Source organism: Mesorhizobium sophorae, from assembly GCF_002270415.1.
GTDB lineage: Bacteria > Pseudomonadota > Alphaproteobacteria > Rhizobiales > Rhizobiaceae > Mesorhizobium > Mesorhizobium sophorae.
The window spans coordinates 278672-390197 of record NZ_NNRI01000012.1; the positions used below are offsets into that span (position 1 = coordinate 278672).

Genomic DNA, 111526 nt, shown 5'->3' on the forward strand with positions numbered 1-111526 from the left:
TTGGTGCGTCGACGCATCTCGCTGAGAACTGGCGCGTCTTCGGGACCGGAACCTATGATTTGCAGGAAAGCCTGCTGGTCAGCGACGGCGTCGGCTTCGCCTACAACGATTCCTGCTTCACCTATCTGATGACGTACTCGCAGTCGCGCGACCTGAACACTCGGGAGGTGTCGCAGACCATCGGCTTCAACCTGTCGTTCCGTACCCTCGGCGATTTCGGCTCGTCGAGCAGTGCCATCGACACGATCCAGTAACAGTCGGCGACATCGTTTCGCCGCATAGGGCTGGCACGGATTTCGTGCACCCGGAACGCATGAATTGGGCGGAACCGGGATAGAATTGGGATGCCAACGATGAGGAAATATCTGTTTTCAGCAGGGTTCGCGCTGCTTTTGGCGGCGACGTCCGTGTCGGTCACCGTGATGACGCCGCCGGCTTTCGCCAGCGAGATCAAATATGTCGTCAATGACGTTCCGGTCACCTCCGGTGACATCGCGCATCGCGCCGCCTTCTTGAAGCTGCAGCGCAAGAAGGGCGATGCCGCCCAGGAAATGATCGACCAGACACTGCGGCTGGCCGAGGCCAAGCGGCTTGGTATCCGCATCAGCGATGCGCAGGTCGAGGCTGCCTACCAGCGCTTTGCCTCGAACAACAAGATGCAGCTCAGCCAGCTCGACGGCGTCATGGAGAAATCAGGCGTCACCAAGGGCCACTTCAAGGAATTCATCCGCGCCCAGATGGCCTGGAACCAGGCCTTGAGCGCGCGTTACCGTTCTGGCGATGGCACCGGCGCCGTCAGCGAGCAAGACCTTGTCAGGAAGATGCTCGAAAAAGGCGGCTCCAAGCCGAGCGCTACCGAGTACATGCTGCAGCAGGTCATCTTCGTGGTACCAGCCGCCGAGCGTAGCGCGACGCTGGCCAAACGCAAGCGTGAGGCTGACGCCATGCGCGCCCGCTTCAACGGCTGCAGCACGACGCATGAGTTCGCCAAGGGCCTGATCGACGTCACCGTTCGTGACCTGGGCCGGGTGCTGGCGCCGCAACTGCCGTCGGACTGGGCCGAGCAGATCAAGGCAACCAAGGTCGGTGGCGCAACCGTCACGCGCGAGACCGAACGCGGCGTCGAATTCATCGGCATCTGCTCGTCGCGCGAAGTCTCGGACGATAAGGTTGCCCAGATGGTGTTCCAGAGCGAAGGCTCAGGTGGTGACAAGAACGCCGATGAGCTCAGCAAGAAATATGTCGACGAGTTGAAGGCGAAAGCCCGCATCGTCAAGCGCTGACGTGGGCAGCACAGTGAGTGCGCTCGCCTTGAGCGCCGGCGATCCGTCCGGCATCGGGCCGGAGATCGCGATTGCCGCTTTCATGGCGCGCGAGGCCGCAGCCTTGCCTCCCTTCTATCTGCTCGCCGATCCGGCGCTGATCGCCTCCCGGGCCCGCCTCCTCGGCATTTCGTTGCCGGTCGTTGAAACGACACCCGCGAAAGCGGCGCAAGTGTTTGGCCGCGCCCTGCCGATCGTGCCGCTGGCTGCTCGCTGCATCGACAGCCCCGGCCGGCCGGACCCGGCCAATGCGGCCGCCACCATCGAAGCCATCGACCGCGCCGTCGCCGACTGCCTTGCCGGCGACGCCGCCGCTGTCGTCACCTGCCCGATCGCCAAGAAGCCCCTCTACGATGCCGGCTTTGGCTTTCCCGGCCACACTGAATATCTGGCGCATCTGTCGGCCCGACACACTGGCGTCGAGGCGATGCCGGTGATGATGCTGGCCGGCCCCGAGTTGCGCACCGTCCCCGTCACCATACACATCGCGCTGGCGGCGGTGCCCAAGGCGCTGACCACCGAATTGATCGTCGCGACCGCCCGCATCACCGCTGCCGACCTCATCGGCCGCTTCGGCATCGCCAGGCCGCGGCTGGCCATTGCCGGGCTCAATCCGCATGCGGGTGAAGGCGGTGCCATGGGCCTCGAGGACGAGCGCATCGTGCGCCCGGCGGTCGACATCCTGCGAGCCGAAGGCATCGACGCTTTCGGCCCCCTGCCCGCCGATACATTGTTCCACGCCCGGGCCCGGGCCGGCTACGATGCGGCCCTGTGCATGTATCACGACCAGGCGCTGATTCCGGCCAAGGCACTGGCCTTCGACGAGGCGGTCAATGTCACGCTCGGCCTGCCCTTCATTCGCACCTCGCCCGACCACGGTACGGCCTTCGACATTGCCGGCAAGGGCGTGGCGAGGCCCGACAGCCTGATGGCGGCGCTGAAGCTCGCCAGGCGATTGGCCGACAGCGGCACGAGGGCCGCCGCAGTATGAGCGCTTCCTGCCTGAGCCTGCGCGCATGAGCATCGATGGGCTGCCGCCGCTGCGCGAGGTGATCGAGCGTCATGGGCTGCAGGCAAAGAAGGCGCTCGGCCAGAATTTCCTGTTCGACCTCAACCTCACCGGCAAGATCGCCCGCACCGCCGGCGACTTGTCCAATGCAACCGTGATCGAGGTCGGTCCCGGCCCTGGCGGGCTGACCCGCGCATTGCTCGCCAACGGGGCGCGCCAGGTCATTGCGATCGAGCGCGACGAACGCTGCCTGGCGGCGCTCGCGGAAATATCGGATCATTATCCCGGCCGGCTGGAGGTTGTATCCGGCGATGCGCTGAAGACGGACTTCGCAGCCCTTGCCGATGGGGGAGCCGGCGGCCCGGTCAAGATCATCGCCAACCTGCCCTACAATATCGGCACGGAGCTGCTGGTGCGCTGGTTGACGGTCGGCGAATGGCCGCCCTTCTATGCATCGATGACCCTGATGTTCCAGCGCGAGGTGGCCCAACGCATCGTCGCCACTCCCGGCAGCGATGCCTATGGCAGGCTTGGCGTGCTGGCCGGCTGGCGCACACAGGCCAGGATCGCCTTCGACGTGCCGCCCCAGGCGTTCACACCGCCGCCCAAGGTCACCTCTTCTGTGGTGCATCTGGAGCCGCGCGCGACACCCCTGCCCGCCGATGTGAAAAAACTCGGCCGCGTCACCGAAGCCGCCTTCGGCCAACGCCGCAAGATGCTGCGGCAGAGTGTGAAAAGCCTCGGCGGCGAAGCTTTGCTCGAACACGCCGGCATCGATCCGACACGCCGCGCGGAAACACTCAGCGTCGAGGAATTCGTGCGCCTGACCAACACGATGTAGCTTTCTTCTCCCTGTTCACAGGGGAAGGAAGAAGCATCAGCCGGTCTTCTCATCCAACAGTCCCGAGACGAAATCGAACAGGCCGGGCCGGCGATCGCGTCTCAGCCGCTCGGCGACGACGATGCCGCGCACTTCGGCGAAGGCGCGATCGAGGTCGTCATTGACGATGACGAAATCATATTCCTTCCAGTGCTCGATCTCGTTGCGGGCGTTTTTCAGCCGCGTCTCGATCACCGCCTCCTGGTCTTCGGCGCGACGCTTCAGCCGCGCCTTCAATTCCTTCATCGACGGCGGCAGGATGAAAATCGAGACGATATCGGCACGCATCTTCTCCTTGAGCTGCTGTGCGCCTTGCCAGTCGATGTCGAACAGCATGTCGCGCCCTTCAGCCAGCGCCAGTTCGGCCGGCTCGCGCGGTGTCGCGTAGCAATTGCCGTGCACTTCGGCCCATTCCAGCAGGGCGTCGGAATCGCGCAGCCGCTCGAAATCGCGCATTGTCCGGAAATGGTAGTGAACACCTTCGATCTCACTGCCGCGGCGCGGTCTGGTGGTGACCGAGACCGACAGTTCGAGGCTGGAATCGCTTTCCAGAAGGTTGCGCGCGATCGTCGACTTGCCGGCGCCGGACGGCGACGACAGGACGAGCATCAGGCCCCGGCGGCGAATGCGGGACCCTAAATCCTTGGCAACCATCGGCTACTCCAGATTCTGGATCTGTTCACGAAACTGGTCGACCACGGCCTTCAGTTCCAGCCCGATCGCGGTGACCGTAGCGGCGTTCGACTTCGAGCACAGCGTATTCGATTCGCGGTTAAATTCCTGTGCCAGAAAATCGAGCTTGCGGCCGACCGCGCCGCCACCCTCGAGCAGTGCCCGACCAGATGCGACATGCGTTTTCAGGCGGTCGATCTCTTCGCGAATATCGGCTTTGGTGGCCAGGAAAGCCGCCTCCATGTGCAACCGGCTGGCGTCCAGATTGGCGGACGCGTCCATCAGCAGCCTGACCTGCTCGGCGAGGCGTTCGCGGATCGCCGCCGTCTCGCGCGACGGATCGGCCTCGGCCCGCAACGTCAGCGCCTCGATTGCGTCGATATGGCCCGCCAACAGCAGGGCCAGCGCGGCACCTTCGCCCTGTCGCGCCTGTTCCAGCCCTTTGAGGGCCACCTCGAGCGCAGCCGTGATCGCGATGTCGAGCGCGGCGCGCACATCTTCGGTTTCGACAGTCTCGGGAATATCGAGCACGCCGCGCAGCGAAAGCAATCCGTCTGATGTCGCGGGGGCGACACCGAACTGCTCCTGCAACCGCTTGGCGAGCCCCGCAAGGTCCTTCAGAAAGACTTCGTTGACGACGGGCTGCGCCTGCGCGCCGGCGGCACGGCCAATGGTCAGTGTCGCCTGGAAATTACCCCGCGCAAAGCGCTTCTGAAGCGTCTGCCTGACAGCCGGTTCCAGCCGTTCGAAACCTTGCGGCAATCGCAGCCTCACCTCGACGCTCTTGCCGTTGACGGACTTGACCTCCCAGGCGATCGCGGTGCCTTCATGCTCGGCGACGGCACGTGCAAAACCGGTCATGCTCTGCAAATTCATGTCGCCCACAAGTCCCTGGCACATCGCTCCGAAACCGGTTTTCCGGAGGGGAGCACGTGCAGCTTAAAAATGACTGCGCCGCAGGCCCGCCGAAATCGGACGCGCGGCGCTGCTCCAAATGTCAAGGGCGCCGCCTTGTGGCAACGCCCTTCTTCGTCCTACTGGGCAGCGCCCGCATCGCCGCCGCCGCTGTCGTCGCCTCCGTCAGCCGGCTTGTCAACATTGCCGTCAACCGGCTTGTCGGCATTGCCGTCGGCCGGCTTGTCGGCATTGCTGTCGCCGGCGCCGGTGGTGTTGGCGCCTTTGGCGGCGTCGTCGGCCTGCTTTTTCTGCAACGCGCGATAGCGGGCGACGTTCTCATTGTGCTCTTCGAGCGTCGCGGCAAAGACATGGCCGCCGGTACCATCGGCGACGAAGTAAAGATCGTCGGTCTTCGACGGATTGGCCACCGCCTCCAGCGCCGCCCGACCCGGATTGGCGATCGGCGTCGGTGGCAGCCCGTTGATCACATAGGTGTTGTAGGGTGTCTGCTTCTGGATGTCCGACTGGTAGATCGGCCGGTCCGCCGGCTTGCCCTTGCCGCCGAACAGACCGTAGATGATGGTTGGGTCGGATTGCAGGCGCATGCCCTTGGCCAGCCGGTTCAGGAAGACCGCGGCAACCCGTGAGCGCTCGTCACCCTTGCCCGTTTCCTTCTCGACGATCGAGGCCAGCGTAACGAACTCTTCGACATTGGCCAGCGGCAGGTCCGGCGCGCGCCGCTGCCAGACTTCGTCGACCAGCTTCTTCTGATCTCCCAGCAACTTGTCGATCATCTGCTGGCGTGTCGCGCCGCGCGTGAAGCGCAGCGTGTCGGTGGCGAGGCTGCCCTCGGGAGGAGTGGTCGCCGGCATATCGCCGCTCAACGCCGGCTCATCGGCGATGCGCTGCAGCGCCTGCTCGACCGTCAACCCTTCTGGAACGGTCAGCGAATACATCACCGACTTGCCGCTCTTCAAAAGCTCCATGATCTCGCGCATGGAAGCCTTGGGCTTGATCTCGTACTCGCCGGCCTTCAACGCCGAATCATTGCCGTAGGCGCGCACGCCAAGGCGGAAGATCCGGGCGTCGCTGATCAGTCCGCGGCGTTCGAGCTGGTCGGCAATATCCTGGACGCCGGTATTCGGCTTGACCAGGAACGTGTCGCCATTGGCCGAGGGGCCAGCTTCGGTGAATTCCTGCTTGCCGAAATAGACCGCGGCGCCGGCCGCCAGAACCATCAGCATCACCACGGAGATGACGAAGTTCATGAACACGACGACCTGGCTGCGCGAAGCACGCGAGCGCTTCGGCGGCGGTGTGCCGGCCTCCGGCCGCAAGGCCTCGCTCGCCGTCTTCGGCATGATCGGCCCCGATGCCGGACGCTGTCCGAATTCTCCGTTGCCCGCCGGATTTGTGTTCATTTCGCCCTACCGTTTGATCGCTCAACGAATCCCCTGCGGCAGAGTAGGGGCGAATATGGCAAAATTGACGGCATGCCGAAGCATCGCCGGGCAGTTGGACGATCAGCCATTATAGCGCTGGAAGACGAGCGAAGCGTTGGTGCCGCCAAAGCCGAAGGAATTGGACAGCGCAACGTCGATCTGGCGAGCGCGCGGCTTGTTGGGCACCAGGTCGATCGCGGTCTCGCGCTCCGGGTTGTCGAGGTTGATGGTCGCCGGCGCGACATTGTCGCGAATGGCGAGGATCGAAAAGATCGCTTCGGCAGCACCGGCCGCCCCCAGCAGATGGCCGATCGACGACTTGGTCGACGACATCGAAATCTTCGACGCGGCATTGCCGACAAGCCGCTCGACGGCGCCGAGTTCGATCGTATCGGCCATGGTCGAGGTGCCGTGCGCGTTGATGTAGTCGACATCGGCGGGCGTCAGCTTGGCCCGGTTCAACGCCGCCGTCATGCAGCGGAAGGCGCCGTCACCGTCTTCGGCAGGCGCTGTGATGTGATGGGCATCACCGGTGAGGCCGTAGCCGGTCACCTCGGCGTAAATCTTGGCGCCGCGCGCCTTGGCGTGTTCGAGCTCTTCAAGCACGACGACGCCGGCGCCCTCGCCCATGACGAAGCCGTCGCGGTCGCGGTCGTAGGGGCGCGACGCCGTTTGCGGCGCATCGTTGCGATCGGTCGACAGTGCCCGGCACGCGGCGAAGCCGGCGATCGACAGCCGCGTCACCGGCGCTTCGGCGCCACCGGCGACCATCACGTCGGCATCGCCCCACATGATCAGCCGGGCAGCGTCGCCAATGGCGTGCGCACCGGTTGAACAGGCCGTGACGACGGCGTGGTTCGGGCCTTTAAGCCCGTGCCTGATCGAGACCTGCCCGGAGACGAGATTGATGATCTGGCCGGGGATGAAGAACGGGCTGATGCGGCGCGGGCCGCGTTCCTTGAGGATCATCGCGTTCTCGGCGATGCCTTCGATGCCGCCGATGCCGGAGCCGATCAGCACACCCGTGGCGCACTGCTCGGCATGGGTTTTTGGCTCCCAGCCGGAATCCTTCAGCGCCTCGTCGGCGGCGGCAATCCCGTACAGGATGAAGTCGCCGATCTTGCGCAATTCCTTCGGCTCGAGCACGGCCTCGGGATTGAAGGTGGCATTGCTGCCATCGCCACGCGGAATGACGTGGGCGATCTTGCAGGCAAGATCCTCCACCTCAAACTCGGTGATGCGCTTGGCTGCGCTGCGGCCGGTCAGTAGTTCCTTCCAGCTGTGCTCGAAGCCCATGCCGAATGGCGACAACAACCCAAGGCCCGTGACGACGACACGCCTCATCGCAGGTCCTCCCCGGTGATGACTGCGGAAAGCGTCAGGCGGATGCCTTATCGATATACTTCACCGCGTCGCCGACGGTCAGGATGGTCTCGGCCGCATCGTCGGGGATCTCGACGCCGAATTCTTCTTCGAACGCCATGACGAGTTCGACCGTGTCGAGGCTGTCGGCGCCCAGATCATCGATGAAGCTCGCCTGCTCCGTCACTTTGTCGGCATCGACACCAAGGTGCTCGATGACGATCTTTTTGACGCGCTCTGCGGTGTCACTCATTTGGGGCATCCTCGTCTTTTGTTTGTCTGTCTTCGTTAGCGGGCAGAATGCCGCTAATCAAGCTGAAAGATGGTCCTGCCGGAAACGCAACGGCCACGGACCGGTTTTTGCCCGAACCGCCGGGTTGCGGGCCGCATTACACGAAAAATAGCCGAGGTCCAAGCCGAAATGGTCTCTTTTCACAAGCCGGCAACAACTCCGCCGGACCTCGTTCAGATCATCGCCATGCCGCCATTCACATGGATGGTCTGGCCGGTGACGTAGGCGGCTTCGTTGGAGGCGAGATAGGCAACGGCGGATGCGACTTCGGCGCCGGTGCCCATGCGGCGCGTCGGGATCGCCGCCATGATCGCCTCCTTCTGCTTGTCGTTGAGCTTGTCGGTCATCGCCGATTCGATGAAGCCCGGGGCGACGCAGTTGACGGTGATGTTGCGGGTGGCGATCTCCTGCGCCAGCGATTTCGAAAAGCCGATCATGCCGGCCTTGGAGGCGCAGTAGTTGGCCTGGCCGGGATTGCCGGTGACACCGACAACCGAGGTGATGTTGATGATACGGCCGTGACGGCGGCGCATCATGGGATGGGTGAGTTCGCGGGTCAGCCTGAAGACAGCGGTCAGGTTGACCTCGAGCACGGTATCCCAGTCGGCGTCCGACATGCGCACGAACAGCCCGTCCTTGGTGATGCCGGCATTGTTGACCAGGATGTCGACACCTTCGAGATCGGCCTCCGCCTTCTGGCCGAGCGCCTTGACCTCGTCACGGTTCGACAGGTTGGCCGGGAACAGCTTGACCCGATCGCCAAGCTCGGCGGCCAGCGTCTCCAATTTCTCGACCCGTGTGCCATGCAGGCCGACGATGGCGCCTTGCGCATGCAGGACCCTGGCGATCGCCTCGCCAATGCCTCCCGATGCGCCGGTGACGAGTGCCTTGCGGCCAGTCAATTCGAACATTTTTGTCTCCTGATTGAGAAGAGAACACCCTTTGCACGGGCAGGGTCAAATGGCACTAGATTAAACAAGCGTCGCCAGCGCCGCCTCGACATCAGCCGCGGAGCCGACCGACGCGGTGGCGATGTCGCGGTTGATGCGCCGCGCCAGGCCTGAAAGCACCTTTCCGGCACCGATCTCGTAAAGCGTGGCGATGCCGTTTGCGCCGAACCATTCCACTGTCTCGCGCCAGCGCACGCGGGCAATCACCTGCTCGACCAGACGCCGCGCGATCTCGTCCGGATCATTGGTCGGGGTGACGGTGACGTTGGAGACGATGGGAACCACCGGGGCGGCCTTCGCCACGCTGCCCAGAGCCTCGCGCATGATCTCGGCCGCCGGCGTCATCAGCGCGGAGTGGAATGGCGCCGAAACCTGCAGCATCAGCGCCCGCTTGGCGCCCTTTTCCGTGCAAAGTTTCGCCGCCAGCTCCACTGCGCCCTTTGTGCCTGAAATGACCAGTTGGCCGCCGCCATTGTCGTTCGCCACCTGGCAGACAGAGCCAGCCCCTTGGGCAGCCTCGGCGCAGGCGGCTTCTACATCCGCCTGTTCCAACCCGATGATAGCCGCCATGGCGCCCTCGCCGGCCGGCACCGCCGCCTGCATGGCATTGCCCCGGATGCGCAGCAGCCTGGCGGCATCGGCAACCGAAACGAAGCCGGCGGCCGCGAGCGCCGAATATTCGCCCAGCGAATGGCCGGCGACATAGGCGACCTTGTCCTTCAGCGAGAAGCCGCGCGATTCCAGCGCCCTGATCGCGGCCAGCGACACCGCCATCAGCGCCGGCTGGGCATTGGCGGTCAGCGTCAACGTCTCCTCCGGCCCTTCCCAGATCAGCTTCGACAGGTTTTCGCCAAGCGCGTCGTCCACCTCCTGGAAGACCCTGCGCGCCTCGGGAAAGGCAACGGCGAGATCCTTGCCCATGCCGACAGCCTGGCTGCCTTGTCCAGGAAAGGTGAATGCAACGGCCATATGAGGGCTCCCAAGGGCTGGTTTTGCTTGCCCGATAGTCGGGTTTTTCTTGCCTGTGACGCAAGGCAGGCCGCCAAGTCAAGCCCAGTTCGACCCTGGCCGGCGGCACCATCGCCGGCCGAGTGCCTGTTCCGAAAGGCTTTTTGGCGATCACTCCTGATGAAAACCGCTCACGAATCGTTTGCTGGCTCTTCTTATTTCCGCCACAGGCGCTAGCTTTGCGTGACAATTATATGACAATCGAGTGACGAGTTTGTCGCTGGGTGGGGAAGTTAAAGTGGCAAAGAGTTCTAAACGCGTCGGCAAAGCCGCGCCACAGTTCCTGGAAGACGACCCGTCCACCGGCTATCTGCCGGGCAGGACATGGCCGGTCGTGCGCTATGGGCTGGTCAGCCTGGCGATCGCGGCCGTCATGGTGTTTGCGATCGAATTGATCGTGCGCGGCGACTTTGCCGGCACGGTCGCCTTCTTCCTGCAGCCGCTCAAGCCGGGCTGGACCACCATCGTCGTGTTCGCGCTGATCCTGATCGGCCTCGATGCCGTGCTTGGCCGCAGCCACCAGAGCCTGATGATCGTCGCGCCGCTGACCCTTTCCCTTGCCTTCGTCGGCCACCAGAAGTCGCATTATCTCGGCGATCCGCTCTATCCCACCGATTTCCTCTATGCCCGCCAGATCTTCGCGCTGCTGCCGCTCCTGGTGCGCGACCGGCCGATGACCGCGCTCGCCATGGTGGTCGGCATCGTCGCCGGCCTGTCGCTGCTCGTCTATGGCTGGCGGCTATGGCGGCGCAAGGTTCCGGCGCTCAGCCGCAAGGGCCGTCTTGCCCGGCTGACGCTGGCGGTGCCGCTGCTCGCCTTCTTCGTTTCGATCATGGACTACGCCACCTTCTCCTGGACCAGGGACCGGCTGCAGATCATCCCGATCATGTGGGACCAGAAGGAAAACTATGCTTCCAACGGCTTTGCCCTGGCCTTTGCACTCAACGTGCCGATGGCGCATGTCTCGGCGCCGCCAGGCTATTCCGACAAGGCAATCGCGGCGATCGACAGGACCGATGTGACCGCCTCGATGCCGGCCGAGAAGCCCGACATCATCATCGTCATGAGCGAATCCTTCTGGGATCCGACCAAGCTGCCCGGCGTCACCATCACGCCCGACCCGATCCCCAACGTGCGCGCGTTGCGTTCGGGCTCGATGTTCTCGCCCGAATTCGGCGGCATGACCGCCAACATCGAGTTCGAGGCGCTGACCGGCTTTTCCAATGCCTTCCTGCCGGCCGGCAGCATCCCCTATCAGCAATATGTGCGCACGCCGACGCCTTCGCTCGCAACCTTCCTCAAGAGCCAGGGCTACCGGGCGCGCGCCATCCATCCCGGCACCAACTGGTTCTGGAACCGTGGCGCGGTCTACGCTGATTTCGGCTTCAACGATTTCAAATCAGAAGAGACGCTGCCGCCCTTGCAAAAGCGCGGGCCGCTGGCGTCCGATGCGGCGATGACCGACGAGATCATCAGCGAGGCCGACGCCAGCGATGAGCCGGTGTTTTTCTTTGCGGTCAGCCTGCAAAACCACGGCCCCTACGAGCCGAACCGCTATTACAATCCAACCCACACGGTGCAGGCACCGATCAGCCAATGGGCACGCGAATCGCTGCTCAGCTACGCCGAAGGGTCAGCCGACGCCGATCGTGGCCTTGAACGCCTTGTCGAATGGGCGAAGAAACGCTCCCGTCCCACCGTGATCGCCTTCTTCGGCGACCATCTGCCGCCGCTGGGGCCGGTCTATGTCGAAACCGGGTTCCTGAAAGACAATGTCGCGCCGCGCAAGGAACCGACGCCGCAAGCCGCGCTCGAACATCACCAGACGCCGCTGATCATCTGGTCGAACCACTCCGGTCCGGTCGAGAACCTGGGCGCGGTGAGCCCGGCGTTCCTGCCCTATCATATCCTCACCACCGCCGGCATCACCCACCCCTACTACACCGGGTTCCTGGGTGAGATGCGTGAACGCTACCGCGTCGTCGACCGCAATTTGTTGCTGACGCCGACGGGCGAAGCCACGCCAGATTGGTCACGGCAGAAGGAAATCGATCCGACGATCCGCGATTTCCGCCTGCTGCAGTACGACATGATGTTCGGCAAACGCCTCGCGGCGCCGGACTTCTTCCCCGAAACGGTCGACAAAATTGTCGCCCATACGAGTTGAGCCAAACGATCCCGCGAGGCTCGGGCCTGGCGACCCTTCACACGTTCAATCCGTCAATTGCAGCTTCGAGAACTTGTTGGCGATCTGCTGGAATACGTCCGGCAGTTTGGTCGGATCGTTGACGGCATAGTAGCCGCTCGGATCCGAGGCGCACGCGCTGTAAAGCGAGCGGTTGGCGGCGGTGTCGGATTGCAGCATGGTGTAGATTTGCACGCCCTCGTTCTTCAACTGCGTGCAAACGCTTTTGGTCCAGCCGTCGACATTGCGCGCCGCGGTCGCCTGACTGTCCGACCCGAAACGGCCACCTGCGAGATAGCCATAGGATGTGTAGTCGGACTTCGTCGGCTGTTCGCTGGCGCCATAGACGACGTTCTCGCCGTCGGTGAGCAACAGCACGATCTTGCTGACGCCGGGCGTCTTCCACGCCGCTCCGTCCGTGTAGGGCGCGGCGGGCGACAGCACCCGCATGCCCCACGACAGGCCCTCGGAGACATTGGTGCCTGAACCGTTCCACTCGGTCATCTGGCTTGCTGCCTTGCGCAGCTTGTCGAAATCGTCGGTCAGCGGGACGACGGGTGTGGGGCAAGCGCGGTTCGGGCCAACGGTGACGGGGGTGCCTGTCTCGGTGATGAACTCCTTGGCGGGCGCAACATATTTGGCGACCTTTTCCTTGGCGCTCGTACCGGGCGACAACAAATCGCCGAGCAGATCGTTGAGATCGATGCCGAGAAGGTTGCCCTTCTGCTTGGCGAGCTTGGTCTTGTCGCTGACGTCGTCGAGATAGGAATTGTTGTAGTATTTATCCGAATTGCCATAGGAGGCAGACGGCTTCTGCGCAACTTCGGGATCGTCCGGCGCAAAATACGGAACAAACAGCGTGTCGGGCTCGTCCGGGTCGGGTGGGGTGTCGGAAATGTTGTAGGCGCCCGGCCGCGCCTCGACGCAGCCCTTCCATCCGGTGTTGTTCCATCCGGGCTCGGTCCATCCGGTCTGCTTGAGCTGCTTGAAAAGCGCCATATGGTTGGGACGCTTGCCGTCGATGACCGGAAAATTGACGCCGTTGGTGGAGGACTTGCCGTCCATGTCGATCCAGGACGGGTCGAATTCATCGCCATCGACGTTGACGGCCGTGACGAACGGAACCAGCGAGGCGCGGATCTGGCGCGTCGGCGATTTTGTCGCCTCGAGCGTGTCGAGCAATGATTTGGTCGCCGTCCTCAACGCCGTCATGCGCGCCCCGGCCATGGAGCCGGTGTTGTCCAGCACCAGCACGACTTCGAGCTGGTTGTTCGATTCGACGGCGGAGGCATCGACCTCGATGTGCTTTTCCTTGCCGAACAGGAAGGCAAAGTTGAGAGTGACGTCGGCTGAGGCAACCGCCTTCGTCTTGACGAAATTGACGCCTTTGTCGACCGTCAACGTCGCCTTCGCATTGCCGAGTTCGCCATGGCCGGCGATGTTAGCCTGGAAATAGCGATCAAAGGCGTCATTGCGGGTGATATCGAGATCGCCCAGATGCGAAGAGGCAAGGTTTGCCGCATCGAGGGCATTCTGCAGGTTGCCCTTGGCCCGCATCAGGGTGGAGACATCGGTTGCGAAGGCGACAGCCGTGAGGATGGCCGGCAACCCCAGCCCCAGCACAAGCGAAAAATTGCCGCTCGTCGAGCGCCAGAACTTGTTAAGAAGCATCCTTACCCCCCGGAAATGCTTGCCGCTTTTGTGCGCGGATTGGCCTGGCTTCTGCGCCTTCTTTGATGAATCGAGCGTTGACTGCAGGATCTCAACTCCACACAACCTGACATTGTGGTTAAGGCCCGGTTGCCGGAAACCACGAAGCCTTGCCATTGTTGCTGCTTGATTTTTCCGCCCTGCGACACAAGGGAATGCCGCTTGCGCTTGCGTTGTGGGCGGATTGCTGTATAGACGCCCCCAATCTGCCGGTCCCAGCTGGGGGCTGAACGGAGGGCCGGAGGTTTTTTCGAAAACCTTCGTGTGAAGACAGAAGTGCTTCCGCCTCCCGTGTCTCCGCTCTCGACCGTCTCGTCATGCTCCTTTCTTCCCCGCCCCCTTTTACCGGGAACAGCGGGTCAGAGAAGTTGCAGAGGCTTTTGCCGCCGGGAACCGGGAGAGAAACGAAGAAAGGCACTGATACACTATGGCTCTTTACGAACATGTGTTTCTTGCCCGGCAAGACCTCTCGCAGCAGCAGGTCGATGCGCTTGTCGAACAGTACAAGGGCGTCATCTCCGCAAATGGCGGGTCCGTCGGCCGGGTCGAGAACTGGGGACTGAAGTCCCTCACCTACCGGGTCAACAAGAACCGGAAGGCTTACTACACTCTGATGGACCTGAACTGCCCGCCGGCCGCGCTCAACGAGATGGAGCGCCAGATGGGCCTGTCCGAAGACGTGCTGCGTTTCCTGACCATCAAGGTCGAGGCGCATGAGGAAGGCCCGTCGGCCATGATGCAGAAGCGCGAAGAGCGCTCGGAACGCGGTGGCTTCGGCGACCGTGACCGTGGCGATCGTGGTCCGCGCTCGTTCGGCGACCGTGATCGCGGCGACCGTGGCGATCGTCCGCCGCGCTCGTTCGGCGACGCCGGTGCCGATCGTGGTCCGCGCCGTCCGCGCGAAGGCTTTGAAGGGGGTGCAGAATAATGGTCGACATCAACCAGATCCCGACCCGGCGCCCGTTCCATCGCCGCCGCAAGACCTGCCCGTTCTCCGGCGCCAACGCCCCCAAGATCGACTACAAGGACGTGCGTCTGCTGCAGCGCTACATTTCCGAGCGCGGCAAGATCGTGCCGTCGCGCATCACAGCCGTCAGCCAGAAGAAGCAGCGCGAACTCGCCAAGGCGATCAAGCGCGCCCGCTTCCTCGGCCTGCTGCCCTACGTGGTTCGCTAAGACTTTCGAGCGGGCGGCTTGCCGCCCGCTTTTTTCACCTCGGCGACGGGCGCCGCGGATCGCATTCAAATCCCGAGTTGAGGTCAAACCTCTAACTGCCTGAACGGGCAGGACAGCGACACCGGCGCCAAGGCGCGCCCCAAGCTTCCTGACCTGTTCCCAAGACATTCGGCGTCGATCCCTACGATTGGCGCCCAACCAAAGGAACACAACCATGGAAGTCATTCTTCTCGAACGCGTTTCCCGCCTCGGCCAGATGGGCGATACCGTCAAGGTCAAGGACGGCTTTGCCCGTAACTTCCTGCTGCCGCAGGGCAAGGCGCTGCGCGCCAACGAAGCCAACAAGAAGAAGTTCGAAGGCCAGCGCGCCCAACTCGAAGCCCGCAACCTCGAGCGCAAGTCGGAAGCCAGCCAGGTCGCCGAAAAGCTCGACGGCAAGAGCTTCATCGCCGTGCGTTCGGCTGGCGAAACCGGCCAGCTCTACGGCTCGGTGTCGACCCGCGACATCGCGGATCTGCTGACGGCGGAAGGCTTCACGGTCAACCGCAACCAGATCCTGCTCAACCAGCCGATCAAGACCATCGGCCTCACCAATGTGGCGATCGCGCTGCATCCGGAAGTCGAAGTCACGATCACGCTCAACATCGCCCGCACGGCCGACGAAGCCGAACGCCAGGCCAAGGGCGAGACGCTGACCACTGCCGAAGCCATCTATGGCGACGACATCAACGACAATGCGCGGCCGGAAAACTTCTTCGACCCGAACACCGAGTTCGAAGGCGGCGAAGACAACGCCTGACGATTTGAGTTGCCGGTACGCCCTTCCGGGCGTGCCGCACTCAGCTTTGATCCCAGTTGGCCTCAGCCATACTGGACCAATGCCCGGGTCTCTCGCCCGGGCATTTTTGTGCCAAATGGAACTTTTCGAACCCCTATATATTGATGCAGACTACAAGCGTCGCGCGTCCTTTGGCCGCGCTAAGGACGCTGTGAAACTTTGGTTTGGCGCACGATCCCTTTCCCGAAAGTCGATTTCGATTTTCGGGGTCGTGGGCCGAGACAGCCTGTCTGAGGGGACATTTGGTCATGAATATTCTGCTGAAGCGCGTTCTCGACCGCCTGGTGCGCACCGGCAATCTCAAGGTAACCGGCCCCAAGGGCGCTGCGGTGGTGTTCGGCGACGGCAGCGGCGAGCCGGTGCACATGCACATCAAGACCGCGCATGCCGAGCGGGCCATCACCTTCGATCCGATGCTGGCGGTGCCGGAAGCCTACATGGACGGCGAGCTCGACATTCTCGAAGGCGGCGTGCTGGGTGTGATGCGCATCGCCTTCCAGAACATGGGCAGCGGCGGCATCGACGCCACATGGTCGAAAGCCATCGAAGGCCTGCGTCATGCCTTCCGCCGCCTGCAGCAGATCAACACCGCCTCGCGCTCGCGCCGCAACGTGCAGCGCCACTACGACCTGTCAGGCGACCTCTACCGGCTCTTCCTCGACGACGACATGCAGTATTCCTGCGCCTATTTCGAGCAGCCGGACATGACGCTCGACGAAGCGCAGGCTGCCAAGAAACGCCACATCGCCGCCAAGCTCAGGCTGAAAGCCGGCCAGACGGTGCTCGACATCGGGTCCGGCTGGGGCGGGCTCAGCCTCTATCTCGCCAAGGCGTTCGACGTCGACGTGCAAGGCGTGACGCTGTCGACCGAACAGCATGGCGTCGCCACCGACCGCGCGCACGCGCAAGGGTTGGAAAGCCGCGTGCATTTCGAGCTCAAGGACTACCGCGAGCTCAACGAGCGTTTCGACCGCATCGTCTCGGTCGGCATGTTCGAACATGTCGGCGTCAACCATTACCGGACCTTCTTCGACAAGTCGGCGACACTGCTCAAGCCGGATGGCGTTATGCTGTTGCACACGATCGGCCGCTCCGGCGTGCCGTGGGCGACCACCGCCTTCGTCCGCAAATACATCTTCCCGGGCGGCTATGTCCCTGCGCTCTCCGAAGTCATGCCGGCGATCGAGAAGTCGGGGCTGGTCGTCACCGACATCGAAATCCTGCGGCTGCATTATGCCGACACGCTGAAGCACTGGGGCGAGCGCTTCGCCGCCAACCGCGACAAGGCCAAGGCGATCTACGACGAGCGCTTCTGCCGCATGTGGGAGTTCTACCTGGCCGCCTCGGAAGCCGCTTTCCGCTGGCAAGATCTGGTGATCTTCCAGATCCAGATCGCCAAGAAGAACGACACCTTGCCGACGACGCGCGAGTACATGGCCAAATGCGAGAAGGCGCTTGAGATGCGCGATATGGGTCACCTTGAAACGGATCCCATCGAGAAAAGCCCGGTAGCCAAGGCAACTCGCCGCCGCAAGGTCGCGGACCAGAAATAGCATTGCGGCTTGCCATTGCCGGCGCCTGCACTGAAAAAGGTCCAGTGATCGCCACCGGACCTTTTTCATGACCTATGTTCTCTATGTCGCTGCTGCCCTGGCCGAGATCGCAGGCTGCTTTTCGTTCTGGGCGTGGTGGCGGCTGGAGAAGTCGCCGCTGTGGCTGCTCCCCGGTCTCGCCTCGCTCGCTCTGCTCGGCTTCCTGCTGGCGCTGGTCGATGCCAATGCCGCCGGCCGAGCCTACGCCGCCTATGGCGGCATCTACATCGCGGCGTCGCTTGGCTGGCTGTGGCTGGCGGAGGGCGTGCGCCCCGACCGCTGGGACCTCGCAGGAGCTGCGCTCTGCATTGTCGGCGCCTCGGTGATCCTCGTCGCGCCACGCGGAGCCTGAGCATGGAGTTACCGGCCCCACTTCGCCAGGGTGTCGAGCGTCTGCTCGAGAACGTTCCGCTGGCGACACTCAAGCAGGCGGCAAAAACGCTGTCCGACCGGTACCGCGCCGAACTGCGCGATGGTCGGCTGCATATGGCTGAGAACCTGGCCGTACAAGCCTACCTGGCGACGCGGCTGCCGGCGACCTACGCCGCCGTCCGCGCCAGCCTCGATGCGCTGGGCTACGCCAGGCCCGGCTTTCGACCCAAGAGCCTGCTCGATGTCGGTGCCGGCCCTGGTACGGTGCTTTGGGCCACGACCGACCTGTGGCCCGATCTCGAACAGGCGGTGCTGTTCGAAGCCAGCGCCGCGGCGCGCAGGGTCGGCGAGACGCTTGCCGCCGGCGCGATTGCCGCCCGAACCAGATGGCTGGCCGGCGACGCCACCATCGACCTTGCCGACATCGAGCCGGCCGATCTGGTCACTTGCGCCTATGTGCTCGACGAAATTGTCCCTGCTTCCCTGCCAAAGCTTATCGGTCGGCTGTGGCAACTCACCGACGATACGCTGCTGGTCGTCGAGCCGGGCACGCCGGCCGGATGGCAGCGCATCCTTGCCGTGCGCCGGCAGCTGATCGAGGCGGGCGCGTATGTACTTGCGCCCTGCCCGCATCAGGCGCCCTGCCCGCTCGCCCCGCCCGACTGGTGCCATTTTTCCCGCCGCGTCGCCCGCTCGCGCCTGCACCGGCTGGCCAAGGATGCCGACGTGCCATGGGAAGACGAGAAGTTCATCTATGTCGCCGCTTCGCGACAGCCTGCTCCTTCCCTTCGGGCACGGGTCATCGCGCCACCAAAATCAGGATCCGGCAAGGTGTTGCTGAAACTTTGCGAGAGCAATGGCAGTGCCGGCGAAAGGCTCTTCACCAAGCGCGACGGCGAGACGTTCAAGGCAGCGCGGCGGTCGGACTGGGGCGACGTTCTGGAGATTTGACCGGCACAATTGTTCTTGCTTCGTTCTTGTTTTTCGTGTAGATTGTTCTTCTGCCGAGTCAACAGAAATCGGGGGACGGGAATTCTGTCCTGTGGACGATTTGTTGTTCCTGTGAACAAGCGAACATTGATGTTGGTTGGCATCGGCACTGTTGCAGATAAGTCAGCACTGACTTTTGTCATTCTGGTATCGAAGAGCCGGGATCGAAATCGGGGATATCATGGCAGAGGCAGCGCGAAAATTCGGCGTCGCGGAAACACCGCTTTATCGTGAAGCGCCAAACAACATTGAGGCCGAGCAGGCGCTGCTCGGCGCCATCCTGGTCAACAACGATGCCTTCTACCGCGTCTCGGACTTCCTGAAGGCCGGCCATTTCTACGAGCCGTTGCACCGCAAGATCTATGAGGTGGCGTCCGAGTTCATCCGCATGGGCAAGGTGGCGACGCCGATCACGCTGAAAACCTTCCTGCCGGCCGACGAGAAGGTCGGCGACATGACGATGGCGCAATATGTCGTGCGGCTGGCGGTGGAAGCCGTCACCGTCGTCAACGCCACCGACTATGGCCGCGCCATCTATGACCTTGCGACGCGTCGCGCGCTGATCACCGTCGGCGAGGACATGGTCAACATTGCCTATGACGCGCCGGTCGACATGGCGCCCACCGAACAGATCGAGGATGCTGAGCGGCGGCTGTTCGAGCTGGCCGAAAACGGCCGCTACGATGGTGGGTTCGAAAGTTTTTCCGATGCGTTGAAGAACGCCGTAGACATGGCCAGTGCCGCCTATATGCGCGATGGGCACCTGTCCGGCATTGCCACCGGCCTGCGCGATCTCGACCACCGCATGGGCGGCCTGCAGCCGTCGGATTTGATCATCATCGCCGGCCGTCCGGGCATGGGCAAGACGTCGCTGGCCACCAACATCGCCTACAACATCGCTGCCGCCTATGAGCCTGCCCAGCAGGCGGACGGCTCCGTCAAGGCGGCCAATGGCGGCGTCGTCGGCTTCTTCTCGCTCGAAATGTCGTCGGAGCAATTGGCCACCCGCATCATTTCCGAGCAGACCGAAATCCCATCATCGAAAATCAGGCGCGGCGACCTGACAGAAGCCGATTTCGGCAAGCTTGTTGCCTACACGCAGGAGAACCACAAGCGCCCGCTCTACATCGACCAGACGGGCGGTATCTCGATTGCCCAGCTTGCGGCTCGCGCCCGCCGCCTCAAGCGCCAGCGCGGGCTGGATCTAATGGTCATCGACTATATCCAGCTCATGCAGGGTTCGTCCGCCAAGGCGTCGCAGAACCGCGTCCAGGAAATCACCGAGATCACCACCGGACTGAAGGCGCTCGGCAAGGAGCTTGGCGTGCCGATCATCGCGCTCTCACAGCTCTCGCGTCAGGTCGAAAGCCGCGACGACAAGCACCCTCAGCTGTCGGACTTGCGCGAATCGGGTTCGATCGAGCAGGACGCCGACGTGGTGCTGTTTGTGTACCGCGAGGAATATTACATCAAAAACAAGGAGCCCGAGAAAGGCACGCCCGAGCACCTCGCCTGGGAAACAAAGATGGTCGAGGTCCAGGGCAAGGCCGAAGTGATCATCGCCAAGCAGCGCCATGGACCGACCGGCACTGTCAGCCTTGCCTTCCAGGGCGAGTTCACCCGCTTCTCCGACCTCGCCGAAGAGCATCATTTGCCGGAAAGATTCGAGTGAGTTTTTGATCTACCCTCGCATTCCGTCACACCCCCCTCTGCCCTGCCGGGCATCTCCCCCGCAAGGGGGGAGATCGGCAGTTTCATTTGCGGCGCCCTCTCTTCAACCTGGGCGATTGGCGAAGACTGTGATGACATCCAATCTCCCCCCTTGCGGGGGAGATGTCCGGCAGGACAGAGGGGTGTGGGCAGGATCGCCAACTCCCGATTACTTCCAGGCAGCGTCCAACTGATGGCCAAATCGCGGGTTCAGTTCATCTGCCAGAATTGCGGATCGGTGCACCAGCGCTGGGCCGGCAAATGCGATGCCTGCGGCGAGTGGAACACGCTGGTCGAGGAAGGCACGTCCGGCGGCATCGGCTCAGGGCCGGCCAACACGCGCAACGCCCGCAAGGGTCGCGCGGTGGTGCTGACAACGCTGTCGGGCGACATCGAGGACGCGCCGCGCATCATCTCGGGCATCGGCGAACTCGATCGCGCCACCGGCGGCGGCTTCGTGCGCGGCTCGGCGCTGCTGGTCGGCGGCGATCCCGGCATCGGCAAGTCGACGCTTTTGACCCAGGCCGCGGCTGCACTCGCGTCAAAAGGCCACCGCGTCGTCTACGTCTCGGGCGAAGAGGCCGTCGCGCAGATCAGGCTGCGGGCGCAGCGGCTCGGTGTTGCCGCCACGCCGGTGGAACTTGCCGCCGAGACCAATGTCGAGGACATCCTCGCCACCATCGCCGACGGCAAGCGGCCGGACCTGGTGATCCTCGATTCGATCCAGACGCTGTGGACCGACCTTGCCGATTCGGCGCCAGGCACCGTCACCCAGGTGCGCGCCGCCGCCCAGGCGATGATCCGCTATGCGAAATCCACGGGTGCGGCGATCGTCCTGGTCGGCCATGTCACCAAGGAAGGCCAGATCGCCGGGCCGCGCGTCGTCGAGCATATGGTCGACGCCGTGCTCTACTTCGAGGGCGAAGGCGGCCACCATTTCCGCATCCTGCGCACGGTGAAGAACCGTTTTGGGCCGACCGACGAGATCGGCGTCTTCGAAATGTCGGACAAGGGCCTGCGCGAGGTCGCCAACCCGTCCGAGCTTTTTCTCGGCGAGCGCCACGCGAAATCACCGGGTGCAGCGGTTTTCGCCGGCATGGAGGGCACAAGGCCTGTGCTGGTGGAGATCCAGGCGCTGGTCGCCCCCTCCTCGCTCGGCACGCCGCGCCGCGCGGTCGTCGGCTGGGACGGCGCCCGGCTGTCGATGATCCTGGCGGTTCTGGAAGCCCATTGCGGCGTGCGCTTCGGGAGCCACGATGTCTATCTCAACGTCGCCGGCGGCTATCGCATTTCGGAGCCCGCAGCCGACCTGGCGGTGGCGGCGGCCCTGGTTTCCTCGCTCACCGGTCTTGCCCTTCCCGCCGATTGCGTCTATTTCGGCGAAATCAGCCTTTCGGGCGCCGTGAGGCCGGTTGCGCATGCGCAACAGCGCCTCAAGGAAGCCGAAAAGCTGGGTTTTGGAAGCGCGGTTCTGCCCTTGGGCAGCGAGGAACTTGCCGGGGGGATCGGGGCCGGCGCTTTCCAGCCGACCGAGCTTGCCGACCTCGTGGCACGCATAGCCGGCACACGCCGAAGCCGCGTGGACGAGCAGGACTAGAGCATCGGACCCAAAACTGGAAACCGGTTTGGGAAAACCCGATGCTCCGCGCTATAATGCGGCTCATGGAGTGGGGCGAAAGACATGCCGATTACGCTGCTTGACGGAATTCTCGTCGGCTTCACCCTGGTCTCGGCGATGCTCGCCATGGTTCGCGGCTTCTCGCGCGAAATCCTGTCCGTCGTCTCCTGGGCAGCGGCAGCAGCGGCGGCGTTCTTCTTCTACAAGCCGGTGCTGCCTTACCTCAAGCCTTACATCGACAACGAAAAGATCGCCATGGCGGCCGCCGCCAGCATCGTCTTCGTCATCGCGCTGATCGTCGTCTCGGTCATCACAATGAAGCTCGCCGACTGGATCATCGATTCCAGGATCGGCGCTCTCGACCGCACGCTCGGCTTTCTCTACGGCGCGGCGCGCGGCATTCTGGTCGTTGCCGTCGCGCTGCTGTTCTTCAACTGGCTGGCTGGCGCCAAGGCACCGGCCTGGGTCACGGATGCCAAGTCGCGGCCGTTGCTGGAGCAGATCGGCGCCAAGCTCGAAAGCCTGCTGCCCGAGGATCCGGAAAACGCCATCCTCAAGAAACTCAATCCGAATCAGCCGGCGGCTGAGACGCCCGCTGCTCCGGACGCACCGGCTGCGGATGCCCCGGCGGGTGGCGAGGATGCCAACACGCCCGCTCCCGACGATGACGCCGCAGCACCGCCCGCGGAGAACGCTCCGGCCAATCCAGCGCCGGCTGCACCGGCAAACTGACGCCCGGAACGGGCGCCGGAAACTGACGATGGTGTGAACGGCTGCACGGGCGCGTTGCTTTCGACGCGAACCCGCACTATATGGCGATTTTAGCGGAGCTTAAGATGGCAGACGCAGACGACGTGCTTTCCGCCGAGGCCGACGACCATTTCCACGACGAATGCGGCGTGTTCGGCATTTTCGGCCGGCAGGATGCGGCGGCCATCGTCACACTTGGCCTGCATGCGCTGCAGCATCGCGGCCAGGAAGCGGCCGGCATCGTTTCCTATGACGGCACCCAGTTCCATGTCGAACGCCATGTCGGCCTGATCGGCGACACCTTCACCAAGCAGCGCGTCATCGACAGCTTGCAAGGCAACCGCGCCATCGGCCATACGCGCTACGCCACGACAGGCGGCGCCGGCATGCGCAACATCCAACCGTTCTTCGCCGAACTGGCCGATGGCGGCTTTGCCGTCGCCCACAACGGCAATTTGACCAATGCCATGACCGTGCAGCGGGCGCTGCAGAAGCAAGGCGCGATCTTCTCCTCCACCTCCGACACCGAGACGCTGCTGCACCTCGTCGCCACCAGCAAGGAGCGCGATTTGAACTCGCGTTTCATCGACGCGGTGCGCCAGGTCGAGGGCGCCTTCTCGCTGGTTGCGATGACATCCAAGAAAATGATCGGCTGCCGCGATCCGCTCGGTATTCGGCCGCTGGTGCTCGGCGATCTCGACGGCGCCTGGATCCTGGCGTCGGAAACTTGCGCGCTCGACATCATCGGCGCGCGATTCGTGCGCGATCTCAAGCCCGGCGAGATGGTTGTCGTCACATCCAAGGGCATTGAAAGCCTGTTCCCGTTCGAGCCACAGAAGACCCGCTTCTGCATCTTCGAATATGTCTACTTCGCCCGGCCGGATTCCTCGGTCGAGGGCCGCAACGTCTATGAGGTGCGCAAGCGCATTGGCGCCGAACTGGCGCAGGAAAGCCCGGTCGAGGCCGACATCGTCGTGCCGGTGCCGGATTCCGGCACGCCGGCGGCGATCGGCTTTTCGCAAGCCGCCGGTATTCCCTTCGAGCTCGGCATCATCCGCAACCACTATGTCGGCCGGACCTTCATCCAGCCGGGCGATTCGATCCGCCACATGGGCGTCAAGCTGAAGCACAACGCCAACCGCCGCATGATCGAGGGCAAGCGCGTGGTGCTGGTCGACGACAGCATCGTGCGCGGCACCACCAGCCAGAAGATCGTGCAGATGGTGCGCGATGCCGGCGCCAGGGAAGTGCATATGCGCATCGCCTCGCCGCCGACGCGCGCCTCCTGCTTCTACGGCGTCGACACGCCGGAAAAATCGAAGCTTCTGGCATCGCGGATGTCGGTGGAAGAAATGGCCGAGTTCATCCGGGTCGATTCGCTCGGCTTCCTCACCATTGATGGCCTCTATCGCGCCGTCGGCGAGGCCAGCCGCGACAACGACCAGCCGCAGTTCTGCGATGCCTGCTTCACCGGCCAGTATCCGACCCGCCTGCTCGACTTCGAAGGCCACGACAATGTGCGCACGCTGTCGCTGCTGGCGACGAGCGGGTCGTAGGATTGCCGCACCGTCATCCGCGTTCGTGAAATTCCCGGAATCCATAGCATGACCCTCGACCTTACCGGCCGCGTTGCGGTCGTCACCGGCGCCTCGCGCGGCATCGGCTATTTCATCGCCAAGGAACTGGCTGCAGCCGGCGCGCATGTGATCGCGGTAGCGCGTACTGTCGGCGGGCTGGAAGAGCTCGACGACCAGATCAAGGCGGCCGGCGGCCAGGCGACGCTGGTGCCGCTCGACCTCGCCGACATGGCCGGCATCGACCGGCTGGGCGGGGCCATCCATGAGCGCTGGGGCAAGCTCGACATTCTCGTTGCCAATGCCGGCGTGCTCGGCGTCATCTCGCCGATCGGCCATGTCGAGGCGAAAACGTTCGAGAAGGTGATGACCATCAACGTCACCTCGACTTGGCGGCTGATCCGCTCGGTCGACCCGCTGCTGCGGCTCTCCGACGCCGGCCGCGCGATTTTGCTGTCCGCGAATTCGGCCCACTCGGCGCGCGCCTTCTGGGCGCCCTACGCGGCGTCCAAAGCGGCGGTCGAGACGATGATGCGCTCCTGGGCGCATGAGACGCAAAGCCTGCCGCTCAGGGTCAACGCCGCCGACCCAGGCCCCACCCGCACCGCGATGCGCGCCCAGGCTGTACCCGGCGAGGATCCGGCAACACTGCCCCACCCCTCGGAGGTCGCCAAACTTATCGTGCCGCTGGCCAGTCCTGACCTGAAAGAGACCGGACTGATCTTCCAGGCCAAGCACAACCGCTTTGTCGCCTATCGCCAGCCGGAATAGCTGCTTTTTGCCGGAAGATTCTCGGCACCGCCGACGTTCTTCGAATGTCAGACATTCGAAACCTGAACGGAGGACCACCATGCGCAGACTGCTTCTCGCCACCGCCGCCGCCCTGATCGCGGCCACGGGCGCCGCCTATTCGCAAGACGCAAAGATGAGCTTCTTCGTCACCAGCGTTGGCTCCGGCAAGGGTGCCGACCTCGGCGGCCTCAAGGGTGCGGACGCGCATTGCGCCTCGCTGGCGGAAGCCGCCGGCGTGACCGGCAAGAGCTGGGCCGCCTATCTGTCGACCAGCGACACCGATGCGCGCGACCGCATCGGCAAGGGGCCGTGGGTGAACGCCAAGGGTGTGAAGATCGCCGACGATGTCGCCTCATTGCACGGCGACGCCAATGGCATCACCAAGCAGACGGCGCTGAACGAGAAGGGCGAAGTGGTCAACGGCCGTGGCGACAAGCCAAACCGCCACGACATGCTGACCGGCTCCAAACCCGATGGCACGAAGATCGCCGACCAGACCTGCGGCGACTGGACGATGAGCGGAGCGGAAGGTGCGGCGATGATGGGCCATCACGACCGCACCGGCCTCGACGATTCGGCGGCCGCCAAATCCTGGAACTCCTCGCATGCCTCGCGTGGCGGCTGCAGCCAGGAGGCGCTGAAGGGCACCGGCGGTGACGGCCTGTTCTATTGTTTTGCCACCAACTAAGCCCGCCTGGGTTTATATCTGAGCCCAGATCCGCCATCGCATCACGCGGCTGTGATGTCCATGGCGGAAGGCTGCGCGGCGGTCATGCTTTCGTCATTTCGGCGGAGTTGATAGGATCGCAGCGACTCCCGCAACAAGCGCCCCAATTGGGCAGAACAAGGACATCCCCATGGCAACGACCGCAGCGTTGGTCTGGTATCTGGTAATCGCCGGCCCGCAGGGCGGCATGGTCGTGCTGCCCAGCACATTCGACAAGCGCGAACAGTGCACCGCCGCCATCACCGAATATCAGAAGCAGCCGACACCGACCGGCTGGTCGGTGCAATGCGTGCCGAGCGCCTCGCCCTTCACCGACGAGGGCGACGCCGAAGAGCCGGCAGCGCAGTAAGCATCCGGCGCACGGCGTTTCAGCGCCGTGCGCTCACCGTCAGCTGCGGCTTCTGGTTGATGGTCTGAAACACCACGCAATAGCGCTCGGTCAGCTTCAGCAGGGAGTCTACCCGCTCCTGCGGCTCGTCGGTATCGAGATCGAAATTGAGCCGGATGGCGCGAAAGCCGACCGGCGCATCCCTGGCGACACCGAGCGTGCCGCGAAAATCGAGGTCGCCTTCGGCTTCCACCGTGGCAGCGCCCAGCTTGAACTCCAGCGCCGTCGCCACCGCCTTCAGCGTCACCCCGGCGCAGGCCACCAGCGCCTCCAGCAGCATGTCGCCCGAGCAGAGCTCGAGCCCCGAGCCACCGGTTGCCGGATGCAATCCGGCGATCGCGATCGCCCTGCCCGTCTCCACCTTGCAGGCAACCGACTGGTCGTCGATCGACCCTTTGGCGCGAAGCGTGATCAGCGCCTGCGCAGCGTCGTCGCGATAGGCCTGCTTCAGTGGCGCCTGCATCGCCTTCAGTTCGGTCGCATCCATGTTCGTTCCTTCGCTCTCCGTGGCCGGCCAGCGGTGTGGCTTTGTCAGATATAAGTGCCGATTGCTTTCTGGAAGCAAGGTCGCCGTCCCCTGCCCCAACGCAAGCTTAGGGCTGGCGTAGCGCTGTGCCGACTTTCGCCCGTATAGCTTTTGGTGCAGGAGACTTCCTCTCGCGTCGCTCCACACAGCATTTTGTCGCCTCCCGCAACACTGGTCCCGCGCCTTATGGCCGATGTCGCCATTCTCGAAACACGCGAAAGGGTTCTCGCAGGAATCCTGCTGACCGGTGCGGCCTATTTCCTGTTTTCGACGCAGGATGCCTCGATCAAGCTGCTGGTCACCGGCATGACGGTCTGGCAGATCATGTTCTTCCGCAGCATCACCATTCTGGGCGCCTGCGCGGCGATCGGCGGGCAACGGCTATTTGCGGACACGGTGCGCTCGCCGATCGTGCGGCCGATGCTGGTGCGCAGCGCCTTCACGCTCGCCGCCTGGCTTTGTTACTACAATGCCGCGCGCAGCCTTCAGCTTGCAGAACTGACCACCGTCTACTACGCGGCACCGATCATCGTCACCGTGCTTTCGGTGGTGATGCTCGGCGAAAAGGTGCCGATGCTGCGCTGGCTTGCGGTGCTGATCGGCTTTGCCGGCGTCTTCGTCGCTTGCGACCCGACCCATCTCGGCCTGTCCGTGCCGGTGTTGCTCGTGCTGGCGGCGGCCTTTTTGTGGGGTATAGCCATCGTGCTCCTGCGCAAGACCGCGCTTGCCGAGCGTTCGATGATCCAGCTTCTCCTCAACAATTTCTACTTCCTGCTCTTTTCGGCGGGACCGGCGCTGCTCTGGTGGCAAACGCCGGACTGGGCCCAGTTGCTGCTCCTTGCCAGCGTCGGCGCGCTCGGTGGGTTTGCGCAATATCTTCTGTTCGAAGGCATGAAGCGAACGCCGGCTTCGATCCTCGCACCCCTCGAATACACCTCGCTGTTATGGGCGTTCGCGCTCGGCTTTGCGATCTGGGGCGACGTGCCGCGCCGTGAAGTGTTCTTCGGCGCCGCCCTTATCATCGCAGCCGGACTGCTGATTGTCGGCACCGAGCATTTCCGCAAGCGGCTATGATGTGGATCGCCGTCACTGCTGACGCTACGATGTCAGGACGCAACGGCGTAGGCTGGCGGCATGAGTGACATTGCAGCCCCGACGGACAGCACCACTGAGCGCACGCTGGGTATCCTGCTGGTGTCGTCGTCGGCGGCGGTGTTCGGCCTGACCGGGGTGCTGACCAAGTCGATCCACGCCGATCCGCTGACCATCACCTGCTGGCGCGGCTTTGTCGGCTCGATCCTGATCAGCCTCTATGTGCTGTGGCGCCGGCATCGCTCCGGCAACCGCGAAACGTTGCGCCTTGGCTGGCGCGGCTGGCTGCTGGCGGTGGAAGGGGCGCTGGCCAGCATCGCCTTCATCTCGGCCTTCAAGTTCACCTTCGTCGCCAATGTCGCGATCATCTATGCCACCGCGCCTTTCGTCACAGCGCTGCTGGCCTGGGTTCTGACGCGCGAGCCGTTCCGATTGCAGACGATGGTCGCCGCCGCCGTCTCGCTGTGCGGCGTGGCGATCATGGTCTGGTCCGGCTTCGGCACCGGTCATCTGTTCGGGGACGGGTTGGCTTTGCTGATGACCATCGGCAGCGCGCTCTACATGATCATGGTGCGTGCCTTCCGGGGGACGCCGGTGGTGTGGGCCGGCGCGGTTTCGGCCTTCCTCTTGTTCGTGCTCGGCTGGTTCGTCAGCGATCCGCTGGCGGTCACGCCACGCGACGCGGTGCTGCTTGCCACCTTCGGCTCATGCTTTGCACTGTCCTCGATCCTGTGGACGGAAGGGGCGCGGCTCATTCCGGCGGCCGAATCCGGGCTGCTCGGCTCGGCCGAAGTGCCGTTCGCGATCCTGTTTGCCTTCCTGTTCCTGGGCGAGATCGCACCAGCCGCCAGCATGATCGGCGGCGCCATCGTGTTGTGCGCGGTGTTTGCCCATGCGGGGCGGGATTGGCTGATGGCCCGCTCGCAACGGCTGGCGTCAAATATTTCGTAAAAAAGTTACACATTCACGGAACCATCGTCCGGCTCATGCATTGTTGGTGTGACGGGCCACCCCCAAGTCCCCCCAAACCCCTCGGCCCGTCCTACTCCCAAGCCGACCGCAAGGTCGGCTTTTTCTTGGGCGTTTGATCCGCAGCGAGATCGGATCTTGTCGATCAGCCAAGGAGGCCGGGCAGAGCCAAATTGCCACTGAGCAGTGCCGCCAGATCAGCTGCCGGACCATCGGCACGGGCGCGCAGCCGAACGGCAAATTCAGCTATCGGAACCTGCGGCAGACCAAGTTCGCGCGGCGCTTCGACAATGCCGGAATGGGCAAAGCGCGCGGTGCGCAGCGTCAGCGCAACACCCGCATTCACCGCCGTGCGCAGGCCGGCCAGGCTGGCGCTGCCGGCGGCGATACGATAGCGGCGGCCGGCCGTATCGAGTGCGGCAAGTGCTGCTTCGCGAAAGCCGCAATAGGGATCGAGCAACGCCAGCGGCAATTCTTCCTGGCGCGAGGCCAGCCCCTTTTGCGAACACAGCCATATCATCGGTTCGCGCAGCACGCCGACTTCGTCCGGCGTTGCCACCTGGCGCATGACGATTGCCAGGTCGAGCCCGCCGGACTGCATCGCTTGCGCCAGTTCGGCGGAGCGGCCGACACGCAATTCGATCCTGACGCGCGGATGGCTGACGGCGAAGGCGCGCAGCAGATCGGGCAGACCGCTGTCGGCAAAATCCTGCGTCGTCCCGATGGCAACGCGCCCGGCAGCACGCGCGCCCTTCAACGCCAGCCACGCCTCGCGGTGAGCGGCAAGGATGCGCCTTGCATGGCCGATGAGATCCTCGCCGGCCGGCGTCAGGCCTCGGCCCCGGCCCTGCGGCGCCAGAAGCGCCTCGCCGACGATTTCCTCGAGCCGCTGCATCTGCGCGGTGACCGCCGAGGGTGAACGGCCGACGCTCAACGCCGCCTGCGCCAGCGAGCCGCTGTCGACGAAAGCGATAAAAGTCCTGAGCAGGTCGGGATCGAGCGTTTCCATAATTCGATAATATCGAACCTTCAGTTGAAAACAATTCGATTTTTTTGACTCGATGACAGTGGCATGGTCCTTCCAACGGCGATCCGACGCCGCTCAAACCAGGAGAAGAAGAATGCCCATCATCAACGTCAGCGTCACCGGCAAGCCTGATGCCGCGCTGTCCGCCAGGATCGCCGGAGAAATCACCGAGATCACCGCCACGCAGCTGCGCAAGGATCCGACGATCACCGCGGTTGCCGTTTCCTGTATCGATCCGCAGCACTGGTTCGCCGGCGGCAAGTCACTGGCCGAGCATGGCACCAACACGTTCTGGCTCGATATCAAGGTGGTCGACGGCACCAACACCAAGGTCGAGCTGGAGGCCTATCTGAAGGCGATCTTCGACGCCTTCGGCCGCCTTTTGGGCGGTGTGCATGAGGAAAGCTATGCCTTCGTGCATGAAGTGCCGGCCGCCGCCTATGGCTATGGCGGCAAGACGCAGGAGTTCCGTTTCATCAGCGGGCGGCTGAAGGCCGCGTGAGCTGCGGCCTTCCCTTCTCTCCCAAAAGGGGGGAAGGAAGCGAGCGCTGCGTCTCCACATTGACGTTGCCCTCCATTCCGCTACGCTCTGCCGCGAAGCGGTCGCAAAGAGCCGCGATGCTAGAATCGTTGGGAGAGAAGCGGCATGATCCTGACACTGGCGCTGCTTGCGGGTCTTGTCCTGGCCTGGCTGCTGATCGGCGTGGTGGAGAAATTCCGCCTCGGCCTGCGTTTCACCCAGGCACTGCTCTATGTGCCGTTCAAGCTTGCCTACCGGATCAGCGACAACCGCGTCAGGATCGCCCGCAATGCGCAGGCCCCTGTCATCTACGTCATCTCGCATCAATCGCGTTTCGAGCCGGCGCTCATGCTGTCGCTGCTGCCGGACGACACGCTGCATATACTCGACGAGGTCTCGGCGCGGTCGCCATGGCTCGAACCGTGGCGCGAGCTTGGCCGCACCATCGCCTTCAACGCCGAACATCTCTTCGTCAGCCGCAGGCTGGTGCGCGTGCTGAAGGGCAAGGGGCGGCTCGCCGTCTATCTGCCGGACGCGGTCGAGCCCAACGTCAAGACGTTTCGCCTGTTTCGCGCCGTCACCCGCATCGCCATGCAGGCCGACGCCAAGATCGTGCCGATCTTCGTCGCCGGCGCGCGCAGCCTGCCGGTGTCGCTGACGCCGGCGGACAAGGCGCCGCGGCACTGGTTTCCGCAACTGTCGATCAGCGTGCTGGAACCGATGACCATCGCCGAACTGGCAGCGCGCAACCCGGACCAGGCCTCGAACACCAACGCGCTGTTCGACCGTGTCGCCGAGGCCCGGCTTTTCGGCGCCGAGCTCGATCGTGGCCTGTTCCTGGCCATGCGCGACGCCGCTGCCCGTGTCGGCGCCTCGCACCCGATCATCGAGGACGTCATCTCCGGAGCCATGAGCTACCGCAAGATGTTCATCGGCGCCCGCGTCCTGGGCCGCCGGTTCGAGGCGGTAACGGCGCCGGGCGAAGCGGTCGGCCTGCTGCTGCCCAACGCCAATGGCGTGGTGTTGTCGTTTGTCGGCCTGCTGTCTGGCGGCCGGGTGGCGGCAATGATCAACTACACCGCCGGCCCGGCCAGCGTGACCGCGGCGGTGCGCACGGCGGTGATCCGCACGGTTGTCTCCTCCCGCGCCTTCGTCGAGAAGGCCGACCTCGCCGATATCGTCGCGGCGGTCGAGAACGGCGGCGCCAAGCTGCTTTGGCTGGAGGATGTGCGGGAAGACGTCACCGCGCTCGACAAGCTTGCCGCGGCCTTACTTTGGCGCTGGTCGCTGCAGCGGCAGGATGCGGCCAAGCCTGCGGTGATCCTGTTCACCTCGGGTTCGGAAGGCACACCCAAGGCAGTGGTGCTGTCGCACAAGAACCTGCTTGCCAACGCCATGCAGGCCGAGGCGCGCATCACCATCTCGCCCGCCGACATCCTGCTCAACGTGCTGCCGGTGTTCCATTCCTTCGGCCTGACGGGCGGCACCATCCTGCCGCTGGTCACCGGGGTAAAGCTGTTCCTCTACCCCTCACCGCTGCACTACAAGATCATCCCCGAGATCGCGCGCAAGGTGAAACCGACCATCATGTTCGGCACCGACACGTTCCTCGCCAACTATGCGCGCACCGCCAAGGACGGCGATTTTTCCAGCCTGCGCTTCGTCGTCGCTGGCGCCGAGGCTGTGAAGCCGGAAACCCGCCGCGTCTATCGCGAACGCTTCCAGGCCGAGATCATCGAAGGTTTTGGGCTGACGGAAGCCGCACCCGTGGTTGCCGTCAACACCGCGATCCATGGCCGCGACGGCACGGTCGGCCGACTGCTGCCGGCGATGCGCATGAAGCTGGAGCCGGTCGAAGGCATATCCGACGCCGGCCAGTTGTGGCTCGACGGACCGAACCTGATGATGGGCTACATGACTGCCGATCGCCCCGGTGAGCTGCAGCCGCTGACCGGCTGGCACGACACCGGCGACATCGTCGCCGTCGACCGCGAAGGCTTCATCACCATTCGCGGCCGCGCCAAGCGCTTCGCCAAGATCGCCGGCGAGATGGTGTCGCTGGGTGCTGTCGAGATGCTGGTGCAGTCCCTGTGGCCGGAAGAACGTCACGCCGCGGTGGCGGTGCCGGACAAGAGGCGTGGCGAACGCATCGTGCTGGTCACCACCGCCGACGATGCCAATCCCGACGAGTTGCGCAAATTCGGCAAGCAGGCGGGCGCCGCCGAATTGATGGTGCCGAACGACATCATCAAGGTCGAGGAAATCCCGGTGCTGGGTTCCGGCAAGACCGACTATGTGTCGACCAGAAAGCTGGCGATCGACAGGCTGGGGCTGGGCGTAGCAGCCTGAAGCCGACGCGAAGCGGAGCGCAGGGACCGGGCTTCGAGAAACCCTACCCGATGTCCGAAGGCGGCACTTTCTCGCCCTCCTGCTTGGCGCGCTTCGAATAGGCGCGCACGCTGAACGGCAGGAAGAGCAGATAGCCGGCGACCGAGGCGGTCAGCGTGTACCAGGGATAGGTCATCAGCAGCAGCACGTAGAGCACGACACCAAGGATGATCGGCAGCACCTTGTCGCCTGGCACTCTCAAGCTCTTGCCGGAATAGACCGGCAGCCGGCTGACCAGCAGGAAGGCAACCAGGATGGTGAAACCGGTGGCGACGAAGGCAGCCGGGCGACTGGGCTCCAGACCCGTGCGCAGGAAATACAGATAGAGCGGCAACATCACCAGCACGGCGCCCGCCGGTGCCGGCACGCCGACGAAATATTCGGACTGCCACACGGGGCGCTCGGCCTTCTCGTCGTCGAGCACGTTGAAGCGGGCAAGCCTGAGCCCGCAGGCGATGGCGAACAGAAGTGCTGCAATCCAGCCCGGCGATCCGGCGCGGTCGAGCAGGAAGGCATAGAGCACCAGGGCGGGCGCAACACCGAAGTTGACGATGTCGGCCAGCGAATCCATCTGCGCGCCGAACTTGGAGGTCGCCTTCAGCATCCGCGCCAGCCGCCCGTCAATGCCGTCGAGGAAAGCCGCGAGCAGCACCATCACCACTGCCGGCTCAAAACGGCCCTCAAAGCCGAAACGGATGCCGGACAGGCCGGCACAGATGGCCAGCACGGTGACGAGGTTGGGCAGCACCATGCGCATCGGGATTTCGCGGATGCGCGGGCCGCCGCTGGCATGGGCTTCGAACTTTTTGTATTGCGTGCCCACCGGTCAGGAAATCCGCACGAGGGGAGTGCCGGCGACACCGCCGAATTCGGCCAACACGGTTTCGCCACCGACAGCGGTCTGGCCGACGGCAACGCGCGGCGTGGCGTTGAGCGGCAGGAACACGTCGACACGGGAGCCGAAGCGGATCAGGCCGAAACGCTCGCCGATGGCGATCGAGCCGCCAGCCTCGGCCCAGCAGACGATACGGCGCGCCACCAAGCCGGCGATCTGGACAGCCGCGACCGTGCCGTTGGGGCTGTCGATGACCAGGCCATTGCGCTCGTTCTCGGTGCTCGCCTTGTCGAGTTCGGCATTGAGGAATTTGCCAGGCCGGTGCTCGATCTTGGCAATACGGCCGCGCACCGGGGCGCGGTTCACATGGCAGGAAAACACGTTCATGAACACCGAGATGCGGGTCATCTCGACATTGCCGAGGCCAAGTTCGCGCGGCGGCACGGCCGGTCCAACCGCCGAGATGATGCCGTCGGCGGGGCTCACCACAAGACGATCGTCGACCGGGGTGACACGCTCGGGATCGCGGAAGAAATAAACGCACCAGGCGGTCAGGATAAGGCCGACCCAGAACAGGATCGACGAGAAGTAGCCGAGGAAAAGCGTCGCCGCACCGAAGGCCGCGATAAAGGGATAGCCTTCGCGATGGATCGGTACGAACGCGTTCTTGACCGTATCGACAAGGCTCATCGGGCTGGGGCAGGCTCCGTTTCAAGTCCGGCCTCAATAGCCGAAAGCCCAATTCACCGCAACGCAACAATCGGCAAGGCCGCATTGACCGCAACTGGCAGGAGCCGTCATGCGCTTGCCTGTCGGCATCGTTGCCACCAGAATTCAGGCCACCGCCGCTTCGCAGCCCAGAGAAAGACCGACTGCCCATGATCCAACACCTGAACAGGGCCAGCCTTGATTCCAGGCGATGGGCTGAAATCGGTGTGGTTCTGGTCGCCCTGCTGGCGTCGAGCGGGAGCGCCATGGCGCGAGCCAGGCCATCCTTCGACTGCGCCAAGGCCGCTAGCGCGGTGGAAAAGGCCATCTGCGCCGACCCTGCCCTGGCGCAGGCCGATGCAGACGTGGCGCAAACCTACGCGGCGGCGCTGAAGACGCTCGATCCTCACGCCGGCAAGGCCTTGCGGGATGACCAAAGCGATTTCATTGCGTATCGCGACCAGATCGCCAGCTTCAACGAGAACACACCCAAGGACCAGCAGAATTTCGATCTCGGCGAATTCCTGCGCGACCGCATGGCCTTCCTCGCCGGTATCCGCAAGCCCAAGGATACCGGTTTCATCGGCACATGGAGCAGCGTTCGCGGCACGGTCGAGATCAAGGCGGCTGGCGCGGGCAAGCTCGACCTGTCGGAAGAGGTCGCCAATCCTGTCTCCGGTAGTGGTTCGTGCGAAATTGGCGGCACGGTCAAGGCACATAAGGAATTGCGCTTGGTCGATACCGACGACAACGAAAAGCCGACCGGCTTTGTTTTCACTTTCTATCGCGATGGCGATGCGCTCGTCGTCGAACAGAGCGGCACCGGCAAGGACGGCGTTTCGGAACCGCCATCATGCGGCGCCAACGGTCATGCCGATGGCAATTTCTTCCTGAGCGAAAAACAGTAGGGCTGCTGTCGGGGATCCGTCCCCTCGCCCGTCCTTGGTGAGACAGCGCTTCATTCCGCCCGCAAGGGCCGACGACACGTGCAACGGAGGCTCCCGATCATGCAGGCATCATCTGGCAACAAAGCTCGCGTCGTGACGGAAGGCCTCGCCTTCGGGGAATCGCCGCGCTGGCATGACGGATGCCTGTGGCTCTGCAACTGGGGGACCGGCGAGATCATCGCCGTCGATGCCGACGGCAGCCGCGAGATCGTACTCACCGTGCCGGCTGTGCTGCCCTACTCCATAGACTGGCTGTCGGACGGCCGCCTGCTCGTCGTCTCCGGTCGCGAGGGGTTGCTGTTGCGCAGGGAACCGGACGGTTCACTGGTTACCCACGCCGATTTGCGCGCCCTGTCGAAAAGCCCGTGGAACGAGATCGTCGTCGACGGGCGCGGCAACATCTATGTCAATGGCGGCGGCCCGGCGCCGGCTCCCGGCCAGTATTTCGGCCCAGGTACCGTCGTGCTGGTCACGCCAGACGGCGCGGTCCGTCAAGTGGCGGAAAATATCGCGTTCGCCAACGGCATGGCGGTGACGCCGGACAACAAGACGCTGATCGTCGCCGAATCACACGCCAACCGGCTGACCGCCTTCGACATCGCCGCGGACGGCAGCCTCGCCAACCGCCGCGTCTGGGCCGACCTCGATGGTTTTCCTGACGGCATCTGCCTCGATGCCGAAGGGGCGGCCTGGTACGCGGACGTTCCCAACAAGCACTGCGTGCGAGTGCTCGAAGGCGGTGAGGTGCTGCAGACCGTCAATGTCGATCGCGGCTGCTTTGCCTGCATGCTGGGCGGTGCGGACCTGAAAACGCTGTTCATCGCCGCCGCCGAATGGCGCGGCTTCGAGCACATGATCAGCGATGCCCGCACCGGCCAGGTGCTCAGCGTTGAAGCGCCGGCACCTGGCGTCGGCTGGCCGTAGAAGCCTTACACCCCGGGAATGCGCTGATAGTTGGCGATGTCGGCTCGCACGCCGAGCCGGGCGATCGTCTCCTGCGGATTGAAACCGGCACGCGCATGCTCGGCCGTGACGATCGGCACGACCCGGTCGACGACCGCCTGGCTTTCCCATTCGACGATCGTGACCAGGTTGAATTCGCCCGGGCCAGAGAATTGCTCGAGCAGGAAATCCTGCACGAAGCCATCCTGCCGGCGCAGCACCTCATGCGTTGCCCTGACCTTGGCGAGTATCTCTTCGCGGGCGGCGGCCGGGACGACGAACTTGTCCACCCTGAACACGCTGCCGCCATCAGCACTCTGATTTATCTTGCTCATTTTCGATTGTTCCGTTCCTGGATCTTGGTGTTTGCGGGCTCCAAGAACGGCCTACAATCTCAACTAAAGTTGAGGTCAAGCGGATTCTTTCCCTTCTCCCACAAAGGGGAGAAGGAGAGCCGCCGCTATGACACCTCCGACGTGCGGCGGCGGACGATGACGCCAAGCTCGTCGCCCTCGCGGGCGATGCGCAGCCGCTCCTCGGCTTCGGTCGCTTCGCGCTGGCGGTCCCACATCGAGGCGTAGAGGCCGTGCTTACGCATCAGCTCGGCATGGGTACCGCGCTCGGCGATCTGGCCATCCTGCAGCACGATGATTTCGTCGGCGGAAATCACCGTCGACAGCCGGTGGGCGATGACGATGGTGGTGCGGCCACGACTGACCAGATCAAGCGCGGCCTGGATCTCTTGCTCGGTGTGGCTGTCGAGCGCCGATGTCGCTTCATCCAGCATCAGGATCGGCGGCGCTTTCAAAATGGTGCGGGCGATCGCCACGCGCTGCTTCTCGCCGCCGGAGAGTTTCAGCCCGCGCTCGCCAACCATCGACTTGTAGCCATCGGGCAGCCGCTCGATGAACGGGCCGATCTGGGCGAGTTCGGCCGCCTTGCGCATGTCCTCCTCGCTGGCGCCGATGCGGCCATAGCGGATGTTGTAGGCGATAGTGTCGTTGAACAGCACCGTGTCCTGCGGCACCATGCCGATCGCCCCGCGCAGGCTCTCCTGCGTCACGTCCCTGATGTCGTGGCCATCGATCAGCACCTGGCCGCCCTGGACGTCGTAGAAGCGGAACAGCAGCCTGGAGATGGTCGACTTGCCGGCGCCCGATGGCCCGACGATGGCGACCGTCTTGCCGGCCGGCACCGCGAAGCTGATGCCCTTCAGGATCTTGCGGTTCGGATCATAGGAGAAATGCACGTCGCGAAACTCGACCTTCCCTGCGCTGACGGCGAGTGGCCTGGCATCCGGCTTGTCGACGATCTCCTGCGGAACATCCAGAAGGTCGAACATCTGCTCGATATCGGTCAGCCCCTGGCGGATTTCGCGATAGATGAAGCCGATGAAATTGAGCGGCACCGACAGCTGCATCAGCATGGCGTTGATGAAGACGAAGTCGCCGACCGTCTGCGTGCCCGCCTGCACTTCGAGCGCCGACATGCACATGACGATGACGGTGCCGAGGCCGAAGATGATGCCCTGGCCAAAGTTCAGCCAGCCGAGCGAAGTCCAGATGCGGGTCGCCGCGATCTCGTAGCGCGCCATCGAGCGGTCGAAGCGCTCGGCCTCCATGCCTTCATTGTTGAAATATTTGACCGTCTCGTAGTTAAGCAGCGAGTCGATCGCCTTGGTGTTGGCGTCGGTGTCGCTGTCGTTCATGTCGCGGCGGATGCCGATGCGCCAGTCGCTCGCCCGCACCGTGAACCAGACATAGACCCAGACGGTGACCGCGACGACGACGACGTATTTCCAGCCATAGGTGTAGGCGAAGATGCCGGTGGTCAGCGCGAATTCGAGGATGGTCGGCGCGGTGTTGAGCATGATGAAACGCACGATCGTCTCGATGCCCTTGGTGCCGCGCTCGATGATGCGCGACAGGCCGCCGGTGCGCCGCTCGAGATGAAAGCGCAGCGACAGTTCATGCATATGGACGAAGGTGCGGAAGGCGAGCTGGCGCACCGCGTACTGGCCGACGCGGGCAAACAGTGCGTCGCGCAGTTGGTTGAAACCAAGCTGCACCAGTCGCACGACGTTGTAGGCGACGACCAGCATGACGGGTGCCAGCAGAAAGGTTGGCAGCGGCGGCACAGACCTGGCGTCGCCGGCCAGCGCGTCGGTCGCCCATTTGAAGAAATAGGGACCGGCGACCAGTGTCAGCTTGGCGACGACCAGGAGAAGCGTTGCCCAGGTGACCCGTGCCCGGAGATCGGCGCGATCCGCCGGCCACATGTAAGGCCACAGATTGAGCAGCGTCTTGAAGGTCGAGGAGTCGGAGACGGTTTTTTCGGCCATTTCTGGTGCCTTCTTCTTATTTTCAGCGGCCGGAGCAGCAGGAATTGACGAGCGCGGCGACCGATGCGGAAACATCGGCAAGCGCGGCGTGGTCGACCGCATAGCGCGAGCGCTGGCGATCGGGCTCGAAGCGGACCAGCCCGGCCTCGACCAGTATCTTCAGGTGTTGTGACACGGTGGACTGCGCCAGATCGAAACGATCGACGACTTCGGCAGCAACAGGAGTTGCTGGCTGACAGGTGCTTTATGATTTCGATGCGTGCCGGGTGGGATAACGCGGCAAGCCGCGCGGCAACGGTGCGGCTGTCCGGGGCGCAGTTGGCCGGCGCGGAGCGGCATCCGTCTGTTTCGGAGGGGGATTCGGTCATCGTCCATCGGCGATAAACGATGACCGGTTCTGCGGCAAGCTGCCCTTTTGGGCAGATTTGGCTGCTAGGCCGTTGGAATGTGAGAGCTGAACCAATCGAGCACCAGCTGGGGGTTTTTTCCGAAGTAGTTATATCCTTCGAAACGCTGGTCTGTCCCTTCGATCCAGAAGAGTTTCTTGTCCTCGGAGGAGATGGTGTCGTAAATTTCCTGCACATTGGAGGGCTTGGTCAGGAAATCATTGCGGACCTGGGCGACGAGCGTCGGAACAGTCACTGCCCTGGCATAGTCCATCGGCCAGACGTCGGCGAGGTGGAAGCCGGTCCGCTTGTGAAAGGCCACGTCGAACAGATCAAGGCCATTGGCGATTTTCTGGTTTTCGACAGCTGTTTCCACGAATACCGCAGGCGTGACAGGCTGCAAGGCGATCATCGCCTTGATGTGTCTGAATTCCTCCGGATGCTTCTTCATGCCCACGATGGTGGCATTGGCTCCCAGGCAACGGCTGTAAAGGGCCGTCTTCATGTCCTTGGTATCGGGCCGGGATTTCGCGTAACGCAGCGATCCGATGACGTCGCGATATTCCAGCACGCCGTGGCCATTAATGCCGCCGCTGCCCGTCCCGCTGCGACCATGGTTGCGCATGTCGTAGGTGACGATGTTGTAGCCTGCATCATGCAGGAGCTTGTATTCCGGCAGGAAATTCACTTCGAAGCCGCCAAAATTTTTCCACGGCTCCAGATGCCCCGGATAGCCGTAGCGATTGCAGGGCATGGGGTGATTGAAGATGAGCAACCTGTCTGACTGGGCAGGGATGAACCAGCCCTCGATTGTCACGCCATCCATCGCCGGAAAGAAGATCTCCTCGTATTCCATGCCGTATTCATTCGGCCACCTCAGGATCGGCGTGCGGGTTGAATGTGCCATCAAATCGGCAAGGCCATTGATGAACTCTTCGGATTTGGCATCTGTCATGGTTGCACCTGTTTGCGTTTGATTGTCCGCAGCCGTCGCAACTGAGGATGAGGCGGCGATGAAAGGGAAAGCGGCAAGCGCCACCCCGGCTTTCAGAAGCTGTCGGCGGTCATTCGAGAGAGCGCCTTCCTGCTGAACAGAATTGTCGCGCTGGTTGCCCATGTGGGCCTCCTTGATGGTTGTTGAGATGTCGATGTCCGCTGGGATTTGAGGCCAGGACGCACTCGGTGTTTCCCGCCCTGTTCGCCCGTTATGGCTGCAGAGGGACAAAACCTTCCGTGATGACAACCGTGCCTTCGGTCGAGGCAACGCGGAACTTCCTCGCGGCCGTATATTCGGGCGAATTGTAGAAGCGCTGGGCGTCGGCCAGGCTCGGAAACTCGGCTATGGCCATGACCTTTTTCGGCTGGCCTTCCACCGCGTTCGCGTTGAGGTTGAAGACGATGATCTTGCCGCCATATTTCGGGGCAAGCGGACCCGCCTCTTCCATATATTTGCGGTAGCCCGCCTGATCCTTGATTGTGTAGTTGGCGATCATGTAGCCGGGCGGCTGTGTGTTCTGCGCATAGCCTGTTGCGGCAAGAACGATGGTGGCGGCCGTGGCTGCGACCGCAGCGATGGCGAGTGTCTTCATTGTGCAATTCCTTTGGTTTTGTGGGGCCTAGAATGAGCCGTCCGTCGACCTGGACAGGTCCGCGTAGGCGCGCAGTTCCTCAAGACGCCCTTCGAGGACCGGATTGAACGCTGCAAGGGCGTCACTGCCAGCCAGGAACTGCCTCGGCGGATTCTCCATCCCGGCAAGTTTGACGAAGACAGCGCCGAGCTTGGCGGGATCACCTTGCTGCTTGCCGTCATAGCCCGACCACATGTCTTGGGCGGTGCCTTCAGCGGCGTAGTCCTGGATCGTGCTGGCGCTGTATTTGGCGTTCTGCACATCGAGGAGGTCCGTGCGGAAGAAGCCCGGCGCGACCACCACGATCTTGATGCCGAACTGTTCGACCTCCTGCGCCACCGAGAGGGAAAGGCCTTCGACCGCGAATTTGGCAGCGCTGTAGGCGCCGCAATGCTTGAAGCCCATTATGCCGGCAAGCGAACTGATGTTGATGATCCGGCCCGAGCGTTGTTTGCGCATGGCTGGAAGGACCGCACGCATGACGTGGATGACGCCGTACAGATTTGTCGAGATCAGTCCCTCGATCTGGGCGGTGCTCAACTCCTCGAAATTGCCAAGCAGGCTGTAGCCGGCATTGTTGACCAGAACGTCGATGCGTCCAAAGGCCTTCATCGCCTCGTCAACCGCAGCCTTCGCCTGTGCTTCGTTGGCGACATCCAACTGGACGCACACGAGCCTGTCGCCTGCGACATCGCTCAGCGCATTGCGGACCTTGTCGAGATTGCGGCCAGTCGCGATCACCCGATCGCCTGCCTTCAGTGCCGCCCTGGCGGTGGCGGCGCCAATGCCGCTGCCGGCACCCGTGATGAACCAGACCTTGCTCATATCCAACTCCTTGTCTTCGATGGACAGGAGATAGACCGCGCAGCTTATCCTGATTAGACGCTATTATCTGCATGAACTTAGAAATGGGATTGATAAATGCGTCATCGTCAGTCGAAAACCACTACCCTTTGTAGCGGAGCGCTTCGACCAAGACTGCGAAGGCCGGGGTTTGTTGTCGTCTGCTTGGATAATAGAGGTGGTAGCCGGAGAATGGCGGGCACCAATCCTCCAGCACACGGATGAGGCGTCCATCGGCAACATGCTGGGTGATTTGCGTCTCGAAAGTATAGACCAGCCCCAGTCCGCCGAGGGCAGCGTTAACCAGCATCTCGTTGTCGTTGATGACGAGCGACCCGTTAACCCGGACCTCAAGCTCGACGCCGTCGCGCTCGAACTCCCAGGCATAGAGCCCACCCCCTGCGCTCTGCCGGTAGCTGACGCAATTGTGGTTGCTCAAATCGCGCGGCGTTTGGGGAACCTCGCGAGTGGCAAAATACGTTGGGGAGCCGACCACCGCCATGCGGATGTCCGCGCTCACCCGGACCGCAACCATGTCCTTCTCGACCTGCTCGCCGACGCGGATGCCCGCGTCAAACCGACCGGCGACGATGTCGGTCAGCCCTTCATCGACATTGATCTCGACAGCGATGTCCGGATATTCCGGCAGGAGCTTCAACAGGACGGGCCATAGCACCGTTCTTGCCGCATGGCGGAAGGTGGTGATGCGGATCGTGCCAGCAGGCTTGTCACGAAGGGCGATGAGCTGAGCGATTTCATTGTCGATATGGTCGAATGCCGGACGCAGGCTGTGAAGCAGCCTTTCTCCTGCGTCGGTCAACGACAGGCTGCGTGTCGTTCGCGAGATCAATCTGACTTTGAGCCGCTCCTCGAGCATGCGGACGGCATAGCTGAGTGCCGACTGGGACAGGCCAAGCTTCGCGGCGGCACGTGTAAAGCTTCCCTCTTCGGCGACCGCGATAAACATGGCCAACTCGCTGAAGTCGCCTTTTCTCATTTATAAGTCCTGTTTCTGACTGCGCGCCGATTATAGCGCCCAATCGGCATGTTCGTCCTCGGCTATTTGTTGGACGCCGAAACCGATCACGGCCGAAGCGCCGGGGATTGATGACGAAACAGGTTTGGGTCACCAGCCCGAGCGACACCGCCGGCTGGTTCAACACCGAACCAGAAGTCCTTTCTTGTGCAGGGACTCAGTCGAAGGCGTCTCGCCTCGCGGTGGAGGCGAGCGCGCTCAATACAATCACTTGGTCTTGGGCGGAGCCGTCGTCGCCTGCTCGCCCATCGCCTTGAGGTCGGCGGCTTCGCCTTCCTTCGACTTTTCCGGGACCTTGAACACCTGCCCCGGCCAGATGCGGTCGGGATCGCTGATCTGATCCTGGTTGGCGAGGTAGATCGTCGAGTAGCGCACGCCATGGCCGTAGACGCGCCGCGAAATCCGCCAAAGCGTATCGTTGCGGCGAATGATGACGGCACTGCCGGCATGCTCGAGCTTGGGCGCCACCGTCTCGGGCACATCGCCTGGCGGCGTTGCCGCAGCCACAACTCCTGCAGCGTCGGTGGCGGGAGCGGGCGTCGTGGCCGGAGCCTCGGCGGCCGGTGCAGCAGGAGCCGATGCGGATTCCGCCGGAGCGGCGCCTGCGACGGCAGGCACGGCCGGCTTTGCTTCGGCGGGCGCCACGGCGGCGACAGAATCACCCGGCTCGCGCTCGAACGGTACGGCGGCGCGTGCCACAACTGTCACCCCATCAGCATCGAGGCCATCGACATGGATGGTGTAGCTGCCGACTGGAATGTCACGCGTCGCCTCGACCAGGAAATGGCCGTCCGGCGACGTCTTCGCGTCGCCGAGCAGGATGTCATTCGCATAGGCGCGCACCTTGCGGCCGGCATCGGCGAGACCGGCGACAAAGATCTTTTTGCCGTCGATTTCGACCGCTTCGACGACGATCTTCGGTTCGGCCACTGATCCGGCGGGCGGCGTAGCTGGTGCCGCCGGAGCGGGTGCTGCCGTAACCACGGCTGGCGCAGGAGCCGCCGGGGCGGCAGCCTGGTCGCCAGCGGCCGGTGCGGCCGGCTTTGTCTCGGGCGCCGGAACGGTCAGCAGTTCGGCCGGCTTGCCTGGCTCTTCGACCATGGCCAGCACCTGGCCTGCCGCATCCTTGGGAACCGAGACGACTGCGGTTTGCGCCGAGGCGGTCACGACATCGCCGGTGGTGGCGCGCAATGCGATTGTATAGTCGCCGGGTTTCAGCGGATCGTCGAGCACGATGACAAAGGCGCCATCGGGGCCAGCGACCGTCGAGCCGAGCACGGTGGTGCCGTTGAGGATCTCAACCTTGGAATTGGGCGCCGCATTGCCGGCAATGACGATCGAGCCATTGCTCTCGACGCGCACCACATCGAAGGACGGCACGATCGGACCGGCCGCAGCCGGTGCCGCCGCATCCGTTGCGGGCGCGGCTGGAGCCGTCGCATCCGTTGCCGGTGCGGCCGGGGCCGTCGCCTGAGGGGCCGCGCCGGGAGCGGCCGGCACCGCCGCTGGCGGCAGCCGCGCTTCCGTGCCGGGATCGGCTGGTTTCGGCGCCGCGGGTGGGGTCAGTGCTGCCACTTCCGCCGGTGGCGTGCGATTGAGATATGGGTCGAGTGCGCCCGATACATAGGCGGTTCCTGCGGCCGCAACGGTCCCACCCGCTGCGAACAAGAACGCCTTCAGTGGATTAATTGCCATATTTCCCTACCCCTTAGCCACCTAATGCCGGTCTAGCCTGTTTTGCCAAAGCCGACAAGAAAAAGCCCGCCCCGGGCTTGACCCCGCTTTCAGACCCAATCACCAATCATCGGTATGAACACGATTCGATCCGTCTGCGTCTATTGCGGCTCGTCTCCGGGCCGCGATGAAACCTATGCCAAGGCCGGTCACCTGCTTGGGCGCTCGATTGCGCGCTCCGGCCTCAGGCTGATTTACGGCGGCGGCACCAAAGGCATCATGGGCGCCGTCGCCGAGGGCGCCTTGCGTGCCGGCGGCAAGGTGACGGGCATCATTCCGCGCTTCCTGATCAACAAGGAGGCGACCGAAACCGCGCTTGACCGGCTCGACGAACTCGTAATCACCGACAACATGCACGAGCGCAAACACAGGATGTTCGAAAAATCCGACGCCTTTGTGGCGCTGCCGGGCGGCATCGGCACGGTCGAGGAGATCGTCGAGGTCATGACCTGGGGCCAGCTCGGCCATCACCGCAAGCCGATCGTCTTCGGCAATGTCGGCGGATTCTGGGATCCGATGCTGGCCTTGCTCGACCACATGGCCGCCGAGGGCTTCATCCACACCGCGCAGCGGGTCAAGCCGCTGGTCGTCAACGATCCCGAGGCAATCGTCGCCGCCATCATGGTGGCAGGCTCCTCGGTCGACGCCCCGACCGAGGGCATGCAGTCGGTGATCGACAAGATGTAGGGGAATAAGGGAGTAGGGGAGTAGGGGAGTAGGGCAGTAAGGCAGTATGTAGATTGCCTGAGGTAAAGCCCTACTGCGCTACTGCCCTGCCCTCTTCCCCCGCCGCCTGCCGCAAGCCGGCGATCACCGCGCGGCGGTCGTGGCGCCGCCAGGCAAGATGGACGGAAACCGTTCGCTCGAACCATGGCAGGTCGCGAAACACGATCCGTGACGGTGCGGCGGCACGCAGGCTGGCCTGCACCGTGGCCAGGCCAAGGCCGGCGCTGACCAGGCCGAGTGAGGTCAACGGATCGGCAGTCTCGTAGGCGATGTCGGGCAAAAAGCCGGCCTTGGCGCAAGCAGCCAGGAACTGGCCACGGTTGGTGTCGTCGGGTTGGCGCACGACGGTAATCCAGACGCGGCCGTCGAGGTGGTGCGGCCTGATGTCCGACAACTCTACAAGCGGATCATCTTCGGGGATCGCCAGCACCAGCGGTTCATGGCGCAGCGCGATCGTGGCGATGTCCGGGTCATCGTCAGCCGGCGGCGAATAGACGAAGCCCAGATCGAGCGAGCGCTGCCGCAGCCCCTCCAGTTGCGCCGCCGACCGCAGGCTTCGCAACTGCAGGTGAAAATCCGGCCGTTCGCGGCGGAACTGACGCAGCATCCCGGCGACAAGCCCGGCATGCACGGCGCCTTCGACATAGCCGATGGCGAGACGGCCGACGGCGCCGCTGGCCAGGTTGCGGCCGAACTCCTCCAATCGTCCCGCGTTGGACAGCAGCGAGCGGGCCTCGGTGAGGAAGGCGCGGCCCTCGGCGTTGAGATGGACCCGTTGCCTGGCTCTTTCAAACAGGGGAACGCCAAGCTGCTCCTCGAGCTGCATGATCTGCCGGCTGAGCGGCGATTGCGAAATATGCAGCATCTCGGCGGCGCGGCCGACATTGCCGGTTTCGGCGACAGTGACGAAATAGCGAAGCTGGCGCAGGTCGAACATTTTCTCTCCGAAGATTTTAAGTCCTTCGCGGTCTCAACTTTATCCTATTCAGTCTTGGACAGTCTGGCTAGCCGCGGCGATAGTCGGGTCATCCCAACCAAAGGAGACCGCCATGCAGTTCTTTGCCCTTCTCACCCGCAACACTGAAAAGTTCAGCGATACCGATTTCGCGCCGCTGCTGCCCGGCGAGGCCGAGCAACGGCGCACGCTCTATGCCGAAGGCGCGGTGCGCCAGGTGTGGAACCGTGGCGACATCCCGGGCAGCGGCATGATGTTCGAGGCCGGCAGCGACGCCGATGTGCGCCACCATCTCGCCACCTTGCCGCTGGTCAAGGCGGGCATGATGGACATCGCCGCCATCGTCCCGCTCAATCCCTATCCAGGCTTCGGCCCGAAGCGCTGACAGGCGCAAGAGGAGCGGCGGTCGGCAAGGCTTGCCGCCTCCTCCCTCCAAGACTTTCGCCGGATACGGTGAGCAAACTCGTCCTGTGGCGATTTCCGTTTGCGGCTCGCGAGCGAGTTGGCTATCGGGAAATATCGGCAGGGGGACAAACTTTGGAGAACAGACCCGAGACGGAAACAGATCTCGCTCCCCGCGCCTCCGTCGTCATGACCGTCTACACCGACCAGCGCTTCCTCGACGCGGCGGTCGACAGCATCCTAACCCAGGAGTTCCGCGATCTTGAGCTTGTGATCGTCGATGACGCGACGGGCGACCACGTGGTCTTCGAGGCACTGGCACGCCGTGATCCGCGCATACGGATCGTGACCAATCCGACCAATCTTGGCCCAGCCGCCGCCGCCAACCGCGGCATCGAGGCGGCCCGCGGCGACATCATCCTGCGTCTGGATTGCGATGACATTGCCGAGCCGACGCATGTCGGGCGGCTGGTCGCGGCGCTGGACGAGGACTCCGACCTTGGCCTCGTCGGAAACGCGGTAACGCTGATCGACGAAGCCGACCGCGTCGTCGGCGGGCAGCTAATGCCCGAAACGGACCTTGCCATCCGGTGGACCATCCTGTTCCACAATCCATTCTATCATTCATCCATGGCCTATCGCCGTAGCGGCTTCGAGGCCGTCGGGGGTTACAAGGCCGATCAGTGGATATCGCATGATCACTATCTGTGTTTTGCCCTGCTGCCTTTGTGCCGGGCGCGAAACCTTGCCGAGCCGCTGACGCGCTACCGGCTGAACACGCAAGGGCTGAGCACGAAGCACTCGAAGAACGCGCGCAACCGAACCCATCCGATCCGCGAGGCGCTCTGGGCCAAGCTCGGCCTGACCTACGATCTTTATGACGACGCCTTCGCGCGCGATATGACCGAATTCATCCGTGGGCATGAGATCGCCGTCGAGCGGCGCGCCGCCGCCTACTGCAAGCTGCTTGCCGTGCTTCGCGTCTTCCTCGCCGCCGCCCGGCCGTTCGAGCGGGCCGAGGATGCGGATGCCGCCAGGCAACTGGCACATGGCCTCGTTGCCCGCATGCTGGCCAGTCCGCCGTTGCGGATACACGAGATGCTGAGGGTCTGTTCCCTGTGTTGGCCGCTCGACCGGCGTGCCGCGACGAGAGCGGCAATGAAGCGGCTGGCGGCTGGCCTGAAGGCCCGGTTGCGCGCGACCCGGAAATGGCTCGGCGAAGCCGCGAAAATAGAGCCTTCACCGGCGCCCTCGCCGGGTGTGCCGGCCCTGCCGCGGGAGGCTGGCCAGGCGCGCGACATCGCCGAAAAGAGTGTCGAATTTGTGCTGATTGCCGAGGCGGGCATTCTCGAAGCGCAAGCCCTGTTGCTGTGCGAGAGCATACGATGTTTCGCCGGTGCCTATTCGCGGTGCCCGATAACGGTCGTGTCGCCCAGGAGTAGCCATCGCCCATCCGTATCAACGCTGCGCAAACTTGAGCAGATGGATGTCGAATATCTGCCGATCGAGATCGAGAGTTACTACCCGCAATATGGCACGTCGTATCGCATTCACGCGCTTGCTCACGTCGAACGTCGGCCGGGGCCGCCAATCATCATCCAGCTCGACAGCGATACAATATTTGTCGCCGAGCCCGATTTTTCGTTGGGCGCCAGTTCGGCCGCCGCGCGCCCTGTAGACGTCAAGGGAATGTGCACGACGGGGCCTGGCGACCCCTTCGACAGCTACTGGAGAAAGTTGTGCGCCCTTGTAGGCGTCGACTATGACCATCTGCCCATCGTGCACACAACGGTCGGTAGCCAGGCGGTGCGGGCGAGCTACAATGGCGGGCTTTTTGTAGCAAAAAGGGCGTGTGGGCTTTTCCAGCACACCGAAGACATTTTCAGACAATTGGTGGCCGCGGACATGAAGTCGTGGGCTGACGGGCCAACCTACAACACCGGGACCGGGGTTCTGCACGGAGAGGCCACCGCCTATTGGGGTACAAGCCAGGCCGCCTTCTCGCTGGCGTCAGTCGCGGGAAACCACTCCGTGCGACTTTTGCCGGATACGCACAATTTTCCTCTCAACAACCTGGCTGGGTTGCCGGCACCCGACGCGGCGCGATTGGTCCACATCCACTATCATCACCTGTTCAGCGCCGGATCGGCAGAGGCAAATCCGATATTGGACGGAACGCTGGCCCTCCCGGCAGCAATTTCCGAATGGCTCCTGGCCCGGCTGCCGCTGCAGGAACAACCGCAGCCGACGGTCACGACGCGTGACCTCGCACTCGACCACGACGCACTTGTTCGCACCAACCACGATCTCAGCCTCCAACGCGACATGCTCGTCCGCGACCGAGACGCTCTCCGCGCAGAACGCGACGCGATCCTCGCGTCACGCAGTTGGCGGCTGACCGCACCATTGCGTTGGGCTCTAGGCCCGTTCGCGCGCCGCAGATGACGGGCAACATCGAAAGCGATGCCGGTGATCGGCAGACTGTGATCGACCGTCAAGAAACCGTCACACGCAAGCGGACTCGTCCGTGCTAGACATCGCGGTCAGGCCGTCGCCACGCGGCGCAATGTCCGAAAACTGCATCTGGTACTGCCCATGGATGTCGCTCTTGCCCCGGAAGGCACCGACCTGTCGCCTTACCTGCCCGACGAGCACGGGCTGTTCTTCATCTATCATTTCACCGCCGATGGCCTGCGCACCAAGAACCCGGCACAGGCGTGCTGGACCTGGCGCAGCTATCAGATCACCGACCTGCATGCACGCCAGGAGATCGGCGCCGAAAAAGCTTTGCCGGGGCCGGTGCGCGACGCCTTCCTTGCCCCCAGCCATGGCTGTCACATCGACTTCGAGGATGGCTGGCTCTATGGCGATCTGCCGGACCTAAAACACGACTTTTCGGAAGCGCGCGGGCTTGTCCATTTCCGCTTTGCCTTCAACGAGACGATGCTGGTCGGCGCTCGCAAGCAGCCGCTGGAATCGGTCGATGCCGTCCGCAAGGCGGTGGAGAATGGATCGCGGAAATTCCGCTCGCCGGCGGAACTGATCGAGGCGGTCACGGGCCAGTCTCTCGACGGCATGTCGGTCGAGCTCGGCAAGCTGGGCGACACGCTCGACGGCATCGAGGACCGCGTCGTGCGCGATGCATGGCACAATGAGCGACAGGCGCTGGTCGAGGCGCGCCGGCAGTTGGTGGTGATCCATCGACAGATGGCGACGATCACCAATCTGTTCCGGCATCTCGACCATTCGCATCGCAACGAGCTGCCTGACCCGATCAACGACATGGCGGCCAGGCTCTCGCAGCGGGCGCATACGCTCTATCATGACGGCGAGCAGTTGCAGGCGCGCACACGGCTGTTGCAGGACGAGTTGATGGCCAAGCTGACCATGCAGTCGAACCAGTTGCTCTATGTACTCTCTGTCATGACGGCGGTGTTGCTGCCGATGACCATCATCTCGGGCCTGTTCGGCATGAATGTCGGCGGGCTGCCCTTGGTCGACACGCCCATGGGTTTCTGGGTGGTGACAGCGGTCTCGGTGTTTATCGCGGCAGCCACCTATCTGTTCGTCAGGCGGCTTGGCCGGGGGCTGTAACCGCAGCCCGGCGACTGTTCATGCCGAAGCGCGAAGATCCTCGATGATGGTCCCGGCGGCACGGATTTCCGCCTCGTGGTCCGGGTCGCGCCAGGTCTCGGCAAGGCCGGCCGCATACCATTCGAGCATCGCCGTCAGATTGAGGAGCTGTGCCGCATAGGCCGCAGCCGCCCCCTCGAAGGTGAGCCCATAGGACTGCACCCGGAACGCCACCGGGGCAAAGAAGGCATCGACGGCGGTAAAATGTGCGCCGGCGAGAAACGGCCCGCCGAAACGGGCAAGGCCATCGTTCCATAGGTCGCCGAGGCGGAAGAGATCCTGCTTCAGCGCATCGGACATCGGGAACGGTTTGACGCGTACGCCGCAACTCATCGGGCACGCGCCGCGCAGTGCGGTGAAACTCGAATGCATTTCGGCGGCAGCCGAGCGCGCCCAGGCGCGCGCCTTGGCCTCAACGGGCCAAACGCCATGGTGACGCTCTGCCAGATACTCGACGATGGCAAGCGAATCCCAGACCGCCCAGCCATCGTCGACCAGGCTGTTGTCTATCAAGCAGGGCACCCGGCCGCTGGGTGAGAAAGGTCGGTAGAGATCCCAGCTCGAACCGGTCGGAAATGGCGTCAGCCGCTCCTCGAACGGAATATCCAGCTCGCGCATGAGCACCCATGGCCGCAGCGACCATGAGGAATAGTTCTTGTTGGCGATGTGCAGCAGGTACATCGAAACTCCTTACCGGATAGAAGCCTTGCGCGCGTTCGTCAGCATCGACCAGGAATAGATCGCCAATGCCGCCCAGATGAGAGCAAAGGCGACGGCCTGGGTGGTGCCGAAAGGCTCGTTGAAGATCAAGACCGCGATCAGGAACACCATGGTCGGCGCGATGTACTGCATGATGCCGATGGTCGAGAGGCGCAGCAGCTTGGCACCGAAGGCGAACAGCAGCAGCGGCACGGATGTGACCGGACCGCAGCCGATCAGCAATGCCGTATCAGCACCGCTGCCGGACACGATGTGGTCCTGCCCGGTCGCGATCAGGTAGGCTATGTAACCGAGGGCCGGCACCGACAGCAAAAGCACTTCGAGCAGGAAGCCCTGGCTGGGGCCGATCGGCAGCGTCTTGCGGAAGAAGCCGTAGGCGGCGAAGGAAAACGCCAGCGCCAGCGACACCCAGGGCAGCTTGCCGCCCTCGATGGTCAGCACCGTGACGGCGACTGCCGCCAGCACCACCGCCGCGATCTGCAACCGGTCGAGACGCTCGCCCAGGAGCAGCGCACCGACGACGACGTTGACCAGTGGGTTGATGTAATAGCCGAGCGCGGTCTCGACGGTGCGGTCGACGGCGATCGCCCAGACATAGATGCCCCAGTTGACCGAAATCAGCGCCGCCGTCAGCGCGGCCATGGCGATGGTGCGGGGTGACCGAAGTGCCGCCTTGAAATCCGCCGTGCGGCCGGCCCAGACCAGCACGGCCGCGGCGATGGGCACCGACCAGACGATACGGTGGGCAATGACTTCGGCGAGCGGCAGGTGGGCGACCGCCTTCATGTAGAAGGGCAGCAATCCCCACAGCAGATAGGCGCCCAGCGCCAAAAGAAAGCCGCGGCGGGCCTTTGAATCGGTGTCCAGGGCAGTTGCTTCAGGGGCCATGGGCCAACGCTATGGCCCAGCCGCCTTGCCAAGACCATCACAAAGTTCTGATGGATCAACGGACTTTCGTTGATGGTTCAACCCTACTCCGCCGCCACCAGCCCGGCCATCTCGCGGTTCTTCATCAGCTTGTAGACGATGGAGTCCATCAGCGCCTGGAACGAAGCGTCGATGATGTTTTCGGAAACGCCGACCGTCCACCAGCGCGCGCCGGTACCATCATGCGATTCGATCAGCACGCGGGTGATCGCCTCCGTGCCGCCATTGAGGATACGCACCTTGAAGTCGGCAAGCTCCATGTCGGCGATCTCGTTCTGGAATTTGCCGAGATCCTTGCGCAGGGCAATGTCGAGCGCGTTGACCGGGCCATGCCCCTCGGCCACCGACATCTTCTCCTCGCCGTCGACCAGCACCTTCACGATCGCCTCGGACACCGTCTTCAACTGGCCGTTGGCGTCGAAGCGGCGCTCGACCATGCAGCGGAACGAGGTGACGTTGAAGAACTCCGGCAGGCCGTGCAGCATCTTGCGCGCCAGAAGTTCGAAGCTGGCGTCAGCCCCTTCATAGGCATAGCCCTCGGCCTCGCGTTCCTTGACCACGGCAATCAGCGCATCGAGCCGGTGGTCGTCCTTAGGCACATCAATCCCGCGCCGCTTCAGCTCGGCGAGGAAATTGGCCTTGCCGCCCTGGTCCGAGACCATGACTCGGCGGCGGTTGCCGACCGCTTCCGGCGGCACGTGCTCATAGGTCGCGGGCTCCTTGGCCAGTGCGGAGGCATGGATGCCGGCCTTGGTGGCGAAGGCCGAGGCGCCGACATAGGGCGCCTGCGCTTCCGGAGCGCGGTTCAGGAGCTCGTCGAAAGCGCGGGAAAGCCTGGAGACGCCGGTCAGGGCTTCCGCCGAAATACCTGTTTCGAAGCGGGAGGAGAAGGCTGGCTTCAGCGCCAAGGTCGGCACGATCGAGATCAGGTTGGCGTTGCCGCAGCGCTCGCCGATGCCGTTGAGCGTTCCCTGGATCTGGCGCACGCCGGCCTCGACCGCGGCCAGCGAATTGGCGACCGCCTGGCCGGTGTCGTCATGGGCATGGATGCCGAGATTGCCGCCGGGGATGCCTGAGCCGATGACCTGCTCGACAATGGCGCGAACTTCCGACGGCTGCGTGCCGCCATTGGTGTCGCACAGCACCACCCACCGCGCGCCGGCATCAAAGGCCGTCTTGGCACAGGCCAGGGCGTAGTCGGGATTGGCCTTGAAGCCATCAAAGAAATGCTCGCAATCGACCATCGCCTCCTTGCCGGCGGCGATCGCCGCCTCGACGGATGCCTTGATGGCGTCGAGGTTCTCCTCGTTGGTGCAGCCGAGCGCGACGCGGACGTGGTAGTCCCAGCTCTTGGCGACGAAGCAGATGGCGTCCGACTTCGATTGCACAAGGGCTGCAAGGCCAGGATCGTTAGACGCCGACACCCCTGCCCGCTTGGTCATGCCGAAGGCGACAAATTTGGCGCGCGCCGTGCGCTTCTCCTGGAAGAAGGCGGTGTCTGTCGGATTGGCGCCGGGATAGCCGCCCTCGACATAGTCGAGGCCGAAAGCGTCGAGCAATTTTGCGATGGCGATCTTGTCCTCGACGGAGAAGTCGATGCCTGGTGTCTGCTGGCCATCGCGCAAGGTGGTGTCGAAGAGGTAGAGGCGCTCGCGGGTCATGGTCATTTGCCCGCAAACTTGTCCGTCGCCCTGATCAACTGACCCAGGATGCCCGACTCCGAATAGGCATGACCGGCGCCCTCGATCAGGTGAAAATCCGCCTTCGGCCAGGCCTTGTGCAGCGCCCAGGCATAGCGCGCCGGGCACGGCATGTCGTAGCGGCCATGCACGATGGTGCCGGGTATATCCCTCAATTTCCAGGCATCGCGCAGCAACTGCCCCTCTTCCAGCCAGCCGGCATGGACGAAATAGTGGTTTTCGATACGGGCAAAGGCGACGGCATAGTCGTCCTGTCCGAAAGGCCCGCTGGTTTCGGGGTCGGGCAAAAGCGTGATCGTCTCGCCTTCCCACAGGCTCCAGGCCCGAGCCGCCTCGATCTGCGCCTTGCGGTCGCTGCCCACCAGCCGCTTGCGGTAAGCCGCCATCATGTCGCCGCGCTCGGCCTCCGGGATCGGCGCCAGGAACCGCTCCCATTTGTCCGGGAACATTTCCGAGACACCGAACTGGTAATACCATTCGAGCTCCGCACGCGTCAGCGTGTAGATGCCACGCACAACCAGTTCGCTGACGCGATCAGGGTGGGTCTCGGCATAGGCAAGCGCCAGGGTCGAGCCCCAGGAACCGCCGAACACCAGCCATTTGTCGAAGCCGGCCATCTCGCGCAGGCGTTCGATATCGGCGACCAGATGCCAGGTCGTGTTGGCTTCCAGGGAGGCGTTGGGCGTCGATTTTCCACAGCCGCGCTGGTCGAACAGGATGACGTCGTAAAGTTTTGGGTCGAACAGCCGCCGGTGTTTTGGCGAGATGGTGCCGCCTGGCCCGCCATGCAGGAACACCGCCGGCTTGGCGCCCCTGGTGCCGGAGCGTTCCCAATAGACCTGATGGCCGTCGCCGACATCGAGCATGCCGGACTCGAACGCCTCGATCTCGGGATAGAGGGTGCGCAGTCGGCTGCTCATAGCTGCAAACCTTTGGTCGGCCAGTCCGCCGTTTCGTGGTCGGGATGCTGGAAGGAGATGATCTGCTCCTGCCGGGCGTAGTAGTCGGGGTCCTGGTGGATGGGCTGGTCGAAGATCGTCTCCACCCAGGGCAGCCGCGCGGCGTAGTTGACCTGGATTTGCGGGGCGAGATCGGAGCGGTCGTCGAAGGCGCCGATGGCGATCTCCAGTCCACCGGGCTGCCGATAGGTCAGCGGCGTGCCGCAGCGGGCGCAGAAGCCACGATCGATGTTGACCGACGACTGGAAATAGCTTGGTTCCTCATGGGTCCATTCGACGCCATCCTGGGGCACCGTCACCAGCGCCCCGAAGAACGAGCCGAACTGCTTCTGGCACATGCGGCAATGGCAAATCGACGGCCGGCCGAGCGCCCCCTTGATGCGGAAGCGCACCGCGCCGCACTGGCAGCCGCCGGTTCGTATTGTCTCGGTCATGATCTTTCCTTCGGCGGCCATTGTTCGGTGTCGTGGTCCGGGTGCTGGTAGGAGACGAGATCGGCCAGATAGGGGGCCGACGACATGTCCGCCATCGTCTCCTCGCCCGGCAATTGCGGGATCGTGTCGACATAGGGCAGCTTTGCCTCGGTGCCCCACTGGATCAGCGGCACGATCTCCGCCGGATTGTCGAACGCGCCGATGGCGAGGCCAACGCCGTCCGGCGCGGTGAAGGTCAGCGGCGTGCCGCAATTGGCGCAAAAGCCACGATCGACATGGCTGGACGAGCGGAAATATTTGGGCTCACCGCGCGTCCAGTCGAGCGTTGCGCCGCGCACCGAAACCAGCGGCGCGTAGAACGAGCCGAACGCCTTCTGGCACATGCGGCAATGGCAGATCGAAGCGTCGCCAAGCGCGCCCTCGACGCGAAAGCGCACCGCGCCGCACTGGCAGCCGCCGGTATAGATCGGTCGGTTGTCGAGGCTCATCGCGGTTCACTCCGGGGCATGGCAGACGGCTTCGACATTGTTGCCGTCGGGATCGAAGACGAAGGCGCCGTAATAATTCGGGTGATAGTGCGGACGCAGGCCCGGCCCGCCATTGTCCTTGCCGCCGGCGGCAAGTGCCGCGGCATGGAAGGCATCGACCTCGGCGCGGCTGCGCGCGGTGAAGGCGACGTGCTGGTGGTCTTTCGGCTTGTCCTTGCCGGAACTCAGCCAGAACACCGGCCGGTCGCGGCCATAGCCGCCGACCTTGGCGCCGCCGGTGTATTCCGGCGGCACCATATACAGCAGCGCAGCGCCCAACGGCGCCATCGCCTTGTCGTAGAAAGCCTTCGAAGCATCGAAATCGGCAACGGTGATACCGAGATGGTCGATCATGGTACGGACTCCCTTGCTGGTTCGCTCGCCAGAATTTCAGCGCCGGCCAGGCCGGCTTCGATCACGATGTGCTGGCAGACATTGTCGATATCGCGAATGACGTCGTCGTTCCAGAAGCGCAGGATGGTCCAGCCGCTGCCCTTCAAAAAGGTGCTGCGTTCTGCATCGCGCTCGACATGCTCAGCATCCGCATGCTGGCTGCCATCAACCTCAACAATCAGCTTTTTGTCCGAGCAGGCAAAATCAACGATGTAGGGTCCGATCGGCACCTGCCGTCGAAAGCTCAATCCCATCAGCCTGTGCGCGCGAAGCTCGTTCCAGAGCTTCAGCTCGGCATCGGTCATCACACGACGCATGGATTTTGCGTTCTTGCGCTGGCGTGGCGGGACGAGGTCGTGACCCATCAGGCGCCCTCGTTTTGAAGGTTGGCGAAATCATGGATGATGGCCAATCTCCCCCCTTGCGGGGGAGATGTCCGGCAGGACAGAGGGGGGTGCTGTCCCTCCAGCCCATCAGCCAATTGTGGCGATGCCGTGAGCTGTTTGTCGATGGGAATGGATTGAGAGGTTGGCGATCCTTCCCACCCCCCTCTGTCCTGCCGGACATCTCCCCCGCAAGGGGGGAGATCGGCTGCCACAGGCGCTTTCGCCAACTTGGTATCCAGCGCCACCCTCACCGCTTCACCTCCCACGTTGTCACGCGCTCTCCGGTGACGGGGTCCTTGCCGTCCTTCAATTGTACGCCTTGTGCCAGCAATTCGTCGCGGATGCGGTCGGCGTCGGCCCAGTTCTTCGACGCGATGAGCGCGAGGCGATTGGCGATCGCCTCGGCAACACCACCTTCATCAATGTCGGCCGAGGCGACATCGAAGCCGAGGAACAGCAGCGACGCCTTCAGCGAAGCCGCCGCTTCGTTGCCGTCCACGGCCTCGCCGGCCAACTGCGTCAGGACCTGGAAGGCGGCGTAGGTGGCGAGATCGTCCGTCAACGCATCGATGACCTCCACCGGCAATTGCCCCGCGGCCGGCGCAAGATCCGCCGCCCGTTTCCATTTGCGCAGCATGTTCTCTGCCTCCTCCAGCTTGCGCACGGAAAAGTCGATCGGTTCGCGATAATGCGTCATCAGCATTGCCAGCCGCAGCACCTCGCCCGGCCATTTGCGGCCGCCAAAAGTCTCCGTCTCCAGCAACTCGTTGATCGAATAGAAATTGCCGAGGCTCTTCGACATCTTCTGGCCTTCGACCTGCAGGAAGCCGTTGTGCATCCAGATATTGGCCATGACGTCGGTGCCATGGGCGCAACGCGACTGGGCGATCTCGTTCTCATGGTGCGGGAAGATCAGGTCAAGGCCGCCGCCATGGATGTCGAAGACCTCGCCGAGATAGGCGGCCGACATCGCCGAGCATTCGATGTGCCAGCCCGGCCGGCCCCTGCCCCACGGGCTGTTCCAGCCCGGCTCCTCCGGTGACGACAACTTCCACAGCACGAAATCTTGCGGGTTTTTCTTGTGCGCGTCGACAGCGATCCGAGCGCCGGCCTGCTGCTCGTCGAGATTGCGCTTCGACAATTGTCCATAGTCCGGCATCGAGGCGGTGTCGAACAGCACTTCACCCGCCGCGACATAGGCATGGCCGCGTCCGATCAGGCTTTGAATCAAGGTGATCATGTCGGCCTTGCCGTCAGCGCGGGGCTCGACGAATTCGGTGGCGCGCGGCTCGACCGTCGGCTCCAGGCAGCCGAGAACGGCCACATCCTTGTGGAACTGGTCTGCCGTCTTTTCGGTGACCCGCCGGATCGCCTCGTTGAGCGAGAGCGCGCCGGAAGCGATCTCGCTGCCGAAGTCCCGCAGGGCGCGCGCGTTGATCTTGTCGTCGACGTCGGTGATGTTGCGCACATAGGTGACGTGCGCCTCGCCATAGAGATGGCGCAGCAAGCGGAACAGCACGTCGAAGACGATCACCGGCCTGGCGTTGCCGATATGGGCAAAGTCGTAGACCGTCGGGCCGCAGACATACATGCGCACATTGCGCGGATCGATCGGGACGAAATCCTCTTTCGTTCGCGTCAGCGTGTTGTAGAGGCGCAGGCCATGCGATGCGTCAGACATTCGTGCCTTCCCGGTTCGTTATGTTTTGACTGAAGCCGGGCGCCCGCCGAGGCGCAAAACAGACTCCAGCCTGCTGGCCGGGGCGTTTGTCCAATCTGGGGAAGATGAGGCGAAAACGTCCGGACCAGCGCGAGGCTAGCCAATAATGCAAATGCCACAAATGGCGAAAGACGTTTTCATGGGCGGCTTTATCGCCTTGGCAGGTGTTGCCGTCAAGTCGCTACTTTCGGCAAAAACGTCGTTGGATCACAGGTAAAGGCGCGCCGAAACATTTTATTAAACATGTCGGCACAGTGATGAAACATTCGTCGACTAGTTCAGCAGGCGTCACGATTTGGTCAGAATCGGCCATCAAACGGCAGACACGAAAATGTTACCTGGGAAGAGAGACATGCCCCGAACCAAGCAGGAATCCAACCGCGCCAAGCAACCGGCGCTTGCCAGCCACTACCGCGCCATCGGCCCGGCAGCGATCGTCGCCGCCCTTCTCCATACCGCGAAGAAGAAAAAGCCGGCGCAGAAGATCGTATCGCCTCGCGCTGCCTGAACTGGTGCGCGACCGGCCCGGAGGGGCCGGCGACATAGCGCTGACATGTGCCTCCAAAGCCGACTTGCGCCTCTAAAACAGTGTCATCTGACTATCGTCCGCGCCGGGCTTCTGGCGCCTGAACCTTCTCGGGCTCCGGCCCGATCTCGCCCCTCTCCTGAATCTCCGGTCCGGTGTTGACGACCTTGTTGACGAGGTCGGACACGGGAATTGCTTCGAAAAAATCAGGCTGCGCCGGCCGCAACAGGTCGGCGACATCGCGCTGCTCGAGCGTGCGGCAATCCAGCCAACGGGCAAAGTCGCTGGGATCGATCACCACCGGCATACGGTCGTGGATGTGGGCGATGTCGGCATTGGCATTGACGGTCAGGATGGCGCCGGTGTCCATTTCCGAACCGCCCGGCTCGGCATAGGTCTCGATCAATCCGGCAAAGGCGACCACTCCGCCATGCCGGGGCCGTATCCAATAAGGTTGCCCCTTCTTGCCCCTGGTTTGCCGCCACTCGTAAAAGCCGGATGCCGGCACCAGCGCACGACGATGGCGCATGGCGGCCTTGAACGAGGCCTTTTCGGCGGCCCCTTCCGAGCGTGCATTGAACAGCAGCGGAAACTCCCTGGTGTCCTTCACCCAGATCGGGATCAGCCCCCAGCGCACCAGCATCGGCTGGCGGTCCGGCAGATTGGAGCCCGGCGCCCGCGGAGCACCGGCGATCGCCACCAGGATCGGCTGCGTCGGCGCGATGTTGTAGCGCGCCGGGAAATCCTCAAGCCCCGCCACGCCCAGAAAGGCGGCGGTCCGATCCGGTGTCGCGGTCAAGGCAAAACGTCCGCACATGGTCGACTGGTACCCTTCGGCTGGTTCAGCTTGAAAGTGGCGATGGAACCGGCGTTGCGCAATCGCCAAAGCTTCCCCATGCTGGGCGGTCCACAACAGACCTGCCTTCAGATGAGCCTGATCGGGAATCCATGGAACGAAGCGCGCAAGACACTTCCGGCCGTCTCGGTGGCCGTCGTGCGCGGCGACACCGTGCTCCTGGTCAAGCGGGCGCGGCAGCCATCGCAAGGGCTCTATGCCTTTCCGGGCGGCAAGGTCGAGGCCGGCGAGACGCTGGAGGCCGCGGCAAAGCGCGAACTGTTGGAAGAAACCGGCTTGCACGCCACCGAATACCGGCCGCTTCGGGAAATCCACATCGACGGCAGGGATGACGCCCACCCGGTCGATTACCTTCTGACGGTGTTCGGAGCCGCCTATGCCGGCGGCGAGGCCGTGGCCAGCGACGACGCCGTGACAGCCGCCTTCTATACGCTCAGCGAGATGGCAGGGCTGCCACTTGCCGGCTCGGTCCTTGCCGTCGCCCAAGACCTGTTGGGCCTAGGCGCAGACGTCGGGCTGCACCCCTGAAAATCGCCTTGCGGGCGACAAATTGTTTCGCCACAAAGACTTATGCTATTTGGCCAAGAGAGCTTATGAACCGTCCATCCCTGCTCCTCGCCGTATGTCTGGCCGTTAGCTCGGCCGTCTCGACGCGGCCGGCGCTCAGTGCCGAATCGCCGTTCGAGCCCGGGCTGATGCGGCTGGCGGAAGTTCTGGGATCGCTGCATTTCCTGCGCAATTTGTGCGGTGAGAAAGGCGACCAGTGGCGTGTCGAGATGCAGAAGCTGCTCGATTCGGAAAATCCGGACGCCGAGCGGCGCGCCCGCTTCATCGCCAGCTTCAATCGCGGCTACCGCTCGTTCGGCGGCACCTACACGCAGTGCACCCCCTCGGCCACCGAAGCCATCAGCCGCTATATGAAGGAAGGCGAGACGCTGTCGCGCGACATCGCCTCGCGTTATGGCAACTAGGCATTCCGAACTGTCCATCCACAGATATTCGGACCTCCGACTTGTGTCAGGTGACATCTTGGTGCAATCCTCGTGTGGCACTTCTGCAACAGTCTTAATGAAACCTTACCGCGCGAATGCGGAATTAACTCAAACTGAAGGTTTTCGCCCCGCAGGCCGCCCTAATCGGCTAAGTTTGGCCTGAGTTGAACGCAGCTTCGCGCAAGGCAATCGGGCTCCGTAAAAAACGATCAAAAGAATGTCGTATTTACAAATACTTAATTGACCCTGCGTGTGAAATGAACAGATCAAGCCTGATCCGCATCGACGGATCGCCGCTTGAAAGGGTGGACATCGCATATGGAACATGGTGTCAACGACATCGACGCGCTGGTCAGGGAAGAGAAGCGCCTGACCGCCGTGGAAAGCCACAGCGAAGCCTGGGCGGAAGGTCTCTCCGCCGGTATAGAGCCCGAGATCATTGCCGAGGCAGCGCTCGAGACGGCCTTCGGCGAGATGTTGCGTGCCAATGGTGAGACCTCGGCCCTTGCCCTGCTCGACCGTATGCGTGAAAAGGTGATTGCTGGCGCCTTCGAACCTGAACGGCTGCGGCACTGAACCGACATCCGGTTCTTTGACGGCAGAATGCCGCTCGGGCGTCATGCCCGGAAGCAGGGAGAAACGGGCAGTGAGTTTTTCGATGTCAGGCAAGCCGGTTGGCTTGGTCCTCTACATCTGCTTCGCCGCTGGCTGTGCCGCGATTCCCCTGGTTCTCGTCAGCAGCCCCGCTTATGCGCTGAGCGAGATCAAGCGCGAAGAGCTCCCCGCACCCGTCACGCCGCCGGCGGACGACGACATGTCGCCACCGGGAAGCACAGTGCCAATGCCCGACCCGGTCGGAACGCCGCCTCCAACCAGCAAGCCGGCCGGCCCTGACGAAGCCGAGCCGGACAGCCCGCCGAGCGGCGGCGGCGTAACCAGGCCGCGCGTCGATCCGGAAACCCCAGTGCCCGAGGTCGTCTACGATCTCGGCAAGCTGCCGGAACCGGTACGGCGCATGCACGACCTGATCGTCGAAGCCTGCAAAAGCGGCGACATCGAAAAGCTGCGGCCTTTGATCGGCACGGGCGACAGCACGACACAATTGTCGCTGACCGATATAGACGGCGACGCCATCGCCTTCCTCAAGGGTCTTTCCGGCGACCCGGACGGCCAGGAGATCCTGGCCATCCTGGAAGAGGTGCTCAATGCCGGCTACGTCCACCTCGATGCCGGCAAGCCGGAAGAACTCTATGTGTGGCCGTATTTCTTCGCGCTGCCACTGGACAAGCTCGACGCCAAGCAACGGGTCGAACTGTTCAAGATCGTCACCGCCGGCGATTTCGACGACATGAAGCAGTTCGGCGCCTACATCTTCTACCGCGTCGGCATCACGCCCACCGGACAGTGGACATTCTTCGTCGCCGGCGATTGAGCCTTTTTGGCCCGCCTTGCGGGAGGTTGGAGCCTAGCGAGGCAATGCCTCGGAAAACTCCACCGCCCTGCCCTGGCCCGGTGCCACGATCTCGCCTTCCCACATGACGCGGCGGCCGCGAATGACGGTGCCGACCGGCCAGCCGGTGACTTGCTTGCCATCATAGGGCGTCCAGCCGGCTTTCGAGCCGGCCTGCGCGTTGGTTATAGTCTCACGCCGCTTCATGTCGACGACGGTGAAATCGGCGTCGTAGCCGGCGGCGATGCGGCCCTTTCTCGCCATGCCGAAAATGCGCTGCGGACCGTGGCTGGACAGGTCGACAAAGCGCTGCAGCGTCAGCCGGCCGGCGTTGACATGGTCGAGCATGATCGGCACCAGCGTCTGCACACCGGTCATCCCCGACGGCGAGGCCGGATAGGGTTTGGCTTTTTCGGCCAGTGTGTGCGGGGCGTGGTCGGAGCCGAGCACGTCGACGATGCCTTGCGCAATGCCATGCCAGACGCCATCGCGGTGTCTGATGTCGCGCACCGGCGGATTCATCTGGATCAGCATGCCGAGCCGCGCGTAATCGTCAGCCGACAGGGTCAGGTGATGTGGCGTCGCCTCGCAGGTCGCGACATCCTTGTGCTGCTGGAGGAACAGGATCTCCTCGGCCGTCGAGATGTGCAGGACATGGATGCGGGCGCGAACAGTGCGTGCGATGCGCACCAGCCGCTCGGTGCAGCGCAAGGCGGCGATCTCATCGCGCCAGATCGGGTGCGATGACGGGTCGCCTTCGATGCGTTCGCCCTGACGCTCGCGCAGCCGGAATTCGTCCTCGGAGTGAAAGGCGGCGCGGCGGCGGGTATTCCTCAGGATCGAAGCGACGCCTTCATCGTCCTCGACCAGGAGGTCGCCGGTGGAGGAGCCCATGAAAACCTTGATCCCGGCCGCACCCGGCAGTCGCTCGAGCTCGCCGACGTCTTTCGCATTCTCGCGGGTGCCGCCAACCCAGAAGGCAAAATCGCAGTGCATGCGACCGCTGCCGCGGCGGACCTTGTCGGCAAGCGCTGCCTCGCTGGTGGTCAGCGGATTGGTGTTGGGCATCTCGAACACGGCGGTGACGCCGCCCAGCACCGCCGCCCGCGAACCCGTCTCCAGATCTTCCTTGTGCTCCAGCCCCGGCTCGCGGAAATGCACCTGGCTGTCGACGACACCCGGCAGGATGTGCAGGCCGCGGCAGTCGATCGTCTCGCCGGCCGGGGCCTGGCCGAGATCGCCGATGGCAGCGATGCGGCCGTCCTTCACACCGACGTCGCGAGCCCCTTCGCCGTCATGGTTGACCACAGTGCCGCCTGTCAGGATGAGGTCGTAGGTCATGGCCATGCTCTCTTGCGGGGGGAGTGCCAGCGGCTTACGTAAAGGCCGACCGTTTTGCAAGATCAGGCTGCTTTCGCCAATGCCCTTTGCCCAACTCAAAGACCGTGCGCTCATCTCCGTCTCGGGCCCTGATGCCGAGCATTTCTTGCAGAACATCCTGACCACCGATCTCGACGTCTTGACACGCGGCCAAGCAAAACCGGGCGCGCTGCTTTCGCCGCAAGGCAAGATCCTGTTCGATTTCCTGATCTCGCGGGCCGGCGAGAATGCATTCAGGCTCGAATGCCGGGCCGACATTTCAGATGATTTCGTACGCCGGCTGACGCTCTACAAGCTGCGCGCCAGGGTCGAGATTGCCAAAGCCGATCAGGCGCTTGTCACCGTCGCATGGGGAGATGAGTCAACGCCCTCACAATCTGATTCAACGGCGGCCGACACGCGCTTTGCGAACGGCGCAGTCACGCGTTGCTATGGCCAAGCGGATGAGCAGAGCGACCTTGCCGCATGGCAGGCCTCCCGCATCGCCAGCGGCATTGCCGAAAGCGGCAGCGACTACCAACTTGGAGACGCCTTCCCGCACGACGTGCTGCTGGACGAAACCGGCGGCGTCGGTTTCAAGAAGGGGTGCTATGTCGGCCAGGAGGTTGTCTCGCGCATGCAGCACCGCGGTACGGCCAGGCGGCGCGTGCTGATCGTCCAGGCCGGACTTCCCCTGCCCGCCGCGGGCACCGAACTGACCGTCGAGGGGCGGCCGGTCGGCACGCTCGGCTCGAACGCCGGCACGACTGGGCTCGCCATTGCCCGCATCGACAGGGTCAAGGCGGCGCTCGACGCCGGCCAGCCGATCATGGCGGGCGACGTGCCGGTTGCCGTGACCATCCCCGCCTGGGCGAAGTTCAGCTTTCCGCAGGAAGCCGTCAGCGCGGAGGAGGCCTGATGGCGGCCGATCGCGTCGGCGCGCCGCCACGCGCCTGGCAGCGCATGCTGTCCGGCCGCCGGCTCGACCTGCTCGACCCCTCACCACTCGACATCGAGATTTCGGACATCGCGCATGGGCTCGCCCGCGTTGCCCGCTGGAACGGCCAGACCAGAGGCGAGCACGCGTTCTCGGTCGCCCAGCACTCGCTGCTGGTCGAGGCGCTGTTTTGCGACCTGGTGCCTGCGGCTTCGGCCGACGCCCGGCTGGCGGCGCTGCTGCACGACGCCCCCGAATATGTCATCGGCGACATGATCTCGCCGTTCAAATCGGTGATGGGCGGCAGCTACAAGGACTGTGAATTGCGATTGCAGCGCGCCATCCATCTGCGCTTCTCGCTGCCGCCGGAACCAGCTGCTGCGCTGCGCAAGGAGATCAAGCGCGCCGACCAGATCGCCGCCTATTTCGAAGCAACGCTGCTTGCCGGTTTTTCGACCGCCGAGGCGACCGAATTCTTCGGCCGTCCGCGCGGCTTCAACGCCGATCGCTTCGATTTCACGCCACGCTCCGTCACCTCAGCGCAAAATGCGTTCCTGAAGCGCTTTTCGGCGATCGAGAAGTCGCGCCACCAGGTTCCGGCACCCGTGATCGGCTGAAAAACGCTAAATTAACCGGCGGCGACCACACTAGCCCGTTCGATCACGATCCGCAGGCGCCTTATGCCCGTCGCTGATGCCAAGGATGGTTCGACCGTCCCGGAACCGGGGGCCGAAGGCACGGATCGGCCGCGCTCCATTGAAGACGAACTGCGCGAACAGAACGAACGCTTTTCGGCTGCGGTCGAGAACATGTCGCATGGGCTGTGCATGTTCGACGCCGACGAGCGCATGATTATTTGCAACGTCAACTACATCAACATCTTCTGCCTCGACCCCAAGGTGATGCGGCCCGGCATCCGGTTCCTCGACATCCTGCGCCACAGCGTCGACATCGGCATCGCCTCGCAAAGCGCCGAAGAACTCTACGCCATCCGCAAACCCTATATCGACCGGGCGAAAGCCTCGACCTACGAGGAGACGCTGTCGGACGGTCGTATCATCAACATCTCGCATCGCCCGCTGGCTTCGGGCGGTTGGGTCTCCATCTACGAGGACATCACCGAACAGCGACGCGCAGAGCGGGATCTCAAGGAGCAGCACCGCCGCTTCGACGCAGCACTTGCCAACATGTCGCAAGGCCTGCTGATGTATGACGCCGACGGCAGGCTGATCGTGCGCAACCAACGCATTCTGGAGCTCTATGGTGTCAGCGAGGCAGACCTTCCGCTGGGCATGGGTCTGCGCGAACTCCTTGAGCGGCTTGTACGCCTGGGTGTCTATCCGCCCATCGATATCGATGGCGAGGTCCTCAAAACTGAAGCCCGCCTGCAGATCGGCCAGACGCGATCGACCCCTCGTCAGCTTGCCGACGGACGAACGCTGATGATCGCGCGTCGGCCGATGAGTGGTGGCGGCTGGGTCGCCACGTTCGACGACGTCACCGAAAGCAGGCTGGTCGAGGAGCGCATGACCCATCTTGCGCATCACGACACGCTGACCGGACTGCCCAACCGTTCGATGCTTCGCGAACGGCTCGACCAGGCGCTGGAGGATGCGACTTCACCGCTGGCGATCTTCTCTCTCGATCTCGACCGCTTCAAGGCGATCAACGACACCTTGGGGCATCCGGCCGGCGACTGGCTGCTGAAAAGCGTGGCCGAGAGGCTGCGGCGTTGCCTGCGCGATGAAACAGACATCGTCGCCCGTTTCGGCGGTGACGAGTTCGTCATCATCCAGTCCAACTTCAAAGACCTTGCCGACGCGGAAAAACTGGCGAAACGCATCGTCGAGGCGATCGCACAACCGTTTCGCGACAAGAGCCGGGAGATGCATGTCGGCATCAGCCTTGGCATCGCCGTTTTCCCCAACGACGGCAGGGATGCCGATACGCTGCTGAAGAACGCCGACACGGCGCTGTACCGGGCGAAGAGCGAAGGACGCAATCTGTACCGATTCTTCGAGCCAGCAATGGACGCCACGGTGCAGGCGCGCCGGGCGCTTGAGGTCGACCTTGAGACAGCGTTGCCGCGCCACGAATTCGATCTCGATTTCCAGCCCATCATGAACATAGAATCCGGCGGGATCGTCGGCGCGGAAGCCTTGATGCGCTGGCATTCGCCGACACGCGGCACGGTGGCGCCGGACAACTTCATTCCCGTCGCCGAAGAAACCGGGCTGATCGTGCCGCTTGGCGAGTGGGCATTGAGGAAAGCCTGCGTGGCGGCGGCAAGTTGGCCTTCCCTGCGCATTGCGGTCAATGTCTCGGCCGTGCAGCTCAAAAGTGGCGGCTTTGCTCGCAGCGTCATCTCGGCGCTGGCCTTCTCCGGCGTCCCGGCCAGCCGGCTGGAACTGGAAATCACCGAAACCGTGCTGATGGACGAAAGCGAGACTGTGCTGAAGACGTTGCGTCAATTGCGAGGGCTGGGCATCCGCATTGCGCTCGACGATTTCGGCACCGGCTATTCCTCGCTCGGCTATCTCCGGCGTTTTCCCGTCGACAAGATCAAGATCGACCGTTCGTTCATTCGCGACATCGGCAATCGCGACACAGCGGCGATCGTTCGAACCATCATCGGGCTGGGCGCCGAGCTCGGCATCACGGTCACCGCCGAGGGTGTCGAGACCGAGACGCAGCTCAACATTCTGCGCGCCAATGGCTGTGTCGAAGCGCAGGGCTATCTGATCGGGTTGCCGTCAAGGGCGGCGGATATTCAGCGCCTGCTGAGACCGACCGCGGCCTTCGGGCAATCCGGTTAAACCGGCGCTGCCCGCTATTTCGGCACTGGCCAACTTGGCTGCGACAGATGCGCGGCCATGAAACCGGCGACGGCTTCGACCTTGGCGGGGCGCGAGCGTGCCGACGGCGTGACGAAATACAGCGCGCCCCTCGGCAAAGTCCAGTCGGTCAGGATCGCTTCCAGGCGCCCATCGGCAAGGTATTCGCCGGCAATGAATTCCGGCAGCTCGGCAATCGCCATTCCGGCCAGCACTGTTGGAACCAGCGCGTCAGAATTGGTCACCCGCAATGGCCCGGAGGGCGTGACGGCCTCGCTGTCACCCGCGGCATTGCTGAAATGCCAGACGTCCTGCCGAGGACGATAGGCATAGCCAAGGCAATGATGCGCGTCGAGGTCGCGTGGCCTGCCTGGACGGCCATACCGGGCGAGATAGGTCGGTGCCGCGACGATGAACGGAGCAATGCTGCACAGGCGCCGCGCAACCAGCGAGGAATCCGGCAGGACGGCAATCCGGAGTGCTGCATCGAACCCATCACCGACCAGGTCGACGACCGCATCGCTCAGATGCATATCGATCGACACGTCGGGGTAGAGTTTGAAGAAATCAGGAAGCAACGGCGCAACGCACCGCAGCCCAAACGACATCGGCACGGCCAGACGTACAAGGCCGCGCGGACTGGCCGACAGCTCGCGTGCCGCATTCTCGGCATCCTCCGCGTCACGGTAGAGGCGCGACGCCCGCTCGGCGAGACGATGACCGAAATCCGTGAGGGCGAGACGCCGCGATGTGCGGTTGAAAAGCCGCGCGCCAAGCCGCTCCTCCAGTCGGCTGACGCCACGCGATACTGTCGCCACCGACAGGCCAAGCACGCGCGCGGCGGCAGCAAAGGACCGCTCCTCCGCGACTTTGGCGAAAATGGCCAATCCTTCGAAGTCCGGAACTTTCGACATCACCATTCCTGCAACGATTGTTTGCAAACATTGCTATTTCGAAAACAACCACCTGTCCATATCTCTCTGTCACCCACAACAGGAGTGACGAAAATGACGCGGAAACTCGAAGGAAAGATCGCCGTGGTTACCGGCGGCAGCAGCGGCATCGGCCTTGGCATCGCCAAGCGCTTCGCCTCTGAAGGCGCCCATGTCTACATCACTGGACGGCGCCAGGCCGAGATCGACAAGGCCGTCGCGGCAATCGGGAAGAACGCCACCGGCATCCAGGCCGACTCGACCAGTTTCGCCGATCTCGACCGACTCTATTCCCAAGTGAAAGCGCAAAGCGGCCGGATCGACGTGCTCTCGGTCAATGCTGGCGGTGGTTCCATGCTGCCGCTCGGGCAGATCAGCGAACAGCACTATGATGAAACATTCGACCGCAACGTCAAAGCCGTGCTGTTCACCGTGCAGAAGGCGCTTGGATTGCTGGTGGACGGTGCATCGGTGATCCTGACTGGTTCGACCGCCGGCTCAACTGGCGCGGCGGCGTTCAGCGTCTATGGCGCGTCGAAGGCGGCCCTGCGCAATTTTGCCCGCAGCTGGATTCTCGACCTGAAGGAGCGGCAGATCCGCGTCAACATCCTCAGTCCCGGTCCGACCCGTACAACGGGTCTCGCCGAGCTTGCCGGACCTGAGGCCGAACACCAGAAGGGTTTGCTCGATTTCCTTGCCAACCAGGTGCCAATGGGCCGGCTCGGCGATCCCGATGAGATCGGCAAGGCGGCCGTGTTCCTGGCCTCGGACGATTCCAGCTTTGTCACCGGCGCCGAGCTGTTCGTCGACGGTGGTATTGCGCAAATCTAGCCGTCGTACCGGTCGCGTCCTCAAGCAGGGCGCGACCGGTATGCAACCGCGCAGCATCAGCGCAATGTCTCGATGTATTTTTCGTGGAAGCTGACATAGCCCGGTTCGACAATCTTCAGATGCCGCTCGATCAGCGCATGAAACTCCGGCAGTTGATGAAACGGCACGCCGGGATAGGCATGATGCTCGGCATGGAACGGCATGTTCCACGCCAGCTTGCGCACCAGCCAGTTGGTCAGCGTGGTCCTGGTGTTCTCCAGCATGTTGGCGACGAATGGACAACGGCCATGCTCGGCCAGGAGATAGAGCCGCAGAAACGGCTGCCCGAGCAAGGCCGGCACGATCCAGACGTAGAGAAGCACCGTAAGCCGGAAATAGACGGCCAGCAGAATGACCACGGCATAGAAGGCAAGCATGGCTCGCGCCTCGACGCGGACCTTGGCGTAGCCTTTTGGCGGCACATAGCCTTCCCGGCCGCGGCCCATCGCATTGCCACAAAGCGTCTTGAGGTGCCCCCACCACACCGGGATGCCGGAGACATGGACGAGGTATTGCCTCCATGTCTCAGGTTTGGGGAAAGCCAGTTCCGGATCATTGTCCGGGTCCTGGGTGTATCGATGGTGGGCGAAATGGAAATAGCGGAACCAGTCCGCAGGCAGCCCGATCGCCAGGCTGCACACCCGCGCCACGGCATCGTTCAGCCACTGCGTTTCGAAGGCCGTGCGATGCACCGTCTCGTGCAGCAGAGTGAACAGGAAGACGATCAGGATGCCTTGCGGCAGCATCAGCAGCGGCCAGAACGGAACCCTGGCGGCGATCAGCGATCCGATGATGATGATCGCACCCCAATGAGCACCAAGCTGGACAAGACCCGCGACGTCGGATTTGGCGGTCAGGCGATTGCGCTCTTGCTGCGTCAACGATGCAATTACGTCGCGATGGTCCACTGGCGTCATCCGGAGTTCGAAAAATGTCGACGCCCATCGTATTCAACAAGAAAGCTTTCTGAAAACGAGGAATTATGCGATTTAGATAAGGTCATCTTATCTATCGGGCAGCATGATCGCTTTTCCATCCTTGCGCGGACTCCAGGCTTTCGAAGCGGCGGCGCGTTCCGGCAGCTTTGCCGCGGCAGCCCAGGAGCTGTCCATCTCGGCTGCCGCGGTCAGCCAGCTGATCCGGACCATCGAAGACCAGATGGGCCGCAAGCTGTTCAACCGGGTCAACCGCCGCGTCGTCCTCACCGACGCCGGCAGGGAAATACTGCCTCGGCTGACAACGGCATTCGGTGAGATCGGCAGCGTGTCACGCGAACTGGGCGGCGCCGAGTTCCGCTCCCGGCTCGTCGTGTCAGTCCCGCCATCCATGGCGATGGGCTGGTTGTCGTCGCGTCTGGCGGGCTTTGTCGCGGCCCACGGCGCTGTCGACATATCGCTCAGAGGCGAAGACGACCCGGTATCGTTCGACCGCGACCTGATCGACATCCGCCTTTCCTATGGCCGTTCGCACTATCGCGAGCAGGCAACGGAAGACATCGCCAGGGATGCCGTCTACCCCGTTTGCGTCCCTGATCTCGTCGCGACGAACAGATCTCTGGACGCCACCGCCCTCGCCGGCCTGCCGCTGATCCACACCGACTGGGGCCCAACGGGCGCGTCGTTCCCGTCCTGGCGCAACTGGTTCGAGGCAATGGGCATCGAGCCTGGCCGGGCAGCGCAACGCGGCCTTTCGGCGAATTCGTCACGGGCCGCCCTTGATCTTGCCATTTCCGGCCTTGGCGTGGCGCTGGCGCAAGGGGTCTACTGTGCCGAAGCGCTGGAAGACGGCCGGCTGGTCAGGCCGCTGGCCCAGGCGCTGGAACTGCGCCAGCCTTATTGCCTGACAATCCCCGAACGCAGCGCAAGACGCGATGTGGTGGCGGCATTTCGCCAGTGGCTGATCGAGGAATGCGTGCGCACGGTCAAATCGCCGGCGCTGACCGAGGGCCGTTGACGGCCGCCGCTCAGAGGTGCCCGCTCAATGCCTCCACCATGTCCTTGTTCGTCGCCACGGGAACGATCTCGAACTCCACCAGATCCGCCCATTCGATGACCCAGCGCTGCAGCAGCGTGACGTCATCGGCCTCCACCAGCAGGAAGCATCGGCTCATATCCGCCGCGATCCAGCTATGGTGCACGAGCAACTGGTCCGGCTTCAGACGGCCGCGATCGCTGAAGCGACGGTAGATATCCTTGCGATCGCAACCGCGAAAGTCCTCGATCACGACGAACAGCATATCCACCCCCGATCAAATTAGCGCCCCGGCCGGTCCAGCCGCTCCAGGAACCACTGCGTCAGCCGTACCCAGACCTCGTCCTTTTCGCCGGAATCTTCCCAGCCATGGTCGAGGTTCGGATTGTCGTTGACCTCGATGACGAAGACGCCATCCTTGGTTTCCTTGAGGTCGACGCCATAGAGCCCGTCACCGATGCAGCGCGCCGCCTTCACCGCCGTCTCGACGACATGCGCCGGGGTTTCCTTCAGTGTGAAGGTCTTGATGCCGCCCTGGTCGGGTTTGCCGTTGGCCTTGTGGTTGACGATCTGCCAGTGCTTCTTGGCCATCAGATAGTGGACGGCAAACAGGGGCTGGCCCCCGAGCACGCCGACACGCCAGTCATACTCGGTCGGAATGAATTTCTGCGCGATCAGAAGATCGGAATCCTCAAGCCATTCCGTGGCGAGCGTCTTCAACTCCTCGAAGTCAGCGCATTTCTTGACGCCGCGCGAGAACGACGAATCAGGGATCTTCAACACCAGCGGAAAGCCGAGCGTCTGCGACGCCAGTTCGAGATCCGAGCTGCCGGCGATCATCACCGTCGGCGGCACCGGCACCTTGTTGTAGGCCATCAGCTCGTTGAGATAGACCTTGTTGGTGCAGCGGATCATCGACAGTGGATCGTCGATCACCGGCATGCCTTCCTGCTGGGCACGGCGGGCGAAACGATAGGTGTGGTTGGAAATAGAGGTGGTCTCGCGGATGAACAGCGCGTCGTAGTTGGCGAGCTTGGCGAGGTCCCGCTTGGTGATCGGCTCGATTTCGACGCCCATCTTTTCGGCGATCTTGGCCCAGTAGCGCAGCGACGAGATCTCCGACGGCGGCAATTCCTCATGCGGATCGACCAGCGTGGCGAAGGTGTAGCGCGCCGGCGTGCGGCCCTTGGTGTCGCGCCACTCGCGGTTGGTGTAGGTCTCCAGGCACTGGATGAAGCTTTTTTCTTCATCCTCGGTCATCCGCGCCAGCGGATGGAAGCCGATCTTGCGGATCGAAGCCCATTCGGCGCTGTCCTTGATGTGGACTTCGAGTGCCGGTGCGCGGAACCAGTCGAACAACAGCTTGGCGAACCGGTCCCAGATTTTCGACGGGCCGATGCCGAAGAAGATGCAGACCTTGGTTGGAAAGGCGCCGCCGAGATCCTTCCGGCATTTGTTGAGTGCCAGTTCCAGTTCCGGCAACGCATGTTCGTAGAGCTTGCGCTCCGACAGGTCGATCATCGTCTCGACGGTCGGAATGACCTTGTGGCCGCGTGAGCCCGCCAGCAGCGAGGCGTAGTAGCCGCGGCTCTGGTAGCCGTAATTGTTCGACAGGTTGATGACCTTCGGCCGCTGGCCGCGAAACAGCGACGGATGCGCAAGATAGTCACGGTTGGTGATGATCTTGTGCGGTGTCGCCACCTGGTCGAGATCGCTCTGCCGGCCGGTAAGGATGACCCAGGTCATTGTCTGTCGCGCTTTCCCAGAGTGATGGCGGCACGCAGTCCGTCGCGGCCGAACTGCGCCATGTTCATGAAGATGCCGTAGGGCACGGGAATGTTGGCGGCATCAAGGATGGTCTCCTGTCTTTCGTCCTCGACCCATGGATCGTGGATCAGGATATGGTCGCCGTCATCGCCGATCGCCAGCACCCAGTGCGGCACCTTCTTGCCGAACATAAGGAAACCGCTGATCAGCACCAGCACCAGTTTACCCTCCGCGATCGCGGCGCGAATGTCGTCGATGGTGAATGGACGGTAATTCACCGGGATGCCGTAAAGTTCCGCGCGGCGGCGAAAGTCGACCTGGGCCAGCTCCATCACCCGGCGCTTGTCCTCGCTGCGCACCGACTGCAGGAACAGCGCGCCATAGAACGAAACATAGATCTCCGCCGCGAGCCCGCTTTCGTAGCCCGAGACAGCGAGGCCGAACGGTTCGCAGCCACCGGGTCCCGACATCATGAAGACAGTCGTCGCCTCGCGCCACAGTCGGATTTCCATGACCGGATCCGGCACGAAGCCGCGATCGAAATTGGCCATCGCCATCATCAGGCAGCATGGGCCGCAGGTGAATTCGCAGGTCTGCTGGTAGAATGGCACCTTGGTGGCGATCGGAATGTCGCCGCGCAAGGTCTTTTCATAGCGAAGCGCTGTCTCGCCGTCCTCGTAGTAGCCGGATTCGCGGCCGATCTTGCGATAGCCGGCCTGCTCATAGATGCGGAAGGCCCGGCTGTTGTCTTCGCGCACCTCGAGACGCAGCATCATGCGGCCGTGCTCGAAGGCGACCTCTTCCGCTGATCCGAGCAGCATGCGGCCAACACCCAGTCCCCCGAAGAAGGGACCGGTGGCGATCGAGTAGAGACGTGCCACGCCGCTGCCCTTGCGAAACAGCACGATCGCATAGCCGGCCACGCGGCCATCGATTTCAGCGACCAGCGTCTCGGCGGTTTCGCGCTCGATGAACAGGCGGAAGGAGCGGCGGGAAATACGGTCGCTTTGGAAAACAGCTTTCTCGATGGCGGCGAGATCATCGACGTCAGACGCGCGGGCCGTGCGGATCTCGGCAGGCATGCGGGTTGAGAAAACCTCGATTGGTGGTGGGAAATGCCCTACTGGAAAACGTTCAAGACATCAGTCGAAATACTGATGACCACAAGCGCTATCGCACCTCGAATAGGGCCGAATTGTGACAGATTCGGCAGCAACCTGGCGATGCAAAATGCTTTGAACAGGATCACTATTTATGGACTGGCGTCGCCATCAAGGCGGCGCCTTTTCAACTGGCGAGGCCAGCCAGAAGCTGGCCATAGGCGCTCTTTGCCACGACGGCCAATTGCTCGCTTGGCAGCGAACCGACGACGACGCAGCCATAGCCCTTGTCCAGCCAGTAGACGGCCTGGGGACCGTCTTGCGCCGATGCATAGGTGCCCTTGGCATTCTGCGCCGATTGCGCCGTGACGAAGAGAGATATGCGCTCGCCTTTGTCGTCCTCGTAGAGCAGCATCGCGGCCTTGCTTTCTCCGGCCGGCAGCAACCGGCCGCCGATCAATTGGAAGCCGTTCGCGGTCAGGTCCGGCGCGACCAGCTTCAGCCCGACCCGGTTGGACAGCCAGGTCTGGAGATGATCCTTGTCGGTGGCCGGCACCTCGACCGCATGCCGTTTTTCGGCGGCGAAGACGACGTGGGCCGCAATTGCCTGTTCGGCCAGTCGATCTTCGGCAGGATTTTCCTGTCCGATGCGGTCGATGCCGGCAAAGTAGCCGCCAAGCCCGCCGGCGACCACAAGCACGGCCGCCGCGGCGGCAAGCCACCAGCGTGAGCGTGAGGCCGCAGCCTTGACCGGCGTCTCGCCGAACACGACCTTGCGCAACCGCACTGGGACGGGTTCGTCCAGCACGCCGGCAAAGGCGGCGCGCAATGCCGTCCGATCGGCGGTGAAACGGGCGCTCCTGGCCTTCATCTCGGGATTGGCGTCGAGCCAGGCATCATAGGCGGCGCGCTCGTCAGCCGGCAGCTCGCCATCGATCGCCATGTGGATGTCACGTTCGGAGAAGTCGCGGCGGATCATTTCTCGACGATCCTTATTGCGCGACGGCGCGCCGTGTCGTCCAGCAGCCCGCGCAATTCCTCACGCCCGCGCGCAATGCGCGACATCAGCGTGCCTGCAGGGACGCCCAGAATGTTGGCGGCTTCGGCATAGGAAAACCCTTCGATGGCGACCATGACAAGAGCCGCACGGCGGTCGGGGCTGATCGCCTGCAATGCTTCGATGATCTCGCGCGAAGCGATGCTCTCCACCTGCTCGGCCGGCTGGGCCACCGCCTCGCCTGCTTCCAGCGGAAGCATCGTCGCCTCGCCGCGACGGTTCACCTTGCGCATCTGGTCGATGAACAAATGATGCATGATCGTAAACAGCCACCTCCTGGGGCTTTCTCCCGTCTGCCAGTTGTCGAGCCGGACAAGCGCCCGCTCGAGACAATCCTGAACGAGATCGTCGGCAGCATCGCGGTCGCGCAAAAGCGAGCGTGCGTAGCGGCGCAGTCGCGGTATTTCGCCAAGGATTGCTGCCTTCTTTTCGTGCATGACCGCTGGTTCTGGGTCGCCCTTGTTGATCCGATATTGAACGCGCCTTCTCGGCGCGGCGCAAGCGGCCAGCGCGAAGCGGTCCGCCGCCCCGGTCACCCAAGCAATGAGATAACGAGATGACCGGCCGTTTTATTCCCACCAATCAGGGGAGAAGCCGAATTATCCTAAATCCGTTGGCAAGAAATCGTTGCCTTCATGTCCCTTTTGCCGCCCGCGTCAGCAGGCGCTGGTAGAACAGGCCGATGCCGATCAGCACGGCGCCAAGGCCGATGAAGGACAACGCCCGCAACACGCCTTCCAGCTCCGACATGTCGAAGACAAAGACCTTCAGCACTGCGACCGAGATCAGCACGGCCGAGGCAATGCGCAGCACCTGCGATTTCAGCCAGACGCCGGCGGTGAGCAACGCCACGCCGATCACCAGCCACAGCGCCGAATAGGTGTAGGTTTCCAGCTGGCCGAGGCCGCTCCACAGGCCAATGAACTCGCCCTTGAACAGACGCCGCACCGACAAGGTGGCGTAGGCGAAGGCAAGCACGGCCGCCACCAGCGCCAGCATCTGCGCATACCATTTCTGTCGCTTGTCCCTGGAATAGAGCGCCAGTCCGCCGGCAGCGATGGCCGGCAGGAGATAGGCGAGGAACAACAGGTTGAAGACCGGGATCTGGCCTGTCGATTCGTCGGTGAACAACGGGTTCAGCACCACGAAATGCCGGATGACGATGAAGGCCACCGAAACCACGCCCGCCGCCATCGAGCCATAGCGCAGCACAGAGCTTGGCGAGCGCATGTCGATGGCGACAAGGATGGCGCCGGCACCAATGGCGATCAGGGTGTAGATCGCCTGCTCGGCGAGCGTCATCGCACCCGTGTCGATGACGCCGCCATGCATGGCGTGGCGCACCAGCATGGCGAGCGTGAGCAGCGCAAACAGCGCCGCCGCCGCTTCCATGGCGAGGCGTGGGCGGCCGTTGGTGGTGCAGGCAAGCTGCCAGGCGGCGAAACCGAAGGCGAGCGCCGGCACGCCGTAGCCCGGCAGCAGCCAGTTGAAGACCGGCGTCGTCGACAGGAACTCGGCGCCGACAATGGTCGGGTCAAAGGCGACGCGGCCAAGCACGGCAATCACCGCGCCAACCGAAATCCAGCCGAGCACCGGATAGGAACGCCAGCGCGTCGCCAGCGTCGGCACGATCGCCGCTGCGCCGAGCAGGATGGTGGTCCAGCCGGAATTGAACGCCATATGCAGCATCAGGAGGCCGGCGACGGCCGCACCGCCCAGGGCAAACGACACCGCCACGCCGCCGGTGAGAGGCGGCTCTTCGCTGCGTGCGATCCACTCGCTGCCAGCCGCGAAAACCACGACCAGCAATGCTGCGGCGGCGGCGTAGACCAAGTCGCGGTCAAGATTGCCGAAGGTGAACCAGAGCGCCAACAGGATGACCAGCGGCACGATGACGCCCCACGCCGCCCACGAGGCCGCGCGGATCTGTGTCGCTGCGGCGAACCTGCGGGCGGCCCAGAAGCCGGCGCCTATGAAGACCAGGCCAAGCGCGATGCCGATACGCAATGTCAGAGCGTTGGACGTGGCCACGGGCAAGCCATCGACGCCCAGAGCACCGGCCGAAAAGTCTGAGGCGATCGAAGTCGGCGGGATGATGCCGAGATAGATCATCACCGTCACCAGTCCCGCGGCATAGAGGAGCGGCAGCGCCAGTGGGCGATAAACCGCGACGGCCACCATTGCGGCGATCAGCACGGCGCCCGGCAAGGCATCGCCGGCTGCGGCGAAGACCGGGTCGACTGACAGGCCGAGCGCCGAGAATGCGACGAACAGGCCAGGCACGATGGACGGCCAGTCGAAAGCCCTGGCTGGTCCGGCCTCGCCGCCACGACGGCCGAGCCAGACAAACGCCAGCACGGCCAGCGTGACGGCGTCGATGAACAGGATGGTGGAGAGGTTCGCGCCCGGCGCATCGGTCATGTAGAGGATGGTCCAGATACCGGTGCCGAAAAAGGCGGCCGCCATCAGCAACGTCCAGTCGCGCATGCGCGCGATGACGCCAGTGGCGGCAAGCACGATCGCGAGATAGCCGAACAGCGCCCAGGGATTGGGCGCCTGCGAGGCAACCAGCATCGGCGTCACCATGGCGCCGACGAGGCCAATGCCGGCCAGCGCCTGGCCATGGACCAGGGCTGCCGCAATGGTCGCCACGCCGATGGCGCCGAGCAGCGTGAAGGCGAGCGCCGGGCCGATGAAGCCGTAAATGCCATGTGCGGCATAGGCAGTGCCGAACAGGATGAAGGCACCGGCCGCCGTCAGGATCGCTGGAATATAGGCGCCGGCAACGCCTTGCACCGGCACCTTGAAGCCGGTGCGGCGGATGAACTCGCCGCCGGCGACCAGCACCAGGCCGAGAACAGCGGCCATGGTCAGCCGCACGCCGGGGCCGAAAATGCCGGCCTCGATGGTGTAGCGGATCAGGAACAGGCCACCCAGCGCCAGCGCGATGCCGCCGACCCAGACCGCCCAGCGGGTGCCGAGTGCCGTTTCGACATCTGACTGGCGGGCGGCTCTCGCTGCCGCGGCCGGCTCGGCAGGTTCTGCTGCCTTCGGCGCCGCATCACTTGGCGCCCATGGCCCGGACACGGCCTCGCCGGTTGGAACTTCCGCCTCGGCAACCGGTGCCTGCGCAGCGACAGCCTCGCTCACCGCCGGCAAGACGATATCGGCCGCGGCCGCAACGGCCGGAGCCACATCGGCGGGCGGCGTGCTGTCGGCGGTTGCCTGTTCGGACGGCTTGGGCGCCGGCGGCACGGCGCCCGAAAGGACAAAGCTGCGCAGCGCGCCAAGCTCGCGCTCGATCAGACCGATGCGGCTCTGCTGGCGCGAAATGATGACGAACAAGGCGATGATGGCGACAAGGCCGATCAGGCTTTCAAACATGGCGGTTCCCCCAAACCAGGCCAGTTTTCACTGACGTTCAGTCTCACTGACATTCAAATGCGGCGGCCAAACGGCCTGAAAGTCAACGCGCCGCCAGATTGGCCGCCGGAAAGATCGAGCATGTTTCGGTGCCGAAAGCCAGCAGCTTGCCGCCGGCATCCTTCAGCGTCGCTTCCGACACCGCCAGCGTACGCCCCTTGTGGACGACCTTGCCCTCGCAGATCACCTCGCCGGTCTTCGGTGTGATGGGCCGCGTCAAATTCACCTTGAACTCCGCGGTCGTATAGGCCTCACCCTTTTCGAGCAGCGTCTGCACGGCGCAACCCAATGCCGAATCGAGCAGCGTCGCCGCCCAGCCGCCATGCACGCTGCCCAGCGGGTTGAGGTGGCGCTCATTGGGCACACCACGGAACACCGCACGGCCTTCCGACACTTCGGTCAGCGCGAAGTTGAGCTGGAAGGAGATCGGCGGCGCCGGATACTTGCCGTCGATGATACGCTGCAGCAGGTCCAGGCCGGTGTGTTCCAGGATGTCGGCATGCGGAATCGTGCCGAGGCCGAGCGGTGAGACCCAGCCCGGATACAATTCGACCTCGCTCATGCTGCGTTCTCTCCGGCTATGATCTTACTGCGCGCGTGGTGTTTGCGCAGTGCGGCAAGGAAGCCGGCGCGGGCGTCCGGCGGTTCGATGCCGCGCGGCTCATAGACGTGGCGGGTGAAGAAGAAGCCGGTCAGCCGAAAAGCATCGTCGACCGCCGCCGGATCGCCACGCTGGCCTGAGCCGCGCTGCAGGAAGGCCGGCAGCGCCAGCATCTTGTCGCGCCAGGGCAAGCCTGCTTCACGAGACACGGCGCGTCCGGATCTGGGTGAGACATAGGCCAGGTCCTGGCGCGTGCCGGTGGCGGCGCATTGACTGAGATCGAGGCCAAAGCCGAGTTCGTCCAGCACCAGAAGCTCGAACCGCGCCACCAGTTCGCCGGCAGCGTCGGCATCGTCGAGATGGACGATCATCACGGCAAGCGTTTCGTAGAGACCTTCATGAGCGTCGCGCTCGGGCAACAGGCGCAGATGCGCGGCCATGGTCTGCAGCCCATAGACCGCCACCGCGCTGTCCATCAGCCGGGCGGCGTTCATCTCGATCGCCTCGGCCTGGAAAGTGCCGAGATGCTCGTCAAGCCGCGCCCGCCACAACAGGTCGACGCGATTACCGGGCTGGAGGACGGGCTGCTGCTTGCGCGAACGGCCGCCACGCACGAGGCCGAGGTGACGGCCATGCGCGCGTGTCATCACCTCGAGAATGGCGCTGGTTTCGCCATGCTTGCGGGTGCCGAGAATGATTCCCTCGTCGCGCCATTCCATTTCCAGAGCTTTTCACCGGTTGGATGGCGAAATCAAGGTATGGAGTTTGGCTCAACTGACAGATCGGTACGGCACAGTGCACAAAAAAACCGCCCGCAGCGATAACGCTGCGGGCGGCTGGTGAGATCAATCGATCCGTTAGAACGAGCGCTGGAAGCGGAGAATGCCGCCGACGCTGCTCTTCTTGTTGGCCTTGGTCCAGTTGCTGAAGTCGGCGTCGTCGAACTTTCCAGCATTGAGGTAATCGACTTCGGCCGTGACCGTAAAGCCGGGCACAACGGTGTAGGCAACGTTGGCGGCGACGCCGAGGTTCTTCCAGTCGTCATAAGAGATCTGGGCGTTGAACGCGGTCTTGTCGTTGAACTTGTAGGTGCCACCGCCCCAGACTGCCCAGTTGCCGCCCCACTGCTTGTAGAAGCCGCGACCTTTAGCGTTGATGGCGTTGGTCGGATCGTTGAGGTTGTCGTCCGTGCCGTAACCGCCGATGATGAACAGCGACAGTTCCTTGGTGACATTCACGTCCAAACGAACCTTGCCGGCCACTTCCTCGTAGTTGCTGTCATAGGCGACGACGCCAGTGATCGCACCCCAGTCACTCTTGTACTTCAAGCCGCCGACGACATGCGGAACATAGCTGTCAATGGTGCCGCCCTTGCCGGCGCCTTCTTCGAGAGAGACCAATCCAGTGAGGCCGTTGCCTGCGTCGAAGTAGTACTGAACGACGTTGCTCTCCTGCCCGCCATACGGAACCAGCGTATCCTGGATGACGTTGCCGGCATAGCCGATGAACGTATCGAAAGCCGTATCGTCCTTGCCGACGCGCAGGCCGCCGAGCTGAATCCAAGCGAAACGCAGCGAGGTAGACTTGTTGCGGCCTTGCCAGTCGTCCGCATTGGAGGCGGCCTGGTTGAGATAGTCGCCGCTGCTGTTGCCGTAGTTGAAGCGGGTCTCGGTGTAGGTCTTGAGGGTACCGAGCTCCGTCTCCTGACCGGTCCAGGTCTTCAGGGTGAAGCGGGTGTTCTTGTAGTAGGTGGAGTGCGTGTCGCCGGCGCTCTGGTGGTCCGGAACGTGGTTGACGCCATCGAACGTGCCGGCATCGCCGACGCCGATGTCATAACGGACATAGCCGCCGATGCGCAGGCAGGTTTCGGTGCCCGGGATGTAGAAGTAGCCGGCGCCGTAGACGTCGCAGATCTTGACGTATTCGGCCGGTTCCGGTTCGGCGACGACGACAGCGTCAGCCGCGCGCGCGCCACTGACCGCGATCAGTGCCGCGGCTGAGCCGAGAAGGAGGCTCTTGATGTTCATTTTCTGACTCTCCAGTCATAGTTTTAAATGGCTTCGGATTTGTGGCTGGCGGCAATGTTTTCCCGCCTCACCCCCACAACGAAAAAGGCGCGCACCGCTCGCCCTTTTCCGCGGCGGACATACCCATCGACCTTCTGCCTTCAATGACGATTCCGGAAATAATCCCGTTTCCATCAACAGATTAATGCTGTGTTGCACAAATAACACTTACCGTATTTCCAGTTGGCACAATTGGAACAACGTCATATATTCAATATACTTTCAGACAATTTCGCGGCTAATTATCTCTTTGAGGCATCAAATTTCTACAATTGCGCCCTGAACGCGAAATATGCGCCTGTTTTTGGCGAAAACTGGCTGGATATTTCTTCACCCACCGACCATTCGATGGCATCCGCCCGCCACTAGCGCTCTGGCGCTGAACCGAAATGCAGGGCGACGCCTACCCGGCCAGTTTTGCTTTTGCCGAGGCGATCGAACCCGCTGGAGCGCTGTCGCGTCGCTGATTGTGACGGCAGCCAACCGATGAAGACGATTCTGTGTGAGTTGGTCGCGCGCAAATGATGCGGATCGTCCTGTCGCGACAAGACAGCCGAGCGATGTCTGTGCGGCGGAAATATCGGAAATCTTTCAGAAACCGCTCGGGATTTTTGGCCGCGCTGGCGCCAATAGACACGGGTTGGCCGATGCGGTCGGCACGGCCTGCCGAACAATTCGGCTGGCTCGTCTCCAGATGCATGTCGACCGATCGGGCAGCCCGGCGACCTCTCATGACCAATCTGCCCGCCGAGAGGACCTGACATGACTTCCGTCCCGAGCCTGGTGCGAAGGCACCAGCTGACCGCCTTCTTTTCGCTCGCGCTTGGCCTGACCTGGCTGGCGTTCATCCCATTCTGGCTGTCGAATGGCGACAGCATTCCCTGGTTCACCTTCGGTCCGATGGCCGCCGGCTTCTCCGTCGCGGCCCTGTCCGGCGGCTGGGGTTCGGTCAAGGCTATCCTCGCCTCGATGGTGAAATGGCGGGTTCACCCGTTCTGGTACCTGGTGGCATTTGGCCTGCCCTTCGGAACACAGTTGATCTCGATCCTGATCAATCCGCTGTTTGGCGCGGCAGCACCGGCCTGGAGCAATATTCCGGCCCTCTCCGAGATGCTGCCGATCATAGCGCTGTACGCAGTCTTCAGCGGCCCTCTCGGGGAAGAGCCTGGATGGCGCGGCTTTGCGACGCCACGCCTGCTCGCCAGCCATTCAGCACTGACCGGCAGCCTGATCCTCGGCGTGATCTGGGCTATCTGGCACTTCCCGCTCGGCCTGGTCGGCGACCTCAGCCTCTACAGCACGATCAATGTCGTGCTGGCGGGAATTGTGTTCACCTGGCTCTATCAGAACACCGGCAGCGTGCTGCTCGCCTTCATCATGCACGTGACGCACCAAAACAGCGTGCGCTTCCTCGGCAAGGTGTTCACCGGCGGCGACTATGTGCAGCAGCAGTGGATCGGCGTGGGCATCTGGGCGATCATCGCCGTCGCCATCGTCGCCTACTACGGCACCGAGAGCTTCGTTCGCCGGCCAAGGACGCAGCTTGCCGTGGCTGGCGCTGTCTAGGCGCGCAATGAGCGCGGTATCCGAACCCGGCACCGCGCCATTTGTCGGCGGCGCGGATGTGTACTGCCGGCGCCCTGGGAGCAGCGGTAGCCCCGCCATCAGGGCGACATCAGGTCATCCGCGCATGGTCGGCGAGCACTTCATTGATCCCCGGGATTAGCGCGGGAATTCGAGCCCCATCTCGCGATAGCGCTCGGGGTCGTCACCCCAGTTCTCGCGCACCTTGACGAACAGGAAGAGGTGCACCTTCTGTTCGAGGATGCCAGCGATCTCCATGCGCGCCGCCTGCCCGATGGCGCGGATGGTTTCGCCCTTGTGGCCGAGCACGATCTTCTTCTGGCTGTCGCGCTCGACATAGATGGTCTGGTCGATGCGCACCGAGCCGTCCGGCTTCTCTTCCCATTTCTCGGTTTCGATATGGGAGGAATAGGGCAGTTCCTGATGCAGCCGCAGATAAAGCTTTTCGCGGGTGATCTCGGCCGCCAGCTGGCGCATCGGCAGGTCCGAAATCTGATCTTCCGGATAATACCAGGGGCCGGCCGGCAGGGCTTCGGCGAGATAGTCCAGCAGGTCCTTGCAGCCGGAACCGGTCAGCGCCGAGACCATGAAGGTGCGCTTGAACGGCACTTTCTCGTTCGCTGCCGCCGACAGGGCCAGCAGCGCCTCATGCTTGACGCGATCGACCTTGTTGAGGATGAGCACCATTGGCTGGCGCACATCCTTCAGCCGTTCGAGGATGGCGTCGGCATCGCCCCTGATGCCGCGCTCGGCGTCGATCAAAAGCAGCACGATATCGGCATCCTTGGCGCCGCCCCAGGCGGTGGTCACCATTGCCGTATCAAGCCGCCGCTTGGGTTTGAAGATGCCGGGCGTGTCGACGAAGACGATCTGCGCATTGTCATGCGTGGCGATGCCGCGCACGATGGCCCGGGTCGTCTGCACCTTGTGGGTGACGATCGACACCTTGGCGCCGACCAGCTGGTTGACCAGTGTCGACTTGCCCGCATTGGGCGCGCCGATCAGCGCGACAAAGCCGGAGTGCGTTGCGGGGACCTCCGTTGCCGGAGAGGTGTCTTCGGTGGCGGTCATGCCGCGCTCCCTTCATCAGAGTGGTTCATCGTTTCACGGAAACGCCGAACCGCTCTATCTCCTTGTTTTGACGCAATTCCCTGGGGGAAAGCGCTATGCACTTTTCCCGGAATTGCTCCAGAGCGCCGCGCGTCTACTTGGACGCACAAAGGACGCTCTAAAACTTTGACTCTACGCATCGTGCTTTCCAAAAATCGGCTCCGATTTTTGGGTCGATGCGCTGGCCCAGACGCCTTCACGCAAAAGAAATGCCGAAGCCGCCGCTTCTTCCGCTGCCCTGCGGGAGCCGCCCGTGCCGGTGGAAGGCGCAAAGCCGCTGACCTGCAAGGACACCGTGAAGACCGGCTGGTGGTCGGGCCCTTCGCGCTTTTCGATCACATATTCGGGGCGCGCATCGCTGGTCTTGGCAATCCATTCCTGCAAATCGGATTTCGGATTGAGCGGCTTTGCCACAACCGTGCGCGAGCGCGGCTCCCAGTAGCGCAGGACGAAGCGCCGCGCGGCGTCGATGCCACCGTCAACATAGACCGCCGCGATCAGGGCTTCGACGGCATCCGCCAGATAGTTTCCGCCCGAGCCACGCGACCGCGTCTTCAAGGCCGCGTCGGCCCGAACCAGATCTTCCAACTGCATTTCGATGCCGATCTCGGAGCATGTTTTCGCGTCCACCAGCGCATTGAAACGTGGCGCGATCTCACCTTCAGGCGCGTCGGGAAATTTTTCGAAAAGCATATCGGCGACCACAAGCCCAAGCACGCGGTCGCCAAGGAATTCGAGACGCTGATTGTTGCTTGCCGCCTTGACCGCACTGGAGTGCGTCAATGCGGTCTCGAGCAAGCGGAGATCCTTGAAGACATGGCCGGTCTTGGCCTTCACCAAACCGGCCAGTGTTTCGCCTGTCGGGCGCTTCAAAGCCATCAATTGACGAAGTGGAACAGGCGCGAAGCGCGCATCAGCGTCGGCCATTTCCAGATTTCGAGCGGGCTCGCCTTGCCTGCGATCGAGAAGAAAACAAGATTGGCGCGGCCAACCAGATTTTCCGCCGGGACGAAGCCAACGGTGAAGCGGCTGTCCGAGGAATTGTCACGGTTGTCGCCCATCATGAAATAGTGGCCGGGCGGCACGTTCCATTCGCGGGTGTTGTCACCGATCGAGTTGGGCGAGATGTCCAGCGTGTCGTAGCTGACGCCGTTGGGCAGCGTTTCCCGGTAGACGTCGATCGGCCGAGGCTCTTCGGTGATGTCGGGATTGTCGATCTGGCCCGTTTTCACGCGCGGCACGCCGACGTCGTTGATGAACAGCTGGCCGTCCTTGACCTGGATCTTGTCGCCCGGCAGGCCGACCACGCGCTTGATGTAGTCGACGGACGGATCAGGTGGGAACTTGAACACCACCACGTCGCCGCGCTTTGGCTCGGAGCCCCAGATGCGGCCCGAAAAGATGTCAGGCCCGAAAGGCAGCGAGTAACGGGAATAGCCGTAGGACCATTTGGTGACGAACAGATAGTCGCCTTCCAGAAGCGTCGGGCGCATCGATCCCGATGGGATCGAAAAAGGCTGGAACAACAGCGTGCGGATGACCAGGGCGAGCAAAAGCGCCTGCACTATGACGCTGACGGTCTCGCCAAGGCCGCCGGATTTCTTCTCAGATTTATCAACCACGCTCATGTCGTCCTCGATTGTGCGTTGGATGGTATAGAGTCTCGGCGCGCGCTGGGCAACGTCGTGCCGGTCGTCAGATGCAATCAATGTGGCGCTTCTTCGACGGGCAACGCCTCGATGATCACAAAGGCTTGAGCGAGCGGGAAATCATCGGTGATGGTGAGGTGGATTGCCGCCCGATGGCCCTTAGGCAGGATTTTGTCCAGCCGCGCCTGTGCCCCTCCCGTCAGCGCCATGGTCGGCGCGCCGCTGGGCAGGTTGACGACACCCATGTCGCGCCAGAACACGCCCTGCGCCAGACCCGTGCCCAGCGCCTTGGCGCAGGCTTCCTTGGCGGCGAAGCGCTTGGCGTAGGACGCAGCACGCGCGCGGCGGTTCTCGGAGCGGGCCTGCTCGAGGTCGGTGTAGATTCTCTGGATGAAGCGCTGGCCGTGACGCTCCAGCGACTTTTCGATGCGTCTGATATCGATCAGGTCACTGCCGATGCCGATGATCATCGTGCGGCGGAACCAATGCTTCCGCCGGGATGAGACGATTGCCCATGCCGGCTTGCGCGCTCAGCAAGGCGCTTGCGCCGTTGCTCGCGGAAAGCGTTCATGCCCCAGCGCGTGACGCCATAGAACAAGAGGCCGAACACCAGCCCGAGCGGGATCGCGCCGATCAGCATCGGCTCGAGCACGGGCTTCCACAATTGCGCGAAGGAAAGCTTGTGCAGCATCTCGCCCAGATGCGCCGGTGGGCCATGCGCAGGCAGGCGGTCATGCAGGATCAGCTTGCCGGTTTCCCAGGAGGCGCCCCACAGCAGCGGAAAGGTCAGCGGGTTGCCGAAGAAAACCGCTGCAAGGGCCGCCGCCACCAGATTGCCGGCGATCACCCAGCACAGGATGGCGGCAATGGCGAAATGAAAGCCCACGGGAAAAAACGAGGCGAAGACGCCGGCGGCGACACCGGCCGCCACGGCGTGCGGTGTGGCCTTCAGCCGCAGGATGCGCTTGGAGAAATACTGAAGCGAGCGCGAAAACGAGCGGCGCGGCCACAAATAGGTACGCACCCGCTCGAGAAGGCCATCAGGCTTGCGGCGTCGAAAAAGCACTCTGTACCCGTTTCACAGCTCCCGCGCCGGCACTTTCAGCCGGGCGCAACAGCACCATCTTGCGCTTGACGATCCCCCGATGGCAATCGCAACGTTGATATAGCGACGCGCTGGCAAGAGAACAACCAACGCCCCCTGCGCGGCGTGCGCTTGTTGCCCCGGGATGGCATTCCTCGCATCGAACATTGGACAATCGCGGCGAATTTAAGGAACCGGCATTTGTCGCATGGCCGAAAGGCGCGGCGGCTACGGCGGCTACGACAAATATTCGCTGACCTCGACCAGATTGCCGTCCGGGTCGCGGAAATAGACCGACATCATCGGACCACGAGCCCCGACGCGTTCGACCGGTCCGAGTTCCACCACCACGCCATTGGCCGCGAGACGGGTGCTGACTTCGCCCAGCGGCCGGTCGGTGATCAGGCAGAAGTCGCCCGAGCCGGGCGTCGGCGCCTTCGCCTTCGGCTCGAAGGTGCGGCCCACCTCGTGCACATTGATCTTCTGGGTGCCGAAAGCCAGCGCTGTCGGCCGGCCGGGCGCATCGATGCGTTCAAAACCCAGCACGCGCTGATAAAAGGCGCAGGTCACGTCCAGCGAAGCGACCGTCAGCACGAAATGATCGATGCCTGCGATCATCGCCAATTTGTTTTCATGCATGTCGTTAACCCAAAACCGCTGCACACTTTTGGGCGACACGCATGGGTCAAATATTGCGGCTGCCGGGCTTGACCGCCGGTATGGCGGCCAGCTCCGGCGGAAGCCGGTCGGCCGGATAGGCTGGAACCTCATATTCGGCGAGCGCGATCAACGGCACGCCGACATGGGTCTTGCCGGCCGAACGGTCGATGATACAGGCGGCGGCAACCACCTCGGCGCCAAGTTCGCGCAGGCACTCGATGGTTTCGCGGATCGACAGGCCGGTGGTGACGATATCCTCGACGATGACGACGCGCGCGCCGCTGGCGATCTCGAAGCGGCGCAGGCGAAACTCGCCCCCTTCCCGCTCGACCCATATCGCCGGCACGCCGAGATGGCGCGAGGTCTCGTAGGCCGGGATCAGCCCGCCGATCGCCGGACCGACGACGTAGTCGATCTTGCCCGGCACGCCCGCGCGGATCTTTTCGGCCAGCGCCTTGCACAGCCGCTCGGTCTTGTCGGCATGCATGAACACGCGCGCCTTCTGCAGGAAGACAGGGCTTCTCAAGCCCGAGGTCAAAATGAAATGCCCTTCGAGGACAGCACCCGCCTCGCGGAAAATCCCCAGCACTTCATCGGTGTTCATTTCTGTGCCTCTTTTTGATTGACCATGATCTTGTCCGAAAACCGGTCCCCACTTTCGGGATCATGGTCTAGCCGTTGACGCGCCTTGCGTCGCTGACGCTCGAATTGTCCTTGAGCTGCGACAGCAGCCGGTTGAGGTGCTTCAGATCCCAGACTTCGAGATCGATCAGCATTTCCGTGAAATCGGGCGCGGTGCGCACCATCGACAGCGTGTGGATGTTGGCGTCGTTCGACGCAACGACCTGGGCGATATCGGCGAGCGAACCCGGCGCGTTGATGGCGGTGACGGAGACGCGCGCCGGAAACCGTTCCTTGGTGCGCTCGTCAATGTCCCAGCGCACGTCGATCCAGCGTTCGGGCTGGTCGTCGAAGGCCTGCAGCGCCGGCGACTGGATGGGATAGATGGTGATGCCGGTACCGGGCTGGACGATGCCGACGATGCGGTCGCCAGGCACCGCCCCTTCCGGCGCAAAACGGACCGGCAGGTCGCCACGCACGCCGCGGATCGGCACGGCGCCATCGCGCGGCTGGTCCTTGTCCTTGCGCGCCGCGCGGCCCGGAATCTGGAACAGCATGCCGGCGGCGTTGCGGATTTTCGACCAGCCCTCCTCGCGCTGCTTGGGCGCGGCGGTGGTGACACGCTCGTCCTTGTAGTCGGGGAATACCGCCTTCATGACATCGGTGGAGGCGAGCTCGCCACGGCCGACCGAGGCCAGCACGTCCTCGATATCCTTGCGCGCCAGCCGGTGCAGCACCTGCTTCAGGCTCTCCTTGGTGAAGGTCTTGCCGGCGCGCTCGAAGGCGCGTTCCAGGATGCGAATGCCGAGACCCGAATACTGCTTGCGGATGGCATTCTTGGTGGCGCGGCGGATGGCCGAGCGCGCCTTGCCGGTGACGACGACCGATTCCCAGGCCGCCGGCGGCACCTGCGCCTTGGAGCGGATGATCTCGACCTCGTCGCCGTTCTTCAGTTCCGTCATCAGCGGCATGATGCGGCCGTTGACCTTGGCGCCGACGCAGGTGTCGCCGACATCGGTGTGCACGGCATAGGCGAAATCGATGGGCGTAGCACCTCGCGGCAGTGCAATCAGCATGCCTTTCGGCGTGAAGCAGAACACCTGGTCCTGGAACAGTTCCAACTTGGTGTTTTCGAGGAAGTCTTCCGGATTGTCACCCTCGGCAAGCTGCTCGATGGTGCGCCGCAGCCAGGCATAGGCGTTGGTCTCCTTCGAAATCGCATGGGCGGCGCCGTTGGTCTTGCCGCCGGTGTCCTTGTAGATCGAATGCGCGGCGACGCCGTATTCGGCGATCTTGTTCATCTCGCGGGTCCGGATCTGCAGCTCGACGCGCTGACGCGACGGCCCGACGATGGTGGTGTGGATCGACCGATAGTCGTTCTGCTTCGGCGTCGAGATGTAATCCTTGAAGCGGCCTGGCACCATCGACCAGGCGGTGTGGATGGCTCCGAGCGCGCGATAACAATCCTCGACTGTATCGACGACGACTCGGAAGCCGAAGATGTCGGACAGCTGCTCGAAGGACAGCGCCTTGGCCTCCATCTTGCGGAACACCGACCACGGCTTCTTCTGACGGCTTTTCACGCTGGCCTTGATCGCATGCTTTTCGAACAGCGCGGACAGCGCCTTCTCGATCTCGGACAGCACATCCTTGTTGCGCTCGAATATCTCGGCGAGCCGGGCAGTGACGGCGCGATAGGCTTCCGGGTTGATGTAGCGGAAGGCGATCTCCTCCAGCTCCTCGCGCATGCCTTGCATGCCCATGCGCCCGGCCAGCGGCGCATAGATGTCCATCGTCTCCTCGGCGATGCGCAGGCGCTTGGCCTCCGGCATATGGTCGAGGGTGCGCATGTTGTGCAAACGGTCGGCGAGCTTGACCAGAAGGACGCGGACATCCTCCGAAATCGCCAGCAGAAGCTTGCGCAGGTTTTCCGCCTGCTCGGCCTTCTTCGACACGAGGTCGAGCTTCTTGAGCTTGGTCAGTCCCTCGACCAGCTTGCCCATTTCGGGCCCGAACAGCTCATCGATTTCGGCCCGCGTCGCCGTGGTGTCCTCAATGGTGTCGTGCAGCAGGGCGACCGCGATCGTCGCCTCGTCCATGTGCATTTCGGTGAGGATCGCGGCGACTTCGAGCGGATGCGAGAAATAAGGATCGCCGGAAGCGCGCTTCTGGTGGCCATGCTTCTGCATGGCATAGACATAGGCCTTGTTGAGCAACGCCTCGTTGACGTCAGGCTTGTAGCGCTGGACGCGCTCGACAAGCTCATACTGACGCATCATGGGCGGGATCTCGCAGCGGTGAAATGAATCATGCGCCGCACTGCTGTACGGCGCATGTCATAGATAGCCACGAAACTGCCGATACGGAAGTGCGGAAGATTGTTCCAGCGACCTCCAGAACGGAGGCTCGCTTAGTAGTCGTCGCTCTTTTCCGGGGGCACCAGGCCCTCGATGCCGGCCAGGAGATCTTCCTCGGTCATCCGGTCGAAGGTGATGTTCTCCTCGGCGTCGTCGGCATCGGTGGCCGCGACTGCGGCGCCGGTCTGGTCGGCAATCGCCTCGCCATCGGCTTCGGGCTCGTCGACCTCGACATGCTTCTGCAGCGAGTGGATCAGGTCTTCCTTGAGGTCGTCGGGCGACAGTGTCTCGTCGGCGATCTCGCGCAGCGCCACGACCGGGTTCTTGTCGTTGTCACGCGGCACGGTGATCGGCGCGCCCTGGCTGATCTGGCGGGCACGGTGGCCGGCAAGGAGCACCAGCTCGAAGCGGTTGTCGACCTTGTCGATGCAATCTTCAACGGTCACGCGGGCCATGGACTGCCCCTTTCATGCGATGGATTTGATGGAAATCAGGCGCGGTCCTTAACCCGAACGCCGCCAAAACACAAGCATCATGGCAATGGCGGGGTCGCAGGGCCGCCAATCCCTTTATTTGAACACCCGATCGGCCAAATCAGGCTGCATCCATGGGTTCGGCGCCCGATCACAATTGCTTGCAGTGCGGCAACACGCCCTTGGATTGCCGTGAAACTGGCGTTATCTCGGATAGCGCGAAGGTCAGCCGGTTTATTATGAGCCTGACCGATAGTCGCTATCGCATTTCGTTAGACGGCCGATTATTTCGAAAAGGACTATTTTCCATGTTCGACCCTCGTGAAAAAATCGCCCTATTCATCGACGGCGCCAATCTCTACGCGACGTCGCGCGCGCTCGGCTTCGACATCGACTACCGCAAGCTCCTGTCGAGCTTCCAGAAGCGCGGCTATCTGCTGCGCGCTTACTACTACACCGCGCTGGTCGAGGATCAGGAATACTCCTCGATCCGTCCGCTGATCGACTGGCTCGACTACAACGGCTTCAAGGTGGTCACCAAGCCGGCCAAGGAATTCACGGACTCGACTGGCCGCCGCAAGATCAAGGGCAATATGGACATCGAACTCACTGTCGATGCGCTGGAACTCGCCGATGTCGTCGACCATTACGTCATCTTTTCCGGCGACGGCGATTTCCGCACGCTGGTCGAGGCGCTGCAGCGGCGCGGCCGCAAGGTGTCGATCGTCTCGACCATGGCCTCTCAGCCGCCGATGATCAGCGACGACCTGCGCCGCCAGGCCGACCATTTCATTGACCTGACCACGTTGAAGAACGAGGTCGGTCGCGATCCGTCCGAGCGGCCGATGCGCCGGCCCGAGCCGGCCGAAGTCGACGAGGACGACTACTGAGGCCGGTCGCGTTGACCGCCCTTTCCATCTCCGAACCCGGCCGCGACTGCCTGCTCTGTCCGCGGCTGCATGATTTCATCGCCGAATGGCGGCAACGCGAGCCGTCCTGGTTCAACGCGCCGGTGCCGACTTTTTTGCCACCCGATGGCGACGACGCCGTCCGGCTTCTGATCGTCGGGCTGGCGCCCGGCCTGCGCGGCGCCAACCGCACCGGACGCCCCTTCACCGGCGACTATGCCGGTGACCTGCTGTACTCGACGTTGATTTCGCACGGTTTTGCGCGCGGTGAGTTCAAGGCGCGGCCGGATGACGGACTGGAGCTGGTCGGCACGGCGATCACCAATGCGGTGCGCTGCGTGCCGCCGGAGAACAAGCCGGTGGGCGCCGAGATTGCCACGTGCCGGACGTTCCTGGTGCCGACGATCGCCCGCTTTCCCAATTTGCGCGCCGTGCTGGCGCTGGGGTCGATCGCGCACCAGTCGACGGTGCGCGCGCTGGGTGGGCGCGTCGCCGCCTATCCGTTCAAGCATGGCGGGCAGCTGCCGGCCGGGGGCATCACGCTGTTTTCGAGCTATCATTGCTCGCGCTACAACACCAACACAGGTGTGCTGACAGAGGCGATGTTCGTCAGCGTCTTCAGCGAGATCGCGGCCTTCCTGCAGAAATAGCGCCGCCCTTCAGAACCCCTCCAGCACGATCTTGCCCTTGGCCTTGCCGGTCTCGATCAGCGCGTGGGCGCGCTTCAGATTGGCGGCATTGATAGGACCGAAGGTCTCGCCCAGCGTCGTGCGGATGGTCCCGGCGTCGACAAGCCGGGCCAATTCGTTGAGGTGCTCGCCCTGCGCGGTCATGTCCTGCGTCTCGAACATCGAGCGGGTGAACATGAACTCCCAATGCACAGAGACGCTCTTGCGCTTGAACGAATTGATGTCGAGCGATTTGGGATCGTCGATCAGCCCGAAACGGCCTTGCGGCGCGATCAGTTCGGCGATCTCGGCCAGGTGCCGGTCGGTGTTGGTCGTCGAGAACACAAAGGCAGGTGCGCCGAGACCAAGGGCTGCGACTTCGGCGGCGAGCGGCCTGGAGTGATCGACGACTTGATGAGCGCCGAGCCCAAGCGCCCAGTCCCGCGTCTCGGGCCGCGATGCGGTGGCGATCACCGTCAGATCGGTCAGTTGGCGCGCCAGCTGCACCGCGATCGAGCCGACACCGCCGGCGCCGCCAATGATCAGAATGGCCCTAGCCGCGCCAGCGACAGGTTTCCTGACATCGAGGCGGTCGAACAGAGCCTCCCAGGCGGTGACCGCCGTCAGGGGCAGCGCCGCCGCCTGCGCATAGCCGAGCGAGCCGGGTTTGCGGCCGACAAGGCGCTCATCGACAATGTGGAATTCGGCATTGGTGCCTTGTGGCGCCAGGGCGCCGGAATAGAAGACATCGTCGCCCGCCTTGAACAGGCTGGCGTCCCGACCGGCCGCAACGACCCGGCCGGCAGCGTCCCAGCCGAGCACACGCCATGCTCCGGCCTCGGGCCTGGCGCTTTGCCGCACCTTGGTGTCGACCGGGTTGACCGAGATTGCCTTCACCTCGACCAGCAGCTCACGACCTTTCGGCTCGGGCTTGGGCAAATCGATATCGACCAGGGAGGTCTCATCGCTGATGGGGGCTGGGATTTGATAGCCGACGGCGCGCATTTTGGTCTCCGCGATTGCTCTTGAGTGTTGTTCGGAGCAGAGATGCGGATTATGTGCCGGAAGCGCAAGAATGCACATATAAAGCACATAGTGTCGAAAAGGATACCGTCATGCCGCGCATTCGCCATGAGCGATTCGACTGCAGCCCCGGCTGCACGGTGGAGGGCACACTCCGCTACATCGACGGAAAGTGGAAAGGCGTCGTGCTCTATCATCTGTTTGAGGGCACGATGCGCTTCAACGAGATCCGCCGGCGCATTCCGAACTGCACGCAGCGCATGCTGACCAACCAGCTCCGCGAACTGGAAGCCGATGGGCTGATTGCGCGCAAGATCTATCCTGAAGTGCCGCCGAAAGTGGAGTACAGCCTGACGCCGCGCGGCAGAAGCCTGGAACCGGTGATCACCGCGCTCAAAGTCTGGGGCGATGCCAATGTCACGCTGGCGCCGGAGGCTTCCCAGGCTGCGGCTTGAGACGACGAGCGAGGTCCCGGAATGGCTTCAGGGGATCACTTGGCTTGGGAAATCACTTGGCTTGCGGAACGATCGATCCCGATGACGGCGCAGACAGCGCGGACAGCACGGCCGGCCCACCCTGCAGCACGTTCAGGTCGACATCGCCGTTGATGCCGTCGACGCGCCCCTTGTTGTGGTACTGCCAGTAGATCCAGTCGCCGCGATCCGGCTGCAGCAGCAATGAGCGAAGCCAGAGCGGCCGGGCGGGGATGCGCCCGGCATAGGCCTGCTCAGCCTCGTCGGTCAGATAGACAATCGCCGGCTTGCCGAACGCGGCCTCGACTGGAGCGAGGAACGCGGCAAGTTCTGCGTTCAGTTGCTCGGGCGTTGGCCGCTGCGGGCAATTGCCGCCGAACTCGATGTCGACGACCGGCGGCAGCAAAGGCTGGTCGTGCGGCACCACCGAGATGAAATTTTTCGCCTGGTCGGCGCCGGGCCGGCAGAAGGTGAAGAAATGATAGGCGCCGACCGCAAGTCCGGCCGCGCGGGCCTTACGCAGATTGGTGGAGAAGGCATCGTCGACATGATCGCCACCTTCGGTCGCCTTGATGACGGCGAAGGCGACATCGTCGGCGGCAACGCGGCGCCAGTCGATCTGGCCCTGATGATGGGAGACGTCGATGCCCCGCACCGGATATTTGCCGCGGTCTGGCGAGAATGCCCTGAAATAGAGATACCCGCCCGCAGCGATAAAACACACCAGAACCAGGCTGGCCAAACCCCAAAGGACGATCCGGTTCTTCAAACGAATGGCCCCTGCCTACCCCCGCTCTTTTAAGAGCCTGCCCTTCTCGCGCGACCAGTCGCGCTGCTTCTCGGTTTCGCGCTTGTCGTGCAATTTCTTGCCGCGACCGACGGCGAGCAGCAGCTTGGCACGGCCCTGATCGTTGAAATAGATCTTCAGTGGCACCAGCGTCATGCCTTCGCGGTCGACGCTCTGTGCCAGCTTGGCCATCTCGCGCTTGTTGAGCAGGAGTTTGCGCCGCCGGCGCGGCTCGTGGTTGAAGCGGTTGGCCTGCAGATACTCCGGCAGGTAGGAATTAATCAGCCAGATCTCGCCGCCTTCGACCGAGGCATAGCTGTCCTGGATGTTGGCCTGGCCCTGGCGCAGCGACTTGACCTCGGTGCCGGTCAGCACCAGGCCGGTCTCGATCGTGTCGAGCACCTCATAGGAAAACCGCGCCTTGCGGTTTTCCGCAACGGTCTTGTTGTTGGGATCGGCTTTTCTGACTTGATTCATGATGTGGAGAGGTGGCGCCTCATCCCTAGTTTATCAAGCCGGCGTGCTTCATCGCCGCATCGATCCTGTCGGCGGTCGACTGTTCGACGGTCATCAGCGGCGAACGCAGCACATTCTCGACCTTGCCCAGCTTCGACAGCGCATATTTTGCGCCGGAAACGCCGGGCTCGAGGAAGATCGCCTTGTGCAGCGGCAGCAGGCGGTCCTGCAAGTCCAGCGCCTTGGCGCTGTCGCCGGAAAGCGTTGCTTCCTGGAATTCGGCACAGAGCCGCGGCGCGACATTAGACGTCACCGAAATGCAGCCGACGCCGCCATGCGCGTTGAAGCCGAGCGCCGAGGCGTCCTCGCCCGAAAGCTGGATGAAATCCTTGCCGCACGTGGCGCGCTGCTCGGAAACCCGCTCGACCTTGCCGGTGGCATCCTTGACGCCGATGATGTTCTTGAAGTCGTGCACCAGCTGGCCCATCGTCTCCGGGCTCATGTCGATGACCGAGCGCGGCGGGATGTTGTAGATGATGATCGGCAGGCTGGTTGCCCTGGCGACGGCGGCGAAATGCGCGTAGAGGCCGCGTTGCGTCGGCTTGTTGTAATAGGGCGTGACAACGAGTGCGGCGTCGGCGCCGGCCTTCTCGGCATATTGCACCAGCCCGACCGCCTCCTCGGTGTTGTTGGAGCCGGCGCCGGCGACGACCGGGGCGCGGCCCCTGGCCACCTCGATGCAGACCTTGACGACATGGCGATGCTCGTCATGCGACAGCGTCGGCGACTCGCCAGTGGTGCCGACTGGGACCAGGCCCGTCGTGCCCTCGGCGATCTGCCAGTCGACGAACGCGCGAAAGGCTTTCTCGTCGAAACGCCCGCTCTTTTCGAACGGTGTCACGAGCGCAGTAAGCGAGCCTCTCAGCATGTCGTCCAACTCCTTGGCACTTCATTGTTCATGTATGTCGATGTCCTAAAACCGGTACCCACTTTTAGGCGACATGCATCGGTGTTTCGTCGTGCGCGCCTTCTAGCCGAAAGCGAAGCGGCGCACCATAGTCTCGACACTGTTGCGCGGCAAGCATTGCCATGGTGCCAGCAAGCGCAATTCGAACGACCGCGCTAACTCTTTGTTTACGGGCTCTTCACGACCTAAGTTTAGGCTTCGAAGCCTCTGCGCCTGCTGGTAGAATGCCAGGACAAGGAAAGACGAAAAGACCATGCCGACAAGTCGGCCTCACCTCTTCGCGCTGCTTGGCGCCACGCTCGCGCTGATGCCGGGCATGGCGATCGGCGGCAGCGTCGATGTGCAGGTCACCTCGACCATCCCGATGCCGGGCCTGCAGGCCGAGGCGCCACAGGACGCCTCGCCAAGCGTCGCCCTGTTGAAAAGCGGGCTGGATGCGCTGGCGGCTGGCGACATTCCCGGCGCCCGCGCCGTGCGTGATGCCCTTCCCGGCCACTCGCTCGACCAGCATATCCTTGCCTGGGCGATCGCGCTCTACGGCGGTGACAAGGTTCCGAGCGGCGATATTGCCGCCGCCGCGAAGATGCTGCCCAACTGGCCCGGCACCGTCGCCTTGCGCAAAAACAGCGAGCGCGCGCTCTATCGCGAGAACCCTGCCCCCGATACCGTCATTGCGGCGTTCGACGGCAGCCAGCCGCAGACATTCGAAGGCGTGATGGTTCTCGCCCGCGCCTATGTAGCGTCGGGCAATGCCAAGGCGGCGCGTTCGGTGCTGTCGCCGTTCTGGCGTACCGCGATCCTGGAGGCCAAGGACGAGGCGGCGCTGCTCAAGGAATTCGGCAGCCTGATTCCGGCCGCCGACCACCGTTTTCGCATGGAGCGCATGTTCTATGCCGATCGGGCGAATTCGGCGCAGCGCGTCGCCGGCCTCGCCGGTGCCCAGCAGCTTGCCGACGCCTGGGCGGCGGCGGACAGAGGCGACAAGAACGCGCCGAAACTGCTCAAGGCCGTGCCGGCGGCGCAGCGTTCGGCCGGCTACTTCTTCGCGCAGGCCGAATATCTGCGCAAAAAAGAGAATTTTGCCGACGCCGCGGCTGTCGTGATGCAGGCACCGACGGATCGCGAAGCTTTGGTCGATCCGGACGCCTGGTGGGTCGAGCGCCGGGTGTTGTCGCGCGAACTGGTCGACCAGGGCGACATGAAGACGGCCTACCGGATCGTCGCCACGCATGCCGCCGAAAGCGCCACCAATGCGGCGGAGGCCGAGTTCCATGCCGGTTGGTATGCGCTGCGTGGCCTGAACGATCCGAAGACCGCGGCAACGCATTTTGCGCGCATCGCCGACCTCGCCCAGGGACCGATGACGCTGTCGCGCGCCTTCTACTGGCTCGGCCGTGCGGCGGAAGTCGGCGGCCCGGGCAGCGCCAAGGACTATTTTGCGCGCGCCGCTGCCTACGGCACGACATTTTACGGCCAGCTTGCCGCCGAACGTGTCGGCCGACAGGCGCTCAACATCGCCTACCCGCAGCCCGATGCGGCCGACCGGCAGAATTTTGCCGGCCGTGAGGCCGTCAGCGCCATCAAGCGGCTGCAGGAGGCGGGCTACGACCGCTATGCCGAAACGCTCTATCGCGACCTTGCGGGGCAGTTGACCAGCCCAGGCGAACTGGCGCTACTCGCCGTCTTGGCGGAAAAGCAAGGCAACCATTTCATGGCGCTGAAAGTCGGCAAGATCGCCGGCGCGCGCGGTATCGATGTCGGCGCGCTGTCGCATCCGCTCGGCGTCATTCCAGATTCGGCCAACATTTCCGGCTCGGGCAAGGCACTGGCCTATGCAATCGCCCGCCAGGAAAGCGAATTCAACATCGGCGCCGTGTCGAGCGCAGGCGCGCGCGGACTGCTGCAGCTGATGCCGGGCACAGCCAAGCAATTGGCGAAGAAGGCCGGTTTGCAATTCTCGCAGACACGGCTGACCACCGACGCCGGTTACAACGCGACGCTTGGTTCAGCCTTCCTCGGCGAGCAACTAGACCGCTTCAACGGCTCCTATGTTCTGACCTTCGCCGGCTACAATGCCGGTCCGAACCGGGCCAGCCAGTGGGTCGCGAAATACGGCGACCCACGCGGCAAGGACATCGACACCGTCGTTGACTGGATCGAGCGGATTCCCTACACGGAAACAAGAAGTTACGTGCAGCGCGTGATGGAGAATTACGAGGTCTACAAGATGCGTATTTCGGGCAAATACGACATCGTCGGAGATCTGGTGAACGGGCGCGGCTGACGAAGCCGACCCCTCAAGAGGCAACTTCGCCGAAGCAGTCGATTCTGCCCCTTGCGGATTGGCCGCTCTCTCCAACCCCGGTCTCAATTTGACCCCACCTTCCCTCGCCTGTAGCAGTCGTAAGACGATCAGGCAGCCGGAAGGAATCGCGTCCAGATGTCGAGCAGTGAAGGTTTTTCCGACTTTTTCTACAGCGCATCGGATGGGCTAAGACTTCATGCGCGCGTCTATGGTGACGCGAATGCCGGTCCTTGGCCGGTCGTCTGCCTGCCCGGCCTGACCCGCAATGCCCGGGATTTTCATGACCTCGCGCTCTATCTTTCGGCTCGAGTTCAGGCTCCGCGCAAGGTCGTTGCCTTCGACTATCGCGGGCGCGGGCAGTCGGACTACGATGCCGACATCGGTCATTACAATGTCGGCGTCGAAGCCAGCGACATCCTTGCCGGGCTGGCGGCATTGGAAATAGAGGCGGCCGCCTTTATCGGAACATCACGCGGCGGGCTGATCGTCCATGTGCTCGGCATGATGCAGCCGGCTATCCTGAAAGCCATTGTTTTCAACGACATCGGGCCGGTGATCGAGGCGGCCGGTCTCGCCCATATCAAGTCCTATCTTGAACGGACACCGAACCCCAGAACCTTCGCCGAGGCCGTGGCTGCCCAACGCAGCGTTCATGGCCAGGACTTTTCCGCTCTCACCGACGTGGATTGGGAGCGGATGGTACGGGCGCTCTACCGCGAGACGGATCAGGGCCTGTTGCCGGATTTCGACCCGAAGCTGGTCGACACCGTTGCGGGTCTCGACCTGACGCAGCCTTTGCCTGCCCTATGGCCGCAATTCGACGCGTTGGCCGCGATCCCATTGCTCATCATACGCGGCGCCAATTCGAGATTGCTGTCCACAGACACGCTACGGCAGATGCAAGAGCATCATTCCATGATGAAGACGATCACTGTAGAGGGCCAGGGCCACGCCCCTTTCCTCGAAACCGGCGACTTACCGGACGCCATCGCGGCTTTCCTTGATCGCGCCGAGCGACAGCGCATCTAAAGTAAACCCCAAGACCAAACAAGGTCCTGGGGTCGACACAACAGTATAAGTTAGCTGGCCTGCCTATTTGGCTTTTGAATTTTTCCGAGGCGCTTTCGGCGAGGGCGCAGCTGATTAGTCCCGCTGTTTCCGTGCCGTGGACGGGGATGAAGGCGTGGTCACAGGCGACGAAAACATGGAGCCTTCCCCACTGCTTGCCGGTTGCTCGCCGCGAGGTGTTTCCAGGACAACCACACAGCCATCGAGGTCATTGGTGGCCAGATGCGCATAACGCATGGTCATCGACAGCGTCTGGTGACCGAGCCACATCTGCACACGACGGATGTCGATGCCACCCTGGACGAGACGCGAGGCGCAGGTGTGTCGCAAGATATGCGGCACCACCTGGTCATCGGCGCCAAGGCCGACTTCGGCTTTGGCATCGTTCCAGATGGCACGGAACTGTGCCTGGCTGAGCTTGGTGAACGGGCCTTTTGGCCGTCGGCCTTCGGTAGCCGGCAGCTTGATGACCTCCTTGACCCGCTCGGTCATCGGAATGGTGCGGCTGCGGCCTGATTTGGTGATCCAAAAACTGACGCGATGTTCCTGGATGTCGTTCCAGATCAGCCCAAGCGCCTCACCGAGGCGGCATCCGCTATCGACCAGGAAGACTGAAAGCCTGTAGGCATCTTCGCTGCGGCTCCTGATGGCGGCGAACAGCCGTGCCTCTTCGTCCCTCTCGAGGAAACGAATCCGTCCCGCCCGCTCCTTCTGGCGGCGAAACTCGGGCAGGCTGTGGATATCTCCCATCTTATGAGCCTTGCGCAGCAGTTTGCTGAGGGCAGCCATCTTTCGATTGATGGTTGCGTTGCTGTTGCCGCGCTGGCGCAAGGTACCAATAAGGTTATCCAGGGTACTCTGGTCAAAGGCGCTGAATCGCTCTCCAAGGAGAAGCTCGTCTATCTCGCCGATGAAAGAGCTGACATTGTATTTATGCCGCCCATCATCCCACAATATGTCCCGGTATGCTAAAAAGAGCTCTCGAACCCTATACGACTTTACTTCTCTGATCTTGTTGTAACTGTATCGTATATTCGATTTTTGAGAAGAAAACATCGAAAAATGATCAGAAGGCTCACCCTCTTGAATCGCTTCGGTCGTCATCATTTGCCACACCCCCGAGTGGGATAGATCAGCCCTACCCGCTTGGAAGCGTCCTTTCAAGAGATTTGAATCACGCAGTTGTGATTTCCTCCGCCCATCAGCGGATCCCACGAAATCACCCACGGACCCTATTCAGCTACCGTTACCCCCTGTTCCTTCTGTTTGCCTTGACCCAGTCACGAAACAAAAACAGCCCGGGCGTTTGCGCGCCCGGGCTGGATTTCACCTGTGTAGAACCAGCCCTTAGAACGAGCGCTGGAAGCGGAGGATACCGCCGACGCTGCTCTTCTTGTCGGCATGGGTCCAGTTGGAGAAGTCGGCGTCGTCGAACTTGCCTGCATTGAGGTAGTCGACTTCGGCCGTGACCGTGAAGCCGGGAACGATGTCGTAGGCGACGTTCGCGGCGACGCCGAGATTCTGCCAATCGTCATACGAGATCTGGGTGTTGAACGAGGTCTTCTCGTTGAAGTGGTAGGTGCCACCACCCCAGACTGCCCAGGTGCCGCCCCACGTCTTGTACATGCCGCGACCGTGAGCCGGGAAAGCCAAGGTATCGTCGGTGAGGTTGTCGTCCGTGCCGAAACCGGCCATGATCCACAGCGTCAGAGCGTCAGTCGCTTTCACGTCCAAGCGGACCTTGCCGGACACTTCTTCGTAGTTGCTGTCATAAGCGATGACGCCGGTGATGGCGCCCCAGCCCTGCGTCCACTTCACGCCGCCGACGACATGCGGAACATAGCTGTCGATCGTGTAGGCGCCATAGCCTTCTTCGAGCGAGACCACGGCCGAGAAGCCGTTGCCAGCATCGAAATAGTACTGGATGACGTTGGTGTCGAAGCCGCCGTAAGGAACCAGCGTATCCTGGATGACTTCGCCGGCGTAGCCGATGAATGTGTCGTAGGCCGATTCGTCCTTACCGACGCGGAGACCACCGAGCTGGATCCAGGCGAAGTTCAGCGAGGCGCCCGAGTTGCCGGCCTCGTTGATGTAAGGGCTTGTGTCGGCATTGGCGTTGTTGAAGTTGAAGCGGGTCTCGGTGTAGGTCTTCAAGGTGCCCAGTTCGGTTTCCTGGCCGGTCCAGGTCTTGAACGTGAAGCGGGCCCGCTTACGCCAAGTATCGTTGCTCTCACCGACGTCCTGATGATCTGCGCTTCTCGCGCCATCGAACGAGCCGACGTCGCCGCCGCTGATGTCGTAACGGACATAGCCGCCGATGCGCAGGCAGGTTTCCGTGCCGGGGATGTAGAAGTAGCCAGCGCCGTAGACGTCGCAGATCTTGACGTATTCAGCGGGCTCCGGCTCGGCGACGACGACGGCGTCGGCGGCGCGCGCACCGGAAACTGCGAGCAGAGCCGCAGCGGAGCCGAGGAGAAGGCTCTTAATGTTCATTTTCTGACCTCCAGTCAAAAGTTAAAAAACGGGTCTGGGTATTCTTTGCTGAAGGACAGCGTTCCCTGCCCCATCCCCACTACCGAAAAAGATGCGCACCGCGCCGCTCCTTCGAATTCGACATTACCCATGAGGCGGCGGCGTTCAACCCCGATCGTACCGGCGAAAGGGCTGTTCGGCTGCTATCCCCTGGCGTTGTTGCACAAATGACACGATTTGGCCTCACTCAGAAAGCTCTCGTTAACCATTGGGGCCGCGGCAACCGCTTATTTTCAGCCGAATCCGGCGATCGGCCGACGGAATCATGGCAAGGCCCCGAGTCGCCAGCCAGGAAACTGCCGCAGAACCGCCGCATCCATGGAAAGCCGCAGCTCGGTACGTTCTTATTTTTCCATATAATGACGCGGGCTTGTTGATTGTGCCGGCGCTTTTCTTTATCCAGCGGCGCAACGGAGAGGTGGCCGAGTGGTCGAAGGCGCTCCCCTGCTAAGGGAGTAGAGGTCAAAAGCTTCTCGTGGGTTCGAATCCCATCCTCTCCGCCATCTCTGTCTGCCTCGAAGGCGGCCCATCAAAAATCATCCCATTAAATCAGATAGATAGGCAGGCAATCCGTTGCCGTCGGAACGCAACTCCGTGCCAAGAATGCACTGAAGGCAACGCTGTTTTGTTCGATTCTGACTGGAGGTCAGAAAATGAACATCAAGAGCCTTCTCCTCGGCTCCGCTGCGGCTCTGCTCGCAGTTTCCGGTGCGCGCGCCGCCGACGCCGTTGTCGTCGCCGAGCCGGAACCCGCTGAATACGTCAAGATCTGCGACGTCTACGGCGCTGGCTACTTCTACATCCCCGGCACCGAAACCTGCCTGCGCATCGGCGGCTATGTCCGTTACGACATCGGCGGCGGCGACGTCGGCTCGTTCGATGGCGCGCGTGCCGAAAACCAGCTTGGCGATCCCAAGCTGCAGGACACGTGGGCAAAGAACACCCGCTTCACGCTGAAGACCTGGACCGGCCAGGAAACCGAGCTGGGCACGTTGAAGACCTACACCGAAACCCGCATCCAATTCGGCAACTCCAACGGTTATGGCGACGCATACGGCAATGATGCCCACAACAAGGGCATCACGCTGAACTTCGCCTGGATCCAGCTCGGTGGTCTCCGCGTCGGCAAGGACGAATCGGCCTTCAATACGTTCATCGGCTACGCCGGCGAAGTCATCCAGGATACGATCGTCCCCTATGGCGGCTTCGACACCAACGTCGTCCAGTACTATTTCGACGGGGGCAACGGCTTCTCGGCCGTCGTCTCACTCGAAGAAGGCTCCAGTGATGCTGGCGCTGCCACCTTCGACGGGGCCGGCAACTTTCTCTTCAACGCGAATTCCGGCAACGACACCATCGACAGCTACGTTCCGGACGTCGTCGGCGGCGTGAAGTACACGCAGGGCTGGGGTGCCATCACCGGCGTGGCATCCTACGACAGCACCTGGGAAGAGTGGACCGGCAAGGTTCGCCTGGACGTGAAAGCGTCTGACGCCCTGACGCTGTGGATCATGGGCGGCTATGGTTCGGACGATCACATCGACCGCAACTTCTACAAGCAGTGGGGCGGCAACTGGGCAGTGTGGGGCGGCGGCACCTACAAGTTCAACGAGAAGACCTCGTTCAACCTCCAGGCGTCGGCTGATGACGACAAGAACGTCGGCGTCGCGGCCAACGTTGCCTACGACATCGTCCCCGGCTTCACGGTCACGGGCGAAGTCGACTACAACCACGATGGCAAGTTTGGCGATGCCGACGATCGCAACTGGGTCAACGCCGACAAGAAGAACAGCGTCGGCGGTATCCTCCGCTTCCAGCGCTCGTTCTAACAGGTTTCGGCTTGTCGAAATCGAAAACCCGGCGGGCAACCGCCGGGTTTTTTCAGGACTTTGCGCGACCATTGCATGCGGTGCTGCAGTTCGCGGTCCTAACTTTGGTTCGGCCTCGAGAGCGCAGGTCGCAGATGCATCGCGCGCTTCGGTACCCACAAAGCTCGTTCGCAAGTTTCGGAATTGGGACTATTTGTCCGCCAGGTCGCCCAACGCATCAATCAGCGGCTGAATTTCATTCTCATAATTCTTCCAGCGTTTGACGGACGACCTGTAAATCGGTTGACGGACCTGCCAGCGGCTTGGCGTGTTGACCGAACCATCCCTGTCGAAAAAGCGCAGGCAGGCGTCGTCCCAAGGCAACCCAAGATAATCTATAAGCCGACGAGACTGTGCTTCCTGATCCTCGACCAACGTTTCGTACTGATTCTCGAAGATCAGGCCCGGGAAAACCTCATTCCAATGCCGCATGAGGCGGTCATATTCGCGATAGTACAGGCCGAGTGCCTTCAGGTCGGCGTTGTAACTGTGCCCCTCGCCGAATCTCTGGACAAAACAAGAGACGCAATTGTCGATGGCGTCACGACGGCAATGAATGATGCGCGCGTTGGGAAAGAGAACGGCGATAAGACCGATCAGTTCGAAATTATGAGGCATCTTATCCACGATCCGAAGCGCGGAAGGTGCCCGCTCCCTCAGATAGGTCAGATGCTCTTCGGCCAACGTTCTGGACAGGTCTTTTGTGATCGACGCGATCACCTGCTCTAAACGTCCGGCCGATGACTTTTTGAGGTCGATCGCATTCGCGACTCTTCTGAGTTTGCTCAGTTCCCCTGCGCCATGGACATCGAGATGACTGGCGCAAATCTGTTCCGTAAGCGTCGTTCCCGAGCGAGGCATGCCGACCACGAAAACAGGAACGTCCGAAGGACTTCCGTAACCGGACCTGGCAGCCAGCATCTCAGGCGTGAAGGTCTCGATCAAAGAGTCCGTCCAGCGACGGTATTGGTCGATGTCGAAGATGCGGCCTGAAGCCTGCTTGGCCTTGTTGAAATGGTCGAATGCATCCTTATAGCGCTTGAGGTCGTTCAGCACCTTGCCGGCGGCCAGATGGAGCTTCTCTAAACCGTCCGGATCAAGCTTGGCATTGCCGAGTTCACGAATGATGGATTGGAGTTCCTTTGGCTCTTCGGTGAACTTTCGCGTCTGCACAAGATCGTTGTAGGCAGTCGGCACTGCGATGCCACGTTCGATTGTTTCCTTAAGATAGACGGCGGCCTCGTCCATGCGCCCCAGGCTGCTGAGCGCGCGAGCCAGTCCTGTCCGCACCTTGGGATGATCGCGGTTGGTCTTCAGCGCCTTTTCATAGAGCGGCAGAGCCATCTCGGGCTTATCAAACTGGATATAGGCATCCCCCAATGCGCAAAGTGCTTCGACGAGGTTCGGCTGCAACTCCAAGGCATACTGCATATGTTCGATTGCTGGTGAAAACTCACTGACCTTCACGTAGCCCGAGGCCAGGCCAAGGTGGTAGTAGGGGTTCTTTGGCTCCTCGTTGAGTGCGCGTGCGAAATACCGCAAGGCCGCCTCATCGTCGTAGCCTATGCACACGGTCCCCAAAATATACAGGGCGAGTGGATGATTGGGCGTGCGCGCCAGCACCCGAAGGCACAGGTCCTGAGCTTCGTTAAGCCGCTTGGCCTGCTGAAACTGGTACGCCTGCTCCAGCAGCGCGTCGTCTGCTTGTATACGCGAAAGCGGATTTCCTTGCGGCAGATTTTGCTGCGGGAACTTGGGTTTCGGCCCGGTTTGGACCTTCAGGTGCTTGGACCAGGCTGGCGGCAGACGATTGTTCATTGCGCCTCGCTAGCAAAAAGGGACGAAGGAATCCAGCATTACGGTTGCAGGCCGCGGGCAACTTGCACCGACCAAGCGGGCAGGCTAGCAAGAAGACCCGTTTCAAGCGAGCTTCCTCCATGCGCCCACACCCTCCCCTAACTCCGCTCGTCGCAGCGCTTCCCTCGACGGTGCCTTTTGTTGGTCCCGAGGCGCAGGAGCGCGAGCGTGGCCGCGCCTTTCGCGCCCGCATCGGCGCCAATGAGAGCAGTTTTGGTCCTTCGCCGCGCGTCATCGAGCGCATGGCCGGAATTGCCCGTGACATGTGGATGTATTGCGATCCCGACAATCACGACCTGAAAGTGGCGGCCGCCGCGCATCACGGCGTCAAGGTCGAAAACGTCGTGGTCGGCGAAGGCATAGATGGCCTGCTCAGCCTGGTGGCACGCATGTATGTGGCGCCCGGCGATGCCGTGGTCACCTCGCTCGGCGCCTATCCGACCTTCAACTTCCATGTCGCCGGTGTCGGCGGACGGCTGGTCACCGTCCCCTATGAGAACGACAGGGAAAGCCTGGACGGCCTGCTCGCGGCTGTGCGCAAGGACAAGGCACCGCTGGTCTACCTGTCCAATCCGGACAACCCGATGGGCAGCTGGTGGGAGGCGGGCGAGATCATCCGCTTCATCGAGGCGCTGCCGGAAGCCACCATGCTGGTGCTCGACGAGGCCTATGGCGAACTCGGACCAGCCTCGGCACTGCCGCCGATCGATATCTCGCGGCCGAACATCATCCGCATGCGCACCTTCTCGAAGGCCTACGGGCTCGCCGGCATACGCTGCGGCTATGCCGTGGCCGAGGCCCAGGTGATCCGCGATTTCGAGAAGATCCGCAACCATTACGGCGTCAGCCGCATGGCGCAGATCGCCGGCGTCGAGGCACTTGCCGATCAGGACTATCTGCGGAACGTGGTGGCGCGGGTCACGGCCGGCCGCCAACGCATCGCCGGCATAGCCGAACAGAACGGGCTGAAGCCGCTGGCCTCGGCAACCAATTTCGTCACCATCGACTGTGGTGGCGACGGCGCCTTCGCGCTGAAAGTGCTGCAGGGCCTGCTGTCACGCGACGTCTTCATCCGCAAGCCGATGGTACCAATGCTCGACCGCTGCATCCGCGTCAGCGTCGGCCTGGAACACGAACTGGACATTTTCGCCGACGAACTGCCCGGCGCGCTGGCGGCGGCACGAGGGAATTAGAGCTGTTCCATCCCGATGGAATCGGCATAGGCGCCGTTTTTCTTTGAGCATGAGCTTTACCGAAACCGGCACGCACTTTTCGGGATCATGCAAGGCCGGGTCGCGCTTTACAAATCCAGCTCCCAGGTCTGGCCGGTCAAGTCCTTGCCAAAGCTGTGGTGGCGCTCCTCCGAGACCAGCCTGAAACCGGCGCGCTCATAGATCGCGCGCGCCGCGACGAGGATGTCGTTGGTCCACAGCACCAATCGCTTGTAGCCGCATGCGCGGGCCTGGCTCACGCAATCCGCGACCAGGCGCTTGCCGATGCCCAGGCCGCGTGCCGCCGCCTCGACGTGCAGCATCCTCAGCTTGGCCACCTCGTCGTCCAGATGAACCAGGAACACAGCGCCAACCGGCTCCCCGCTGCCGCGTTCGGCAATCCAGCAGAAATCGCGGCCGGGCACGAAATTGCGAATGAAGTCGGCGCCGATTTCGGCAAGCATGGCTTCGAACTCGATGCTCCAGCCATATTCATCGGCGTAGAGCTGGGCCTGCCGCTGCACGACCCAGCCGACGTCGCCGACGCGGTGCGGCCGCAAAGTCACCGCACCGTTTTCGCTGGCGGGATCACCCAGCAATTCCCCGGCCTTGCGCAAGGCGCCGCCCAGTTCGTGCAGCCTGTCGTCGGGGATGCTTTCGATCAGCCGCGCCGTGTCCCGATCAGCCGCCGCCTGAAGCCTCGCAAGAGCGGCCTCGCCCCTGGACGTCAGCGAGAGAACCCTTCGGCGCCGGTCGGCGGGATCCGTCCGGGCCTCGGTCAGCCCCTCGCCGGCAAACTTGCGCAAGATCCGCGTCAGATAAGCGGCATCGACACGCAACTGGCTGGCGATTTCGGAGGCCGCCGGGCCGTTCTCCAGCCGAAATGCTCCGGCCAGGAAACCGCGTTCGCCGGCGATCTCGGCCGAAGCCGGGCGGCTGTGGTGGCCGAGTTCGAACAGCACCCGCGCCTCGGTCAAGGTGAACGCGCTCTGGGTCAAGGTCTCGTCGAGAAGGCCGACGGTGCGGGTGTAGAACCGGTTGAAGTGGCGGATCTGCGCCACCAATGCGTTGCGTTCATCCAACATCTGCGTCCAACCCCGATATGGCAGCTCCATTTTCCCAAATTAATGGACTGAGTCAACTAAATTTCAAAAACCGAAGCGCCCAACGTCGTGCGCGCAATTCAGGTTGCATTCCCTACGCCATGCGCCAGATTCCACGGAGACAGGCTAGGAGAAATTCATGGCTGGTCATCGCAGGGAAATACGGGCGCGCGTCTACGGCAATGTGCAAGGCGTCGGCTTCAGGATCTGGGTTCGGGGCGAGGCCACGAGCCTTGGCCTCGCGGGCTGGGTTCGCAATGAAGCGGACGGATCAGTAACGACCCAGATTGCAGGCCTCGGTGAAGCAGTCTCGACAATGATCGGGCGACTGTGGAAGGGGCCGTCCGAGGCGTCGGTTTCCAGGGTCGACGTCGAGGAGTTGGCAGCCGGAAACGCTTCTGTTGGGTTCCGGATTGTCGCATGACAATGGATTCGGTTAGAGCACCCTTGAATTAATTGAACGTTCGTTTTATTATTGTCCCGCAAAAGGGGCTGACATGGCGCGCACCACCGGATCCGACGGCGAAAAGACCGAAGCGACCATCCGCGAGGCGGCCGTCAATCTGATCGCGCGGTTTGGCTACGAGGCAATGTCGATGCGTCAGCTCGCCGCCGAAGTCGGCGTGCAGGCAGCGGCGCTCTACCGCTATTTTCCCACTAAGGAAGAGCTTCTGTTCACGCTGATGCGCGAGCATATGGAAGGCCTGACCGATGCGTGGGAGGCAGCCCGCCCGGCCAGCGCGGATCCCGTGCGGCGGCTCGCCGCCTATGTCGAAAACCACATCGCTTTTCACATCGAACGTCGGCATGCCACGCATGTGTCGAACATGGAATTGCGCAGCCTGTCGCCCGAAAGGCTGACGCAGATCCTGCGCCTGCGCACGGCCTACGAAAAGGAGCTGCGCGCCATCCTGCGCGACGGCTCCGACGCCGGCGTCTTCAACATCGATGACACCGGGCTGACGGCCATGGCGCTGATCCAGATGATGACCGGCGTCATCGTCTGGTTTCGGCCGGGCGAGCGGCTGTCGATCGCTGAAGTGACGGCGACATATCTTTCAATGACAATGCGTCTGGTTGGAGCAGGAACCGCCGGCGAGACGACCCATGACAGCGCGCGCGCGCTCGGACGTGCAAGAGACGCCGCAGCACTTTGATTTCGCGTATGCTCCTTCGAGGATCGAGAGGGATCTTCGGAGTCATGCGGGCAGGAGGAAAGCATGTACACGAACACGCTCAGCTTCGGGCATGACGAGGATATCGAGGCGCTGCGCGATATGGTGCGGCGCTTCGCCCAGGACAGGATCGCGCCGGTCGCCGCCGATATCGACCGGTCGAACGAATTCCCGGCGCATCTGTGGGGCGAACTTGGCGCGCTCGGGTTGCTCGGCATCACCGCCGATCCCGATTTCGGCGGCAGCGGCATGGGCTATCTTGCGCATGTGATCGCCGTCGAGGAAATCTCCCGCGCCTCGGCTTCCGTCGGCCTTTCCTACGGCGCCCATTCCAATCTCTGCGTCAACCAGATCAACCGCTGGGCGACGCCGGCGCAGAAGGAGAAATTTCTCCCTGCCCTGTGTTCCGGCGAGCGCGTCGGTGCGCTGGCGATGTCGGAATCCGGCGCCGGCTCGGACGTCGTCTCGCTCAAGCTGCACGCCGAAAAGCGCAATGACCGCTATGTGCTCAACGGCACCAAGATGTGGATCACCAACGGGCCGGATGCCGGGACGCTGGTCGTCTATGCCAAGACCGATCCGGATCGGAAATCGCGCGGCATCACCGCCTTCATCGTCGAGAAAGCGATGGCCGGTTTCTCCGTGGCGCAAAAACTCGACAAGCTCGGCATGCGTGGCTCCAACACCGGCGAGTTGGTGTTCGAGAATGTCGAAGTGCCGTTCGACAATGTGCTGCATGAGGAAGGCCGCGGCGTCGAGGTGCTGATGTCGGGCCTCGACTACGAGCGCACCGTGCTCGCCGGCGGGCCGATCGGCCTGATGGCGGCGTGCCTGGACGTGGCGATCCCCTATGTGCACGAGCGCAAGCAGTTCGGCCAGCCGATTGGCGAATTCCAGTTGGTTCAGGGCAAGCTCGCCGACATGTACACGACGATGAACGCCGCGCGCGCCTACGTCTATGCCGTCGCCGCCGCTTGCGATCGCGGCCAGACAACGCGCAAGGATGCCGCCGGCTGCGTGCTGTTTGCCGCGGAAAAGGCAACGCAGATGGCGCTCGATGCTCTCCAGCTGCTGGGCGGCAATGGCTACACCAACGACTATCCGACCGGCCGGTTGTTGCGCGACGCCAAGCTGTACGAAATCGGCGCCGGCACCAGCGAGATCCGCCGCTGGCTGATCGGGCGGGAAATCATGGCGGAGGGGGTGTGAACGATTTCAGAATGCACAGCTTGCGGGACTATTTCGGAACAATCACACGCGCCGCCGTCGCGTTGATTTCGCTGTCAGGATTTGCGGCGACCGCCTATTCCGATACACCGAAGTTTGAAGACGTTGCCGCACTACGCGCCGAAGTCATTTCCCGACTGAAGACCGACAACCGCATCAAGGATACAACTCCCGACCCTGCAGATCCGGCTCGGTTCACTGTAACCAGGGCGCGCTCGACAGGCAAAGATCTGGAACTTCAGGTGGATGTAACAAACTTGCTTGGCCGGATTCGCGATCTGCCAACGTCGGAAGCTGAAACGGAGATTCAACGATTTCTAAGAGTGATTGTCCTCAGCGACACGGAAAACGGTTTCGATGCCAGCCATTTGATAGCGAACATTCGACCCCGAGAACACCTCGACCCCTTAAAGCCAAAAGACGCCTCAGCCGGCAAGCAACCTGTCTATGAGGATCTGCCGGGCGATGTCGTGATCCTTTACCAGATCGACGCCACGGAGGCGCTTGCCAGCGTAACCTTTTCCGATGTTGAAGGTCGCTCCCTTGCGGAGCTTCGTGAGCTTGCATTGGAGAACATCAACGGGCAAATGCAACAGGTCAGGCAAAGCGAATTTCTCGAAGGGATATTCGTTTTCACGATCGAAGGCGACGAGGCGATTTCGCCAGCTCTTCTTTTGACCGACAAATTCTGGGCTCTGCTTGGACCTCAATTTCCCGAGGGTGTGCTGATAGCCATTCCGCGGCGTGACGCGATTTTCGTCTTCGACAAGCGTCTGCCCAACGCAATCCAGATTGCTCGCGCCTTGATAGACAAAGTTTTTAAGGACGAACCCGACCTTCTATCCGAATATGTTTTCGAGCGACGGGACGGTAAGTTGCTAGTCGTGGCGGAGCATTAGGAATCGATCATGGCCACATTGCAAACCCAGATCTCCCCCTCCTCCGACACCTTTCGCGCCAATGCCGAGCGCATGCGGGCGCTGGTCGCCGATATTGCGGACAAGGCTGCAAGCGTCGAGCGCGGTGGCTCGGAGGAGGCACGTGAGCGCCACGTCTCGCGTGGCAAGCTGTTGCCGCGCGAGCGCCTTGCGCAGTTGCTGGACATCGGCTCGCCCTTCCTCGAGATTGGCCAGTTCGCCGCATGGTCGATGTATGGCGAGGAGATTTCCGCGGCCGGCATGATCGCCGGCATCGGTCGCGTCGAAGGCACCGAGGTCATGGTCGTCGTCAACGACGCGACGGTGAAGGGCGGCACCTATTATCCGCTGACCGTGAAGAAGCATCTGCGGGCGCAGGAGATCGCGCTGCAGAACAATTTGCCTTGCATCTATCTGGTCGACAGCGGCGGCGCCAATCTGCCCAACCAGGACGAGGTGTTTCCCGATCGCGAGCATTTCGGCCGCATCTTCTACAACCAGGCCAACATGTCGGCAGCCGGCATCCCGCAGATCGCCTGTGTGATGGGTTCCTGCACGGCGGGCGGCGCCTATGTGCCGGCGATGTCCGACGAGACGATCATGGTGCGCAACCAGGCGACCATCTTCCTCGGCGGTCCGCCGCTGGTGAAAGCGGCCACCGGTGAAGACGTCAGCGCCGAAGACCTCGGCGGCGCGGACGTGCACACGCGGCTTTCCGGCGTTGCCGACCACTATGCGCTGGATGACGACCATGCGCTTGCCATCTGCCGCCGTATCGTCAAAAACCTGAATCGGAACAAGACTGTACGGCTGCACTTACAGAAATCGATTCCGCCGCTTCACGCAGCCGATGAACTCTACGGCATCGTGCCGACGGACCTGCGCCAACCCTATGACGTGCGCGAAGTGATCGCGCGCGTCGTCGATGGCTCCGAATTCGACGAGTTCAAGCAGAACTACGGCACCACGCTGATCACCGGCTTTGCCCATCTCCATGGCATGCCGGTCGGCATCATCGCCAACAATGGCGTGCTGTTCTCCG

General features: G+C 62.9%; 110 protein-coding genes, 1 tRNA gene and 2 pseudogenes (2 of these 113 cut by a window edge). 53 read left to right on the plus strand and 60 right to left on the minus strand.

The window, feature by feature from the left end; genetic code table 11:
* The 4 genes from CGZ66_RS18655 to rsmA all read left to right on the plus strand — a co-directional run.
* Window positions 1–254: the end of an LPS-assembly protein LptD gene (locus tag CGZ66_RS18655; protein ID WP_167392162.1), read on the plus strand. It extends 2182 nt beyond the left edge of the window; only the last 254 of its 2436 coding nucleotides appear in the window; its start codon lies beyond the left edge, outside the window; its stop codon occupies window positions 252–254.
* Window positions 255–344: 90 nt separating this feature from the next.
* Window positions 345–1283: a peptidylprolyl isomerase gene (locus CGZ66_RS18660; protein ID WP_167392163.1), complete on the plus strand. Its 939-nt coding sequence runs from the start codon at window positions 345–347 to the stop codon at window positions 1281–1283.
* A 13-nt stretch (window positions 1284–1296) separates the two neighbouring features.
* Complete coding sequence (gene pdxA, locus CGZ66_RS18665) at window positions 1297–2313, plus strand: 4-hydroxythreonine-4-phosphate dehydrogenase PdxA (protein WP_425352297.1); 1017 nt, start codon at window positions 1297–1299, stop codon at window positions 2311–2313.
* Between the two features lie 25 nt (window positions 2314–2338).
* Window positions 2339–3172: a 16S rRNA (adenine(1518)-N(6)/adenine(1519)-N(6))-dimethyltransferase RsmA gene (rsmA, locus tag CGZ66_RS18670; protein ID WP_095086389.1), complete on the plus strand. Its 834-nt coding sequence runs from the start codon at window positions 2339–2341 to the stop codon at window positions 3170–3172.
* Between the two features lie 36 nt (window positions 3173–3208).
* On the opposite strand, the gene gmk is transcribed toward rsmA, so the two are convergent.
* The 3 genes from gmk to mltG form a co-directional block, all read right to left on the minus strand.
* Window positions 3209–3865, minus strand: a complete 657-nt coding sequence (gene gmk / locus CGZ66_RS18675) for a guanylate kinase (RefSeq protein WP_095086392.1) — start codon at window positions 3863–3865, stop codon at window positions 3209–3211.
* A gap of 3 nt (window positions 3866–3868) precedes the next feature.
* Window positions 3869–4759, minus strand: a complete 891-nt coding sequence (locus CGZ66_RS18680; RefSeq protein ID WP_095086395.1) for a YicC/YloC family endoribonuclease — start codon at window positions 4757–4759, stop codon at window positions 3869–3871.
* A gap of 158 nt (window positions 4760–4917) precedes the next feature.
* Entirely contained in the window at window positions 4918–6141 is a 1224-nt protein-coding gene (gene mltG, locus CGZ66_RS18685) for an endolytic transglycosylase MltG (protein WP_245331142.1), read from the minus strand.
* Between mltG and CGZ66_RS40810 the strand changes: the two genes are divergently transcribed.
* Window positions 6047–6316 (plus strand): hypothetical protein, encoded by a 270-nt coding sequence (locus tag CGZ66_RS40810; protein ID WP_245331143.1) that lies wholly within the window; start codon window positions 6047–6049, stop codon window positions 6314–6316. The two genes, mltG and CGZ66_RS40810, sit on opposite strands and share 95 nt — an antisense overlap.
* Here CGZ66_RS40810 and fabF read toward each other — a convergent pair.
* From fabF to fabD, 4 genes are all read right to left on the minus strand, one after another.
* The gene (gene fabF / locus CGZ66_RS18690; RefSeq protein WP_095086397.1) at window positions 6304–7566 is read right to left on the minus strand and encodes a beta-ketoacyl-ACP synthase II; all 1263 of its coding nucleotides are present in this window, start codon (window positions 7564–7566) and stop codon (window positions 6304–6306) included. The genes CGZ66_RS40810 and fabF overlap by 13 nt on opposite strands.
* A gap of 34 nt (window positions 7567–7600) precedes the next feature.
* Window positions 7601–7837: an acyl carrier protein gene (locus CGZ66_RS18695; RefSeq protein ID WP_006203723.1), complete on the minus strand. Its 237-nt coding sequence runs from the start codon at window positions 7835–7837 to the stop codon at window positions 7601–7603.
* A 212-nt stretch (window positions 7838–8049) separates the two neighbouring features.
* The gene (gene fabG, locus CGZ66_RS18700; protein WP_095086399.1) at window positions 8050–8787 is read right to left on the minus strand and encodes a 3-oxoacyl-[acyl-carrier-protein] reductase; all 738 of its coding nucleotides are present in this window, start codon (window positions 8785–8787) and stop codon (window positions 8050–8052) included.
* A gap of 60 nt (window positions 8788–8847) precedes the next feature.
* The gene (gene fabD, locus CGZ66_RS18705) at window positions 8848–9795 is read right to left on the minus strand and encodes an ACP S-malonyltransferase (protein WP_095086402.1); all 948 of its coding nucleotides are present in this window, start codon (window positions 9793–9795) and stop codon (window positions 8848–8850) included.
* A gap of 253 nt (window positions 9796–10048) precedes the next feature.
* On the opposite strand from fabD, the gene CGZ66_RS18710 reads away from it, so the two are divergent.
* A complete protein-coding gene (locus CGZ66_RS18710) occupies window positions 10049–12001 on the plus strand; it encodes an LTA synthase family protein (RefSeq protein WP_095086404.1) in 1953 nt (650 codons plus the stop codon).
* Between the two features lie 45 nt (window positions 12002–12046).
* Here the strand turns inward: CGZ66_RS18710 and CGZ66_RS18715 are convergent, their stop codons facing one another.
* Window positions 12047–13690, minus strand: a complete 1644-nt coding sequence (locus CGZ66_RS18715; protein ID WP_095086407.1) for a pilus assembly protein — start codon at window positions 13688–13690, stop codon at window positions 12047–12049.
* Between the two features lie 466 nt (window positions 13691–14156).
* Between CGZ66_RS18715 and rpsF the strand changes: the two genes are divergently transcribed.
* The 13 genes from rpsF (at window position 14157) to CGZ66_RS18780 (ending at window position 26217) form a co-directional block, all read left to right on the plus strand.
* Window positions 14157–14657 (plus strand): 30S ribosomal protein S6, encoded by a 501-nt coding sequence (gene rpsF / locus CGZ66_RS18720; protein ID WP_023761609.1) that lies wholly within the window; start codon window positions 14157–14159, stop codon window positions 14655–14657.
* Window positions 14657–14905, plus strand: a complete 249-nt coding sequence (rpsR, locus tag CGZ66_RS18725; protein ID WP_006203718.1) for a 30S ribosomal protein S18 — start codon at window positions 14657–14659, stop codon at window positions 14903–14905. The genes rpsF and rpsR overlap by 1 nt, the downstream gene beginning before the upstream one ends.
* 214 nt (window positions 14906–15119) lie before the next feature.
* The gene (rplI, locus tag CGZ66_RS18730) at window positions 15120–15704 is read left to right on the plus strand and encodes a 50S ribosomal protein L9 (RefSeq protein WP_095086410.1); all 585 of its coding nucleotides are present in this window, start codon (window positions 15120–15122) and stop codon (window positions 15702–15704) included.
* A gap of 287 nt (window positions 15705–15991) precedes the next feature.
* The gene (locus tag CGZ66_RS18735) at window positions 15992–17296 is read left to right on the plus strand and encodes a cyclopropane fatty acid synthase (protein WP_095086413.1); all 1305 of its coding nucleotides are present in this window, start codon (window positions 15992–15994) and stop codon (window positions 17294–17296) included.
* 67 nt (window positions 17297–17363) lie between these two features.
* Window positions 17364–17687 (plus strand): YnfA family protein, encoded by a 324-nt coding sequence (locus tag CGZ66_RS18740; RefSeq protein WP_095086416.1) that lies wholly within the window; start codon window positions 17364–17366, stop codon window positions 17685–17687.
* A gap of 2 nt (window positions 17688–17689) precedes the next feature.
* Window positions 17690–18658 carry a small ribosomal subunit Rsm22 family protein gene (locus CGZ66_RS18745; RefSeq protein WP_095086419.1) on the plus strand — a complete coding sequence of 323 codons (969 nt, stop codon included), beginning with the start codon at window positions 17690–17692 and terminating at the stop codon, window positions 18656–18658.
* Window positions 18659–18878: 220 nt separating this feature from the next.
* Window positions 18879–20369 (plus strand): replicative DNA helicase, encoded by a 1491-nt coding sequence (locus tag CGZ66_RS18750; protein ID WP_095086422.1) that lies wholly within the window; start codon window positions 18879–18881, stop codon window positions 20367–20369.
* 231 nt (window positions 20370–20600) lie between these two features.
* Window positions 20601–22004: a DNA repair protein RadA gene (gene radA, locus CGZ66_RS18755; protein ID WP_095086425.1), complete on the plus strand. Its 1404-nt coding sequence runs from the start codon at window positions 20601–20603 to the stop codon at window positions 22002–22004.
* Window positions 22005–22088: 84 nt separating this feature from the next.
* A complete protein-coding gene (locus CGZ66_RS18760) occupies window positions 22089–22757 on the plus strand; it encodes a CvpA family protein (protein WP_095086428.1) in 669 nt (222 codons plus the stop codon).
* A 104-nt stretch (window positions 22758–22861) separates the two neighbouring features.
* Window positions 22862–24331: an amidophosphoribosyltransferase gene (gene purF, locus CGZ66_RS18765; protein WP_095086431.1), complete on the plus strand. Its 1470-nt coding sequence runs from the start codon at window positions 22862–22864 to the stop codon at window positions 24329–24331.
* 48 nt (window positions 24332–24379) lie between these two features.
* The gene (locus CGZ66_RS18770) at window positions 24380–25120 is read left to right on the plus strand and encodes an SDR family NAD(P)-dependent oxidoreductase (protein WP_095086434.1); all 741 of its coding nucleotides are present in this window, start codon (window positions 24380–24382) and stop codon (window positions 25118–25120) included.
* Window positions 25121–25199: 79 nt separating this feature from the next.
* A complete protein-coding gene (locus CGZ66_RS18775; RefSeq protein WP_095086437.1) occupies window positions 25200–25829 on the plus strand; it encodes a hypothetical protein in 630 nt (209 codons plus the stop codon).
* A gap of 169 nt (window positions 25830–25998) precedes the next feature.
* Window positions 25999–26217 (plus strand): hypothetical protein, encoded by a 219-nt coding sequence (locus tag CGZ66_RS18780; RefSeq protein WP_027045347.1) that lies wholly within the window; start codon window positions 25999–26001, stop codon window positions 26215–26217.
* 19 nt (window positions 26218–26236) lie between these two features.
* On the opposite strand, the gene CGZ66_RS18785 is transcribed toward CGZ66_RS18780, so the two are convergent.
* Window positions 26237–26743, minus strand: a complete 507-nt coding sequence (locus tag CGZ66_RS18785; RefSeq protein ID WP_095086440.1) for an OsmC family protein — start codon at window positions 26741–26743, stop codon at window positions 26237–26239.
* Window positions 26744–26968: 225 nt separating this feature from the next.
* On the opposite strand from CGZ66_RS18785, the gene CGZ66_RS18790 reads away from it, so the two are divergent.
* Together CGZ66_RS18790 and CGZ66_RS18795 are read left to right on the plus strand one after the other, a co-directional pair.
* On the plus strand, window positions 26969–27856 hold the full coding sequence (locus tag CGZ66_RS18790; protein WP_095086443.1) for a DMT family transporter: 888 nt from the start codon (window positions 26969–26971) through the stop codon (window positions 27854–27856).
* Window positions 27857–27916: 60 nt separating this feature from the next.
* Window positions 27917–28825 carry a DMT family transporter gene (locus CGZ66_RS18795; RefSeq protein WP_095086447.1) on the plus strand — a complete coding sequence of 303 codons (909 nt, stop codon included), beginning with the start codon at window positions 27917–27919 and terminating at the stop codon, window positions 28823–28825.
* A gap of 163 nt (window positions 28826–28988) precedes the next feature.
* Here CGZ66_RS18795 and CGZ66_RS18800 read toward each other — a convergent pair whose 3' ends face one another.
* Window positions 28989–29852, minus strand: coding sequence for a LysR substrate-binding domain-containing protein (locus CGZ66_RS18800; RefSeq protein ID WP_095086450.1), 864 nt, complete (start codon window positions 29850–29852; stop codon window positions 28989–28991).
* Between the two features lie 112 nt (window positions 29853–29964).
* Here CGZ66_RS18800 and CGZ66_RS18805 point away from each other — a divergent pair, with 112 nt between their 5' ends.
* Both CGZ66_RS18805 and CGZ66_RS18810 read left to right on the plus strand, forming a co-directional pair.
* Complete coding sequence (locus CGZ66_RS18805) at window positions 29965–30372, plus strand: tautomerase family protein (protein WP_095086453.1); 408 nt, start codon at window positions 29965–29967, stop codon at window positions 30370–30372.
* A 144-nt stretch (window positions 30373–30516) separates the two neighbouring features.
* Window positions 30517–32739 (plus strand): AMP-binding protein, encoded by a 2223-nt coding sequence (locus tag CGZ66_RS18810; protein WP_095086455.1) that lies wholly within the window; start codon window positions 30517–30519, stop codon window positions 32737–32739.
* 43 nt (window positions 32740–32782) lie between these two features.
* Here the strand turns inward: CGZ66_RS18810 and CGZ66_RS18815 are convergent, their stop codons facing one another.
* Together CGZ66_RS18815 and CGZ66_RS18820 are read right to left on the minus strand one after the other, a co-directional pair.
* Window positions 32783–33601, minus strand: coding sequence for a CDP-alcohol phosphatidyltransferase family protein (locus CGZ66_RS18815; protein ID WP_095086458.1), 819 nt, complete (start codon window positions 33599–33601; stop codon window positions 32783–32785).
* Between the two features lie 3 nt (window positions 33602–33604).
* Window positions 33605–34303, minus strand: coding sequence for a phosphatidylserine decarboxylase (locus tag CGZ66_RS18820; RefSeq protein WP_095086461.1), 699 nt, complete (start codon window positions 34301–34303; stop codon window positions 33605–33607).
* Between the two features lie 188 nt (window positions 34304–34491).
* On the opposite strand from CGZ66_RS18820, the gene CGZ66_RS18825 reads away from it, so the two are divergent.
* Window positions 34492–35229 carry a lysozyme inhibitor LprI family protein gene (locus CGZ66_RS18825; protein WP_095086464.1) on the plus strand — a complete coding sequence of 246 codons (738 nt, stop codon included), beginning with the start codon at window positions 34492–34494 and terminating at the stop codon, window positions 35227–35229.
* Window positions 35230–35328: 99 nt separating this feature from the next.
* Window positions 35329–36192 carry an SMP-30/gluconolactonase/LRE family protein gene (locus tag CGZ66_RS18830; protein WP_095086768.1) on the plus strand — a complete coding sequence of 288 codons (864 nt, stop codon included), beginning with the start codon at window positions 35329–35331 and terminating at the stop codon, window positions 36190–36192.
* Between the two features lie 5 nt (window positions 36193–36197).
* On the opposite strand, the gene CGZ66_RS18835 is transcribed toward CGZ66_RS18830, so the two are convergent.
* The 8 genes and pseudogenes from CGZ66_RS18835 to CGZ66_RS18870 all read right to left on the minus strand — a co-directional run bounded on the left by CGZ66_RS18835 (window position 36198) and on the right by CGZ66_RS18870 (window position 44139).
* Window positions 36198–36545, minus strand: coding sequence for an antibiotic biosynthesis monooxygenase family protein (locus CGZ66_RS18835; protein ID WP_095086467.1), 348 nt, complete (start codon window positions 36543–36545; stop codon window positions 36198–36200).
* Window positions 36546–36670: 125 nt separating this feature from the next.
* Entirely contained in the window at window positions 36671–38551 is a 1881-nt protein-coding gene (locus CGZ66_RS18840; protein ID WP_095086470.1) for an ABCB family ABC transporter ATP-binding protein/permease, read from the minus strand.
* Window positions 38552–38573: 22 nt separating this feature from the next.
* A pseudogene (locus CGZ66_RS18845) lies at window positions 38574–38919 on the minus strand (ArsR/SmtB family transcription factor).
* Between the two features lie 64 nt (window positions 38920–38983).
* On the minus strand, window positions 38984–40054 hold the full coding sequence (locus CGZ66_RS18850) for an alpha/beta hydrolase family protein (RefSeq protein ID WP_095086473.1): 1071 nt from the start codon (window positions 40052–40054) through the stop codon (window positions 38984–38986).
* Window positions 40055–40142: 88 nt separating this feature from the next.
* Window positions 40143–40526 (minus strand): DUF1330 domain-containing protein, encoded by a 384-nt coding sequence (locus CGZ66_RS18855; protein WP_095086476.1) that lies wholly within the window; start codon window positions 40524–40526, stop codon window positions 40143–40145.
* 27 nt (window positions 40527–40553) lie between these two features.
* Entirely contained in the window at window positions 40554–41390 is an 837-nt protein-coding gene (locus CGZ66_RS18860) for an SDR family oxidoreductase (RefSeq protein WP_095086479.1), read from the minus strand.
* Window positions 41391–41511: 121 nt separating this feature from the next.
* The gene (locus CGZ66_RS18865) at window positions 41512–42405 is read right to left on the minus strand and encodes a LysR family transcriptional regulator (protein ID WP_095086482.1); all 894 of its coding nucleotides are present in this window, start codon (window positions 42403–42405) and stop codon (window positions 41512–41514) included.
* A 246-nt stretch (window positions 42406–42651) separates the two neighbouring features.
* Window positions 42652–44139, minus strand: coding sequence for a LysM peptidoglycan-binding domain-containing protein (locus CGZ66_RS18870; protein WP_095086485.1), 1488 nt, complete (start codon window positions 44137–44139; stop codon window positions 42652–42654).
* Between the two features lie 114 nt (window positions 44140–44253).
* Here CGZ66_RS18870 and CGZ66_RS18875 point away from each other — a divergent pair, with 114 nt between their 5' ends.
* Window positions 44254–44865, plus strand: coding sequence for an LOG family protein (locus CGZ66_RS18875; RefSeq protein ID WP_095086488.1), 612 nt, complete (start codon window positions 44254–44256; stop codon window positions 44863–44865).
* A 70-nt stretch (window positions 44866–44935) separates the two neighbouring features.
* Here CGZ66_RS18875 and CGZ66_RS18880 read toward each other — a convergent pair whose 3' ends face one another.
* The gene (locus tag CGZ66_RS18880) at window positions 44936–45841 is read right to left on the minus strand and encodes a LysR substrate-binding domain-containing protein (RefSeq protein ID WP_095086491.1); all 906 of its coding nucleotides are present in this window, start codon (window positions 45839–45841) and stop codon (window positions 44936–44938) included.
* Window positions 45842–45953: 112 nt separating this feature from the next.
* Here CGZ66_RS18880 and CGZ66_RS18885 point away from each other — a divergent pair, with 112 nt between their 5' ends.
* From CGZ66_RS18885 to CGZ66_RS18895, 3 genes are all read left to right on the plus strand, one after another.
* Window positions 45954–46244: a muconolactone Delta-isomerase family protein gene (locus CGZ66_RS18885; RefSeq protein ID WP_095086494.1), complete on the plus strand. Its 291-nt coding sequence runs from the start codon at window positions 45954–45956 to the stop codon at window positions 46242–46244.
* Between the two features lie 152 nt (window positions 46245–46396).
* Window positions 46397–48706: a glycosyltransferase family 2 protein gene (locus CGZ66_RS18890; RefSeq protein ID WP_143748787.1), complete on the plus strand. Its 2310-nt coding sequence runs from the start codon at window positions 46397–46399 to the stop codon at window positions 48704–48706.
* Between the two features lie 150 nt (window positions 48707–48856).
* The gene (locus CGZ66_RS18895) at window positions 48857–49855 is read left to right on the plus strand and encodes a transporter (RefSeq protein WP_167392165.1); all 999 of its coding nucleotides are present in this window, start codon (window positions 48857–48859) and stop codon (window positions 49853–49855) included.
* Between the two features lie 18 nt (window positions 49856–49873).
* Here CGZ66_RS18895 and CGZ66_RS18900 read toward each other — a convergent pair whose 3' ends face one another.
* The 9 genes from CGZ66_RS18900 to cysS form a co-directional block, all read right to left on the minus strand.
* Window positions 49874–50575 carry a glutathione S-transferase gene (locus CGZ66_RS18900; protein ID WP_095086503.1) on the minus strand — a complete coding sequence of 234 codons (702 nt, stop codon included), beginning with the start codon at window positions 50573–50575 and terminating at the stop codon, window positions 49874–49876.
* A gap of 9 nt (window positions 50576–50584) precedes the next feature.
* Window positions 50585–51502, minus strand: a complete 918-nt coding sequence (gene rarD, locus CGZ66_RS18905) for an EamA family transporter RarD (RefSeq protein ID WP_095086509.1) — start codon at window positions 51500–51502, stop codon at window positions 50585–50587.
* A gap of 83 nt (window positions 51503–51585) precedes the next feature.
* Complete coding sequence (gene cimA / locus CGZ66_RS18910) at window positions 51586–53208, minus strand: citramalate synthase (RefSeq protein WP_206073727.1); 1623 nt, start codon at window positions 53206–53208, stop codon at window positions 51586–51588.
* On the minus strand, window positions 53205–54161 hold the full coding sequence (gene pip, locus CGZ66_RS18915; RefSeq protein ID WP_095086512.1) for a prolyl aminopeptidase: 957 nt from the start codon (window positions 54159–54161) through the stop codon (window positions 53205–53207). Before pip ends, cimA begins: the two co-directional genes overlap by 4 nt.
* The gene (locus tag CGZ66_RS18920; RefSeq protein ID WP_095086774.1) at window positions 54158–54634 is read right to left on the minus strand and encodes a GFA family protein; all 477 of its coding nucleotides are present in this window, start codon (window positions 54632–54634) and stop codon (window positions 54158–54160) included. The genes pip and CGZ66_RS18920 overlap by 4 nt, the downstream gene beginning before the upstream one ends.
* Complete coding sequence (locus tag CGZ66_RS18925; RefSeq protein ID WP_095086514.1) at window positions 54631–55122, minus strand: GFA family protein; 492 nt, start codon at window positions 55120–55122, stop codon at window positions 54631–54633. The genes CGZ66_RS18920 and CGZ66_RS18925 overlap by 4 nt, the downstream gene beginning before the upstream one ends.
* Window positions 55123–55128: 6 nt before the next feature.
* Complete coding sequence (locus CGZ66_RS18930; RefSeq protein ID WP_095086517.1) at window positions 55129–55515, minus strand: VOC family protein; 387 nt, start codon at window positions 55513–55515, stop codon at window positions 55129–55131.
* A complete protein-coding gene (locus tag CGZ66_RS18935) occupies window positions 55512–55919 on the minus strand; it encodes an endonuclease domain-containing protein (RefSeq protein ID WP_095086520.1) in 408 nt (135 codons plus the stop codon). Before CGZ66_RS18935 ends, CGZ66_RS18930 begins: the two co-directional genes overlap by 4 nt.
* Window positions 55920–56187: 268 nt before the next feature.
* Entirely contained in the window at window positions 56188–57621 is a 1434-nt protein-coding gene (gene cysS / locus CGZ66_RS18940; protein WP_095086524.1) for a cysteine--tRNA ligase, read from the minus strand.
* Between the two features lie 391 nt (window positions 57622–58012).
* On the opposite strand from cysS, the gene CGZ66_RS18945 reads away from it, so the two are divergent.
* Window positions 58013–58168 (plus strand): hypothetical protein, encoded by a 156-nt coding sequence (locus CGZ66_RS18945; RefSeq protein ID WP_095086527.1) that lies wholly within the window; start codon window positions 58013–58015, stop codon window positions 58166–58168.
* 72 nt (window positions 58169–58240) lie between these two features.
* On the opposite strand, the pseudogene CGZ66_RS18950 reads toward CGZ66_RS18945, so the two are convergent.
* Window positions 58241–59003: pseudogene (locus CGZ66_RS18950) on the minus strand (SOS response-associated peptidase).
* A 111-nt stretch (window positions 59004–59114) separates the two neighbouring features.
* Here CGZ66_RS18950 and CGZ66_RS18955 point away from each other — a divergent pair.
* The 4 genes from CGZ66_RS18955 to CGZ66_RS18970 all read left to right on the plus strand — a co-directional run bounded on the left by CGZ66_RS18955 (window position 59115) and on the right by CGZ66_RS18970 (window position 61466).
* Window positions 59115–59570 carry an NUDIX hydrolase gene (locus CGZ66_RS18955; RefSeq protein ID WP_095086777.1) on the plus strand — a complete coding sequence of 152 codons (456 nt, stop codon included), beginning with the start codon at window positions 59115–59117 and terminating at the stop codon, window positions 59568–59570.
* 65 nt (window positions 59571–59635) lie between these two features.
* The gene (locus CGZ66_RS18960; RefSeq protein WP_095086530.1) at window positions 59636–60013 is read left to right on the plus strand and encodes a TIGR02301 family protein; all 378 of its coding nucleotides are present in this window, start codon (window positions 59636–59638) and stop codon (window positions 60011–60013) included.
* Between the two features lie 339 nt (window positions 60014–60352).
* Complete coding sequence (locus tag CGZ66_RS18965; protein ID WP_008874920.1) at window positions 60353–60610, plus strand: hypothetical protein; 258 nt, start codon at window positions 60353–60355, stop codon at window positions 60608–60610.
* Window positions 60611–60680: 70 nt separating this feature from the next.
* Window positions 60681–61466 carry a hypothetical protein gene (locus CGZ66_RS18970; protein ID WP_167392167.1) on the plus strand — a complete coding sequence of 262 codons (786 nt, stop codon included), beginning with the start codon at window positions 60681–60683 and terminating at the stop codon, window positions 61464–61466.
* Between the two features lie 33 nt (window positions 61467–61499).
* Here the strand turns inward: CGZ66_RS18970 and CGZ66_RS18975 are convergent, their stop codons facing one another.
* Entirely contained in the window at window positions 61500–62831 is a 1332-nt protein-coding gene (locus CGZ66_RS18975) for a dihydroorotase (RefSeq protein WP_245331141.1), read from the minus strand.
* A 73-nt stretch (window positions 62832–62904) separates the two neighbouring features.
* On the opposite strand from CGZ66_RS18975, the gene ygfZ reads away from it, so the two are divergent.
* The 3 genes from ygfZ to CGZ66_RS18990 all read left to right on the plus strand — a co-directional run bounded on the left by ygfZ (window position 62905) and on the right by CGZ66_RS18990 (window position 66596).
* Window positions 62905–63762: a CAF17-like 4Fe-4S cluster assembly/insertion protein YgfZ gene (ygfZ, locus tag CGZ66_RS18980; protein ID WP_095086536.1), complete on the plus strand. Its 858-nt coding sequence runs from the start codon at window positions 62905–62907 to the stop codon at window positions 63760–63762.
* Window positions 63762–64397 carry an HD domain-containing protein gene (locus CGZ66_RS18985; RefSeq protein WP_095086537.1) on the plus strand — a complete coding sequence of 212 codons (636 nt, stop codon included), beginning with the start codon at window positions 63762–63764 and terminating at the stop codon, window positions 64395–64397. Before ygfZ ends, CGZ66_RS18985 begins: the two co-directional genes overlap by 1 nt.
* Before the next feature lie 63 nt (window positions 64398–64460).
* Window positions 64461–66596: a putative bifunctional diguanylate cyclase/phosphodiesterase gene (locus CGZ66_RS18990; protein WP_095086539.1), complete on the plus strand. Its 2136-nt coding sequence runs from the start codon at window positions 64461–64463 to the stop codon at window positions 66594–66596.
* 14 nt (window positions 66597–66610) lie between these two features.
* On the opposite strand, the gene CGZ66_RS18995 is transcribed toward CGZ66_RS18990, so the two are convergent.
* Window positions 66611–67528, minus strand: coding sequence for a LysR family transcriptional regulator (locus CGZ66_RS18995; protein WP_095086783.1), 918 nt, complete (start codon window positions 67526–67528; stop codon window positions 66611–66613).
* A gap of 93 nt (window positions 67529–67621) precedes the next feature.
* Here CGZ66_RS18995 and CGZ66_RS19000 point away from each other — a divergent pair, with 93 nt between their 5' ends.
* On the plus strand, window positions 67622–68377 hold the full coding sequence (locus CGZ66_RS19000) for an SDR family oxidoreductase (RefSeq protein ID WP_095086542.1): 756 nt from the start codon (window positions 67622–67624) through the stop codon (window positions 68375–68377).
* Window positions 68378–68433: 56 nt separating this feature from the next.
* Here CGZ66_RS19000 and CGZ66_RS19005 read toward each other — a convergent pair whose 3' ends face one another.
* On the minus strand, window positions 68434–69324 hold the full coding sequence (locus tag CGZ66_RS19005) for a fatty acid desaturase family protein (RefSeq protein WP_095086785.1): 891 nt from the start codon (window positions 69322–69324) through the stop codon (window positions 68434–68436).
* A 112-nt stretch (window positions 69325–69436) separates the two neighbouring features.
* Between CGZ66_RS19005 and CGZ66_RS19010 the strand changes: the two genes are divergently transcribed.
* On the plus strand, window positions 69437–70369 hold the full coding sequence (locus CGZ66_RS19010) for a LysR substrate-binding domain-containing protein (protein WP_095086545.1): 933 nt from the start codon (window positions 69437–69439) through the stop codon (window positions 70367–70369).
* A 10-nt stretch (window positions 70370–70379) separates the two neighbouring features.
* Here the strand turns inward: CGZ66_RS19010 and CGZ66_RS19015 are convergent, their stop codons facing one another.
* From CGZ66_RS19015 to CGZ66_RS19055, 9 genes are all read right to left on the minus strand, one after another.
* Window positions 70380–70652, minus strand: coding sequence for a DUF3303 domain-containing protein (locus CGZ66_RS19015; RefSeq protein WP_095086548.1), 273 nt, complete (start codon window positions 70650–70652; stop codon window positions 70380–70382).
* Window positions 70653–70669: 17 nt separating this feature from the next.
* A complete protein-coding gene (locus CGZ66_RS19020) occupies window positions 70670–72133 on the minus strand; it encodes a RimK family protein (RefSeq protein WP_095086551.1) in 1464 nt (487 codons plus the stop codon).
* Window positions 72130–73236: a peptidase C39 family protein gene (locus CGZ66_RS19025; protein WP_095086554.1), complete on the minus strand. Its 1107-nt coding sequence runs from the start codon at window positions 73234–73236 to the stop codon at window positions 72130–72132. Before CGZ66_RS19025 ends, CGZ66_RS19020 begins: the two co-directional genes overlap by 4 nt.
* 205 nt (window positions 73237–73441) lie before the next feature.
* Complete coding sequence (locus tag CGZ66_RS19030) at window positions 73442–74233, minus strand: anti-sigma factor family protein (protein ID WP_095086557.1); 792 nt, start codon at window positions 74231–74233, stop codon at window positions 73442–73444.
* Window positions 74230–74748, minus strand: coding sequence for an RNA polymerase sigma factor (locus tag CGZ66_RS19035; protein ID WP_095086788.1), 519 nt, complete (start codon window positions 74746–74748; stop codon window positions 74230–74232). Before CGZ66_RS19035 ends, CGZ66_RS19030 begins: the two co-directional genes overlap by 4 nt.
* Window positions 74749–74944: 196 nt before the next feature.
* Window positions 74945–77695, minus strand: a complete 2751-nt coding sequence (locus CGZ66_RS19040) for a DUF2339 domain-containing protein (protein ID WP_095086559.1) — start codon at window positions 77693–77695, stop codon at window positions 74945–74947.
* Between the two features lie 82 nt (window positions 77696–77777).
* Window positions 77778–78296 (minus strand): PaaI family thioesterase, encoded by a 519-nt coding sequence (locus CGZ66_RS19045; protein ID WP_095086562.1) that lies wholly within the window; start codon window positions 78294–78296, stop codon window positions 77778–77780.
* A complete protein-coding gene (recO, locus tag CGZ66_RS19050) occupies window positions 78293–79054 on the minus strand; it encodes a DNA repair protein RecO (protein ID WP_095086566.1) in 762 nt (253 codons plus the stop codon). The genes CGZ66_RS19045 and recO overlap by 4 nt, the downstream gene beginning before the upstream one ends.
* A gap of 138 nt (window positions 79055–79192) precedes the next feature.
* Complete coding sequence (locus CGZ66_RS19055; protein ID WP_095086569.1) at window positions 79193–80362, minus strand: porin; 1170 nt, start codon at window positions 80360–80362, stop codon at window positions 79193–79195.
* An 801-nt stretch (window positions 80363–81163) separates the two neighbouring features.
* Between CGZ66_RS19055 and CGZ66_RS19060 the strand changes: the two genes are divergently transcribed.
* Window positions 81164–81967 (plus strand): CPBP family intramembrane glutamic endopeptidase, encoded by an 804-nt coding sequence (locus tag CGZ66_RS19060; protein WP_095086572.1) that lies wholly within the window; start codon window positions 81164–81166, stop codon window positions 81965–81967.
* Between the two features lie 156 nt (window positions 81968–82123).
* Here the strand turns inward: CGZ66_RS19060 and era are convergent, their stop codons facing one another.
* The 9 genes from era to rpoZ all read right to left on the minus strand — a co-directional run bounded on the left by era (window position 82124) and on the right by rpoZ (window position 89921).
* Window positions 82124–83056, minus strand: a complete 933-nt coding sequence (gene era / locus CGZ66_RS19065; protein ID WP_095086575.1) for a GTPase Era — start codon at window positions 83054–83056, stop codon at window positions 82124–82126.
* Window positions 83057–83227: 171 nt separating this feature from the next.
* A complete protein-coding gene (gene rnc / locus CGZ66_RS19070; protein WP_095086578.1) occupies window positions 83228–83974 on the minus strand; it encodes a ribonuclease III in 747 nt (248 codons plus the stop codon).
* Window positions 83974–84723 carry a signal peptidase I gene (gene lepB / locus CGZ66_RS19075; protein WP_095086791.1) on the minus strand — a complete coding sequence of 250 codons (750 nt, stop codon included), beginning with the start codon at window positions 84721–84723 and terminating at the stop codon, window positions 83974–83976. The genes rnc and lepB overlap by 1 nt, the downstream gene beginning before the upstream one ends.
* A gap of 77 nt (window positions 84724–84800) precedes the next feature.
* Window positions 84801–85214, minus strand: coding sequence for a holo-ACP synthase (acpS, locus tag CGZ66_RS19080; RefSeq protein ID WP_095086581.1), 414 nt, complete (start codon window positions 85212–85214; stop codon window positions 84801–84803).
* Window positions 85211–85810, minus strand: a complete 600-nt coding sequence (locus tag CGZ66_RS19085; protein WP_095086584.1) for a DUF2062 domain-containing protein — start codon at window positions 85808–85810, stop codon at window positions 85211–85213. The genes acpS and CGZ66_RS19085 overlap by 4 nt, the downstream gene beginning before the upstream one ends.
* A 255-nt stretch (window positions 85811–86065) precedes the next feature.
* Complete coding sequence (locus CGZ66_RS19090; RefSeq protein WP_095086587.1) at window positions 86066–86467, minus strand: VOC family protein; 402 nt, start codon at window positions 86465–86467, stop codon at window positions 86066–86068.
* A gap of 46 nt (window positions 86468–86513) precedes the next feature.
* Window positions 86514–87092, minus strand: coding sequence for an orotate phosphoribosyltransferase (pyrE, locus tag CGZ66_RS19095; RefSeq protein WP_095086590.1), 579 nt, complete (start codon window positions 87090–87092; stop codon window positions 86514–86516).
* A 67-nt stretch (window positions 87093–87159) separates the two neighbouring features.
* Window positions 87160–89388, minus strand: a complete 2229-nt coding sequence (locus tag CGZ66_RS19100; RefSeq protein ID WP_095086593.1) for a RelA/SpoT family protein — start codon at window positions 89386–89388, stop codon at window positions 87160–87162.
* 131 nt (window positions 89389–89519) lie between these two features.
* Window positions 89520–89921, minus strand: coding sequence for a DNA-directed RNA polymerase subunit omega (gene rpoZ / locus CGZ66_RS19105; RefSeq protein WP_095086596.1), 402 nt, complete (start codon window positions 89919–89921; stop codon window positions 89520–89522).
* A 326-nt stretch (window positions 89922–90247) separates the two neighbouring features.
* On the opposite strand from rpoZ, the gene CGZ66_RS19110 reads away from it, so the two are divergent.
* Window positions 90248–90829 carry a LabA-like NYN domain-containing protein gene (locus tag CGZ66_RS19110; RefSeq protein ID WP_095086599.1) on the plus strand — a complete coding sequence of 194 codons (582 nt, stop codon included), beginning with the start codon at window positions 90248–90250 and terminating at the stop codon, window positions 90827–90829.
* A gap of 11 nt (window positions 90830–90840) precedes the next feature.
* Window positions 90841–91497 (plus strand): uracil-DNA glycosylase, encoded by a 657-nt coding sequence (locus CGZ66_RS19115; RefSeq protein ID WP_095086602.1) that lies wholly within the window; start codon window positions 90841–90843, stop codon window positions 91495–91497.
* Between the two features lie 9 nt (window positions 91498–91506).
* On the opposite strand, the gene CGZ66_RS19120 is transcribed toward CGZ66_RS19115, so the two are convergent.
* Complete coding sequence (locus CGZ66_RS19120; protein WP_095086605.1) at window positions 91507–92520, minus strand: zinc-binding alcohol dehydrogenase family protein; 1014 nt, start codon at window positions 92518–92520, stop codon at window positions 91507–91509.
* 110 nt (window positions 92521–92630) lie between these two features.
* On the opposite strand from CGZ66_RS19120, the gene CGZ66_RS19125 reads away from it, so the two are divergent.
* Window positions 92631–92993, plus strand: a complete 363-nt coding sequence (locus CGZ66_RS19125) for a winged helix-turn-helix transcriptional regulator (protein WP_167392168.1) — start codon at window positions 92631–92633, stop codon at window positions 92991–92993.
* Window positions 92994–93045: 52 nt separating this feature from the next.
* Here CGZ66_RS19125 and CGZ66_RS19130 read toward each other — a convergent pair whose 3' ends face one another.
* Genes CGZ66_RS19130 through dapA form a run of 3 tightly spaced genes read right to left on the minus strand, consistent with a single transcriptional unit; the run spans window position 93046 to window position 95182 of the window.
* The gene (locus tag CGZ66_RS19130) at window positions 93046–93780 is read right to left on the minus strand and encodes a glycoside hydrolase family 25 protein (RefSeq protein ID WP_095086608.1); all 735 of its coding nucleotides are present in this window, start codon (window positions 93778–93780) and stop codon (window positions 93046–93048) included.
* A 15-nt stretch (window positions 93781–93795) separates the two neighbouring features.
* Window positions 93796–94275 (minus strand): SsrA-binding protein SmpB, encoded by a 480-nt coding sequence (gene smpB, locus CGZ66_RS19135; protein ID WP_013896388.1) that lies wholly within the window; start codon window positions 94273–94275, stop codon window positions 93796–93798.
* Window positions 94276–94300: 25 nt separating this feature from the next.
* Window positions 94301–95182, minus strand: a complete 882-nt coding sequence (dapA, locus tag CGZ66_RS19140) for a 4-hydroxy-tetrahydrodipicolinate synthase (RefSeq protein WP_095086797.1) — start codon at window positions 95180–95182, stop codon at window positions 94301–94303.
* Between the two features lie 292 nt (window positions 95183–95474).
* Here dapA and CGZ66_RS19150 point away from each other — a divergent pair, with 292 nt between their 5' ends.
* A complete protein-coding gene (locus CGZ66_RS19150) occupies window positions 95475–97505 on the plus strand; it encodes a lytic transglycosylase domain-containing protein (protein ID WP_095086613.1) in 2031 nt (676 codons plus the stop codon).
* Window positions 97506–97661: 156 nt separating this feature from the next.
* The gene (locus CGZ66_RS19155; RefSeq protein WP_095086616.1) at window positions 97662–98555 is read left to right on the plus strand and encodes an alpha/beta fold hydrolase; all 894 of its coding nucleotides are present in this window, start codon (window positions 97662–97664) and stop codon (window positions 98553–98555) included.
* Between the two features lie 114 nt (window positions 98556–98669).
* Here CGZ66_RS19155 and CGZ66_RS19160 read toward each other — a convergent pair whose 3' ends face one another.
* Together CGZ66_RS19160 and CGZ66_RS19165 are read right to left on the minus strand one after the other, a co-directional pair.
* The gene (locus CGZ66_RS19160) at window positions 98670–99701 is read right to left on the minus strand and encodes a tyrosine-type recombinase/integrase (RefSeq protein ID WP_095086619.1); all 1032 of its coding nucleotides are present in this window, start codon (window positions 99699–99701) and stop codon (window positions 98670–98672) included.
* A gap of 240 nt (window positions 99702–99941) precedes the next feature.
* Window positions 99942–101087, minus strand: coding sequence for a porin (locus tag CGZ66_RS19165; RefSeq protein WP_095086622.1), 1146 nt, complete (start codon window positions 101085–101087; stop codon window positions 99942–99944).
* A 451-nt stretch (window positions 101088–101538) separates the two neighbouring features.
* Here CGZ66_RS19165 and CGZ66_RS19170 point away from each other — a divergent pair.
* Both CGZ66_RS19170 and CGZ66_RS19175 read left to right on the plus strand, forming a co-directional pair.
* Window positions 101539–101629: transfer RNA gene (locus tag CGZ66_RS19170), tRNA-Ser, on the plus strand.
* Window positions 101630–101779: 150 nt separating this feature from the next.
* The gene (locus CGZ66_RS19175; RefSeq protein WP_095086625.1) at window positions 101780–102955 is read left to right on the plus strand and encodes a porin; all 1176 of its coding nucleotides are present in this window, start codon (window positions 101780–101782) and stop codon (window positions 102953–102955) included.
* 189 nt (window positions 102956–103144) lie between these two features.
* Here the strand turns inward: CGZ66_RS19175 and CGZ66_RS19180 are convergent, their stop codons facing one another.
* On the minus strand, window positions 103145–104812 hold the full coding sequence (locus CGZ66_RS19180) for a tetratricopeptide repeat-containing sulfotransferase family protein (RefSeq protein ID WP_095086627.1): 1668 nt from the start codon (window positions 104810–104812) through the stop codon (window positions 103145–103147).
* A 119-nt stretch (window positions 104813–104931) separates the two neighbouring features.
* On the opposite strand from CGZ66_RS19180, the gene CGZ66_RS19185 reads away from it, so the two are divergent.
* On the plus strand, window positions 104932–106044 hold the full coding sequence (locus CGZ66_RS19185) for a pyridoxal phosphate-dependent aminotransferase (RefSeq protein WP_095086629.1): 1113 nt from the start codon (window positions 104932–104934) through the stop codon (window positions 106042–106044).
* A 107-nt stretch (window positions 106045–106151) separates the two neighbouring features.
* Here CGZ66_RS19185 and CGZ66_RS19190 read toward each other — a convergent pair whose 3' ends face one another.
* Window positions 106152–107147, minus strand: coding sequence for a bifunctional helix-turn-helix transcriptional regulator/GNAT family N-acetyltransferase (locus tag CGZ66_RS19190; protein WP_095086800.1), 996 nt, complete (start codon window positions 107145–107147; stop codon window positions 106152–106154).
* Between the two features lie 157 nt (window positions 107148–107304).
* On the opposite strand from CGZ66_RS19190, the gene CGZ66_RS19195 reads away from it, so the two are divergent.
* The 5 genes from CGZ66_RS19195 to CGZ66_RS19215 all read left to right on the plus strand — a co-directional run.
* On the plus strand, window positions 107305–107589 hold the full coding sequence (locus CGZ66_RS19195; protein WP_095086633.1) for an acylphosphatase: 285 nt from the start codon (window positions 107305–107307) through the stop codon (window positions 107587–107589).
* Between the two features lie 73 nt (window positions 107590–107662).
* On the plus strand, window positions 107663–108322 hold the full coding sequence (locus CGZ66_RS19200) for a TetR/AcrR family transcriptional regulator (protein ID WP_095086634.1): 660 nt from the start codon (window positions 107663–107665) through the stop codon (window positions 108320–108322).
* Between the two features lie 63 nt (window positions 108323–108385).
* On the plus strand, window positions 108386–109549 hold the full coding sequence (locus tag CGZ66_RS19205; RefSeq protein WP_095086637.1) for an isovaleryl-CoA dehydrogenase: 1164 nt from the start codon (window positions 108386–108388) through the stop codon (window positions 109547–109549).
* Complete coding sequence (locus CGZ66_RS19210) at window positions 109546–110466, plus strand: DUF1444 domain-containing protein (RefSeq protein ID WP_143748790.1); 921 nt, start codon at window positions 109546–109548, stop codon at window positions 110464–110466. The genes CGZ66_RS19205 and CGZ66_RS19210 overlap by 4 nt, the downstream gene beginning before the upstream one ends.
* A 9-nt stretch (window positions 110467–110475) precedes the next feature.
* Window positions 110476–111526, plus strand: the 5' portion of a protein-coding gene (locus tag CGZ66_RS19215) for a carboxyl transferase domain-containing protein (protein ID WP_095086643.1). 557 nt of this gene lie beyond the right edge of the window; 1051 of the gene's 1608 nt are visible here — the first part of the coding sequence; it begins with the start codon at window positions 110476–110478; its stop codon lies off the right edge, out of view.

What these genes read in the sequence shown, in the direction of transcription:
- CGZ66_RS18660 (WP_167392163.1), top strand. Translation starts at nt 345, where the DNA reads ATGCCAACGATGAGGAAATATCTGTTTTCAGCAGGGTTCGCGCTGCTT.
- rsmA (WP_095086389.1), top strand. Translation starts at nt 2,339, where the DNA reads ATGAGCATCGATGGGCTGCCGCCGCTGCGCGAGGTGATCGAGCGTCAT.
- gmk (WP_095086392.1), bottom strand. Translation starts at nt 3,865, where the DNA reads ATGGTTGCCAAGGATTTAGGGTCCCGCATTCGCCGCCGGGGCCTGATG.
- CGZ66_RS18680 (WP_095086395.1), bottom strand. Translation starts at nt 4,759, where the DNA reads ATGAATTTGCAGAGCATGACCGGTTTTGCACGTGCCGTCGCCGAGCAT.
- CGZ66_RS40810 (WP_245331143.1), top strand. Translation starts at nt 6,047, where the DNA reads ATGAACACGACGACCTGGCTGCGCGAAGCACGCGAGCGCTTCGGCGGC.
- mltG (WP_245331142.1), bottom strand. Translation starts at nt 6,141, where the DNA reads ATGCCGAAGACGGCGAGCGAGGCCTTGCGGCCGGAGGCCGGCACACCG.
- fabF (WP_095086397.1), bottom strand. Translation starts at nt 7,566, where the DNA reads ATGAGGCGTGTCGTCGTCACGGGCCTTGGGTTGTTGTCGCCATTCGGC.
- CGZ66_RS18695 (WP_006203723.1), bottom strand. Translation starts at nt 7,837, where the DNA reads ATGAGTGACACCGCAGAGCGCGTCAAAAAGATCGTCATCGAGCACCTT.
- fabG (WP_095086399.1), bottom strand. Translation starts at nt 8,787, where the DNA reads ATGTTCGAATTGACTGGCCGCAAGGCACTCGTCACCGGCGCATCGGGA.
- fabD (WP_095086402.1), bottom strand. Translation starts at nt 9,795, where the DNA reads ATGGCCGTTGCATTCACCTTTCCTGGACAAGGCAGCCAGGCTGTCGGC.
- CGZ66_RS18715 (WP_095086407.1), bottom strand. Translation starts at nt 13,690, where the DNA reads ATGCTTCTTAACAAGTTCTGGCGCTCGACGAGCGGCAATTTTTCGCTT.
- rpsF (WP_023761609.1), top strand. Translation starts at nt 14,157, where the DNA reads ATGGCTCTTTACGAACATGTGTTTCTTGCCCGGCAAGACCTCTCGCAG.
- rpsR (WP_006203718.1), top strand. Translation starts at nt 14,657, where the DNA reads ATGGTCGACATCAACCAGATCCCGACCCGGCGCCCGTTCCATCGCCGC.
- rplI (WP_095086410.1), top strand. Translation starts at nt 15,120, where the DNA reads ATGGAAGTCATTCTTCTCGAACGCGTTTCCCGCCTCGGCCAGATGGGC.
- CGZ66_RS18735 (WP_095086413.1), top strand. Translation starts at nt 15,992, where the DNA reads ATGAATATTCTGCTGAAGCGCGTTCTCGACCGCCTGGTGCGCACCGGC.
- CGZ66_RS18740 (WP_095086416.1), top strand. Translation starts at nt 17,364, where the DNA reads ATGACCTATGTTCTCTATGTCGCTGCTGCCCTGGCCGAGATCGCAGGC.
- CGZ66_RS18745 (WP_095086419.1), top strand. Translation starts at nt 17,690, where the DNA reads ATGGAGTTACCGGCCCCACTTCGCCAGGGTGTCGAGCGTCTGCTCGAG.
- CGZ66_RS18750 (WP_095086422.1), top strand. Translation starts at nt 18,879, where the DNA reads ATGGCAGAGGCAGCGCGAAAATTCGGCGTCGCGGAAACACCGCTTTAT.
- radA (WP_095086425.1), top strand. Translation starts at nt 20,601, where the DNA reads ATGGCCAAATCGCGGGTTCAGTTCATCTGCCAGAATTGCGGATCGGTG.
- CGZ66_RS18760 (WP_095086428.1), top strand. Translation starts at nt 22,089, where the DNA reads ATGCCGATTACGCTGCTTGACGGAATTCTCGTCGGCTTCACCCTGGTC.
- purF (WP_095086431.1), top strand. Translation starts at nt 22,862, where the DNA reads ATGGCAGACGCAGACGACGTGCTTTCCGCCGAGGCCGACGACCATTTC.
- CGZ66_RS18770 (WP_095086434.1), top strand. Translation starts at nt 24,380, where the DNA reads ATGACCCTCGACCTTACCGGCCGCGTTGCGGTCGTCACCGGCGCCTCG.
- CGZ66_RS18775 (WP_095086437.1), top strand. Translation starts at nt 25,200, where the DNA reads ATGCGCAGACTGCTTCTCGCCACCGCCGCCGCCCTGATCGCGGCCACG.
- CGZ66_RS18780 (WP_027045347.1), top strand. Translation starts at nt 25,999, where the DNA reads ATGGCAACGACCGCAGCGTTGGTCTGGTATCTGGTAATCGCCGGCCCG.
- CGZ66_RS18785 (WP_095086440.1), bottom strand. Translation starts at nt 26,743, where the DNA reads ATGGATGCGACCGAACTGAAGGCGATGCAGGCGCCACTGAAGCAGGCC.
- CGZ66_RS18790 (WP_095086443.1), top strand. Translation starts at nt 26,969, where the DNA reads ATGGCCGATGTCGCCATTCTCGAAACACGCGAAAGGGTTCTCGCAGGA.
- CGZ66_RS18795 (WP_095086447.1), top strand. Translation starts at nt 27,917, where the DNA reads ATGAGTGACATTGCAGCCCCGACGGACAGCACCACTGAGCGCACGCTG.
- CGZ66_RS18800 (WP_095086450.1), bottom strand. Translation starts at nt 29,852, where the DNA reads ATGGAAACGCTCGATCCCGACCTGCTCAGGACTTTTATCGCTTTCGTC.
- CGZ66_RS18805 (WP_095086453.1), top strand. Translation starts at nt 29,965, where the DNA reads ATGCCCATCATCAACGTCAGCGTCACCGGCAAGCCTGATGCCGCGCTG.
- CGZ66_RS18810 (WP_095086455.1), top strand. Translation starts at nt 30,517, where the DNA reads ATGATCCTGACACTGGCGCTGCTTGCGGGTCTTGTCCTGGCCTGGCTG.
- CGZ66_RS18820 (WP_095086461.1), bottom strand. Translation starts at nt 34,303, where the DNA reads ATGAGCCTTGTCGATACGGTCAAGAACGCGTTCGTACCGATCCATCGC.
- CGZ66_RS18825 (WP_095086464.1), top strand. Translation starts at nt 34,492, where the DNA reads ATGATCCAACACCTGAACAGGGCCAGCCTTGATTCCAGGCGATGGGCT.
- CGZ66_RS18830 (WP_095086768.1), top strand. Translation starts at nt 35,329, where the DNA reads ATGCAGGCATCATCTGGCAACAAAGCTCGCGTCGTGACGGAAGGCCTC.
- CGZ66_RS18835 (WP_095086467.1), bottom strand. Translation starts at nt 36,545, where the DNA reads ATGAGCAAGATAAATCAGAGTGCTGATGGCGGCAGCGTGTTCAGGGTG.
- CGZ66_RS18840 (WP_095086470.1), bottom strand. Translation starts at nt 38,551, where the DNA reads ATGGCCGAAAAAACCGTCTCCGACTCCTCGACCTTCAAGACGCTGCTC.
- CGZ66_RS18850 (WP_095086473.1), bottom strand. Translation starts at nt 40,054, where the DNA reads ATGGGCAACCAGCGCGACAATTCTGTTCAGCAGGAAGGCGCTCTCTCG.
- CGZ66_RS18855 (WP_095086476.1), bottom strand. Translation starts at nt 40,526, where the DNA reads ATGAAGACACTCGCCATCGCTGCGGTCGCAGCCACGGCCGCCACCATC.
- CGZ66_RS18860 (WP_095086479.1), bottom strand. Translation starts at nt 41,390, where the DNA reads ATGAGCAAGGTCTGGTTCATCACGGGTGCCGGCAGCGGCATTGGCGCC.
- CGZ66_RS18865 (WP_095086482.1), bottom strand. Translation starts at nt 42,405, where the DNA reads ATGAGAAAAGGCGACTTCAGCGAGTTGGCCATGTTTATCGCGGTCGCC.
- CGZ66_RS18870 (WP_095086485.1), bottom strand. Translation starts at nt 44,139, where the DNA reads ATGGCAATTAATCCACTGAAGGCGTTCTTGTTCGCAGCGGGTGGGACC.
- CGZ66_RS18875 (WP_095086488.1), top strand. Translation starts at nt 44,254, where the DNA reads ATGAACACGATTCGATCCGTCTGCGTCTATTGCGGCTCGTCTCCGGGC.
- CGZ66_RS18880 (WP_095086491.1), bottom strand. Translation starts at nt 45,841, where the DNA reads ATGTTCGACCTGCGCCAGCTTCGCTATTTCGTCACTGTCGCCGAAACC.
- CGZ66_RS18885 (WP_095086494.1), top strand. Translation starts at nt 45,954, where the DNA reads ATGCAGTTCTTTGCCCTTCTCACCCGCAACACTGAAAAGTTCAGCGAT.
- CGZ66_RS18895 (WP_167392165.1), top strand. Translation starts at nt 48,857, where the DNA reads ATGGATGTCGCTCTTGCCCCGGAAGGCACCGACCTGTCGCCTTACCTG.
- CGZ66_RS18900 (WP_095086503.1), bottom strand. Translation starts at nt 50,575, where the DNA reads ATGTACCTGCTGCACATCGCCAACAAGAACTATTCCTCATGGTCGCTG.
- rarD (WP_095086509.1), bottom strand. Translation starts at nt 51,502, where the DNA reads ATGGCCCCTGAAGCAACTGCCCTGGACACCGATTCAAAGGCCCGCCGC.
- cimA (WP_206073727.1), bottom strand. Translation starts at nt 53,208, where the DNA reads ATGACCATGACCCGCGAGCGCCTCTACCTCTTCGACACCACCTTGCGC.
- pip (WP_095086512.1), bottom strand. Translation starts at nt 54,161, where the DNA reads ATGAGCAGCCGACTGCGCACCCTCTATCCCGAGATCGAGGCGTTCGAG.
- CGZ66_RS18920 (WP_095086774.1), bottom strand. Translation starts at nt 54,634, where the DNA reads ATGACCGAGACAATACGAACCGGCGGCTGCCAGTGCGGCGCGGTGCGC.
- CGZ66_RS18925 (WP_095086514.1), bottom strand. Translation starts at nt 55,122, where the DNA reads ATGAGCCTCGACAACCGACCGATCTATACCGGCGGCTGCCAGTGCGGC.
- CGZ66_RS18930 (WP_095086517.1), bottom strand. Translation starts at nt 55,515, where the DNA reads ATGATCGACCATCTCGGTATCACCGTTGCCGATTTCGATGCTTCGAAG.
- CGZ66_RS18935 (WP_095086520.1), bottom strand. Translation starts at nt 55,919, where the DNA reads ATGGGTCACGACCTCGTCCCGCCACGCCAGCGCAAGAACGCAAAATCC.
- cysS (WP_095086524.1), bottom strand. Translation starts at nt 57,621, where the DNA reads ATGTCTGACGCATCGCATGGCCTGCGCCTCTACAACACGCTGACGCGA.
- CGZ66_RS18945 (WP_095086527.1), top strand. Translation starts at nt 58,013, where the DNA reads ATGCCCCGAACCAAGCAGGAATCCAACCGCGCCAAGCAACCGGCGCTT.
- CGZ66_RS18955 (WP_095086777.1), top strand. Translation starts at nt 59,115, where the DNA reads ATGAGCCTGATCGGGAATCCATGGAACGAAGCGCGCAAGACACTTCCG.
- CGZ66_RS18960 (WP_095086530.1), top strand. Translation starts at nt 59,636, where the DNA reads ATGAACCGTCCATCCCTGCTCCTCGCCGTATGTCTGGCCGTTAGCTCG.
- CGZ66_RS18965 (WP_008874920.1), top strand. Translation starts at nt 60,353, where the DNA reads ATGGAACATGGTGTCAACGACATCGACGCGCTGGTCAGGGAAGAGAAG.
- CGZ66_RS18975 (WP_245331141.1), bottom strand. Translation starts at nt 62,831, where the DNA reads ATGGCCATGACCTACGACCTCATCCTGACAGGCGGCACTGTGGTCAAC.
- ygfZ (WP_095086536.1), top strand. Translation starts at nt 62,905, where the DNA reads ATGCCCTTTGCCCAACTCAAAGACCGTGCGCTCATCTCCGTCTCGGGC.
- CGZ66_RS18985 (WP_095086537.1), top strand. Translation starts at nt 63,762, where the DNA reads ATGGCGGCCGATCGCGTCGGCGCGCCGCCACGCGCCTGGCAGCGCATG.
- CGZ66_RS18990 (WP_095086539.1), top strand. Translation starts at nt 64,461, where the DNA reads ATGCCCGTCGCTGATGCCAAGGATGGTTCGACCGTCCCGGAACCGGGG.
- CGZ66_RS18995 (WP_095086783.1), bottom strand. Translation starts at nt 67,528, where the DNA reads ATGTCGAAAGTTCCGGACTTCGAAGGATTGGCCATTTTCGCCAAAGTC.
- CGZ66_RS19000 (WP_095086542.1), top strand. Translation starts at nt 67,622, where the DNA reads ATGACGCGGAAACTCGAAGGAAAGATCGCCGTGGTTACCGGCGGCAGC.
- CGZ66_RS19010 (WP_095086545.1), top strand. Translation starts at nt 69,437, where the DNA reads ATGATCGCTTTTCCATCCTTGCGCGGACTCCAGGCTTTCGAAGCGGCG.
- CGZ66_RS19015 (WP_095086548.1), bottom strand. Translation starts at nt 70,652, where the DNA reads ATGCTGTTCGTCGTGATCGAGGACTTTCGCGGTTGCGATCGCAAGGAT.
- CGZ66_RS19020 (WP_095086551.1), bottom strand. Translation starts at nt 72,133, where the DNA reads ATGACCTGGGTCATCCTTACCGGCCGGCAGAGCGATCTCGACCAGGTG.
- CGZ66_RS19025 (WP_095086554.1), bottom strand. Translation starts at nt 73,236, where the DNA reads ATGCCTGCCGAGATCCGCACGGCCCGCGCGTCTGACGTCGATGATCTC.
- CGZ66_RS19030 (WP_095086557.1), bottom strand. Translation starts at nt 74,233, where the DNA reads ATGATCCGCCGCGACTTCTCCGAACGTGACATCCACATGGCGATCGAT.
- CGZ66_RS19035 (WP_095086788.1), bottom strand. Translation starts at nt 74,748, where the DNA reads ATGCACGAAAAGAAGGCAGCAATCCTTGGCGAAATACCGCGACTGCGC.
- CGZ66_RS19040 (WP_095086559.1), bottom strand. Translation starts at nt 77,695, where the DNA reads ATGTTTGAAAGCCTGATCGGCCTTGTCGCCATCATCGCCTTGTTCGTC.
- CGZ66_RS19045 (WP_095086562.1), bottom strand. Translation starts at nt 78,296, where the DNA reads ATGAGCGAGGTCGAATTGTATCCGGGCTGGGTCTCACCGCTCGGCCTC.
- recO (WP_095086566.1), bottom strand. Translation starts at nt 79,054, where the DNA reads ATGGAATGGCGCGACGAGGGAATCATTCTCGGCACCCGCAAGCATGGC.
- CGZ66_RS19055 (WP_095086569.1), bottom strand. Translation starts at nt 80,362, where the DNA reads ATGAACATCAAGAGCCTCCTTCTCGGCTCAGCCGCGGCACTGATCGCG.
- CGZ66_RS19060 (WP_095086572.1), top strand. Translation starts at nt 81,164, where the DNA reads ATGACTTCCGTCCCGAGCCTGGTGCGAAGGCACCAGCTGACCGCCTTC.
- era (WP_095086575.1), bottom strand. Translation starts at nt 83,056, where the DNA reads ATGACCGCCACCGAAGACACCTCTCCGGCAACGGAGGTCCCCGCAACG.
- rnc (WP_095086578.1), bottom strand. Translation starts at nt 83,974, where the DNA reads ATGGCTTTGAAGCGCCCGACAGGCGAAACACTGGCCGGTTTGGTGAAG.
- lepB (WP_095086791.1), bottom strand. Translation starts at nt 84,723, where the DNA reads ATGAGCGTGGTTGATAAATCTGAGAAGAAATCCGGCGGCCTTGGCGAG.
- acpS (WP_095086581.1), bottom strand. Translation starts at nt 85,214, where the DNA reads ATGATCATCGGCATCGGCAGTGACCTGATCGATATCAGACGCATCGAA.
- CGZ66_RS19090 (WP_095086587.1), bottom strand. Translation starts at nt 86,467, where the DNA reads ATGCATGAAAACAAATTGGCGATGATCGCAGGCATCGATCATTTCGTG.
- pyrE (WP_095086590.1), bottom strand. Translation starts at nt 87,092, where the DNA reads ATGAACACCGATGAAGTGCTGGGGATTTTCCGCGAGGCGGGTGCTGTC.
- CGZ66_RS19100 (WP_095086593.1), bottom strand. Translation starts at nt 89,388, where the DNA reads ATGATGCGTCAGTATGAGCTTGTCGAGCGCGTCCAGCGCTACAAGCCT.
- rpoZ (WP_095086596.1), bottom strand. Translation starts at nt 89,921, where the DNA reads ATGGCCCGCGTGACCGTTGAAGATTGCATCGACAAGGTCGACAACCGC.
- CGZ66_RS19110 (WP_095086599.1), top strand. Translation starts at nt 90,248, where the DNA reads ATGTTCGACCCTCGTGAAAAAATCGCCCTATTCATCGACGGCGCCAAT.
- CGZ66_RS19120 (WP_095086605.1), bottom strand. Translation starts at nt 92,520, where the DNA reads ATGCGCGCCGTCGGCTATCAAATCCCAGCCCCCATCAGCGATGAGACC.
- CGZ66_RS19125 (WP_167392168.1), top strand. Translation starts at nt 92,631, where the DNA reads ATGCCGCGCATTCGCCATGAGCGATTCGACTGCAGCCCCGGCTGCACG.
- smpB (WP_013896388.1), bottom strand. Translation starts at nt 94,275, where the DNA reads ATGAATCAAGTCAGAAAAGCCGATCCCAACAACAAGACCGTTGCGGAA.
- dapA (WP_095086797.1), bottom strand. Translation starts at nt 95,182, where the DNA reads ATGCTGAGAGGCTCGCTTACTGCGCTCGTGACACCGTTCGAAAAGAGC.
- CGZ66_RS19150 (WP_095086613.1), top strand. Translation starts at nt 95,475, where the DNA reads ATGCCGACAAGTCGGCCTCACCTCTTCGCGCTGCTTGGCGCCACGCTC.
- CGZ66_RS19155 (WP_095086616.1), top strand. Translation starts at nt 97,662, where the DNA reads ATGTCGAGCAGTGAAGGTTTTTCCGACTTTTTCTACAGCGCATCGGAT.
- CGZ66_RS19160 (WP_095086619.1), bottom strand. Translation starts at nt 99,701, where the DNA reads ATGATGACGACCGAAGCGATTCAAGAGGGTGAGCCTTCTGATCATTTT.
- CGZ66_RS19165 (WP_095086622.1), bottom strand. Translation starts at nt 101,087, where the DNA reads ATGAACATTAAGAGCCTTCTCCTCGGCTCCGCTGCGGCTCTGCTCGCA.
- CGZ66_RS19175 (WP_095086625.1), top strand. Translation starts at nt 101,780, where the DNA reads ATGAACATCAAGAGCCTTCTCCTCGGCTCCGCTGCGGCTCTGCTCGCA.
- CGZ66_RS19180 (WP_095086627.1), bottom strand. Translation starts at nt 104,812, where the DNA reads ATGAACAATCGTCTGCCGCCAGCCTGGTCCAAGCACCTGAAGGTCCAA.
- CGZ66_RS19185 (WP_095086629.1), top strand. Translation starts at nt 104,932, where the DNA reads ATGCGCCCACACCCTCCCCTAACTCCGCTCGTCGCAGCGCTTCCCTCG.
- CGZ66_RS19190 (WP_095086800.1), bottom strand. Translation starts at nt 107,147, where the DNA reads ATGTTGGATGAACGCAACGCATTGGTGGCGCAGATCCGCCACTTCAAC.
- CGZ66_RS19195 (WP_095086633.1), top strand. Translation starts at nt 107,305, where the DNA reads ATGGCTGGTCATCGCAGGGAAATACGGGCGCGCGTCTACGGCAATGTG.
- CGZ66_RS19200 (WP_095086634.1), top strand. Translation starts at nt 107,663, where the DNA reads ATGGCGCGCACCACCGGATCCGACGGCGAAAAGACCGAAGCGACCATC.
- CGZ66_RS19205 (WP_095086637.1), top strand. Translation starts at nt 108,386, where the DNA reads ATGTACACGAACACGCTCAGCTTCGGGCATGACGAGGATATCGAGGCG.